Genomic DNA, 113,675 nt, shown 5'->3' with positions numbered 1-113,675 from the left:
AAAGCTTCCTGCAGCCCGGCCGTCAGGACGATGGCCCTGACCTGATCCATGGCTGCTCCCTGACCGACCCCTGTATCGGCTGGGAACAGACGGAGGCGCTCCTGACTTCGCTTTAACGCCCCCAGGTAGAGCCCCGGGGCTTGCCTGCAAAGCCGAAGCTTGATACCACTGAAAGCAGGAGTTCCTGACGGATTCAGACTGTTTACCGGGAGAAAAGACGTGGAAAAGCGAAAAGTTGACGTTGCCATCATCGGAACAGGAACAGCCGGAATGGGCGCCTATCGCGCGGCCCGGAAGTATACCGACAATGTTGTCATCATCGAGGGCGGCCCTTACGGCACCACCTGTGCCCGTGTTGGGTGCATGCCAAGCAAACTTCTGATTGCCGCTGCCGAAGCCGCCCACGACATGCAATCAGCGGATCTCTTTGGGGTTCATGCCGGAGAGATTCAGATCGACGGGCGTGCAGTCCTGGAAAGAGTCCGCCGGGAACGGGATCGTTTTGTGAGTTTTGTCCTGGAATCCGTGGAAAGCTTTCCCGATGAGCACAAGGTGCAGGGCCATGCCCGCTTTGTGGATCCTCACCATCTGATGATTGATGAGCGGCTGGAAATCGAGGCCGAGCGCATCGTTATTGCAACCGGCTCTCGTCCGAATGTGCCGGAATTTCTCAGAACGGCGGATGACCGACTGATCGTTAACGATGACCTGTTCGAACTGGATGAGCTGCCGGAATCTGTCGCAGTGTTTGGTCCCGGGGTGATCGGTCTTGAGCTGGGCCAGGCCCTTAGCCGTCTTGGTGTACGGATTCGCATGTTTGGCGTTGGCGGCGTTCTGGGACCCATACAGGACAGGGAGATCCAGGAATACGCGCTGAAAACCTTCAATGAGGAGTTCCCCCTGGATCCGGACTCGGACGTCACCGGCATAAAACGTACAGAGACGGGGGTGGAGGTCACTTTCAGGGATCGGGAAAAAGGTGAGATAACCGAAACCTTCGACTACCTGCTGGCGGCCACCGGCCGCCGTCCCAATATTGACACGCTCGATATCCAGAATGCAGATGTGGAGCTGGATGACATGGGAGTGCCGAAGTTTGACCGTTACACCATGCAGTGTGGCGGGAGCCATATCTTTATTGCCGGGGATGCCAGCAATGAGCTGCCGCTTCTCCATGAGGCTTCTGATGGCGGGCGGATTGCGGGGGACAACGCCGGCGGTCGCCATGAGCCCCGGGCCGGCCTCAGGCGCACGCCTCTGGCCATAGTCTTCACCAGCCCGCAAATTGCTACCGTCGGACTGACCATTGATCAGGTGGATGAGCGCTGCCAGGGCTGTTACGAGGTTGGCGAGGTATCCTTTGAAGGCCAGGGACGCAGCCGGGTAATCGGCAGGAACAGGGGCCTGTTGCGGGTATACGGAGAGCAGGGTAGTGGTCTGTTCATGGGTGCTGAGATGTTTGGTCCGGCGGCCGAGCATATAGGCCACCTGCTGGCATGGTCGGCCCAGAAGCGAATGACCGTCAGTGAGATGCTGGAGATGCCTTTCTATCACCCGGTAATCGAAGAAGGCGTGAGAACGGCGCTAAGGGATCTGGCTCACAAGCTTCACATTGGCCCTGAAATTGTCGACCGGTGCTCGGAGTGCGGTCCGGGTAGCTGATGAGCCGTTAATGCCCGGGGCTGGCGTTTTTGCCTCAAATCTTTTCCAGAATCTCTCGTGGAAAAAATAGGCGACTGTGTTGATGGCAGGCTCCACCAGGGCTATCAGGCTGCCAATCAGCAGGTCGCCAGTCAGCAGCCAGACGACCGTGAAGGCCACGGTGAAATGGGTAAGGGCGAACGTCATGGTTTTGATCAGGGAATTATCACCCTGATTCTGGTGATTATGCACGAACAGCTTCAGCGCACTCATGGCCCACTCCGATTTTAATGATCCCGATGTCATTAAAGAGCAATTGATAATCATTTTTAAGTAAATTGTTTTTCGATTTGCGATAGCCTTAGTCTATATTTATCCTGAAATGACGATGGTCTGGGACTATCGACGCCATTACTGGTCCGAACCTGCAAAAAACCAGTAAACTCCCGGGGTATATCCATTTAAACCTTTGAATCCCGGGAGAAATACTATGGGCACGAATTTTATCGGACTTGATACCGTTAAAACTCAGAAACTGGCGGATGATCTCAATACCCTGCTGTCCAACTATCAGATTTTTTACATGAACGTCCGCGGCTACCACTGGAACATCAAAGGTGACAATTTCTTTGAGCTGCATGTGAAATTTGAGGAACTCTACGATGACCTGTTGCTGAAGATTGATGAAATCGCGGAGCGGGTTTTGACTTTAGGGCACCGTCCGGCCCACGCCTACAGCACTTATATCGAGAGATCTGATATCCCCGAACGCAAGGATGTTCACAGTGGCAAGGAAGCAGTGCAAAACATTGTTGAAAGCTTTGCCAGCCTCATCCGGAAGCAGCGCGAGCTGTTAAGCCTTGCGGGGGATGCTGAAGATGAAGGCACGGTAGCACTGATGAGCGATTACATTTCCCAGCAGGAAAAGCTGACGTGGATGTATCGCAGTTATCTTGGCCAATAAAATTCAGCCATAAAAATGGCGACCGGGGGTCGCCATTTTTATGGATTTTTGCCGAATTCAGGCCTGTGCGGCTGTTTTCAGAGGCGGCACTTCCTGATGCAGGAACCATTTCTCGGTTACTACTTTGCGGGTGAACCAGTGGGAACGCATAAGCCCGCTTGCCAGGGGCAGCTTGACCCAGTCCGGCAGTTGCCAGCTGGAGCGTTCGTTCAGGGCCCGGTTGCCAAAGCGTTCTGAAATGGCCTGGCCATACGTCTGCAGGCTCCCTGCAGAGAAATCCCGGGCATCGCGTATCACGTCCGCAGCCATCAGGGCGGATTCAATGGCAGGCCGGATGCCTTCTCCGCTCTGGGTATAGGCGAGTCCAGCGGCATCACCAATGAGCATTACTCCGTCATCCACCAGCGGCCTTTCTGCATGGGCGTATAGCAGATAGGCATGGCCCTTGAACCTGCCCGGCAGGTCGGAAGGTATGCGCCCCTGCTCCTTCATGTCTTCCACAAACCGGTTCAGATGCTCAGTCAATTTGTGATTGTCTTCCCGGCCCAGGCCGATGTTGAGGAAGTTGCCCTTGCGGAAAACCCAGGCATAGCCCTTGAGATCCCGGCAGAACCAGAGTTCCGGCCGTTCGCCTTCCGCCTGACAGACTTCGGCCTGCTCCGGTGTCATTTCAAACTCCACTTCTTTTGCGGCCACCACGGTTTCATGGCCGCCCGGCCCTTCGCCGAGCTTTTTCGCCACCGGGCAGAAGTGGCCCCCGGCGCCAATCAGCAAAGGAGCTTCCCAGGTATCGTTGATGATCCAGCTGCCAGACTGCCTCTCAATGGACTTCACTGGGGTCTTGAGGGTCTTGTCAGCCCCGACCCGGGCGAGCAGGTAATCGTCGAATTCACAGCGCCGGATGCCGTAGCTCACAGTCTGCTCATGATCGTTCTCCACCGCCGACTGGCCCATCATGCCGATCCGGAAACCATTGATTGGCTGAAGGGTGCGGCCCTGGCGGTAATCCTCCAGGTCAATACCCAGGCTCTCCATGACGGCCGGAGTCACCCAGCCGGCGCAGGTCTTGTCTCTGGGAAACTCCTGTTTGTCGATGATCAGAACCTTTTTGGCGGATTTCTCGAGAGCCCAGGCCAGGGTTGAACCGGCCGGTCCTCCCCCCACGATAATGACGTCGTAGTGCTCCATCTCAGGTCTCCTCCGGCGCGGCGGGCTTGCCGTAGATGTGCCGCCGGTTCTGTGGCAGGGCATTGTTTTCGCCAGGGGTGAATACCACCTGGAACAGCTGCAGGCCGCCAGCCCGGAAAGCAGCAATGGATCCGGCAAGATACATCCGCCAGGCCCTGGTGAAGTGCTGGTCGTAGAGTTCGGTGACCTTGTCTTCGTGCTGCTCGAAGCGCTCCATCCAGTGCTCCAGAGTGCGGGCATAGTGGAGTCGCAGGTTTTCCACATCCAGCACGGAAAAATTGCCTGTTTCACAGATTTCCATGAATTCACCGATGCTGGGCGGGTAGGCGCCCGGGAAAATCCTTTTCTCGATCCATGCATTCATCAGCATGGGCCGGTTGCGACCGATGCTGTGGACCAGAGCCATACCATCTGGTTTTAGCGCTCTCTGGATGACCCCGGCAAATTCGCCATAGCTGCTCTTCCCCACATGCTCCAGCATACCCACTGAAACAAAGGCATCATATTGGCCGTCAATGTTTCGATAGTCGTCCTCGATATAGTCGATCAGATGATCGAGTTGCTGGCGTCTGGCCTCTTCCCGCGCGAAGGCAATCTGCTCTTTTGAGATGTTGTAGGCGTGGACCCTGACGCCGTATTCCCGCGCCATGTATCTGGCCAGTCCGCCCCAGCCACAGCCGGCCTCCACCACTGTCTGCCCCGGTTTCAGCTGGAGTTTACGGCAGACATGCTCAAGCTTGGCCAGTTGGGCCTGCTCCAGACTGAGGTCATCTTTTTCGAAGTAGGCGCAGGTGTACTGCATTTCGGCGTTATCCAGCCACAGACTGTAGAACTCGTTGCCAAGGTCGTAATGGTGGTGGATGTTTTCTTTGGCCTCGGCGAGGCCGGTGGAGCGGGGATTGTGGCTGCGCCAGAGCGCGTCCAGCCATTTCGGCCAGCGTTCCCGGACGTCATTGACCGAACGGAAGAGTTCGGTCATCAGGTCGGGGAGGTCTCCTTCCACGTCGAGCCGGCCGCTGCTGTAGAGGTCGCCAAATGCCAGGTTGGGATTGCTGACCAGCTGGTAGAGCGCTTTTGGGTCCTTCAGATGCAGCGTGAATCTGACCTCGCCTTCATCCGGAGCGACCATTTCGCCATTCCAGAGCTGGAAACGCACCGGGGGAGAACCTGCCATGCGCAGAAGTTTGCTCAGTAGCCAGCGTTCATGGCTGTGAGGCGACCGGTCAGTCTGCTGCTCACTGAGCGGGATTGACAGAACGTGAGGCTGCTCCTGTTCCGTGCTGCTGATGGATTCCACCTTACTGGTGCTTTGACTCATGGATGCTCTCCCTGAACGAATCTTGTCTTCATGGCCTTTTAAGGGGTCAAAAAAAACAGCAACAAGTCGCCGCGTACAGCCCGGCGTTTCACTCCAAGTATAGAAAGTGATTGCCTTTTGTCACTCTTTGACATGTCATGGACCTCCCCGGGGAGGCGATATGTTTAAACCTGCATCATTAAGTTCAGTTTGCCAATGAATTTCCGGAAGAATCAAGCTGTAAGTGACATTTGCCAGAGGCTCTGTTTCTTCAGTGGCCTTCAGAACAGAAAAGCCCGGCATGGAGCCGGGCTTTGGGAGGAGTACGATGCATGCTGCTGTGCCCGGGTTTCCGGCGTCAGGAGCCCATGCCAAACCATGAAGGAAAGATGAAAATCAGTGCCAGTACGGCTATCTGTATCGCTATGAACGGCAACACCCCGCGGTATATGTCCGTTGTCCGTACCGAGGGTGGCGATACGCCTTTGAGGTAGAACAGACTGAATCCGAAGGGGGGCGTAAGGAAACTTGTCTGGAGGTTCATGGCGATCAGGATGGCAAACCACAGCATGTTGATGCCCAGCGCTTCCGCGACCGGTGCCAGGATAGGCACAATAATGAACGAAATCTCGACGAAGTCGATGAAGAACCCAAGAATCAGAATCACCAGCATGGCGAAGATCAGGAAACCCCATTTCTCGCCGGGCAGGGACAGGAGGAATTCCTCAAGTATGTAGTCGCCTCCGGTGTAGCTGAAGGTCATCGAGAAGGCGGTGGCGCCGATCAGGATGGCAAACACCATCGCGGTAACCTTGACCGTGTCCTGGGCGCTCTGCCACATCAGGCTGAAAGAGAACTGCCGGTAGGCAATGGCCAGTAGCAGTGCTCCGACGCCGCCAAGGGCAGCAGATTCCGTCGGGGTGGCGATACCGGTGAAGATTGAGCCAAGGACCACCGCGATCAGCGCCAGGGGTGGAATGATGGCGATCAGGGCTTTTACGATTTCCTGGCCGCGGGTGTCATCACTGGTCCTCTCCATGGGAGGCGCCAGTTTCGGCTTCCAGAGGGTCAGAAGAATGATGTAGCCAAGATACAGGATAATGAGGACTGCCCCGGGAATGACCGCCGCCCTGAACAGGTCTCCCACCGGAAGGCCCAGTACGTCACCCAGTATGATGAGGATAATGGATGGTGGCACGATCTGCCCCAGGGTTCCGGAGGCACAGATGGTGCCGCAGGCAAGCTTCTTGTCATAGCCATGGGCCAGCATGACCGGGAGTGAGATCAGGCCCATGGCCACCACGCTGGCCCCCACCACGCCAGTGGAAGCCGCCAGCAGTGCACCCACAAAAATGGTGGACATGGCGAGCCCGCCGGGCAGCCCACCAAACAGACGCCCCATGGATTCGAGCAACTGCTCTGCAAGCTTTGTCTTCTGCAGCACTATGCCCATGAAGATAAACAGCGGTACCGCCATCAGCACAGTGTTCTGCATGATGCTCATGATCCGGAAGGGCATGAATGCAAAAAGGTCCGGACCTACGGCAAAGACTCCAAACAGCAGGGCAAGCCCGCCGAATACGAAAGCCACAGGAAAACCCCACATCAGCATCAGCAGGGCTACCCCAAACATGATCAGGCCAATCATGCCAAACCTCCCTGACTCTTGTCGCTGGTATAGGACTCGCCAAGCCTGAGAACCCGGATGCCCTGGGTTACCATGCCAAGGCCGCTGGTGGCAATGAATACCCCGGAAAGAGGCATCATGGACTTGATGATCCAGCGATACTGAAGGCCGCCGGGGTCGCCACTTCCCTCCCCGAGCTCGTAAGCTTCCAGAGTGTAGCTGTATCCGTAGTAGATGATCAGAAGAGCGAAGGGAATGACAAGGACCAGGGCGCCGATGATGTTGACCCAGGCCTTCATCGGATCTTTCCACCGGTCATAGAAAACGTCGACCCGGACATGGCCATCGGTTCGCATGGCGTAGGGGATACCCAGCAGGAAAACCACTGCGTAGAGGTGCCACTCCATTTCCTGCATGCCAATGGACACTTCGTTGAATACGTAACGCGCCACAACGTCGTAAAAAACGTTGAACACCATGAGTATGAAGGCCGCGCTCGCGATCCAGCCGCAGAGGTAAGAAAGTCGCGCCAGGCCATGATCCAGCGCAATGATCCATCGCATAACCCATCCTCTTTCTGGTGGCATGTCAGCAAATTTCAGGAGTTGCCATCAGTGTTTCTGAACGCACAGTGCCGGGCGCTTCTGACAGAAGCTTTCCCGGCACTGTGCGGTCATCACCTGATCCTGGCTCAGTCGTTCAGCGTTGCCATGGTGTTCAGGTAGGCCCGCAGGGAAATGTCTGTGTAATTACGGGCGTTTTTGAGATACATCGCCTGGGAATCAATGATCTTTTTGGCCTGAGCATCTTCCGCGGCCGCTTCGGCAAGCAGCTTGTCGTTGGCTTTTGCCATGGCTGCCAGCACGTCATCCGGGAAGTTTTTTATCTGCACGTTCGGATGCTTTTCCTGGATGGTGGCCCATGCCTTTGAATTCTCGTGGACCGAGTGAATCAGCATGTCGTAAGCCGCGGTGCGCATGGCGACCCGCAGGATTTCCTGCAGGTCCGCAGGCAGCCTGTCCCAGACTTTCTGGTTGACCAGAAACTGCAGTTCGGTGGCAGGCTCGTGCCAGCCTGTGTAGTAGTAGTCGGCAATCTGCTGGAAGCCAAGACGGAGATCCAGAGCCGGGCCGACCCACTCAACCGCGTCGATGGTGCCGCGTTCCAGCGCAGTGTAGAGCTCACCAGGTGCTATGTTCGTCGGATTAACGCCCACCTCGGCGAACACCTCACCCTGGAAGCCCGGAATGCGCATTTTCAGACCTTTCAGGTCATCCAGTGAATTGATTTCCTTGCGAAACCAGCCGCCCATCTGGACGCCGGTATTGCCGCCGGGAAAGGATAACAGGTTGTGGGGTTCGTAGACTTCCTGCATCAACTCCATGCCGCCCCCGTGATAGAACCAGGCGTACTGTTCATCAGCGGTCATACCGAACGGCATACTGGTGAAGAAAAGAGTATTGGGAACCTTGCCCTTCCAGTAGTAGGAGGCGGAATGTCCCATGTCGTACTGGCCGGCCTTGACCATGTCAAAGACACCCAGTGCAGCCTTGTGCTTGTTGGCGGAGTCGATACGGATCTTGAGGCGTCCATTGGACATTTTGTCGACCATGGCGGCCATGTTCTTGGTGGTGTCACCGAAAATCGGGAAGTTGGGGCCCCAGGTCTCGGCCAGGCGCAGGGTGAACGTTTCCTGGGCAGTAGCGGGGCCCGCGCAGAGCAGTGTTGCAAGAGTGAGGGCCATCAAAGTGGCCAGAGTAGAACGGATCTTCATGGCTCAGCGTTCCTTCTTCGTCATTGTTGTTTGGTAGAGTCTGCATGTCAGTTGTAGTCAAAAAGTTCCGGAAAAGCGACTCCGGAACCCATCGACGAGGGATTTCAAGCTACCACGCTTTGGCCATGGAAAGAATCTGAATGACGGCGCCCCCCGACTTAAGTACTAGTGTCCCGTTTCAGTGGTTGTCTTTTTCGCCGCAGCCGGGGCCGGAGGAGGGCGCGAAATGTGCCTCCATGCCTGCTTTTCTGCGTTCCGGGTCAATGTACTCCGGAGGTAGTGGCTGAAGCAGGTAGACAAAATCACCCTGTGTCAGATCCGCGGCTGACGGGGCTGGTTTATCCGGATCATCTGCAATAACCGGTGTGACAATGCGGATCTTCAGATTGGGGTTCCTGTGGGCGAGAGCCGCCGGTGCACCCAGCCCCTCCTCGCTGTGGAAGCGGCCGGTCACATGAATTATCTGATGTCCGGGGTGATCCAGGTGAGCACGCTGGATCGAGTAGGCCATGGTGTTGTCCCGCAGAAGCTGTGCTTTGAGGAGCCGCCTGGTGGTCTCGCCGTCCATCACGCCGTGACCGCCCGATTCCATGGTCGCGGCGAATTTTTCCCGGTATCCCTCTTCACTGTAAAAGGGCTCCTCCGGCACCAGTTTCTGGTGGCCCCCTTCGAGCCTCTCCAGATAACCGGCGCCCTCACGGGCCACGCAGCGGACGATGTCTGGAGGAGCGTTGGCCGCAATCACCGGCAGATCGTTGCGGCGGGCGAACTCGACAAGGGGCCTGTAAGAGGCCCGGTAGTTGGGCCAGGCATCGGCTTGTTCTATCAGCTCAGCCTCGCCAATTTCTCCGGCAAGGTACGCGTTGAGGCTGTCCTGGTGGTCAACGGAGAATTGCTCCATTGACAGCACCTGCCGGGGCCTCAGGCCATGCAGTGCCAGTTGCAGTCGGGACTGGAAAAGGTGGGCGCCATTGTGGCCGTGGATTTCGCCAATGAAGACGACATCTGCATCCCGCAGCAGGCTGGCCAGCGTCGCCAGGGGCAGGGGGCGGCCCTCTTCACTGCCAAACAGCCGGGTCTGGTAAAGGGATTCAATGGGCGCCGGCGCATTGGCCGCAGAGCGGACGGTGCCGCAGCCTGTCAGAAAAGTCACGAGGGTGGCGGAGACAAGCAGGTACCTGGCGTTCATGTTGCGGGTGACTCCTCATGCAGCTGGCTGGAACCCAGTTCATGGTGGCGTAAGTTCAGTCGTCGGGGCCAGAGGAGCTCCACCCGGGCGCCGACGTCGAAACCAGGCCAGAGCAGGGCGCTCAATTCCGTGATGAATGCCTGTAGCCAGCCCGATGGCGACCGCCAGCGCAATAACCACGTTGAGCCATCCTGGCAGGCCGAGGCCGTAACCGACGCCCATGATGCCATAGCCGACATTCTGGTGAACCAGGTACAGGGCATAGGATATACGACCCAGCCACAGAAGCGGCCCATGTGCCAGCCAGTCAAGGCGCCCGGTAATGGCCAGCACAAAAACGCCATACGAGCCCAGGACAAACAGGTTGAATGGTGCCTTGTAGGCGAGGAGGCAGTGCGTCATGGCCAGCACCAGAAGCGCTTTCTCCCATAATGGCGGCCGGCCGTGGCTGTGCCAGCGATAAAACAGCATGCCGCTTATGAAAAGCGGCGCATAGCGGGTAAAAAGCAGATCCTTGAGCAGAAATTCGAGGCCGGGAGGAATGTCCCCCCAGTAAATCACCGCCCCATAGCTGACCAGCACCCACCCCCAGAACACCCCCTGAAGTGCTCTGCCGTTTCCCAGCGTATAGAAGAAAAGAGCTATCCAGAAGTAAAAGGTGACCTCAATAACCAGGCTCCAGTATGCGCCGTCCACATGGGGGTATCCCAGATATTCATGCATCAGGGTGAGATTCGCCAGAGCTGCAGACAGTGACACGGAACGGTCTTCTGGCCCCATCAGATACACCGACACCATGGTGATGGCGATGCTGAGCCAGAGAGCTGGCAGCAGCCTGAAGCCCCGGGCAAGGGCAAACCAGCCGGCTGTTGGCGTGCGTGTCAGGGTCATGAAGATGACAAACCCGCTGAGCATGAAGAACAGGTGTACGCCGTAGCGCCCAAAATCCAGGACGGGCCAAGGCGTGAATTCATGGCCATAAAGCCTGTGGTACCAGGGCACAAAATGGAAAAGCACAACAATCAGGGCAGCTACGCCACGCAGGGCGTCGAGGGACTCAAGTCTGTGATTGAGTGCTGACATTGGACGACTACCGGGGAAATCTGTCCAGTCTACGGTGTCCTCTGCCGGGATAATACCGGATCCACATTACTGTTCCGGAACTGTCTGTGCTATCAGGGGTTGCCCATTGCTGTTGCAGCGTTATGCTGGGCATGAAGCGTAAATCTCAAACCGTCTGTTCTAAGGGGGAATTGCCCATGGGTCAGCACAGTATTTACGGAGTCACCTTTGAGTGCGTCCAGGGGGACATTACCGGTCAGGACGACATGGACGCTATTGTCAACGCCGCCAACGCGGAGCTTCGCACCGGAGGAGGTGTTGCCGGAGCCATTCACAGGGCTGCAGGCCCGGGCCTGGAAGAAGAATGCCGCTCAAAGGCCCCCATCCAGCCGGGGGAGGCGGTGATTTCCGGCGGACACGAGCTGCCCAACCGCTACGTGATCCACTGTCTCGGTCCGGTCTATGGCATTGATGAGCCGGCCGACGAACGCCTCGCGGACTGTTACCGCAACGCCATCGCACTGGCGGAAGAAAAGGGCCTCCGCAGTGTGGCCTTTCCGGCAATTTCCACAGGAGCCTTTGGCTATCCGATGGAATCCGCGGCACGGGTGGCCATGAGGACGCTGGTGTTCCTGGCGAAGCAGGGGACGTCAGTGGAGCATATCCGGTTTGTGCTGTTCAGCGAAGAAGACCGGAGCATCCATGATCAGGCGCTGGGGGCCATGGTCGACAGGGATGTCTGAGATGGCCAGGTGACCAGGCAGTGGATTCAGCGTTTTTGTCCGAGACGGTTGCGGGTATGGCGTCTGCACGCCTTGAGTGAGAATGACCGGAATTTCTGAGGGTATTGTCCGTGATACATTCCCGAGCTTTTATCCTGACCGGACTTGCCATGGTCGCCTTTGCCGGCAATTCCCTGTTAACCCGCGCCGCGCTGCGGGAAACCGGAATTGATGCTGCCAGCTTCACCAGCATTCGCCTGGCATCCGGAGCTCTGGTGCTCTGGGGCCTCGTTGTGCTTCGTGGCCATGGCATTTCCGGCAGCGGCAACTGGTGGTCTGCCCTTGCGCTGTTCGGGTATGGCGCGGCGTTCTCCTTTGCCTACATCGACCTGTCCACCGGCATGGGGGCGCTCCTGCTATTCGGGGCTGTTCAGGCCACCATGATCGGTTACGGCCTGTGGCAGGGGGAGAGGCTGGAGCCGCTCCAGTGGCTTGGCTTTCTGATGGCCTTTGGGGGGCTTGCCGGGTTACTTATGCCGGGGCTGTCCGCTCCTCCGATCGCGAGCTCGGCGCTGATGATAGGGGCAGGCGTCGCATGGGGCATCTATTCCCTGCGTGGCAGGGCCGCAGGAGACGCCACCCGGGTCAGCTCCGGAAATTTTGCGCGAGCAGTGGCTTTTGCTCTCGTACTGAGTTTACTGATGGTTGATCAGGCCAGTCTGGATGCCGCTGGTACAGGCTATGCTCTGGCTTCCGGCGCCATTACTTCGGCTCTGGGTTATGCCATCTGGTACACGGCGTTGCCGATGATTCGGGCGGTCACTGCCGCCACCGTGCAGCTGACCGTACCTGTGATTGCAGCCCTGGGAGGAATAGTGCTGCTGGGTGAACCGCTTACCCTGCGGCTGGTGCTGGCAGGTGCGGCCATTCTGGGTGGCATCTGGCTCGTCGTCCTCGAAAAACAGCAGACAGCAAAGGCCTAAGCGGAATCCTCGTCAGGACCTGGCTGCAGGAAGGCATCCCGGTGAAAGGCTGCCGCTGCTTCCACTTCTTTGACGCCGCAGACGCCCGGCTCTGGAACTTCGCCCCCTGCGAGCACCTCCAGCACCGCGCGGACGCCATGGGAGAGAGATTCCAGGTGGTAGCCTCCCTCCAGCACAAAGGCCACGCGGCCCTCGCAATGTTTGTGGGCAATCTCCTGCATGATCGCGGTCATGGCAGCAAACCCTTCATAGGATACGTTGAGGGCGAGGTCATACCAGTGCGGGTCAAAGCCGGCGGAAACCAGAATCAGATCCGGCTTGAACCAGTCCGCAGCCGGCACCACTATGTCCCTGAACGCCTTGAGATAGGCCGCGTCTCCGGACCCTGCTGCCATCGGGATGTTAACCGTGGTGCCTTCGCCAAAGCCCGCCCCTACTTCCTCAAGGCTGCCCGAGCCGGGATAGAAGGGCGCGGCCCGGTGCAGATCGACGAACATGACATCCGGATCCGCCCAGAATATATCCTGAGTGCCGTTGCCGTGGTGAGCGTCCCAGTCCACGATCATTACCCGGTCACATCCAAGCTCGGCCTGGGCATGGGCGGCGGCTACCGCCACGTTGTTGAACAGGCAGAAGCCTCTTGCCCGTACTGGTTCAGCGTGATGCCCCGGTGGCCGCACCAGGGCAAAGGCGCTGCTGGCACGCCCCTGCATGACCGCTTCCGCCGCAGCAATGGCGGTGCCTGCGGCTACTTCGGCGGCTTCGATGCTGCCGGTGGATACGGCTGTGGTGTCTACATCGAGCCAGGCGTTCTGCCCCCGGAGCTCATACATATGCTCAAGGTAGCCTGTGGTGTGGACCCGCCCGAGCTGCTCCCGGGTGGCAGGGCGGCCGGATTCAAAGCGGACTCCTTCCACAGGTTCTTTTTCCAGCAGATTCATAATGGCGGTCAGCCGGCCCGGGTGCTCCGGATATTTCCAGGGCACTCCAAGGTGGGAAAGAATCTCCCGTATCCGCTTGTCCATGCGGCTTGGCAGGAACGGCGCATCGGAATCCGGCTGATGGGCAAGAACCCGGTCGTCGTAGAACACGATTACGTCACCGACAGCAGTCACTATACAGTTCTCCTGACCTCCATGGATAAAGGTTGCCCCCTGATAGAGGATCTCCATAACAATCACCATACTATCAGTATAAATCAGAAGACACTGACAGAAGTCGCGGTCGCTGGTGTGATCCCTTAGGATAGCAGCCGGGATATCCGGCAGCGTCCTGCTCTGCTGACCGCGAATGCTCCGGCCCGCCTTTCAGCGCTTCAGGGGAAAACAGATGTTGCCACTGCGTTTTATTGACAAAATGAAGTTTGTTGTGGAGCGGCAACTGGTCAAGGGGGCGGGCTTCCAGCTGCTTGTGGTGGCGATATTTATCGGCCTCATCTCCCTGGTGGGCGGCCTGCTCGTGCTGCCTCTGGCCGAGTCTGACGACGTGGGAGGGGCCATATGGTGGGCTTTCCTGCGCCTGACAGACCCGGGCTACCTTGGGGATGACGAGGGCAACTGGCGCCGTTTTGTGTCCACCATCCTTACCGTCAGCGGGTATGTGGTGTTCATGGGTACTCTGGTCGCGATTCTGACGCGATGGCTGATTGCCAGAATGACGGACATGGAGCGTGGCCTGACGCCAGTTACCCTGAAAAACCACATCGTGGTTCTTGGCTGGACCAGCCAGACGCTGCCGCTGCTGAGTGAGCTACTGGGTGCGTCGGCCCGGGTGCGGCGGTTTCTTCAGAAACACGAAGTTCATCGTCTGCGCCTTGTTGTGCTGTCTGAAAGCGCTTCCGCCAGTCAGGTTCATGAGCTTCGCAGCGAGCCGGGTATCGGCCGCAAGGCACGCCAGATCATCCTTCGTGCCGGCACCGCGATCCAGCCAGATGCTCTGCAGCGGGTTGCCTGCCTCGATGCCGCTGCCGTGATTGTACCGAGCGCGGCCCATGAGGCGGGCAGCCTGGTGACCTCGGACGTGGAAACCGTCAAGGCGCTGCTTTCCATTGCCGCCCAGGCCCGTCAGGCGGGATCCTCTCTGCCCTATGTGGTTGCCGAAATCCAGGATGTGCGGAAACATCCGGTTATTGAGCGGGCCTACCCGGGTGAAGTGGAAATTGTGGCGGGGGATGCCACCATCAGCCGCCTGATGGTGCAGAACATCCTGCATCCGGGTCTGTCGGAAGTTTTCAATGAGCTGTTCACTGCCAAAGATGGCAACGAGATTTTCATACGGGGCGGTGATTCCCTGGCCGGAATGACCCTTGGCGAACTGGCTTCCCGCCGCCCCGGAGTGATTGCTCTGGGAGTGCTGAGCCGCGGACCCGGCCGCAACAACTGGAATATTCAGTTGCCCGCGCCATCCGACACCCTCATTGGCCCGGATGACCGGGTGGTCCTGCTGGCCAGGGACTATGAGGACACCGAGGCGGATGCCCGTGCCGCCCCGCTGCCGGTCATCCCCCGGGGATTGGCTTCTGTCACGCCCCTTGCGGAGGCAGAAAAGGTCCACCGGGTACTGGTGCTGGGCTGGAATCGGCGGGTGCCAAGCCTTATTGCAGAGTTCGCCAGCCATGCCCGGAGAAAGTTCGAGATGGATATTGTGTCGGTGGTGCCGGCGCCGGAAAGGCAGCTGGAAATTGACCGATACCTCGGGGAGCAGCAGGGCGTCACCTGCCGGCACGTGGAGGCGGATTACATGGTGGAGGGCGAACTGCGGCGGGTGCGGCCTCTGGACTATGACTCCATCATGCTTCTGAGTAGCGACCGCCTGGCTTCCGGAGAAGAGGCCGATGCCAGAGCCATGGTGGGCTACCTGCAGCTTGAAGATATTCTCAGTGAAGGCAGCCACCGGCCCCAGCTGATTCTGGAACTGAGCGATCCGGACAACCGGAACCTGCTGACTGGCCACCAGAGCGAGATGATGATCAGCCCGATGATCATCAGTCACGTGCTGGCCCAGGTGGCTCTGCGCCGGGAGTTGCGAGTAGTTCTGGACGAACTCTTCACCGTTGGCGGGCCTGAAATACAGTTCCGGGACATTCAGGACTATCCTCTGCCCGCAAGTGTGAATTTTCAGCTGGTGGAAAAGATACTCGCGTCCCGGGGGGAGGTGGCCCTTGGAGTGTTCAGGGCAGAACCGGACAGGGAGGGGCGCCATCTCCAGCTGAATCCTGAGCGCCGTGCTTATCTTGATCTCCGGCAGGGAGACAGGCTGGTGGTGCTCTGTATTGCAGCATGAAGGGCGGCCCCTGATCAGGGCAATGATCGGCCTTAAAGCGTTAGAATGGGAACACAGCAGATACGGGATGAAAGGATTCTTTTTATGGCAGAGTTACTGGCAGGCCACCCTTTCTATGAGATCAGCGCCTTACTGATACTGGCAGCAGTTGCGGGTACTGTTGGGCTGATTTTACGTCAGCCCATGATTGTGAGTTTTATCGCCGTGGGGATTCTGGCCGGGCCATCGGCCCTGGACCTGGTCCATTCCTATGGCCAGATTGAGCTTCTTGCTGAGCTTGGCATTGCAGTGCTGCTGTTCCTGGTAGGGCTCAAGCTGGATCTGAAGCTGGTACGACGACTGGGGGCCGTAGCTCTGGCCACCGGGCTCGGGCAGGTGTTTTTCACCGCAGTCATCGGTTTTGGCATTGCCCTGGCACTTGGCCTGTCTCCCGTGGCCGCAGCCTATGTTGCAGTGGCGCTTACATTTTCCAGCACCATTATCATCGTCAAGCTGCTGACAGACAAGAAAGAGGTCGACTCGCTCCATGGCCGCATTGCCATAGGTTTCCTTATTGTGCAGGACCTGGCAGTGATCATTGCAATGCTGGTGCTTTCCGCATTTGGCGTTGGAGAAACCGGAGCCCAGGGCGAAGTACACCCGTTCGAACATGTATCCCGTGTGCTTGGTTATGGTTTTGCCCTGCTGGTTCTTGTCGGCCTGTTCATACGCTACCTCGCTGACCCCCTGGTCAGGCGCATCGCCATTTCCCCGGAGCTGCTCATCATATTCGCCATTGCCTGGGCTGCGTTTCTGGCAGCGGTGTCCGACTATGTGGGGCTGAGCAAGGAGCTGGGCGGGCTGCTTGCTGGTGTGTCTCTGGCTTCGACCGAGTTTCGGGAGGCAATCGTCGCCAGACTGTCTTCTCTTCGTGACTTCCTGTTGCTGTTTTTCTTTATCGCTCTGGGCACCCAGCTTGACCTCAGTATGCTGGGTGCCCAGATAGTGCCCGCGCTCGTATTATCCGCCTTTGTGCTCGTGGGCAACCCCCTCATAGTCATGGTCATCATGGGAGTCCTCGGTTATCGCAAACGCACTGGCTTTCTGGCCGGGCTGACCGTTGCACAGATCAGCGAGTTTTCGCTCATCTTCGTAGCCATGGGCATTTCCCTGGGCCATATCGGTCCTGATGCCCTGGGTCTGGTGACCCTTGTGGGGCTCATCACTATTGCCACCTCCGTGTACATGATCAGTTATTCCCAGACCCTGTATCGATGGTTTGAGCCCCTTCTGGCAGTGTTCGAGCGCCGTCACCCGTTTCGGGAGCAGGGAACTGCCGATGAGGCGGCTTCGTCCGGGCGTCATGACGTGATTCTGTTCGGCGTGGGCCGTTATGGCGCATCCATAGCGGGCCATCTACAGCGCGCCAATTACAGAATTCTGGCAGTGGATTTTGATCCCGAAGCAGTCCGACGCTGGCGGCGGGCGGGTTTTGATGTTGTTTTCGGTGATGCCAGCGATGAAGACTTTGTCGGGAGTCTGCCCTTGCAGCATGCCCAGTGGGTCATTTCTGCCATGCCGGACCAGGAGGTGGGTGTTACCCACATGGATCCACGACTGGTCCTGATTCGCGCCCTCCGCCGCCATGGCTATACCGGCCGGATTGCGGTCTCCACCAAGAATCCCGAGGAGTATGACTCGCTGATTCAGGCGGGAGCAGACATAGTGTTCAAGCCTTATGAGGATGCGGGCCGGCAGGCCGTGGGACTCATGGGCGTAGGCAGTGAGATATAGGCAGGAATTTCATGATCTTGATCAGCCATGATCCACAAGAGGCATGATAGTCTTTTAGTATTCACTGAAGAAATGCCGAAAATAGATATTATAAATTTCAATTATAAATTCAAACCCTCTAAAGTGTTCGCCAACGTCGGCAGGTTGCTTGATTTCTGAGCGGTCTGCTGGCTCGCCTGAGATCCTCTAAAGACCACGAGACAGGACTGACCATGCCATATTCAAACGACGTTGATGCCATTGCATCGCTGCTCAAGCAGAACCCCACCTGGAATGCCATCAAGCCTGAGCATGCTGCTCGCATGCGCGCCCAGAATCGCTTCAAGACCGGCCTGGATATAGCAAAGTACACCGCAAAAATCATGCGGGAAGACATGGCCAACTACGACAAAGATACGTCGCAGTACACCCAGTCGCTGGGCTGCTGGCACGGCTTCATCGGCCAGCAGAAGATGATCTCCATCAAGAAGCATTTCAACAGCACCAAGCGTCGTTACCTGTACCTGTCTGGCTGGATGGTTGCCGCCCTGCGCTCCGAGTTTGGCCCGCTGCCTGACCAGTCCATGCATGAGAAGACGGCTGTTTCCAGCCTGATCGGCGAGCTATATACCTTCCTGCGCCAGGCTGACGCATGGGAACTGAACCACCTTTTCCGTGACCTGGAAGAAGCCGAGAAGGCCGGCGACAAGGCGAAAGCCGATGAGCTGATCAGCAAGATCGACAACCACGAAACCCACGTCGTTCCCATCATCGCCGACATCGACGCTGGTTTTGGTAATGCAGAAGCCACCTATCTGCTGGCCAAGCAGATGATTGAGGCCGGCGCCTGCTGTATCCAGATCGAAAACCAGGTTTCCGACGAGAAGCAGTGTGGCCACCAGGACGGCAAGGTTACCGTTCCTCACGCCGACTTCCTGTCCAAGATCAACGCTGTTCGCCTGGCGTTTCTGGAACTGGGTGTTGACGACGGCGTCATCGTTGCACGTACCGACTCCCTGGGCGCTGGCCTGACCCAGAAGCTGGCTGTAACCGAAGAGCCGGGCGACTTGGGCGACCAGTACAATGCCTTCCTGGATGGCGAGTACATCGATAGCGCTTCCGACATCAACAACGGCGATGTGGTGATCAAGTCCAACGGCAAGCTGCTCAAGCCGAAGCGTCTGGCTTCCGGCCTGTTCCAGTTCCGTCCCGGCACTGGTGAAGACCGTGTGGTTCTGGACTGTATCACCAGCCTGCAGAACGGCGCAGACCTGCTGTGGATCGAAACCGAGAAGCCCCACGTGGGCCAGATCGCGGCCATGGTTAACCGCATCAAGGAAGAAGTGCCGGATGCCAAGTTGGTCTACAACAACAGCCCGTCATTCAACTGGACCCTGAACTTCCGTCAGCAGGTATTCGATGCCTGGAAGGAAGAAGGCAAGGACGTGTCCGCCTACGAGCGTGCCGACCTGATGAATGCCAGGTACGACGAGACCGAGCTTGGCCAGCTGGCCGACGAGTGGACTGCCAACTTCCAGCGCGATGCTGCCCGTGAAGCCGGCATTTTCCACCACCTGATCACCCTGCCGACGTACCACACAGCTGCACTGTCTACTGACAACCTGGCGAAGGGATACTTCGGCGACGAAGGCATGCTGGCCTACGTTGCAGGCGTTCAGCGCAAGGAAATCCGTCAGGGCATCGCAACCGTGCGGCACCAGGACATGGCCGGTTCCAACATCGGCGATGACCACAAGGAGTTCTTCGCAGGTGACGCGGCTCTGAAGGCCGGTGGTAAAGACAACACCATGAACCAGTTCTGATCAAGGGTTCCTCTTGTCAGGCCCGGCTTTACGCCGGGCCACCTTGAATACCTCGCTCCCGGGCGAGGTTTTTCGTTTTCTGACACCCAGGGTTTTTTCATCCCTCTGAAAACCGGGACAAATTTCCATTTGCGCGTTTAATGGAAAAAAAACTGTACCAGATCTGCAACACTCCCCTGCTGAAATATTCCCATCTGTGCCGGCATTTGGAATAATAATCTATAAATATCAACTGGTTGATATTATTCCCCGGCCTCTGGCACGGGAATCGCATGGCTACATGGGCGGGGCTGTCATGGAATGACTGCAGGATAACAGTCGATGGGCAACCCTCACTCGTCCAATATCCGAATAAAAGGAAGGATAGTCATGAAAACACAGAAAAGTATGCTGGCGATCGCAGTTGCAATGGCTCTGGGCCTGTCCGGAACAGCAATGGCTGATCTGGGTGGCGATGGTGACCCAAATACCAATGCTGACGAGAGCTCCACAGCAAACAACGATCATTCCGGCAATACCAACTCCGGAAACGACAACTCCGACAACACCAACAATTCCGACAACAGCACCGATGTTGCGGACTCGTTCAAGATTGCCGACAGCGGCAATGACATGTCGGACAACTCCGATAACTCCGATAATTCCGACAACTCAGACAACAGCACTGATGTGGCGGATTCGTTCAAAATTGCCGATAGTGGCAACGATAATTCAGATAATTCCACCAATGTGGCGGACAGCGGAAATGACGCCTCCGACAATTCCACGGACACCAGCATCGCGGATAGCGGAAACGACAATTCCGACAATTCCACCAACGTGGCAGACAGTGGAAATGATGCCTCCGACAACTCCACCAATGTGGCGGACAGCGGAAACGATAGTTCTGACAACTCCACCAACGTGGCGGACAGCGGAAATGACAACTCCGATAATTCCACCAACACCAGCGTAGCGGATAGCGGAAACGACAGTTCTGACAACTCCACCAACGTGGCGGACAGCGGAAATGACAACTCCGACAATTCCACCAACGTGGCGGATAGTGGGAACGACAGTTCCGATAATTCCACCAGTGTGGCGGACAGCGGAAATGACAACTCCGACAATTCCACCAACGTAGCGGATAGCGGAAATGACAGTTCCTTAAATAACTCCAACAACACCACTACGCTGGATGTGACTGCGTTCCTGAACAGCGCTGAGCTGGACGGTTCTGTCTCCGGGGTGACTACAACCTATGGCGACGCCAACAGCGAAAGCTCATACACCAGTGTGACCCACAGCAATAATATCTCCGGTGGTTCTGCGAACTTCACCGGCGTTGGTGCCATTTCCCAGAATTCGGGGAATGCCAGTGTGACCCAGTCCAACGTCAGTGTGATGTCCAACCTGAACACCGGTGGTGGTGGCAACTGAGGAATGCCGGCCGCGCCTGCAGGGTGCGGCCGGACGTTCCGGGAGGAACTGCCATGGGTAACGTCATCAGATGGAAACTGAGGGCTGCCTTGCTGGTTGTGGTTGTTATCTGGGGGGGCCAGCTCTCTGCCGAGGAGTGGATGAACGCCAGGGTCCTGTCTCCGGCTGAGCTGTCAGATTCAAGTGGCCGGCAGGGCATCCCTGTACAGCTGCAACTCAATGATAATCAGCAGCAGGCAACGGTCTCCGACAACCTGTTGTCGGGCAACGTGATCACGGGGGATAACAGCATCTCCGGAGGCGCGTTCGCAAACATGAACGGAGTTGCCACGATTATCCAGAATACCGGAAACCAGGTGGTTATCCAGGACAGTACCCAGATCAACATTCTTATTAACCATTGACGGAGGTGGGCCATGAGAGGGAAGGGACTCGCCGTTATCTGGCTTGGAACCAGTCTGCTCTGGTCCACCGCATTTGCCGGCTCGGTAGTGGTGCCGGGGCTGGGTGGAGATTTTTCCGTTTCTGTCAAAAGTTTCGAGGAGCAGCGTTTCAACCAGATACTCAAACAGCAGTACGATTTCAGCTGCGGTTCTGCTGCCCTGGCTTCGCTCCTGTCCTTTCACTACAGCAATAGTTTCACCGAACAGGAGGTTTTTCTTTCAATGCTGGCTCTGGCGGACGAAGAGAAGGTCAGGGAGCAGGGTTTTTCAATGCTTGATATGAAGCGGTTTCTGGAATCCGAAGGTTATCTGGCCGATGGTTTCAGGATGCCTCTCGCCGGACTCAGAGAGGAAATAAGGCTGCCAACCATTGTCCTCCTTGATCTCGGGGGCTTTCGTCATTTCGTCATCATCAAGGGTATCAGCGAGACGGAGGTCCTGGTCGGAGATCCGGCCAGAGGCCTGAAGATCTATCCGCACGAAGAGTTTGAGCAGTACTGGAATGGCACGGCTTTTGTTATTCGCAGTCATCTGGAGCAGGGGCGAGGTGCGTTTCTGACCGAAAATGACTGGCCGGAGATTGCGGCGGCGCCCCTGCACAAAGGTCTGAGAGGACCATCAGTCGGACATACTCTGCCTTACTGGCCTTCCATGAGGGAGTGGTAACAAGATGAACGGTCGCGCAGCCCTGTTTCTTACACTGTTCCTATGGCTGGCACTCAGCCAGCCCGCCGTCGGGGAGTTGAAGCTGCCCACGCCCGCACTCGATGATCCGGCAATGGATTCGTTAAGGGGAGGCTTTCTGGTTGGAGGGCTGGAAATAGCCATTGGGCTGGATCAGATAGTGTCCGCCAATGGTGAAACACTGGTGATCAACCGGCTGATCATCCCGAACCTCAATCAGGCTGATAGCAGTCGTCTGATCGATCACAGCATGGAAGTGATTTTTCAGGCTGTTGGCCCCGCGCAGAGTTCGGGCTCAACGATTTCCAGCAATTTCATCGGGCAGTCCGGCTGGTTGACCCATATCCAGAACACTATGGACAGCACCGTTATCCAGAATATTCATCAGCTTGATATCGAGTTGAGTAATTTCGGCTCCGGATATCAGTTGCCAGGCCAGTTCGCCGATCAATTGCCGCTGCATCTGGGCCGTTAGCCTGCCGCCGAGCTATTTTCGCCAACCGGCAGATCTCCGCAGATCAGCGGATTAACCAGGCGGCGCATCAGAGGTTTATCGGTAGCCTGACGGTTATTTCGCTGCTGGGGGCGTCGTCAGTAACACCGATGTTGACCGTCAGGCTGAGGCTCGTGGCTGGGGTCAGCCGCTGGGAGAGTCCAAATGCAAGTGACCCTGCCTGAATTCGGTCAAAGGTGGAGTCAAGCAGGTCGTTGTCATGTTCAAATGTGGTTTTCGTTATGACTGAATGCTCATAGGCCAGGCTGAAGGAGGTGCGTTCATTGAAAGCAAAACCCATCCCGAACCCGAACCTGACAATATCTCCCGGGTCCACTGTACCGCCATTCTCGAATCCCTTTTCTTCCTTGAGCGTCCACACATAGCCCAGGTTGCCAAACAGCACTGCCGGTGCCGAGGGGTAGATAAACGAGACACCCGGCTCAAAGGACCAGAAGCCCGAACCGGTTGGGCGCTCCCTGAGTTCCAGCCCTATGGGATTGCCCTGGTTGTCCCGGACAACTCTCTGGTCCACATCATAAGGGCTCTCGCCGGTCGGTGTTTTGACCCGGAAAGATCCAATAAGGTAGGGCCAGCCATGCATTCCGTCAGTAAGCTGGTAGCGGGCGGACAACTCCACATCCCCCAGACCTTCACCGGACGAGTCCCGCAGGGTGTCGACAGGAGTTCCCTGGAAAGCCTGGCGCTCTCTGACATCCTCGTTTATCACCAGATAGGGGACCCTCAGGGCCGTCTCGAATCGGCTGGTAAAACCGTATTTGAGGGATACGGCGCCAACAAATATATCCCGCTGAACCTCCGAGATGTTTATCAGGCCAACCAGAAGTGCGGGTATAACGGTATAGCCCTCGATAGCCACCAGCGTGGAATTGCTGTGAGCCCAGGAAAGCGACGGCTCAATGGTAAACCGGCCGGGCTGGGTCACTATTCCGCGATCAGAGGAAATGGAGGCGATATCCGTGGCCCTGTCTGGAGTCACCCCGGCCTCGTTCTGGCCTGAAGACGACTCCGGGGATGCAGCAGGACCCTGCTGGGCAACGGCGACGGCGCTCAGGAGCGTGCTGCTGATTACAAATGGCAGAAGGCGGCTGCTGGTCATGATGACTCTACCTTGAGGTGATGTTGTTGGTGATATTGTTCTGAGGCCGGCGGGACAGTTGCTGCCCATGCTTTTGCATCAGGCGGTAAAGAGAGACCCGGGATATCCCAAGTATCCTGGCGGCGGCCGACACATTCTGACGGCTGAGGGCAAGGCTGTAAGAGACAGCCTGCTGTTCGGCCCTTTCCCGGAACTGCTCAAGGCTCAGATTTGCCAGGTTCCGGGTGAGTCCAGGCAGTTCCGACAACCCCAGATCTTCCGCTTCGATGGTTGGCTGATCGCAGAGCAGAAGCGCCCTGGACAGCCTGTTCTGGAGTTCCCGCAAATTGCCTGGCCAGTCGTGCTCCATCAGGTACTGCATTGCCCGTACGCTGAGATCTTTTGTTCCTGCTCCTGTTTTCTGAGCAGCGAGGACCCGGTCGACCAGCATGGGAATGTCTTTTGAGCGGCTCCTGAGTGGCGGCATCTGGATTTCCAGCTCACCGAGGCGGTAAAAAACATCCTGCCTGAAGCGGCCTTCCTTCACGACTGTCTCGAGTGGCCTGGTGCTGGTGGCAATGATCCGGGCGGATATCTGCCGCGGACTGTTTGCGCCAATCCGTTCAACCACTCCTTCCTGAAGAAAGCGCAGAAGAGAAGACTGCTGCTCCGGATGGAGCTCGTCGATGCCGGCGAGTAAAAGGGTGCTGCCATCTGCCATTTCGAGCCGTCCGGCGCGGGAGGCAGTTGCACTGGTAAAAGCGCCCTTCTCATAGCCAAAGAGCTCGCTCTGGGTAAGTGACACGGGGAGGGCCGCACAATTAACCGTTACCAGTTGCCTGTGTCTTCGCGCAGAGTGCTCATGGATATACCTGGCCGCGGCATCTCTGCCAGTCCCACTTTCTCCGCTTATGAGTACCGGCTCCATGGTTCGGCTGAATCGGCGCAACAGAAGACGCACCTGGGAAATTCGCTGAGATGTCCCGTCGAGGGCGAAACTCTGGTAACCGGTTGCATTGCTCCGCTCGACCATTGCCAGCCCGGCCATGCCCCATAAATGACCAAGCACCATGTCCATTCGCAAGGGGTCGAGTGGGCGCGTGTGATAGTCAGCGCAGTATCTTGAAATCACTGACTTCAGTTGGGCATCCTGTTCGAATCCGGGCGCCAGGATACCGACCCAGATGGGCAGGGCCAGCAGATCAATCCACTGATCAAGGTTGTCAAGGCACGAAGGGGGGCAGTGGGTCAGGTCCAGAATACCCAGGCGGATATCTGGTAGGTCCGGGCGGTCGACAGGGGGTATTTTTGTGCAATCCAGGCTGTGAACCTGCCATTTTTCTCCCAGATCCATGGGTTTCAGGGGGCAGGGGGAGGCCGGCGACAACCAGAGAAGCGGTCGTTTTTCCTTCATGGCTAATCTCCGGAGGGAAATGGCCTTGAGGCATGACTGCTCAGCAATCCTCAATGAGATCTGATCCGGATCTATTCATATCCCGTGCCAGGCCTGCTTCGCCGCCGAAAATCAGTAACTTGGCACCACCCGGGGCGACGGGTGATCAGATTTGTGTAAGGTTTGTTGACGCTTGCAGGAACAGGGCGTCGGGAGCCTTCGCGGGTTGCGGGTCAGCAGTCGCTACAACTCCTCTCGCTGCTGTATCTGCCAGAGACTGGCATAGGTGCCGCCCCTGGCCAGCAGCTCATCGTGGCTTCCTTCTTCCACGATCCGGCCATGGCTCATCACCAGGATGACATCGGCATCCACAATGGTGGACAACCGGTGGGCGATGACCAGGCTGGTCTGGCCCCGTGAAACCTCCCGGATGGCCTGCAGTATGCCCTGCTCCGATTCGCTGTCCAGTGACGAAGTGGCCTCGTCAAAGACCAGGATGGGTGGTCGTTTCAGAATCGTGCGGGCAATGGCCACCCGCTGCTTTTCGCCGCCGCTGAGCTTCAGGCCCCGTTCGCCCACCAGGGTTTCCACCCCGTCCGGGAGATCCCGGATGAATTCATCCAGGTGGGCCATGCGGATGGCTTCCATGACTTCCTGCTCGCCTGCATCAATCCGCCCGTAGCGCACGTTTTCGTAGAGGGTACTGTTAAACAGAACCGTATCCTGGGGCACTATGCCGATGGCCTGGCGCAGGGACGCCTGGGTTACATGCCGGATGTCCTGGCCGTCGATCCGGATGCTGCCGCCGGTGACGTCGTAGAAGCGGAACAGCAGTTTTACCAGGGTGGACTTGCCGGCGCCGCTGCTGCCCACCACTGCCACCTTCTGACGGGGTCTTACCCGGAAGCTGACGTCCCGGAGGATGGGCCGACGCTCGGAGTAGGCAAAGCTCACCCGGTCAAACTCGATGGCACCGTCGGTGATTTCCAGCGGCCTGGCGTCAGGTGCGTCGGTGATTTCCGGGGCCTGATCAAGCAGCCCGAACATGCGCTCGATGTTGGCCGTGGCGCTCTTCAGTTCCCGGTAGACAAAACCGAGAAAACCCAGGGGAATAAAGAGCTGCATGGTGAAGGCGTTGATAAGCACAAAGTCACCGATGGTGATCTTGCCGTCTAGCACCTGGCTTGCGGCAAGCACCATCATGGCGGTCACTGCCAGGGCAATGATCAGCGCCTGGCCGCCGTTAAGCATGAACAGGGACAGACGGTTCTTGCGCCTTGCCTGCTCCCAGTGGGCGAGGTCTTCGTCGTAACGGCTGGCCTCAAAGGCCTCATTGCCAAAATACTTGACGGTTTCGTAATTCAGAAGGCTGTCCACCGCCCGGGTATTGCTGGTGGAGTCCGCCAGATTGGCCTCCCGCACAAAGGAGAGGCGCCAGTTGGTGACCAGCACGGAAAAGAGGATGTAGGCACCCACGGCCAGCAGCGTGATAAGAACAAAGCCAATGTTGTAGTTGAGCAGCAGAATGCCGGTGACCAGGGCGAGCTCAACCAGGGTAGGCACGATGTTGAACACCATGATCCGTAGCAGAAAACCTGTGCCAGTCACGCCCCGCTCGATGTCCCGGGACAGGCCGCCGGTGCGGCGGTTGAGGTGGAAATCCAGCTCCAGGGCGTGGAGGTGCTCGAAAACCTTAAGGCCGATACGTCTCATCGCGCGCTCAGTCACCCGCCCGAACACCGTGTCGCGCAGTTCGCCAAACAGGGTGGTGGCAAACCGGGCAGCACCATAGGCAAGCAGAAGACCCAGGGGCAGGGCAATGGCGGTGTCCGGCAGGGTGTCCCGATCAAGGCCATCGACGATGTATTTCAGGATGAAGGGCACGCCCACCGTGGCCACCTTGGCCCCCACCAGGCAGAGCATCGCAATGATGATTCGCTGGCGGTATTCCAGCAGGTAGGGCCAGAGACTGCGAAGGGTTTTCAGGCTCAGCTGCGCTGTTTCGCCTTCCGGCGGCATGGACATGCCTCTCATTCTTCGTGATATTCCCTGTCGTGGGCATCCAGCTCCTTCCGGGTGGCCAGCCGGCCTTCGCGCCGGATCCGGGCGTCATCAAAGCGGCGTTGCTGTTCTTCCGTCTCCGGCTTTGCCGCAGCAACATCCGTGGGCCTTCCTTCACTGTCCAGAGCGACAAAAGTGAAAAACGCCGACAGAATATGGCGTACGTCCCCGGTGTAGCTGTTTTCCGCAATCACCCGGGCGCCAATTTCCATGGAAGATCCCCAGCTGCGGTTGAGGGCCAGGCTGAACAGCAGGGTGTCATTACCCTTGGCGGGCGCCCGGAAATGAATGGAGTCCACAGCCGCAGTCACACAGACATGACCTGAGTGTCTTTCCGCTACCACCAGCGCCAGGCGGTCGCATTTGGCCATGATCATACCGCCGAAAACCGTGTTCTGGGCGTTCATGTCATTGGGAAAAACTTTGTAAACGTGACTGTCTATAGCAGAATCAGAGACTGGTTTTCGCTTTTTTGCGGTCATGGTCCTTTGATCACTCTGTGTGAAACCTGAGGCCCAAGCCTACTACATTGTGTGCACTGCCTACACGCAGTGCCTGTCTGGAGGATAAGTTTGACTGTCGATCAGGGCATTGTATTCGCAGTTCTCGGGGCTACCCTGGCCATGTTTATCTGGGGCCGGCTGAGGTTTGATGTGGTAGCGATGCTTGCCTTGCTGGTGGTGGCCATTATAGGACTGGTTCCGGCGGATGAGGTGTTTGCCGGCTTCGGCCACCCTGCGGTGGTCACGGTGGCCGGGGTGCTGGTGGTCAGCCAGGGTCTGGTCAACGCTGGGGTGGTTGACGGTATTGCCCGTTTTCTCGGCCGGGTGGGCACTCATCCCGTGATCCAGGTGGTCACCCTGACAGGTGTTGTCGCACTGTGTTCCGGCTTCATGAACAACACAGGCGCCCTGGCGTTGCTTATGCCGGTGGCTGTTTGGCTATCCCGAAAAGGCGGTCATTCACCCTCCCTGCTGCTGATGCCCCTGGCTTTCGGTTCGCTGCTGGGTGGAACCATAACGCTGATCGGGACGCCGCCCAACATCATCATTGCTTCCTATCGTCAGGAAACCGGAGCTGACTCCTTTGCGCTTTTCGATTTTCTGCCGGTGGGCATTGTGGTGGCCACTGTCGGACTGGCATTCATTGGCCTGATCGGCTGGCGCCTCACCCCCCAGCGCAAGGAGCCCACTGATGATGAGGAGCTTTTTCCGGTCGGGGACTATGTCACCGAGGTGCAGGTTCCGGAAAAATCAAGTTCCGCAGGCATCACTCTCCACAGCCTGCTGGAAAAGGTGGAGGAAGATGCCGACGTAGTGGTCCTCGGCCTGGTACGGGATAAGGAACGGGACCTGGCCCCGTCGACCTACAGGGTGTTGCGGCAGGGTGACATCCTGCTGGTTGAGGCAGACACGGAGAGCCTGCAATATCTTCTCGACGTTGCAGGCCTGCGCCTGCCGGACGGCGTTGGCGAAGACGGGGAGGTGGAAGAGGAGGAACTGGAGGATCACGGCGACAGGGAAAGCTCCCACGGTAAAAAAAGGGGCGGAAGCAGGAACGACGGCGACGTCAATCTTCTGGAAGTGATCATCAGTGCCGAATCCCATCTGATTGGACAGACTGCGAATCGCCTGAGTCTGAGGGAGCGTTACGGCATCAACGTGGTAGCGGTTGCGCGGCAGGGCAAGCGGGTCAAGGAGCGGGTTGGCAACATCAGGTTCAAGGCGGGGGATATTCTGCTGGTCCAGGGCAGGGAAGATACTCTTCACGAATCCCTCGCTACCCTCGGCTGCCTGCCCCTCGCCGAACGTGGCCTGAGAATCGGCAGCCCGAGACGTACCCTGCTGGCGGCAGGGATATTCGCGGTTGCCATAGGCGCACTGATGCTAGGTGTGGTTCAGGCGGCCACCGCTCTGGTGGGCGCTGCGGTGGCCATGGTTGTGGTGGGTCTGCTCAATCCCGCAGAGGCCTACCGCAGTATAGACTGGTCTGTCATCGTACTTCTGGGTGCCATGATCCCGGTGGGGGAAGCTCTTGAGAGCACGGGCGGCGCCGGCCTGATAGCGGACCAGATGCTGGCGATGGGCGGGGCGCTTTCCCCGGTGCCGCTGTTGGCAGCGCTGATGGTTGTCACCATGCTGCTTTCAAACGTGGTGAACAATGCGGCAGCGGCGATTCTGGTCGCACCCATCGCGATCAGTCTGTCGCAACAGCTATCCATTACGGCGGATGCGCTTCTGATGACGGTCGCGATGGGGGCTTCCTGTGCCTTTCTGACCCCTATTGGTCACCAGTCCAATGCCCTGGTGATGGAGCCAGGAGGGTACAGATTCGGGGACTACTGGCGCCTTGGTCTGCCTCTTTCCGCGCTGGTGGTCGTAACCTCGGTGCCCATGATCCTCTGGGTCTGGAACTGAGACAGTTGCCTTTTAATCTGCTGTGATACGCTAAGCGTACAACATCTGGTATCCCACATATGATTATTTCAGCAGGACAGATGGACACTATGGATGACAGAGACAGCCTGCTGCAGGCACTGCGCCAGAGCCGTGCACGCACCCTGGCGCTGATCGACAGCCTGCCAGAAGAAAAGCTGGAAGTGCCCTACCATCCGGGAGTCAATCCTCCTCTCTGGGAGATGGGGCATGCCGCATTTTTTTATGAGGTTTTCGTGCTGGCGGAGCTGGACGGGAAGCCGAGCTTTGACCCTTCCATGGACGACCTGTGGGACTCGTTCCACATAGATCACCGCGACCGCTGGCAGCGAGGTCTGTTCCCGGGCCGCGATCAGACCCGGCACTACTTCGAGGTGGTGTATGGCCGCATCGAGGAGCGGATTCAGACACAGCCCCTGACAGACCAGTCCCTGTATCTGTACCGCTATGCGATTTTTCACCAGAACATGCACATAGAGTCGATGATCTGGTGTCGCCAGACGGTGGGCTATGAACCGCCACCGGGCGTTCGCCCGCTCGGTCGCACGGAACCGTTCGACCGGCACACAGGACAGCCGGACCCCGGCGATGCCCGGGTGCCGGCGGGTACCTACCTGGTGGGCATGCCGGCCGGCTCACCGGAATTTGCCGGCCGTGATTTTGCGTTCGACAACGAAAAGCCCCGCTTTGAGGTCGACCTGAAAGAATTTGCCATTTCCCGGACGCTCGTGACCAACTCGGAGTTTCTGGCGTTTGTTGAAGCGGGTGGCTACGAGCGGCCGGAATTCTGGTCCTTTGGTGGCCGCAAATGGCTGGAGACACCCCTGGACATGGCGCTTATCGAGGGCGCCAGCGGGCCTGTCATGGCCAGACCCCGCCAGCCCCTGTACTGGGCTCTGGCAGACGGCCACTGGCAGGAAAAAATATTTGACCGGTGGCAGCCGCTGCAGCCGGATTATCCTGTTACCCACGTCAGTTTCTGGGAGGCCGAGGCCTATTGCAACTGGGCCGGACGCCGCCTGCCTGCGGAGCATGAGTGGGAAGCTGCTGCCCTGAACAACCGCCCCGGACAGCCATTCAGCCGTTTCCCCTGGGGTGACATGCCCCAGCCTGAGCGGATGGACATGGATGCCGGGGCGATGGCACAACTGCCAGTCACGGCGCTGCCAGAAGGAGACAGTCCTTTCGGATGCCGTCAGATGCTGGGCACTGTCTGGGAATGGACCACGGACCAGTTCCTGCCATACGATGGCTTCGCGGTGGATATCTATCCCTACATGTCCACCCTCCAGTTTGGCGATCACAAGATTACCAAAGGTGGCAGTTGTGCCACCTCTTCCCTGTTAATCCGCGGTACCTACCGCCAGGCCTATCTCCCGCAGCGCAATGATGTTTACACCGGCTTCCGGACCTGCGCCCCCTGAGGAATTTACATGAATCTCTATGAAACAGATGAACTGCTGGGCCAGTACATGGAATTTCACTTCGGCGAAGGGCATTTCGGCGTGGGCAACTACCCGGCCCAGTGCGCACTTATCTGTCAGGAGCTGATGACTGGCAGGGACAAGCGCTCCGCTCTGGACCTTGGATGCGCTGTCGGTCGCAGCTCCTTTGAGCTGGCGAGGGTGTTTGACCAGGTAACCGGCCTGGACCTGTCCAATCGTTTCATCGCCAGTGCCAACCGGATGAAGGGGGCCGGAAGTATGGACTACTTTCTCAGGGAGCAGGGCGAACTGGGCACCCAGGTGACGGCGGACCTGGCAGAGTTCGGCCTCGACGATATTGTCTCAAAGGTGGAATTTGCGGTGGCGGACGCCTGCGATCTGGCGGAAGAGTATACCGGCTATGACCTGATCTTTGCTGGCAATCTGATTGATCGGCTGGAGGACCCGGTCGCTTTTCTGGCCTCCCTGCATCGGCGGCTTGTTCCTGGTGGTGTACTGGTTATCAGTTCCCCCTACACCCTGATGGAGGAGTACACGCCAAAGGCCAACTGGGTTGGCGGTTTCCGGCGCAAGGGAGAACCCTTCACTGTGCTTGATGGCATGCGGGAGGTGCTGGCGCCCCACTTTGAACAGCTTCAGGCGCCGGTGGATGTGCCTTTCGTGATCCGGGAAACCGCCCGCAAGTTCCAGCACACCATTGCCGAGCTGACAGCCTGGCAACGAATCCGATAGGGACAGGCGGTGGCCGGCAGAGAGTTCAGTCGTTTGGCAGCGGCCGGCCGGTAAAATCGATAACATGGCTGGCGAGGGCGACGCCGGTCTCGTTCATGGTGAGCCAGGCTTCGTCGGCCCCGGCGGCTTTGATTTTCTCGGCTTCGTCGGCATACATGGTGTGGGCCACCACATAGCCCCTGAAACCTTTCTCGCGCAGCTTCCGGGCAGCGATCAGCTTGCCTTCGATGTCATTCATGGCAAGAATTACCGCCTTCAGATGAGGCATGTGAAGACCTTCCCAGAACACGGTGTCCTCGGCATCGGCAAACAGCACACTGCGTCCCTCCCGGACATGCTTGTCTACCTTTGCCGGGTCCGAGTCCAGCCCGGTCAGGTTGGGTTCGGTACGGCCAAGCTGATTGTAAGCCGAGGTGCCTGTGCGGCCCATGCCCATGACCAGAACCCGTGTATTGCCGAGGGACAGGGGCTGCTCGTCCGGGTGGCGCTGCTGGCTTTCGTATCGGATCAGACGGTGGGAAAACCGCTCGTAGATGGAATGGGCAATTCTGTTGATGGGTGCCGAAATCACAAAAGACAGCGCAACTGTGATGGCCAGTGGAATCAGCCATTCTGTCAGCGCGACGCTGGCGACGATCAGGCCAAATTCGCTGTAATTGGTGAGCGACAGGCTGCTCAGGAAGCTGCTTCTTGCCCGGAGGCGGAATACCAGAAGCAGGAAGAAGAACAGGAGGCCTTTCAGGGGCAGGACCAGCGAGGCAATGAGGGCAAATGCCAGGGCGTCGCCATCCGGCAGGCCGCCCATGCCAATCTGCAGAAAGAAGCCCACGAGGAATATTTCCTTGAGCGACCAGAGGGATTTTGACAACTCCTCGGCCCGTGGGTGGTTGGCCAGCATTGCGCCGAACACAAGAGCGCCCAGCTCTGAACTGAGCCCCACCGACTCGAAGCCGAAGCCCCCCAGCACCAGCGCGAGCAGCAGGCCGAGCAAAACCAGAAGCTCATCGTGGCCGCTGGCATCAAGCAGCCGGAAGAGTATCGGCCGCAGCAGCGGGAGACCAAAAATGACCAGGGCCCAGGTGGAGGGATTTTTGCCGGAAGCCAGGCTCATTACCAGCAGCGCGACAAGGTCCTGCATGATCAGAATGCCGATAGCGACCCGGCCATGGAAGGCCCGCAGTTCCCTTTTGCTCTCCAGCACCTTGGCAGCCAGCACCGTACTGGAAAAAGACAGGGCGATTGCCAGCAGCAGGGCTGTCTGCCAGTCCACACCGGCCAGCAAATGGATGCCGGGGGTGAAAATGCCGCAGGTAATGGCAAAATGCAGCAGGCTGCCGCCGATGACCTCCGGACGCAGAATGGATTTCACCTTGAGCTTCAGACCCACGGTGAAGAGCAGCAGAAGAACGCCAACATGGGCCAGGTGCTTCAGCGCTGCGCCATTCTCCACGGGCAGCGCCGTGAATGACCCCAGTCCACTGAGCAGGAAGCCGGCGGCCAGATAGCCTACCAGCGGCGGCAGGCCAACGAGTCTGACCACAAGCCCCAGTGAAAAGGCAAAGATAATCCAGATGACTTCATACATGGCTTGCGAGTGGCCCCCTTCTGGTCATGCGGGTGGATTTTTCCGGGAAGGGAGTCACTGGCCAGCCCCCTCACAGCGGGTAAACATGGCTGTCTGGGTTGGCTCGCCAAAGTCGGGGTGATAAACGCCTATGCCGCCGAATACGACCCGGTAACCGTTGCGCTGGGCAACTCCTCTGGCCCAGCGCTGGAATTTCGGCCTGTCCCATTCAAATTTGTGGTCTTCCTCCCGGAATTCTCCCGGCGCCAGATCAAACAGCGGATTGTATTCCCGGTTTGGCGTGGTCATGAACAGGGAAGCAGGGCGGAAGTACCCAAACACGGTCAGTTCTACTGTCGACAGCTCATGGGGATGGACATGTTCGATGGTTTCGACCATGGCGGCTGCGTCATAGCCTGCCAGCGGGATGGTCTGATCGGCGTAGGAGCCCCGGCGTAGGGTCAAGCGGGGGCAGGTCTGGTTCAGGTGCCCAGAAAGCATGGTCCGGGCCTGGGCCAGGGACACTCCGGAGGTTTCGAGGCCGACAATTTCGGTAAACTGTGGCTCCCGGAGAAGCCGGTAGAGCAGCGAGCCAGAGCCGCAGCCGAGGTCCAGGATGCGCCTTGCTCCGGTAGCCTTGAGCGCGGCGCAAACCCGGTCAAGCCTCTCTTCATGGAGGGACGTCATCTGGGTCATCATGGTGGTCACCGGTTGCCGAAAGGATGAAACGCTGTGCTCAGCTGGTCTTTCCGCAGGATAGCAGATTCAGTTGGAATCGCCCTTGCCGAATTCGCCGTGACGGCCTTCTCCGGCGGAAAAACGCGCGGCGCCTTCAAGGGATTCTGCAAAGATGACCGGGAACCCGTCCCTGCCTTCCTGACGCAGTGCGGCCTCTGTGTCCAGGGACCACTGCCTGATTGCGGACATGCGGTCCACCTTCATGCAGCGCTGGGGAAAAGCAGCAATGTCTGCTGCCAGTTGCTCGGCGGCAGCGCGGGCTTCGCCATCAGGGACCACCCGGCTGGCGAGACCCATGCGCAGGGCTTCGTCGGCGGCAACCGGCCTGCCGGTGAGAATCATGTCCATGGCGTGGCCATGTCCCACAATGCGGGGCAGGCGCACGGTGCCTCCGTCAATCAGCGGGACACCCCAGCGGCGGCAGAAGACGCCAAAGGTGGTGGATTCTTCGACCACCCGGAGGTCGCACATCAAAGCAAGCTCCAGTCCGCCCGCGACGGCATACCCAGACACTGCCGCAATCACCGGCTTGGTCAGCTCCATGCGGGTTGGACCCATGGGGCCAGGCCCCGTGCCATCGGCATCAAGCTCATTGCGTCTTTCGGGGTCATTCAGGGCCGCCAGGTCGGCGCCACCACAGAAGTGTCCGCCAGCGCCGAAAAGCACCGCTACCCGGAGGTTGTCATTGGACTCGAAGACTTCAAATGCCGTTCGCAGTGCAGTGGCGGCAGGTCGGTCCACGGCGTTCCGCTTCTCCGGGCGGTTGAGGACGATGGTGAACACCGGCCCGTTGATTTCGGTGTATACGGCGTTGGTCATGATTGCTTGCCTCAGGGCTGAACGCTGACGGATTGGGGGTCAGTTGTCGCTATGAAATCGCGGACCATTCTGGCCGAACGTTCGGGAATTTCAACCATGGGCGCATGGCCTACGTTATCGAGGAGCACCACATCCGCATGGGGAATCCGGTCCTGGAAGATCTCGGCATTGCGGTAGTGGATCACGCGGTCCTCCCTGCCCCAGATCACCAGTACCGGCGCGGTGATTTTTTCAAGAGCGTTGCGGAACTCTGGCTGAAAGCCGGAATCCCGGATGGCGAGGAAGATATGTTCGTTGATTGACCTGTTGGCAATGGCCTTTTCTTCCATGACGCTGTAGATAGGCCAGGGCACGAACGGCTTTTTCTCCAGGGCAAAGTCAATCAGACGTTCGAAGTCACCTTCTTCTTCAACAATAAGCGGGTTTTCTCCCTGTTTTACGAGCCCCACCAGCTCACTGTCATATTCGAACACGCCGGCCGGGTCAAACAGGACCGCGGTCCTGACCTGGTCGGGGTAGGTGGCTGCGTAAAGGGCCGTGATGGCGCCCCCCATTGAGTTACCGATCATGTGCACCTCGCCCGTGTCCAGCTCGGCAAGAATGGCGTTCACGTGGCCCACCTGGTCTTCGAAGGTGTAGCCAAGATCAAAGTCCTTGGAACTCTCGCCGTGGCCTGGAAGATCGAAAATCAGAATGTTGAAGTCATCGGTCAGGTGCCCGGCCATGCGCAGCCAGTTGTCCTTGTTGGCGGCGAAGCCATGGATCATGACCAGGGTTTCTGCATCAGGCTTGGGTTCGTTGCGAAGGTAACTGATGGTCATGTTGTTGACCTGGAGCTCACCAGGGGTGAGATCGGCGGAAGATCGTTCGAAGCTGATGGCGGTGTCGTAGATCTGAGTTCGGGAACAGGCTGTGAGGACAAACAGCGTGGAAAAAACAATCAGAAGAACGCGAATCAGGGGCTGGGTAGTCATGCTGTCATTCGCCATGGGTTGATGAACGGCGGGCTGCGGCCGGTTAACGGCCTCATACCTTAGAGCAAAAAAAAGCCCGGTCAATGGCCGGGCTTCGGGTTTGCGAGGTCGTTTGCGTCAGTGCCGAACTACGAGCTCAGGCCTTTTCCCGGTCGATGGCCCGGTGGGCAATGTCACGACGGCAAAATGCTCCTTCCCAGGAAATGGTGTCGGCCAGGCGGTAGGCCTTTTCCTGTGCCTCGGCCACTGTATTACCCAGAGCGGTTGCGCAGAGCACACGTCCACCACTGGTGACAACCTGTTCGTTGCTGAGGGCGGTGCCAGCGTGAAAGATCTTTTCCCCGGCAGTTTCGGTGTCGGGCAGGCCCCGGATAACATCCCCTTTGCGGTAGCTGCCGGGATAGCCGCCGGCAGCAAGCACCACGCCCACGGCGGCACGGTCATCCCAGCTTGACTCACACTGGTCGAGTCTGCCGTCGATGGCCGCCTGGCAAAGTTCCACCAGATCAGACTGCATCCGCAGCATAATGGGCTGGGTTTCCGGATCGCCAAAACGGCAGTTGAACTCGATCACCTTTGGTGCGCCGTCCGGATCGATCATCAGGCCGGCATAGAGGAACCCGGTATACTCGTTTCCCTCCGCCGCCATGCCGTTGACTGTGGGGTAAATAACCTCGTCCATGATCCGTCTGTGGACGGCATCGGTAACCACCGGGGCGGGGGAATAGGCGCCCATGCCGCCGGTGTTGGGACCGGTATCGCCATCTCCCACCCGCTTGTGGTCCTGGGAGGTTGCCATGGGCAGCACATTCCTGCCATCCACCATGACGATGAAACTGGCTTCCTCGCCTTCGAGAAATTCCTCGATGACCACCCGGCTGCCCGCTTCGCCGAAGGCATTATCAGCCAGCATGTCCCGGATGGCGTCTTCCGCTTCTTCCAGGGTCATGGCAACAATCACGCCCTTGCCGGCCGCCAGGCCATCGGCCTTGACCACGATCGGGGCGCCCTGCTCGCGGACATAGTCAAGCGCGGCTTCCATATTGGTGAAGTTGCCGTAGCCGGCGGTGGGGATTTTCTGGCGGGCCAGAAAGTCCTTGGTAAAGGCTTTTGAACCTTCCAGCCGAGCGGCGTTTCCTGATGGCCCGAAGACCCTGAGTCCCCGGCTGCGGAACAGATCGACAATGCCCTCCACAAGCGGCGCTTCCGGGCCGACAATGGTAAGGCCGACATGGTGACTGGAGGCAAAATCCACCAGGCCCTTGAGGTCCATGACGTCAATGCCGACATTTTCCAGCCCGGGTTCCCGCGCTGTACCCGCGTTGCCCGGCGCGACGAACACGCGGTCTGCGTGGGGCGACTGGGCGGCTTTCCAGGCCAGGGCATGTTCGCGACCGCCGCTGCCTATGATCAGAATATTCATGGTTGTGTACCTTCAAGTCAGACCGGGGTCAGAACAGAAGTTCTGGAAGTCGGACGGGGTCAGAACCCGAGTTCTGACCCCATACTCTCATTTTAATGCCGGAAGTGGCGCATGCCGGTGAATACCATGGCAATGCCGTGTTCATTGGCCGCGTCGATGACTTCCTGATCCCGCATGGAACCGCCGGGCTGGATCACGGCGGTGATACCTGCCGCAGCCGCTGCATCAATGCCATCCCGGAAGGGGAAGAAAGCATCCGAGGACATGACGGAGCCCTTGACCTCCAGGCCCTCGTCCGCGGCCTTGATGCCCGCGATCCGGGCGCTGTATACCCGGCTCATCTGACCGGCGCCAATGCCGATGGTGCGGCCTGCGCGGGCATAGACGATGGCGTTGGACTTGACGTACTTCGCAACCTCCCAGGCGAACAGCAGGTCAGTGAGCTCGGCTTCGGTGGGCTGGCGCTCCGTGACTACCTTGACGTCTTCCATGGCCACCATGCCCAGATCCCGGTCCTGCACCAGAAGGCCGCCGGTCACCCGTTTGAAATCCATGGCTCTGGCGCGCTCGACATCAAATTCGCCACAGGCCAGCAATCGCACGTTCTTTTTGGCGGCAACCAGTTCCGCTGCCTCCGCGCTCACTGACGGCGCAATGATGACCTCGACAAACTGCCGGTCCATGATGGCCTTGGCTGTCTGCGCATCCAGCTCCCGGTTAAAGGCAATGATGCCGCCAAAGGCCGAGGTGGGGTCAGTGGCGAATGCCAGCTCATAGGCCTGGAGAATGTCGGCCCCTATGGCAACGCCACAGGGGTTGGCATGCTTGACGATGACGCAGGCCGGATCGGCGAAGGGCTTGACGCACTCAAGCGCTGCATCCGTGTCGGCGACGTTGTTGAATGACAGTGCTTTGCCCTGGAGCTGCCGGGCGGTGGCCACAGAGGCTTCCCGCGGATGGCGCTCGGCGTAGAAGGCTGCCCGCTGATGGGGGTTTTCACCGTAACGCATGTCCTGGACCTTCACGAACTGGGTGTTGAAGGTGCGGGGCAGGTCGGGGTCGGAGTTGCCTTCGGTGCGTCCGCCAAGGTAATTGGCAATGGCGCCGTCATAGCCGGCGGTGTGCTCGAACGCCTTTACCGCCAAGTCAAAGCGGGTGCTGAAGGTGAGCTGGCCCCTGTTGTCCGTCAGCTCGGCCAAAACACGCCCGTAATCTGAAGCGCTGACAACGATGGCGACGTCATTGTGGTTCTTGGCGGCGGCCCTGACCATGGTGGGCCCGCCAATGTCGATGTTCTCGATGGCTGTTTCCAGGTCGCAATCCGGGTTCGCCACCGCGGCTTCAAAGGGATACAGGTTGACCACAACCATGTCGATGGGGGCGATATCATGCGCTTGCATGATCTGATCGTCAGTGCCACGACGTCCCAGAATGCCACCGTGTATCTTCGGGTGAAGGGTTTTTACGCGTCCATCCATCATTTCGGGAAAGCCGGTATGGTCACTCACTTCGATGACCTGGATGCTGTTCTCACGAAGCAGGCGGAAAGTACCACCGGTGGACAGCAGCTCAACGCCCCGCTCCGCGAGCTGGCGTGCGAAGTCGACAATGCCGGTTTTGTCAGAAACACTGATCAGTGCGCGGCGTACGGGTGTATTAGCCTGATTTGCCATAGGTCATTTTTTTCGCTGGATATGAACGAACAAGGGCCTCGCAGCTGTGTCCGGGAGGCCCTCCTGATTCCGGGAAGGGTCGGGCCGCAACCCGGGTTCCCCTGAACTGTCAGATTACAGCAGGCCGTGCTGCTTGAGTTTTTTGCGCAGGGTTCCGCGGTTCAGGCCCAGCATTGTGGAGGCTTTGGTCTGGTTGTTGCGGGTGTATTTCATGACCTGCTCCAGCAGGGGCGCTTCCACTTCGGACAGCACCAGCTGATAGACTTCGGTGACCGGAGCTCCGTCGAGCTGAGCGAAATAATTCTTGAGAGCCACCTCTACGCTGTCCCGCAGAGTGACGGTGTTACCGCTGCTGTTCACCGTCTGCAGCTGGTGAATGTCGTCGTTTGCGGGTTGGGCCATGTTGTCGTTTGCCAGTGTCTCAGCGCTCATGCTGCGAATACCTCTCCATTTCGTAAGCCTGCAAAGTACTGTTGAATTGAATCTTTCTGCTCCAGTGCGCCGTCGATGGCGTTGAAGTGTTTTCGGAATTGCCTGTCCGGGTCGTGGGACTGCAGGTACCACCCCACGTGTTTTCTGGCTATCCGGGCTCCCATCACTTCGCCATAAAATTCATGGAGAGCGTCAAGATGTCCGGCGAGAATCTGTTCCACCTCATCGAGGGCGGGTGCGGGCAGGTGCTGGCCGGTTTCAAGGAAATGCAGTATTTCCCTGAATATCCAGGGGCTGCCCTGGGCCGCCCGGCCAATCAGCAGGCCGTCCGCGCCGGTGTAAGCAAGCACATCCCGCGAGGCTTCCGGCGACGTGATATCCCCGTTGGCAAAAACGGGAATGCCAACCCGGGATTTCACGTCGGCGATGGTGTCGTATTCTGCTTCACCCAGGTAGGCGTCCGCCCTTGTCCTGCCATGAATCGCCAGTGCCTGGATGCCTGCATCTTCGGCCATGCGGGCAATCACCGCGGCGTTGCGGTTGTCCCTGTCCCAGCCGGTGCGCATTTTCAGCGTCACCGGAACGTCTACAGCATTGACCACGGCCTCCAGAATGTCCCGCACCAGGGATTCATCCTTCATCAGTGCCGAGCCTGCGGCCTTGTTGCAGACCTTTTTGGCGGGGCAGCCCATGTTAATATCGATGATCTGGGCCCCATGTTCGGCATTCAGCCGGGCGGCGTTGGCCAGCATCTCCGCATCCCCTCCAGCGATCTGCACCGAACGGGGTTCGGGTTCGCCGGTATGGTCCAGCCTGAGCTGGGACTTGCGGGTGTGCCACAGGCTGCTGTCCGCTATCACCATTTCCGATACCGCAAGACCGGCACCCAGGCGGCGACAGAGAAGCCGGAAAGGGCGGTCAGTCACCCCGGCCATGGGCGCGACAATCAGCGGATTGGAGAGCGTATAGGGCCCGATTTTCGCTGTTGGCAGCATGGTTCCGTTCCGGATTACAGCTGGTGAATAAATGATCACCGCATCACAGGGGGCGATAATGATACCGCCAGGGGCACTGGTATTGAAGAGGGAAGGGTGTGAAAAAACTGATTATTTTTCGTTCTGGTTGGTTGACTTTTGCCCGGCTTCCCGCCTTCCCGGTCTGGCAGTGCGCCCTTACGGAGAGCGGCGCTGGAACGTCAGGTTGTAATTCACGGCGTCCCGTCCGGGGTCGCGGATCCGGATGGCGATTCTGACCGGCGTATCCGGCGGCATGGCTTCGAGGTTGGCAGCCTCCCCCGCCAGGTAGTCGTCTGGAGTGAAGAGACTCTGGGCAACCAGATCACCGTTCAGGTTAGAAAAACTGAGGGCTATGTTTGGGAAGGGCTGTGCGAAATCCGCTTCATTGACAATGACAGCATCAACAATGAGAGAATTCCGGTTCTGTGGATCAGTTCTGACCACCAGCTTGCGGCTCTCGATCCTGTCCATTGCAATCAGGGGCTCAAGTTCGCAGCCGGTGAATTCACAGGCTTTCTCGTAAAAGGGCCGAAGTTCGGGAATTGATGACAGACGATCAAACTGGGCATAGGCCACCTGATAAACCAGCACGGCGACAAGACCAAGAATGACCAGGGTCCAGATGCTTTTCCGCAGCCAACTGCCGGAGCCGGATCCACCCACGGCGATGGGATCGCGGGTCAGGTTCCGCCAGGTTTCCGCCTCTGCGCGCGGCCCCGCCGCTTCACTGGCCTGGGCGTCATAGGGCCAGGTTTCGTCCTCTTCTTCCTGCTGGCTCCCGGCACTCTGTTCGGGAGCCGGTGCCACCTGTGGCTGTGCCTCTGGCCGGGGCGCCCGGGCTCTGTCAGGAGGGGGTGGAGTGGTGCTATGGGAAGCTGGCTGCGGAGCAGGAGCTGGCCCGGGAGTGCCGGGAGACACGTGAGGTTTTTCTTCGGGTTCCGGTTCCTGTTTCTTTGAGGCAGGCGCTTCGGACAGCATCTCCTCGGCCCAGCTCTCATCCACCTCATGATCGGTCTCTTCATCTTCCATGGTGTCAAAGCCACCGGAAGACCGCTCATCAAATTCACGGAAGGAGTCGCTCAGTTCATCATCAGAAAAGGTTTCCCGGGTGCCCGCATAGCGCCCTTCAACTGCATCTTCGTCCGGGTTGTCCTGGAAAACGAAGTCTTCCTCGTCAGGCGTCTCCTGGGCAGGTTTTGCCGGAGTGGTCTCTCTCGCGCCTGGCTGAGCTGGCGCGGGCCTGGAGCCGGGCTGAACTTTTTCCTGATGCTCAATGGCGTTGAACACATCCATGCAGTTGCCGCAGCGGACCTTGCCTTTCGCGATGCCCAGTTGCTGGTCTGTCACCCGAAACCGGGTTTCGCAGTGAGGGCAGCGGGTCAAGAGGGTGGTTTCGGTCATCCTTTATTCCTGTGATGAGGCAATGCCGGAGCGGACAGGGACATGGACCAGGAGTTTAGTCGTTCAGACCGCTGACGTCATCTGTCGCGACGGCGGCCTGCGAGGCGCACCCATTCTTCGCGCTGTTCCGGCTCATCCATGACAAACCAGGGTTCATAGGCTTCCATGACTTCCCGTGCCTGGCTGGAGAGAATGCCTGAGAGTACGATGTCGCCACCGCTTCTGACCTTTGATGCCAGGCGGGGCGCAAGCATTATCAGGGGCTGGGCCAGGATATTGGCCAGCACCAGGTCGGCCGTCGTATCCGGTTCGTCTCCGGGCAGGTAAAGGTCCAGCTTCTCCGGAGCAACCTGGTTGCGGCGTGCGTTTTCCCGACTTGCTTCAAGCGCCTGGGGGTCAGTATCCACCCCGATCACATGGTGCGCCTTCAGTAACAGGGCAGCAAGGCCCAGAATGCCAGAGCCACAGCCATAGTCGATCACCTGGGAACCCTCCACCTCGTGGCCGTCGAGCCACTCCAGGCAGAGGGCAGTGGTGGGGTGAGTGCCGGTTCCAAATGCCAGGCCAGGGTCAAGTAGCAGGTTGGCGGCGGCGGGGTCGGGCGCATCGTGCCAGCTTGGCACGATCCATAATCTCTCGCCGAACCGCAGGGGTTTGAAGTCTTCCATCCATGCCCGTTCCCAGTCCCTGTCTTCGACCAGGCTTATGTCTATCTCTGGCAGACTCTGTTGGGTTCTCTGGTGCCAGGCATCATGGACCTGGCCGCACAGCTGCTCGATATCGTGAGTTGCGTCAAACAGACCAGTGACGCAGGTCCGATGCCACAGGGGCGTGGTTCCCGGATCAGGCTCGTACAGGGGCTGATCAGCCGCATCCTCCATGGACACAGCGTCTGCGCCAAGCTCCATCAGCAGATCCTCAAGCTGGTCTGCGTTATCCGGATCGGCGGGAATTTTCAGCTGAATCCAGGGCATTCAGGCGTCCCGTATGAGTTTTTCGAGGTAGTGAATGGTGAAATCAACCTGTTTGAAGCCACCGTCCCGGACCAGCATCCGGTGCAGGGGCTGGTTGGTCTTGATGCCCTCAACCAGTAGTTCATCCAGGGCATTTTTCATCCGGCGTCTGGCTATTTCCCGGTCGTCGCCCCAGGTGATCAGCTTGCCCAGCAGCGAATCGTAGTAGGGGGGCACCGTGTAGCCGCTGTACATATGGGAATCCACCCTTACGCCATTGCCACCCGGTGCATGGAAGTGCTTGATCGTGCCGGGGCTGGGGGCAAAGGTCTTGGGGTCTTCGGCATTGATACGGCATTCCATGGCGTGGCCGGAGATCCTGATGTCGTCCTGGGTGTATTCAAGGGCCAGGCCACTGGCAATCCTGAGCTGCTCCCGGACGATGTCGACCCCGGTGACCATCTCCGATACCGGATGCTCGACCTGGACCCGGGTGTTCATTTCGATAAAGTAGAAGGCTCCGTCCTGATAAAGGAACTCAAAAGTTCCCGCGCCCACATAGCCGATTTCCTTGCAGGCGTCGACGCAGGCCTTGAGTGTTTTCTCCCTGGCATCCGGGTCGATGTTCGGCGCAGGCGCCTCTTCCAGCACCTTCTGGTGGCGCCGCTGCATGGAACAGTCCCGGTCCCCCAGATGGATGACATTGCCATGCATGTCGGCCAGCACCTGAACCTCCACGTGCCTGGGTCTCTCGAGGTATTTTTCCAGGTAGCAGGTTTCATCGCCAAAGGCGTTGCGGGCTTCGGTCTGGGTAATCTGTATACTTTTGAGCAGGGCGGCCTCGGTGTGGACAACCTGCATGCCCCGGCCACCGCCACCGGACGCCGCCTTGATGATCACGGGGTAACCGATTCTGCGGGCAACCTCCAGGGTTTTTTGATCATCGCCGGTAATGGGACCATCGGAACCGGGGACCGTGGGCACGCCGGCACCGATCATGGAGTTGATCGCCGAGACCTTGTTGCCCATCAGGCGGATCACTTCGGCGGTCGGCCCGATAAAGCGGAATCCGGACTTCTCGACCTGCTCGGCAAAGTCGGCGTTCTCCGCCAGAAAGCCGTAACCGGGATGAATGCCTTCGGCATCGGTCACCTCGGCGGCGCTGATGATTGCCGGGACATTCAGGTAGCTGTCAGTCGCGCTGTTGGGGCCAATGCACACGGATTCGTCCGCAAGGCGGACGTGCATCAGTTCCCGGTCAACCTGCGAATGAACCGCGACGGTACGGATTCCGAGCTCTTTGCAGGCTCTGAGGATCCGGAGCGCGATCTCACCCCGGTTGGCTATCAGTACTTTCTGGATCATGGCCATGGGTTATTCACACTCAGGATATGATGAACAGGGGCTGGTCGAATTCGACGGGCTGGCCGTTTTCCACAAGGATCTCGGTAATGGTGCCGCTCTTGTCGCATTCAATCTGATTCATCATTTTCATGGCTTCAATGATGCAGATGACATCCCCCGCCTTGATGCTCTGGCCAACTTCCGCGAACGCCTTGGCAGTGGGGGAAGGCGCCTCGTAGAAGGTACCCACCATGGGTGCTTTCACCACATGTCCACTGGGCTTCTCTTCCACCCGAGGTTCAGCTGGCGCTGCAGCAGGAGCAGGAGCCGGAGCCGCCTGCTGGGGAGGCGGCGCGTAATGAGACATCATCATGCCGCCGGAGGGCTGTTCGCGCCGGCGGGAGATGCGCACTGAATCATCACCCTCACAGATTTCGAGCTCTTCGACATCTGATTCTTCGATCAGCTCGATCAGTTTCTTGATTTTTCGAATGTCCATAGTCAGTCCCGTTGGTCTTTTATCGGTTCATGCGTTTTAGCGCAGCCTGCAGCGCCAGGTCGTAGCCGAAGCTGCCGAGGCCGCAGATAACGCCATCGGCGATATCGGAAAACCAGGAATGGTGCCGGAAAGACTCACGTGCATGCACGTTTGACAGATGCACCTCGATGAAGCTGATTCCTGATGCCAGCACGGCATCCCGCAGGGCCACGCTGGTGTGTGTGAATGCGGCAGGGTTGATAATGACGTAATCAACGCCTTCGCTTCTGGCCTCATGCAGCCGCTCGATCAGTTCATATTCTGCGTTGGATTGCAGATGGAGCAGGTGATGGCCCTGGTCGGTCGCCTGCTGCTGCAGCCGCTCATTTATGTCTTTCAGGGTCTCATGACCGTACACGTCGGGTTCCCGGACGCCGAGCATGTTCAGGTTAGGGCCATGAAGGACCAGAATCGTGGCCATGATTACCTCATGCCTTGCTGTTGTTTATAACAGGATCGCCGAAAATAGCGACATTTTCCAGCCATCGTGCGTCTTCATGCTTCAGGGTTCAACACTTTTTGACATACGAGGGCATTGCAGCCCGGACTCTGGCCATTGTCAGCAAGCCAGGCAGCCGAGTCCATAAGACGTTGGTTTCATAAACCGTCTCATGGGCTCAGGGCTGCAGGGGAGTTCGAGAAGGAGGTGGGGCGCTCAGTCTTCGGCGCCGATAACGCAGTTTCGGCCCTTTTCCTTGGCCACGTAAAGAGCGCGGTCTGCGCGTTCACAGAGCACCTGAGAGTTGTCCCCTTTCCAGGTAGCGACGCCGCTGCTGAAGGTGACGTTGAACTCACGGTCTCCGGCTGGCTGAAGCAGCTGGGAAAACCGCTCGCGGATCTCGTTCAGGACACTGCGGGCATCGCTTTCGGTGGTTTCCGGAAAGATGATGGCAAATTCTTCTCCGCCGTAGCGGCCAATATGATCGCTTTTGCGCAGGCGCTGCTTCAGGAACATTGACAGGCTGCGGAGCACCCTGTCGCCAATGGGATGGCCGAAGGTGTCGTTGACCTTCTTGAAATAGTCTATGTCCAGCATGGCGAAGCACAGGGGATGACCTTTCTGCCGCGCCTTGACGATTTCCTGATCCAGCAGATAAAGCGTATGGGTGTGATTGTACAGGCCTGTCAGGCTGTCGCGGATCATCAGGGCGAGCAGGGATCGGGCCCGTCTGCCACGGTTGTGGATGGTGGCAATCAGGTGTTTGGGGTCAATGGGTTTGGTAAGAAAATCATCCCCGCCCTGACTCATGGCGTGCAGCTGTTTGGTGACATCATCCTCCGCGGACAGATAGATGATGGGCACACTGTGGAAACGGTCCTGCTGGCGTATGACACGGGCAATCTCCATTCCGGTACAGCCCGGCATGTACATGTCCAGGATGATAATTTCCGGAGCGAATGCCTCAAGTGCGGTAATGATCTCCATCGGGTTGGTAATGATGTGAGCATTCATGCCGGCTTTTTTGAGAACGGTTTCCATGAACTTGGCCTGGGCGCGGGAATCATCCAGAACCAGGACCTTGTAGGGCTCCACCGTGTTGCCATGGGTGTAGGTTTCTATCTTTTCTATAAGTTGACCGGGATCGACCGCAGGGTAGAAGAATTCCTCGCCGCCGCAACGGGAAGCCCGAAGCCTGGTTTCAATGCTTCCGTCTTCGTCGCTCATGAAGACAATGGGGATTGGCGTGTCGTGCCGCTCCTGGAGACGCTCAACCGTGGCTATGCCTTCATTGGGAGCACCACCAAAGTTGACGTCCATTAATATGGTTTCAGGCTTGTGAAGCCCGCAGGCGTCCATCAGTGAGGAGGGGGTGTCAAATTCGGAGGCCCGGAAACCAAAAAACTCCAGCTGTTTGATCAGCCTTGTGGCCATCTCCATGTTGCTGATTGCTACATAGACCGGCGTGCGGCGAAAAGTCCTTGGTGTGTCGGAACTGTCCTGGTCTGCCCTGCGCTGGGTGCTTTCGCCGAGGTCATCCATGGAGCTCTGGATGGCCTCTGTCAGGGCGGCATTCAGGGGCGAGCCCTCGGACCAGCCGGACAAAGTATCAGCCAGATCCTGGCCGGCCCTGGCATGCTTTTCCATTTCAAAACGCTGGGCGTACCTGACCAGTTTCTCTGCTGCTGATGTGAGATCCTTGCGGAAGGCCGAAGCGCCGTCGGGGTTTTCCCTGAGCTTCTGCCAGGTATCGAGTACGACCCGGGCCTGAGTAGTAACGCGACGGGCAAAGTGCTGCCTGAGCTTGTCTTTCTGGTTTTCGTCGTTCATGGATCTCTCTGGTCTGTATTCTTTTCATTATCAACACTAGTCCGATTACAGAGTCTATAGTGTTTAATGTTGTCGGCGTAGGTGACTCAGTGTAAATGTTTGTCAACTGTGGCCTGGCGCACTGAAGCCAGGGCGGGACTGAACGGCCAGCGGGACGGGAAGCCAGGGATGCGACTGAAATGGAATCGTTTGGCGGACAGAAATCCGACTCTGCGCACCCTTCTGCTGAGCTATACCGGCGGGCTGATTCTCGTTCTTTCCCTTGTCGGCATTTCCATCAGCTTTGACCGTTTCCGGGACTATGTGGCCGACCAGCTGCAGGACCACGCTCAGGGCGCCGCTACAGCGCTGGGTCTTTCTCTTTCTCATGCCATTGATGGCCGTGACACAGTGGCCGCATCGAGCCTGATAGATGCCGTCTTTGACCGCGGTCGTTATCTTGAGGTCAGTTACCTGGATGTCCGGGAGAGACTGATTGCCGGACGAAAAGCCAGTCTCGATGACCTGCCAGTGCCTGACTGGTTCACTGCAATTGCCAGTCTGCCCCGGCCCACCGCCCGGGCGGATGTAGTAAGGGGATGGCAGCGCCTCGGCAGTATAAGGGTGACCAGCAGTCCGGCTCAGGGCTACAGGGACCTGTGGCGGATCACCTGGTCCGTGGTGACCGCGGCGGCCACAATCGGCGGCGTGGCCCTGGTCCTGCTTTATTATTTCCTTGCGCGAACCCTGCGCCCGCTCAGGGCAATCGAAGTCCAGGCGGACGCAGTGGGGCGACGGGATTTCCGTCAACGGCTGAATGTGTCGTCTACCCGGGAGCTCAACCGGGTTGCTCATGCCATGAACCAGATGGCGGACGACCTGGGCCAGCTTTTTGAAGGGCAGGCAAAGCTTGTCCAGCATCTCCGGAAACTCAACAACGAGGACGCCGTAACGGCGCTGGCCAGTATCCGGGCATTTGATCAGAGGCTCAGGGTCGAGGTGGAGTCGCAGGAGCGGCCCGCAACGGGCGCTCTCATGCTGGTGCAGCTTTACAACTTTGGCGAGGTAAACCAGCTTCTGGGGCGGGAGCAGGCCGATCAGCTCCTGATTCACATCGCGGATGCGCTCAGGGCTTTCATGCTTGATCACACAGGCTCTTTTGGAGGCCGGCGGACCGGCGCCGAGTTCGCTATTTTTGTGCCAGGGGTTGCGCTACCGGATGCACTCTTCTGGTGCCGGCAGCTGGTGGCAGAACTGGACGGACTCTACGCAGACTTCGTGGCCTCTGTGGAAGTGGCCGTGCATGGCGGCGTGGCGGGGGTCGAGGCCGGCATGTCGGCCCGGGATCTGTTTGCTGCGAGCGATCAGGCCCTGCGCCATGCCCAGGCCTCGGAATCCAGTGCCTGCTCAGGCGCCGACCAGTCCCTCTCTGCCCAGCCGGGGGCGGAGTCCTGGCGTCGCATGATCGCGGAGGGGCTGGAACAGGGCCGGATGCAGCTCTGGCAGCAGCCGGTTTTCGCTACGGCTGGGCAGCAGCTTTTCAGTCAGCTGGTCGTTCGGCTAAGGCTGGGGGATGGCTGGATACAGGCCGGTGTTTTCGCCCCCATGGCCGAGCGCTTTGGCTTCATGCCCGGGATGGACCTGATGGTGCTCGAGCGTACTCTTGATCTCCTCCGGGCAGATACAGGCAGAACGCTGGCCATCACCCTTGGCAACTCGTCCGTTGCCGATGAGACCTTCCGGGATAATCTTCTGGCCAGGCTTGGCGCGGTCCCGCAAATCCGCCGGCGCCTTCTTGTGGGGATTCATGAGCACTCGGTACACCACCATCAGGGGGGAGCAAGGGTTCTGGTCAGAGAGCTGAGAAAGCTTGGAGTCGGCGTTATAGTGGATGGCTTTGGTGTGGGGGGCGTGCCGTTCAGCTATCTGAGAAATCTGCCCTTCGAGGCGGTGCGTATCGATCAGAGCTTTGTTCATGATATTGCACGGCATGAGGATCACCAGTTCTATCTGGAATCCATTGCCGCTATCGCTCATAGCCGGGGCGTAAAGGTGTTTGTGAGCGGAGTGGAAACTGCCAGCGAATGGCAGATCGTGCAGAAGCTGGGCGTTGACGGGGGCATGGGTTATCACCTGGGCAGGCCGGCGCCCATTGGTAGTTAGATGGCAATGGCACGTGTGTTGCAGTTGGCAGATGATTGCGGCATCGTAATACGCTGTTCAGAGCCCGCGGAGGCCGCCCCTGAACCGGGTTTTCTTTTTTTCTGTACCGCCATTGCGCCGGATTTCGGTGGCTGGCGGTCAGCTCACAACGGGATATGCTGAGTATGTTGAGCCGAGTTAAAAGTTACTTCCGTGATCGTGGCGACGACGTCGCGGATTATACCGGCGGTGGCCGGATTGCCAAACTGGCTGTTTTTCTGATTCTGGCCTACCTGTTGGTGGCTCTGGTGGTAGGCTTCTTCTGGAGCGATGAGCCGGAAGTATTTTCGGTCCGGGATCATACCCGGCAGGTGGCTCAGGAGATGGATCGTGAGCCCGTCACCGGCTTTGCCACCACCAGCACTTTGATACAGGTTGCTGAAACTCTGCTCGAAAAGCGCGGCGGCTACCTCTCCAACGATCTTTTTCCGCCGGGAGTCTGGCTCGATAACATCCCCAGCTGGGAGTTCGGGGTTCTGGTTCAGGTCCGTGATATGTCCCGGGCAATGCGCAAGGACATCAGCCGCTCCCAGAGCCAGTCGTCAGAAGACCAGGATCTGGTCATCGCCGAACCCCAGTTCCATTTTGACAGCGATAGCTGGGCCATTCCCTCCACCGAATCCGAGTACCGCCGCGGCATCGAGGCTCTCAAGCGCTACCGGGAGCGCCTGTCCCGTCCCGATCAGCCAGAGGCCCAGTTTTTTGCCAGGGCGGACAACCTGAATAACTGGCTGGCGGATCTGGAAACCCGCCTGGGAAGCCTGTCCCGCGCACTGGGGGAAAGTGTTGGCAAACCCTCGCTCAGCGATGCCATTGCTCGCACGGATCCGGACCAGCCTTTGACAGAGAACATCGGCCAGGCTGACGTCCAGACGCCCTGGACCCAGATAGACAACGTCTTCTACGAAGCCCGGGGTTCTGCCTGGGCTCTGCTGCATCTGTTCCGCGCCATCGAAGTGGATTTCCGCAAGGTTCTGAATGACAAGAACGCTCTGGCGAGCGTCCATCAGGTGATCATTGAGCTTGAGGGCACCCAGGGCGAAATGTGGAGCCCGATGGTGCTGAACGGCAGTGGCTACGGAGTACTGGCCAATCACTCCCTGACCATGGCTGCCTATATCTCCCGGGCCAATTCTGCCATCAGTGACCTCAGGGAACTGCTGTCACGGGGCTAAGAGCGTTCATCCGCTCACAAAAAAACCGGACAGGATGCCTGTCCGGTTTTTTTTATGGCTGGCCTGATAATTAGCCCCGGTAGTTGGCTACCGAGTCTTCGATAGCCTTGCGGGCGGCTGCGGCGTTGTCCCAGCCCTGTACCTTGACCCACTTGCCAGCTTCGAGAGTTTTGTAATTCTCGAAGAAATGCTGGATCTGGTCCCGCAGCAGCTGGGGCAGGTCGTTGATGTCCTTGACGTCCTGGTAGGCTTTGGTCAGCTTGTCATGGGGCACGGCAACCAGCTTGGCGTCGCCGCCGGCTTCATCTTCCATGTTGAGAACGCCCACGGGACGGCAGCGGATCACGCAGCCTGCCTGCACGGGGTAGGGGGTGACTACCAGCACGTCCAGCGGGTCGCCGTCATCAGCCAGGGTGTGGGGGATGAAGCCGTAGTTGGCCGGGTAGAACATGGGGGTGGCCATGAACCGGTCGACCAGAAGTGCGCCCATGTCTTTGTCGATTTCGTACTTGACCGGGGAGCTGTTGGCCGGGATTTCGATGGCGACGTAGATGTCTTCCGGCGGGTTTTTGCCAGCGGGGATGTGGTCAAAGTTCATAGAAGGTTCCTTTCTGCGGTCCGATGTAACTGCGGTTAAAAAGTGGGCGCAATTATACGGGGTTCCTTTGTTAATCGAAACTAATGCCTTTTGGTTGATGGGTGAGGGTCTCAGGCTTTGAGGTTGGCACCGATGGTGGAGGCCTTTCCCGGACACGCCTGCAAGTACCCCTCCGGGGTCCGGCCCGCAATCGCAGATTGCGGTCGCTCGGCTGCGCATGAAGCGTTGCTTCATAAACGCTTGCCTCACCCATGTAAGGCTCGGTCGTGGCCATCCCTGGCCACTCACGGTCCGGGAAAGGCCTCCACCATCGATGCTTCGGAGCTGGGCAATCTCAGAGACCCATCTGCTTTCCTATCAACTCTTTCATGATTTCGGTAGTTCCACCCCCAATGGAGAGAATCTTGCCATCCCGGTAAAGTCGCTCCACCACCGATTCACGCATGTATCCCATGCCGCCATGGATCTGCACCGCCTCACGGGTGACCGACTCACAGGCCTCCGTGGCAAAATTCTTCGCCATGGCCACCTGTTTGATGGGGTTCTTTCCGGCCTGCATCAGGGCCGCTGCCCGGTAAGTGTACTCCCGGGCAATGTCCACCTGGGTCGCCATCTCCACCAGCTTGTGGCGGGTCACCTGGAAGCCCCCGATGGGCCGACCGAAGGCCTTGCGCTCTTTGGCGTAGGCCAGTGAGGCCTCCAGTGCCATCTCTGCTGTCATGTAGCCCATGATCGCCAGCATCAGGCGTTCCTGCAGAAAATTGCTCATGATCGCAATGAAGCCTGCATTCTCGGCACCAATCAGACGGCTGGCGGGAACCCGGCAGTCCTCAAAGAACAGCTCGGCGGTGTCGCTGGCCCACCAGCCCATTTTCCGGAGGTTTTTGCCACGGGCAAATCCGGGCGTGTCACGGTCGATCAGCAGAAGGCTGATGCCCCCGTGGCCCTCCCCGCCGGTGCGCACGGCTACCGTGTAGTGGTCTGCGCGGTGGCCGCTGGTAATGAAAGTCTTGCTGCCATTGACCACGTAATGGTCACCGTCACGCACAGCCCGGGTTTCCAGGCCGGCTACATCAGAACCACCACCCGGCTCGGTTATCGCGAGGGCGGAAATCTTCTCGCCCCGGAGTACAGATGGCACGATTTCATCGCGGATTTCGGAGCGGGCCCATTTGGCGACCGGCGGCAATCCGATGTCCAGGGACCCCAGACTGGCGACCAGCCCGCCGGACGTGGAGCGCATCAGTTCTTCGCTGACGGCCACCTTGAGGAAAACATCACCCTCGCCTGTTCCCCCAAGGTTCTCCGGGAAGCCGATCCCCAGAAGCCCATCTCCGCCGGCCTGGCGGTAAAGATCCCGGGGGAATTCACCCGCCTCCTCCCAGTCCGCGATGAAAGGCAGGATATGGGTGGACACGAACCGGCGTGCGGTGAGCCGGGCCTGCTGGTGAGTTTCATTAAAGTAGTCGGACACGGAGACGCCCTCTGCCAGGTTAACGAGGACGTCAGTGTCGCCGAATTTCAGAAACCAAGCAAGCGCTTGGTATAGCCTAGATGCCTTTGCGGGGAATGCTTTCAACTCCCTGGCTGGTGCCAAGCAGCAGAAGATCGGCCGGCCGCCGCGCGAAGAGGCCGTTGGTTACGATACCCACTACCTGGTTCAGTCTTTCCTCCATCTGGATAGGCCGGGACAGATCCATGTTGTGGATATCAATAATAATGTTGCCGTTGTCGGTTTTGACTCCATCACGATAGACCGGGTCACCGCCAAGCCTGACAATTTCGCGGCCCACGTGGCTGCGTGCCATGGGAATGACTTCAACGGGCAGCGGAAATCCGCCCAGAAGGTCAACGCGCTTGGTCTCGTCAGCAATGCAGATGAAGGTTTTTGCCACGGCGGCAACGATCTTTTCCCGGGTCAGGGCAGCACCGCCCCCCTTGATCATTTCAAGGCTGCCGTTAACCTCGTCTGCGCCGTCGATGTAGAACTCGAGGTCGGCGACGCTGTTGAGATCGTAAACCGGAATCCTGTGCTTCTTCAGACGCTCCGCTGTCGCGTCGGAGCTCGCCACGCAGCCATCGAAATCCATGCGGATGTCTGCCAGCAGATCAATGAAAAAATTGGCGGTGCTGCCGGTGCCCACACCAATCACACTTTTGCTGCCAAGGCGTGGCGCAATGTAGTCCAGCGCGGCCTTTGCCACGGCTTTTTTCAGTTCGTCCTGGGTCATTTGAAGCTCCGGTGTGGGAAAACAGGCAGAAAATTCGCAATCCGTAACTATTATACGCCCCGCCGCCAGCGGGTTATAGACGAAGGCTCTGCAAACTTTCTACACTGTGCGTTTGCCTCCGGGCCGCAGAACTCCATTTTTGACGTCAACTGGAATAAAACGCCATGCCGCAACGCTACATCAAGAAAATTCTGGATGCCCGGGTCTACGATGTGGCCATCGAAACCCCGCTGACCGAGGCCCGCAGTCTTTCAAAGCGCTTCGGCAACAATATTTTCCTCAAGCGGGAAGACCTTCAGCCGGTGTTTTCCTTCAAGATCCGTGGTGCCTATAACCGGATCGTGCAACTGTCGGAAGAACAGAAGGCAAAAGGAGTCATCTGTGCCTCGGCGGGCAATCACGCTCAGGGCGTGGCATTGGCGGCGAAAAAACTGGGCATCAAGGCCGTCATTGTGATGCCCCAGACCACGCCGGAAATCAAGGTCCGATCGGTGAAAGATCATGGGGCGAGAGTTGTGCTCAGAGGAGACGCCTTTGACGAGGCCGCCGCCCATGCCCGGGAGCTGATCGCGAAACACGGCTACACCTACATTCCCCCCTACGATGATCCGGACGTGATTGCCGGTCAGGGCACGGTGGCCATGGAACTCATGTGGCAGTTCACCAGGCCGCTGCATGCGGTGTTCATCTGCGTAGGCGGCGGCGGGCTGATTGCTGGCATGGCCGCCTATATCAAGTATCTCCGCCCGGAGGTGAAGATCATTGGCGTCGAGCCTGATGATTCAAACTGCCTTCAGGCTGCGCTGGCGGCAGGGGAGCGGGTGACCCTGGACGAGGTGGGCATCTTTGCGGACGGCGTCGCAGTCAAGCAGATCGGCGAGCATCCCTGGGAAATCTGCAAGGACCATGTGGACGAAGTTATTACTGTTTCCACCGATGAGATCTGTGCAGCCATCAAGGATATTTTTGAAGACACCCGCTCAATAGCTGAGCCGGCTGGTGCTCTGGGGGTGGCAGGGGTCAAGAAATACATTGAGCGCGAAGGCATTGAGGGAGAAAACCTCGCGGTCACCCTGAGCGGTGCCAACATGAATTTCGACCGTTTGCGGTACATTTCCGAGCGCACGGAAATTGGGGAAAAGCGTGAAGCCATCCTGGCGGTCACCATTCCAGAGCGGCCGGGGGCCTTCAAGGCATTCATAAATGCCCTTCACAAACGCAGTATCACGGAATTTAATTACAGGTACTCCGATACCGAGGAAGCCCGGATCTTTGTGGGGATCCAGATTCAGCACGGCGGGCTGGGTCGGGATGAGCTGGTGCAGGAGCTGCGGGAAACCGGCTACGGCGTGGTTGACCTGACCGATAGCGATCTTGCCAAGCAGCACATCCGCCACATGGTTGGCGGCCACGCGCCCACGGTAAGTAACGAGCAGGTTTACCAGTTCCAGTTCCCGGAACGTCCCGGCGCCCTGATGAAGTTCCTGATGTCGCTGGGCACTCGGTGGAACATCTCCATGTTCCATTACCGGAACCATGGGTCGGCCTATAGCCGGGTGCTCATGGGGGTTCAGGTAGATGATGGAGATATCGACGCCTTTGAGTCGATGTTGAAGAAGATCGGTTTCACCTATGACAATGTGACCGACAATGAAGCCTATCGTCTGTTTCTGGGCAGGGGCAATGGCGCGGGAGATATTAAGAAAGATTAACCTGTCAAAAATTGTAAAATACGGAATGCCTGTTAGGCTTTCACCTGATTCTTGGAACTTACACTAGTAGTCTGATTTCACGCAGATTTGCCTGTCTGTGGGAAAGGGGAACGTATTATGGAACGCAAGCCTGACATGCTCCGGGCAGCCCTATTCATTTTTGCCGCTGGCCTTGTCATTAGTGGCATCACTTCAATTCAGGCTTCCGAAGACAGGTCTGCGTCTCTGCCAGCCGAGTTGCAGGCCCCTCTCGTACGCTCAATGAGCGACTGAAGGTTTTCCGGGGCGCCAGCTTTCAGGGGCTGGCCTCGTACCGGCCCTGGTCGGTCACAATTCCCTGCAGGGGAATGTCCCAGGGCTGAACCGGTAGCAGATTCATACGCTGAATATCGTGAGCCAGCCCGATCAGCCGTGGTGAAAGCGATGGCGTACGGCGCACAAACTCGAAAGTCCTGTCATAGAAACCTCCTCCCATTCCGAGACGGCCACCATGCCGGTCAAATCCCACCAGAGGCATGAGCACCGCATCCAGGGCCCAGGGCGGACGTTTCAGTCCCTCGCGAAAGGCAGGCTCTGGAATGCCGAAACGGTTCGGGTAAAGTCTCGTTCCCGGTTCCCAGGGGCTGAATACCAGTTGTCCCCGATGGACCGGATGCAGAACCGGCAGATAGAACTTTATGCCACGCCTGCGCGCTGCCTCCATGTAAGGCCGGGGGTCGATCTCTCCGTCATTGGGCAGATAGGTTGCGACATGCCGGGCGCGGTAAAGCATCGGATGTCCCAGAAGCTGCCGTGTAAGCCGTGTGGCGGCCTGTTTCTGCTGCTGGGGGGAGAGCGAGCGCCGTTTCTGGCGCAGGAGCTTTCTGAGTTCGGTGCGGGACGGCCTGTCAGGGCCGGTCTGAAATGAATCAGGAGAGGGGGTGTAGGTCACTGAAAAAAAGCTTCCCGGACTGCCGTTATCGGATGTAGCCCTTGAACCCACGGTTCAAGGTGGTGGCCGCTGTGACATATCAGGCTTTCCCCTGAAGGGGACATGCTCACAATGCCCTGAAGTGGCCACCTGATGGTTAAGCATCGGCTCGAGGACGTATCCGACCAGCGAACAGTCCAGGAAGACAAGTCATTATACGTGAATGACCCGGGCAGAATGCAAATCGGTTTTCGCTTCTGTTGCCCTATTCAGTCACCGGTTTCGCCCAGAACCTCATCAAGCCTGGTGTCCATTGATTCCAGCAGGCGGGTGGCGCCTTCAGACATGGTGCTCTGTTCAAGCATCTCATGGGTGATGTTCAGCGCCGCCATTACGGCGATGCGCTCGGTGCCAAAAACTTTGCCGGTGGCGCGTATCTCCCGCATCTTCGCATCCAGGTGACGGGCCGATTCACGAAGGGCATCCCGTGCATCCGGGGGGCAGGAGACCAGGTATTCCTTGTCGAGAATATTGACTTCGACAGTTGTCGGCTGTTGTGACATCAGTGTTGCTCCAGGGCTCGGAGGCGCCCGATCATGGCTTCAATCTTGTGCTTGGCAAGGTCGTTTTTCTGTATCAACTGCGCCCGCTCCCGGTTCCAGTCATCCTGCATCTCACGCATGGCCGCGTTTTCCTGCTCCAGCTTGCGACAATGTTCGATAAGGCGATCCAGTTTGTCCGCCAGGGCTTGCAGTTCGGGCTGTTGCATGGTGTATCCAACATCTTGGCAATGGAATGTGAGTAACTATAAGTGCGGTGTCAGGGTCGGTCAATTTAACCCCCTGTCACCCGGCATCACGGCCTACTGAAATCCGCCTGGAAAGGGCTGCCGCCGCATCCCCAGCCAGGCCCGCCAGGCAGGTATGAGACCCACCAGCAATCCCGCCGCCGGCACACAGGCGAGAATCAGCCATTCTGTGCGGTCAAGTGGCCTGAGGTTGACCTGGAGTCCGTGATTCTCCAGCAGCCATGGGCCGGCCGCCATGATCAGCAGCGCTCCGAGGCCAACGGCCAGTATGCATGCAACCACGGAAAGCAGGAGGCACTCAAGAACATAAAGCAGCCCGATCAGTCTCGGGGAGGCTCCAACCGCCCTGAGAATGCTGATTTCCTGCCTCCGCTGCGCCTGCAGGGCGAGCAGCACCGCCACAAGGCCGATCAGGCTGGTCACCACGACAAATGCGGTAATACCGAGCAGGGTACGCTCGAATTGCCCCAGGACCCGCCAGAGTTCGTTCAGGGCCACCCCAGGCAGAATGGCCGTCAGCGGTTCAGAAGAGAATTCATTGATCTGGCGCTGAACCTGGAAGGTTAACACCTTGCGATCCATGCCCACCAGCGCGGCTGTAACAGAGGAGGGGGTCAAATCCCGCGCCAGAGCCTGCTCTTTCGAGGGAGTGCGGCCCGGAATAGCCACGCCCGACTCCCAGCCAATATGGATGGCTTCAAGCCCCTGCAGGCTCACATAGACTGCCCTGTCCACCGGGGTTCCTGTTGGCTTCAGAATGCCGGAAACGGTGAATGGGTGAGCGTCGTGATTCATGAAGCTGATCCGCCCGGTGCCGTGGGACAGCACCACCTCGCCACCGACTCTGTGATCAAAGCGCCGTGCCACTTCAGAACCCATCACCACATCAAAGACACCGTCAAACCAGTGTCCGGACGCAAATGCCAGGGGGCTGTCGTCACCGTAGCGGAAATGTTCCGGAAAACTGCTGTCGGTACCCACCACCCGGAAGCCCCGGTAACTGTCTCCCAGCGAGATGGGAACTATCCATCCGATCCGGTTGTCTTCCTTCAGACTCTGAAACGTTTGCCAGCGAATGTTGTTGGTGGCATCCCCAATGTGGAAAACCGTATACAGAAGCAGATTGAGCTGGCCGCTGCGTGCTCCCACGATCAGGTCAGTGCCGCTGATGGTGTTGGTGAAGGACTGGCGCACTTCGGTTCGGGCATACTGGACCCCCAGCAGAAGGGTGATGCTGAGGGTCAGGGTCAGAGTCACGAGTCCCAGCACACCGCGCCGGTGCCACAGGCTGGCCAGGGCAAGGGACAGGGCCAGACGCAGATTCATGGTGGTGCCTCCAGGTTAACGGCCCGGTCAAAACGGTGGGCAAGCCCCGAGTCATGGCTGACCAGAACCACCGATGTGCCTCTCAGGCTTGCCTGCGCCAGCAGAAGCGCCATGAACCGGTCGCGATTTCCGGTGTCCAGTGCGGAGGTGGGTTCATCGGCAAGAATTACTGCTGGCGCGCCAATCAGTGCCCGTGCCGCAGCCACCCGTTGCTGCTGTCCAACACTCAGCGCAGACACTGGGCGGTGCCAGTCTTCAGCGCCTATGTCGAGAGCCTGAAGCAGGGCTTGGGCCTGTTCCCGGGGGGAGGGGCAGGCATGGGAATGACGTCGGGCCGAAAGCCTGCAGGGCAGGGTCACATTGGCTGTGGTGTCCAGGTAGGGCACCAGATTGAACTGCTGGAAAATGACCCCAAGATGATCGGCGCGAAAACGGTCCCGGCGGGCGCCTGACAGCCGGCAGAAGTCGGTGCCCATCACCAGCAGCTGGCCCGAAGCTGGCAGGGCCAGACCACAGAGCATGGCGAGCAGGGTGCTTTTTCCACTGCCGCTGGGGCCTCTGAGGAACAGGTGTTCGCCCGCTGCCAGAGTCAGATCCGGATAGCGGAGCATGTTCGGGCTTCCCGGCCACTGGAAGCTCAGCTCACGGCTTTTGATGGCAGGAACCGGTGCTGTATCCAGACCTTCTGCTGATGTCATGTTAGAGGATCCCGTCTCCATGTATGATGCGAGCGATATTATGAGTGAGGTGTATTCGAAATGCTGAAAACGACAAAGCTGGTCGTCCGTGCAGTCCTGGTGGTGTTGACGTTTGCCGGTGGCCAGGCCGTGGCGGAAACCGGATGGCGTACTCTGGACTGGCTCGAGCTGATGCCTGCAGAGGACCTCAAGCTGCTTGAGAGTATGCCAGAAATTGCCCATGAGGGAGACGGTCCGGTGACTCTGCCGGACGAGATCATGACGGGTCGGGTAGTCCCCGAAATGGACAATACCCCTGCCCGTATTCCGGGTTTTATAGTGCCCCTCAAAACCGTGGGCAGCAGCCAGCGGATTGTCGAGTTTTTCCTCGTGCCCTACTACGGCGCCTGCATTCACGTGCCGCCACCACCGCCCAACCAGATTATTCACGTGACCTACCCCGAGGGCATCGAACTGGAAGTGCTTTATGAGCCTTTCTGGGTCGAGGGTGAGCTCAAAATCAGCCGCACCGAGCATGACATAGGCACCTCATCCTATGCACTGGTGGCGGAGGATGTGGTGCCCTACGAGTAATCGCCTTACTGGCTGATTCTGAAATCCGTATCGCCTGGCTCCAGCCTGGCGCTGCCCTGGCTGACAGAGCTGACCCATTCAAGCCTGAGGGCTTCAATGGCCGGGAAGTGATCCATCAGCGGCGCGGTCAGGGTCCGGCTATCGGCCAGACCATCGCAGTGCAGGGTCTGGATGACGGAAAATTCGCTGTGGGTTTCGCTCTGGTGGTCGTCATGATGGCCATGGTGTTTGTTTTCTGCTTCGTCATCATGCTCTTTGTGCCCTGCGTGATGATCGTGCGCATCCCCTTTTCCGAATGAGTCCGTAATACTGGCTTCCCTCACCCGGCATGACGGCGTCTCCGTGTCCACCAGCGGCCTGGACTCAAGCCACTCTCGCGCATCCCTGACCGCCTGGCGCTGTCTGTCGTTTTTCGGCTCATGCTCGAAGCCGATCAGGTTGTAGGCCGGAGACTGAAACATAAGATCCAGAGTGTGTCCTTCTATGGCCACCTGCATCCCTGCCTCCCCATGGCTGTGAGCTGCCGGGTTGTCGGCTGCCAGGGCTGGGAAGCTGTAAAGGGTGACTGCCAGGAGCAGGTAGCTGGAACAGAGGGCGGTTATGTGTTTCATCTGGAATCTCGAAGGCAGTTTTACGAATTGATATGTTATAACATAATTCAATGGCTGGTGGTCAACTCCCGGATAGCAGCGCGTCGGCCCCGGTGTGTTTGGTCCACGCCAATGTTAGGATATCCGCACACCAGCTACATCTGAGAGGTAAGCATCGCCCCATGACCGACACGGACTCCACCCCCGCCGACAAGTTTGAGCGCTGGGCCAACCTTTACAGTACCCACAAGGCATTCAGCCATCCCTCGGAACTGCATGGCAGCCTTTGTGGCCGTTTGGCGGCCGGCGCACGTATGAATTCGGAGGAGTGGTTGCAGGTGGTCTGCGAGCACCTGGGATTGCCGGCAAGCGCAGCGGAGGAGTCACCTGAGCTGGCGGAGTTCATGTCGGCTGCGTATGACGAGGCGCTGGCGGCCCTGAAAGCGTCGGATATGAGCTTTCAGCCTCTTCTTCCCGACGATGACTACAGCCTCGATCAACGCGTACAGGCCCTGTCCGCGTGGGTGCGGGGCTTCCTGGAAGGCATGGCCTCGGGAGCCGGGGCTTCCCTCGGCGAGGCCCCGCCGGAAATCCGTGAGCTGATTGAAGACATGGTTGCCATCAGCCAGGTCAGTGACAGCGAGGAAGACAGCGAGGACGGCGAATACCAGCTCAACGAAATCACGGAATACGTGCGCCTTGGGGCTCTCGCGGTGTTTACCGAGTTTAACCCGCCCGAGACAGCATCAACGGGTGCCAGTCCGTCAACTACCCTGCACTGACCCGGCAAACGGGCGCGCCGAAACGTTTCAGAGCAGCCAAAACAGATCAGGATGGAGTGACCATGAGCCAGCTAATCCCCGTCAAGGAGTTTGCCGAGAGGCGTCGCAAGCTGATGGAGCGGATGGCCCCGGATAGCATTGCGATCGTGCCCTCAGCACCGGAAAAGGTACGCAACCGGGATGTGCATCATCAATTCCGGCAGGACAGTGATTTCCAGTATCTCACCGGCTTTGGCGAACCGGATTCCGTGCTGGTGTTGATTCCCGGCCGGGAGCATGGCGAGTCCGTGCTTTTCTGCAAGGAGCGCAATCCTGATAAAGAGCTCTGGGACGGATTTCTGGTCGGCCCCGAAGGCGCCATCGAGCGATTTGGCCTCGACGATGCCTTTCCGGTCGGTGATATCGACGACATTCTGCCGGGTATGATTGAAGGGCGCAGCCGGGTTTACTATCCCCTTGGCCGGGATCCGGCTTTCGACACCCAGGTGATGGACTGGGTCAAGGTGCTGCGCTCCAAGGTGCGCTCCGGCGCCAGGCCACCGGGGGAGTTTGTTGCTCTTGAACATATGCTGCACGATCTCCGGCTATACAAGAGTGCCAGCGAGATCAAGGTAATGGCGAAGGCCGGAGAGATCAGTGCCGAGGCGCATATCCGTGCCATGAAACGGGCCGAGCCTGGAGCCTATGAATACCAGCTGGAAGCCGAGCTGATCCATACGTTCATGAGCAGGGGAGCCAGAACCACGGCCTATCCTTCCATCGTGGGGGGCGGGGCCAACGGCTGTATTCTGCACTACATAGAGAACAGCTCGGTGCTCAGAGAGGGCGACCTGGTGCTGATCGACGCCGGCTGTGAGCTGGAATGCTACGCCTCCGACATTACCCGTACCTTTCCGGTCAGTGGCCGGTTCAGCGAAGCGCAGCGCCAGCTTTATGAAGTGGTTCTGGCGGCCCAGTACGCTGCGATTGATGCGGTCCGTCCCGGCAATCATTGGAACCATTCCCACGAGGCAGCATTGAAGGTGCTGACCCAGGGCCTGATCGATCTTGGCCTGATCGAACTTTCCCTCGACGAAGCCCTTGAGCAGCAGGCCTATCGGCCCTTCTTCATGCACCGCACCGGCCACTGGCTGGGCATGGACGTGCACGACGTGGGAGATTACAAGGTAGGCGACGCCTGGCGCGAGCTGGAGCCGGGGATGGTGCTCACTGTGGAACCCGGGCTGTATATCGCGCCGGACAATTTCAGCGTTGATGAAAAGTGGCGCGGCATAGGCATCCGTATTGAAGATGATGTCGTGGTAACCCGTGAGGGCTGCCGCGTACTGTCAGAGGGGGTCCCCAAGACCATCCCGGAAATTGAATCCCTGATGGCGGGCTGAGCATGAGCCGCTCTGATCTCGACACGGACGTAGTGATTGCGGGTGGCGGCCTGGCTGGCGCCACTCTGGCGCTGGCGCTGGGTCAGGCAATGCCCCGTCTTCGCATCACCGTAGTGGAAGCTTTCCCCCTGTCACCAAATGCCCTGCCTGACAGCTACCAGCCCAGTTACGACAGCCGGTCTACGGCCCTTGCCTGGGGTTCGAAAATGATTTTTGAAGACCTGGGCCTCTGGCCCAGGCTCTCCCGTCACGCAACCCCGATCCGACAGATTCACGTCTCGGACCGCGGCCGGTTCGGCGCCAGCCGACTGAACGCGGAAGAGCATGGCCAGGAGGCTCTGGGTTATGTAGTGGACAACCGATGGCTGGGCCTCTCTCTCATGGCCGCTCTGGGAGAACTGCCAGGCCTGAGCTGGCGCGCCCCGGCCGAGGTTGCAGATGTTGAGGCGAAAACCTCCGGCATGGCGGTATTCCTGCTGGAAAACGGCGAGCACCGGAGCCTGACTGCCCAGTGCGTTGTCATCGCAGATGGTGGGCGCTCGGGCCTCAGGGAGCGTCTTGGCTTCCCGGTCAGCCGAAGCGACTACGGACAGCATGCCCTCATTGCCAATGTCTCAACCAGCGAGCCCCATGATTTTGTGGCTTACGAGCGCTTTACCGATGCAGGCCCCATGGCGCTATTGCCGGCTGACGGGCCTGATGGTGCTGGCAGTACCTCCGCCCTGGTCTGGACCCTGTCAAAAGAAAAACTCGACGAGATGCTAGCCTGCAGCGACGAACAGAAATGCGCCCGTCTGCAGGAGCGTTTTGGCTGGCGCCTGGGCCGGTTTGTCCGCATAGGCAGCTGTAATCACTATCCCCTGGTTCTCAATACCGTCACCGAAGCGGTGAGGCCGGGCATAGCCCTGGTCGGTAACGCCGCCCATACCCTGCACCCGGTAGCCGGCCAGGGATTCAATCTGGCCCTCAGGGGCCTGATGTCACTGGTGGAGCAGTTCCGTCTCGCTGACGGGAGGGGGCAGAGCCTCGGGAACCTCTCGGTGCTCAATGCCTGGCAGGAAAGTCATCGGGCCGACTGGAAACGGACTGTCCGGTTTTCAGACTCCCTGATCCGGATCTTTGGCAGTGACACCCCCGGCCTGGCTGTCGCCCGGGACATGGGTCTGGTGGGGCTGGATCTGTTTCCGGAAGCCCGCCGCTGGTTTGCACGTCAGGCCATGGGTCTGGGCGGGCGCAAGGCTGAAGCCCTGCCGCTGGATCGCGCGGGGGCGAAAAATCATGACTGAACAGCTGAGCTGCGACATCCTCGTGGTGGGCGGTGGCCTCACCGGAACTGCCGTGGCCCTGGGGCTTGAGAAACAGGGCTGGCAGGTAATACTGGTGGAGGCGGCAAAGACGGAGGAGCTGACAGCCAAGCCAGCGCCAGCGGTCAGTGTGGAGACTTTTGAGCCGCGGGTCAGTGCCCTCTCGGTGGCCAGCCAGAGACTGCTCGAACGGCTGGGAGGCTGGCCACCGTCCGGCCGCGACGACAGGGCCGAAGCCAGGTTCTGTCCCTATCGCCGGATGGTGGTCTGGGATGGCGAGGGCACCGGCCGCATCCGCTTTGATGCCGCCGAAATGCAGGTGCCCGCCCTCGGGGTGATCGTGGAAAACCGGCTGGTGGTCCGTACCCTGTTTCAGGCGGCCCTGGACAGCAGCATGCAGGTGATTGATGGCGCCCGGGTGAGTGGCTGGTGGGAAGAAGGCAATCAGCGGGGAATTCATCTTGCCGATGGCCGGCGAATAACGGCCCCGCTGACTGTTGCGGCCGATGGCGCCAGCTCCCGGCTGCGCCACTGGGCCGGCCTGCCGACCCGGGAGTGGGATTATGAGCAGCAGGCGATTGTCTGTACGGCGGAAACGGCTCAGCATCATGACCACACGGCCTGGCAGCGCTTCTCCCGGAGCGGTCCGCTGGCCTTCCTGCCACTGGCTTGCGACAGCGCCGGGAAAAATGGGCATTTCAGCTCCATCGTCTGGTCCCAGGATAACCTGGAAGCACAGCGACTGATGGCGCTGGATGACGCGGCCTTCCGAGGCGAACTGGGGGGTGCTATCGAACAGCAGCTGGGGGCGGTCAAAGCCGTTTCACAGCGCTTCGCCTTTCCCCTGCGGCAGCGACACGCCAGGAATTACGTGCGCCCCGGCATGGCGCTGGTGGGGGATGCTGCTCATACCATCCATCCGCTCGCCGGGCAGGGGGCCAATCTCGGTTTTGGCGATGTGCGAGTGCTGCTGGATGAACTGGCCCAGGCCCGCAGTCGCAATCTGGGCCCGGATGTCGAGATCATTCTGGCGCGCTATCAGCGCCGTCGCAAGGGAGAGAATCTCGCCATGATGGCCGCCATGGAAGGTTTCAAAACCCTGTTTGGGCGGGACGAACTGCCTGTGCGCTGGCTGCGCAACACCGGCATGCGCTGGCTGGACGGCTCGGATGTCATCAAGCGCCGCATTGCTGCAGAAGCCATGGGGCTGGGGCAATAGAGTTGTCGCGCGGGAAATTCCGCAGCCCGGGTCAGAAACGGCAGGGATCGAACAGCCGGCTGACCAGGACCGGGACGGCTGTTTCAACCCGCAGAATCCGGCTGCCCAGATGGACCGCCTGGGCTCCGGCTTCGATCATTTTCATTACTTCGTAATCAGTGAAACCGCCCTCCGGTCCAATGCACAGTGTTGCGGGGCCATTCAGGCCTGTCGGACAGGGGATATCGGTGCCCGGGTGCGCCACCAGCCCCGGCCGGCTGCCGAGCAGCCCGGGAAGTTCGTCCTCTACAAATGGCTTGAACAGCTTGCGCACATGCACCACTGGCATCAGGGTGTCCCGGGCCTGCTCCAGTCCCAGAGTCAGATTTTCCCGGATCGCTTCATCCGCCAGCCAGGGCGTCTGCCAGAAGCTTTTTTCCACCTTGTAGCTGTTGATCAGCCAGATGTCTTTCACTCCGAGGGAGGCCACCGCCTGGAGAACCCGGCGGAACATCTTGGGCCTGGGCATGGCCATGACGAGGGTAAGGGGCAGGGCTACGGGGGGAGGCTCTTTCAGGTCAACAGTCAGCTCGATCTGGTCGTCGTTCTGGCTCAGGACTCTTCCAGATCCTATCTTCCCATCCACTTTCCCGAGGGGGACCACATCTCCCGGCAGGCTTTTAAGAACCGTCGCAAGATGCTGTCGGCGCCGACCGGTCAGACACACCCGGTCGGGAGCAGTAAAGTCTTCATCAAACAGCAGGGCCAGATTCATTCGCCCCTGGCTTCCCCGGCTTCAGGGGCGGGCCGGCGCTGGGCCAAGCGGCCAAACAGAATGCCCAATTCGAACAGAATCCACATGGGTACCGCCAGCAGGGTCTGGGAGATGATGTCCGGTGGAGTCAGGAGCATGCCAATGACAAAGCAGCCAACCACGACGTAAGGCCGTTTGGCGGCAAGGTCCGCCGGGGTAGTGGCTCCGGACATGATCATCAGGATGGTGGCAATGGGAATTTCGAAGGCGACGCCGAAGGCAAAGAACATTTTCAGCACGAAGTTGAGATAGCTGTTGATGTCCGGCAGTTCAACAATGCCCTCGGGGCCGATGGCGGTAAAAAACCCGAAGACCAGGGGGAATACGACGAAGTACGCAAAAGCTGCGCCCAGGTAGAAAAGGAGGACGGAGGTCGCCAGCAGTGGGAAGGCCAGACGTTTTTCATGCCTGTACAGGCCGGGTGCGATGAAGCTCCACAGCTGGAAAAGGATGACGGGGATGGCGGCAAAGACGGCGACCACCAGCGCCAGTTTGAGGGGCGCGAAAAAGGGCGAGGTGACGTCCGTGGCAATCATCATCTGCCCTTCCGGCAGAAGATCCCGCAGGGGCTGGGACATCCACAGATACAGCTCGTTGGCAAAAGGGTAGACCACGGCAAAACACACTAGTACCGCCAGCACCATCTTGAGCAGCCGGTTGCGGAGCTCGAGCAGGTGCTCCACCAGGGGCATTTCAGGCTGTGCGGGTGTGTCCGCATCGTCCCTGCTGTCGGGGGAGTGGGTGCTCATGAACGTTTTTCCGGGGTGCTGGTCTGGGATCTGTTCGAAGGTTCCGATGCGGCCTTACCGGCATCCGGCTGTCTCTGTGGACCAGACTCTGTATTCGCGATCGCCGGGTCGGAAGCTGAAGCGCCCTTGCGGCTGGCCGGCGCCGACTTTGGTGGGCGGACAGACTCGTCGGACAGGACCATGTGCTCGTATTTCTTCGCTTCGTCCAGAGCTCCGCGGACGTTTTTCTCGACATCATCAAGACCCACGTCTCCGGCTTTGCGAAGCTCCTCCCGGAGTTCCTCGGCCTTCAGTTGTCGGTCCAGCTCCGAGGTGAACTGACCTACCATGCGACGGGTTCGGCCAACCCAGCGGCCGGCCGTGCGTGCGGCAGTGGGCAGACGTTCGGGACCCAGCACCAGCAGGGCGATGATCCCGCAGATCAGAAGTTCAATAAAGCCGATGTCAAACATTCAGGCCTTGCTCAGCTGCGGGATTTTTCATCGGCCTTGTGTTGCCTGGCGGCCTCTGTCTTCTGGACACCGGCATCGGATTTGCTCTCGATGGACTCGCTGCTGTCGTCCTCCCTGCTGGAGTCATCATCACCCATGGACTTCTTGAAGCCACGGATGGCGCCGCCCAGGTCGGTACCGATATTGCGCAGCTTCTTGGTTCCGAACAGCAGTATGACAATGCCAAGCACGATCAATAATTGCCAGATACTGATACCCATAACGGGCTCCTCATCAACTTCGTATTGTGGATATCCAGATTGTACGCCACAGGCGCCCAGAATCTGAAATACTGTATTGCATCATGTCATTTCTGCTCGCGGGATGCCTTCTCTTCCAGCCCTGACAGATCAAAGCGCCGGGCCAGTTCGTCCAGTACGTCCTGCGGGCCAGCTCCGAGACTGGACAGCATGACCATGCAGTGGAACCACAGGTCGGCAGTTTCCGAGACAAGCTCCCGGGTTTCGCCACTGCGTTCGGCATCTTTCGCTGCGATCAGTGTCTCGGTGCATTCTTCGCCCACTTTCTCCAGGATCTTGTTGAGCCCCCGGTCGTGAAGGCTGGCCACATAAGAGCTGGACGGATCAGCGGATTTCCTTGCCTCCAGTACTTCGGCAAGCTTCACCAGTACATCACTCATGGCTGTGTCCTTTTGTGCCCGCGCCGTATATGGCCTCAGGGTCCTGCAGGACCGGCTCCACATCCGTCCACCGGCCGTTTTCAAGGCGCCGGTAAAAGCAGCTGCGCCGACCGGTATGACAGGCGATGCCGCCCTCTTGTTCCACTTTCAGCAGGACTACATCCGCGTCACAGTCCAGCCTTATTTCAGTGACTATCTGCTCATGACCCGAAGTTTCCCCCTTGTGCCACAGCTGGCCGCGGGATCTTGACCAGTATACGGCCCGGCCCCCTTGCACAGTCAGCGCCAGGGCTTCCCGGTTCATCCATGCCATCATGAGAATGTCGCCGCTCCCGGCGTCCTGGGCAATCGCCGGGACCAGTCCATCGGATGTCCAGCTGACACTGTCCAGCCAGGCGACGGAGTCAACAGTAAGTGGTGAATCTTGCATTTCCGTGAATCCTGAAAAATAGTGTAACGATCAGCCCAGTGCCGGTCTGGTTCAGCGGGTGCTCCGGAGCAGAAGCCAGGCAGCCAGTGCGCCGAGGACCCAGCTGTGGGCCGGAGTCTGCCCAGCAAGGGCCAACAGATCGTCCCGCGTGCCCAGCCAGGCCCCGGCCACCAGTATCCCCGCGACCAGCACCTGCCTCCAGCGACGGTCAGACCGTGCCTGCAGGGCTCTCATCTCATCAAGGGTATCAACATTCCGGGCGATGATGGGATTGGTGCTGCGAATCTGGACCAGAGCGTCGTGGACCAGCTGGGGCATGTCCGGCGACTGCTCCAGCCAGGCTGGCAGGTGAGTCTGCAGGGTCTGGAACAGGTGCGCCGGGCCGATGCGCTTGCGCATCCATTTCTCCAGAAACGGCTGTGCCGTGCTCCAGAGATCCAGATCCGGATACAGCTGGCGCCCCAGTCCTTCGACGTTGAGCAGGGTCTTCTGCAGCAGCACCAGCTGGGGCTGGACCTCCATTTCAAAGCGTCTGGCGGTCTGGAACAGGCGCAGCAGGAACTGGCCGAAAGAAATGTCCCGCAGGGGGCGCTCAAAGATGGGTTCGCACACTGTGCGAATGGCCGCCTCGAATTCATTTACCCGGGTGTGGGCGGGCACCCAGCCGGACTGGATGTGAAGCTCTGCCACCTGGCGGTAGTCCCGTCGGAAGAAGGCCAGCAGGTTTCTCGCCAGGTAGCTCTGGTCTTCCGGCGCCAGAGTTCCGACGATGCCAAAATCAATGGCGATGTACTTCGGGTCTGCCGGGTTGCTGGCATCCACGAAGATGTTTCCGGGGTGCATGTCCGCATGGAAAAAACTGTCCCGGAAGACCTGGGTGAAGAATATCTCCACTCCCTTCTCCGCCAGCACCTTCATGTCGACGCCTGCGGCCCTGAGTGCAGTCACATTTGCGACCGGAATGCCTCCGATGCGTTCCATGACCATTACCTTTTTACTGGTGTAATCCCAGTCGATGGACGGGATGTAGATCAGCCCGGAGTTCTCGAAATTGCGGCGCAGCTGGCTGGCATTGGCTGCTTCCCGCTGCATGTCCAGTTCATCGTAGATGGTGTTCTCGTAATCCTCGACCACCTCGACGGGGCGAAGCCGTGGGCCTTCTGACCAGTAACGCTGGAGACTGTGGGCCATGAAATACATCAGGGCAATGTCCTGACGGATCGTGCGCTCGATGCCCGGCCGTACCACCTTCACTACCACTGCCTTGCCGTTGTGCAGGATGGCAGAGTGCACCTGAGCCACCGAGGCTGAGGCCATGGGCGCCTGCTCAAATGCGGCAAACAGTTCGCCGACAGGGGCTTTCAGGGATTTTTCGATAATGGCCTGGGCCTGCTCGCCCGGAAAGGGAGGCACGCGGTCCTGCAGATTCCGCAGAGGCTCTGCCATGTCGTCGGGCAGCAGGTCTCTTCTCGTGGAGAGGATCTGGCCGAACTTGACGAAAATCGGTCCCAGTTCCTGAAGTGCCACCCGCAGCCGTTCACCCCGCTCGAGTTTTGGCTGGGGGAACAGATGCCAGGGTGCAAACAGAAACAGCAGCCTCAGGCCCAGGGGCAGTTCGGTGAGGGGCAACAGAATATCCAGCCGATAGCGGCAGAATACCCAGGAAATGCGAAACAGGCGTTGCAGACGTCTCACTGTGACTCCGGTGAAGAGGGGGTAGATTCCGGGCTGGATTCACCGGCTTGTCGCTGAAGACGCTCAACCCGGGCAGCCAGCCGCTCGGAGCGGAGGCTGAGACTGTCTATGTCGGCAAAGGTTGCTTCAAGTTCGCGGCGCCCGGGCAGTTGCCGGCTTTCTTCATGAATGTATTCTTCCAGATTGGCGTTGAGGCTGGCTGATGCCTGACGGCTCCAGCTGACGGCTGCCCGCACCCGCTGACCTATGAAATGGGCGGGCAAATCCCCCGCATGCCGGGCCAGGGCGGCTTCCCAGTCGGGATCAAGCTGCTCAAGAGCGCGCTGGAACTCGTGGGCCAGGGCAGCATCGCCGTTGACCGCAATTCGCCCCTGACTGAGGGCGCTTCGATCGCCCAGCGCAAGGGCTATGAATGCCAGTGGAGGGCCGCAAAGTTCAAGTGATGGATCCTCTGCCGGCTCGCTGCCCACCTGAACCCCCGCCCCGGCTTTCTGCAGGGTCAGAAATAGCGTGCCAGGACCCGTTATCCGGAACTGCACGAGCCCTGAAAGGGCATTCAGGAAGTCCCGCCGGCCTGCCGGGTCCAGCGCCAGGGACTGATTCAGTGCGCTTTCGAGAACCCGGCTTGCAGCCGCCCGGAGCGTGGGGCCGGGAAACATCAGGGCTTGATCCCCACGTGCAGGGCAACCACGCCACCGGTCATGTTGTAATACTTGCAGTTCACCAGCCCGGCCTGGTCCATCATGTTTTTCAGGGTTTCCTGGTCCGGGTGCATGCGGATGGACTCGGCCAGGTACTGGTAGCTGGCCGAGTCTCCGGCCACCAGTTGCCCCATCAGCGGCAGGGCATTGAACGAATAGAGATCGTATGCCTTGCTGAGGAGCGGGTTCGTTGGCTTTGAAAATTCCAGGATCAGGAGCTTGCCCCCGGGTTTGAGCACCCGCGTCATGTCCCGCAGGGCCTGATCCTTGTCGGTGACATTGCGCAGGCCGAAGGCAATGCTGACGGCATTGAAGCTGTTGTCCGGAAACGGCAGGTGCTCTGCATCGGCCTGGACATACTCGATATTGCCGGCATAGCCCCGGTCCATCAGTCGCCCCCGGCCAACCTGCAGCATGGAGGCGTTTATGTCCGCCAGCACGACCTGGCCGGTGCTGCCTACCAGATCGGAGAACTTCATGGTCAGGTCGCCTGTGCCGCCTGCAATGTCCAGTACCCGGTGCCCTGGTCTGACGCCACTGACCTCAATGGTAAATCGTTTCCAGAGCCGGTGGACACCCATGGACATGAGGTCATTCATCATGTCGTATTTGCCGGCGACGGAATGGAATACATCAGCAACCTGGCTGGCTTTCTGGCTTCGGGCCACCTGGCGGAAGCCAAAATGGGTGCTGTCGCCCTCGGGAGGCTGGCCTGCCGGCTCCCGGGTCTGGTCTGGTGGCATGCGCTGTTCGGTCATTTTGGGGTCCTGTCCGGGTCTGAACCCTGTATTCTAACGGTCAGGGGGCTGGCTACAAGCTACTTGAACATATTTGCGCTGTTTTGGGGCCACCGGGGCGGCGTGACCCTTGCGTCGTGCGGCGGTTTCCCTAAACTGTGTCTTATCAACCATCCATCAGGGGGCTGTCATGTCCACAATCGATATCAAACGCTCCCACAGTCTGGACCATGAGCATGCACGTCAGGCCGCCGAAGCCCTTGCGCGTGATCTGTCGAGCCATTTCGATGTTCATTATGAATGGGACGGAGACGTAATGCGCTTCAGACGCAGCGGCGTCAAGGGTCAGCTGGATGTGACCCCCGACACCCTTCATATCAGGCTGGAGCTCGGTTTGATGCTGAGGCCCTTCAAATCCCGCATTGAGGGCGAAGTCCAGCGTCAGATGGACGACCTTACCGGCTCTGCCTGATCAGGGCCGGACGTTACCGCGATCCAGTGAGTCGGGCAGCGCGAGAGGGTCTGGCTGGCCGGACATGATCTGTTCCAGTACCAGGCTTTCCCTGATAACCAGTTCGCTGATAAGGGCATCAACCCGGTCCATGGCCCGGAATGCCCTGTATCCGCGGTGCAGAAATGAATGTAAATCCTCCAGCCGGGCCATTTCCGCAGGCGCACGGCTCATGGAGAGCAGCCAGCCAAGAGTGCGGTTTCGCACGTAGCTATCCAGCTGCCGCCCCACCTTTTCCACCAGCGCTATCTGGCGCATTCGCTGGCTGATGTCGCCGGCGCGGAATGCCATGCAGTAGCTTTCCGTATCCAGTCTGGCCGGATCCGCCCCAAGCTGTGACAGCTTCTCCAGCAGTGCCAGATCCAGTCTCTGGGTGACATGATTGAGTTCGATCAGTGCCGCCAGCGTGGCAAGCAGGTTGTCAGGCAGCCATGTGACCATTCTGGGAAAGATGCGATCGATGTTGTCGTCCCGCCGGGTCATGCTGGCTGGAGCGTAGAGGTCGGTCAGGAGGAAGACCAGGCCGGGCCGGTAGCAGGGGTCTTTGTACAGATCCTCGTGGGTTTTTTTCAGCCGCTCCGCCTGCCAGGCCGTGAGGGCCTGAAGGGCTCCGGCCGGGGCCTGGTCCGGGATTTGATGCCGGAAATCGTGCCAGTCAAGAAGCTGGGCCTGCAGGGCCCGGGCGCTCTGTGATGAACTGGTGTCTGTTGAAACCAGACGCTCGCGGTACATTTTGTCAGGCCCCCTGGCAGGTTAATTGATCTGCCAGTTTAACGGAGGCTGCCAGGCGCTGTCAGTGGCATGTAACACGGCGTTCTGACGTCGGTCAGGCCTGTGCCGACGCCGGCATGGTTTCAAAACCCGGTATCCATTCCTTGCTGTCCAGGGTGATAAAGTGGCTCGGCGCCTGGGTTTCCACGATTCGCATGGTGGTCGGGCTCTGGCGGGCGCTGGCCAGCATCGCACCACGATCCAGAATGCGATCCACCTGGGGCACCAGGAAAGTGCCATGGCGCACCTGCCCATAAATGCTGGTTTCGGTGCGCTCCATCCAGGCCATGATGTTTTCGATATTGCGGACAATGGTCAGGTGATCCTGGGTGGCGGAAAACAGCTTGCCAAGCAGCTGTTTCTTGCGGGGATTCATCTTGCCGAAAAAGGTCTGGCCATAAGCGGAGGAGGGCGCGCTGTTGATCAGACGGATCAGCCAGGGCCACATGCCGTGGCTGACAGGCTCCAGTATGGTGGTCACCAGGGCATGAAGGTGTCCCTGGGGAAGTACCGGGGCTTCCAGTACTATCTCCACATTGGCATACAGCTCGGGCCGGTAGGCCAGGGCCTGCAGGATAACGGCTCCGCCGCGGGAATGACCATGAATGCGGACGCTGTCAGTGCTCGGGAGGTTTTCCAGCGCCTGGTTCAGAATGCAGGCATCGTACTCGATGGTGGCTTCGAGGTGTTTAATGGCCACTTCCCAGTCAGGGGTCTCCGGCGTCACCCCGTTTACCGGAATATGATAGTTGCTGCAGGTCAGCAGAATCAGCTCGGTGGTCGGCGCTTCATAGGCCTGGGTGAAATAGCAGTGATTCTCCAGGAAGCCGTGAACGCCTATGACCGTCTGTTCGGCCTTGCCGCTGTGGTTGCGGACTGAAACTGCGCCACGACCCACCTTATAGACGCGCCCGGAGAACATTTCCGAATAGGCGCTGTCGATAGGCTTGATCAGTTTTCGAACATGGCTCGCTTTCATATCCACTCTCCTGCCAGCACGTGGCGACTGCGTACGGTTTTTATTATTCGTTGCCTTTCCCGATACTGGAATGCCGACCGGGTAATTTCAACCGACTGACCCGACTCTGTCGCCAACGTGCTGTCTGTGTATTGGCGTGAATTGCGCAGATTTGGCCCCGCCACGGCCAATCCGCGACGGCCGACTTCAGTACCTGACACCACTACCAGCCTTTAATCCCAGTATAAACACAGGTATCGGGGTTGATGTAATTTTTTGTCACGCCCCGGTTGTGGAGGCGTTTCTTCTTGTCTGTCACAATGCACGGTCATTTTTGGTTCACAGTATTATTTCATCTGGGGTAGTCAGGGCTTGAGTCACGACGAATCGCGTTTAATGTTGCCTGCCGATTCGGCCTGGCTCGCGCTGGAGCGCCCCGACAACCCCATGACCATCACCGTGCTGATGCGTGTGGAGGGCCTGACAGCGGACCGCCTCCGGGAATTTCTCAGCATCTACTGGCTGGCGTGGGAAAGATTTCGCTGCCAGCCCGTGCAGCGGGCCAGCGGCTGGTGGTGGGAGCAAGACCCCACGTTCGTTCTCCGTCACCATCTTGAGGTACACAACCATGCCTTCGAGGATGGGCAGCTCAAGGACTGGGTTTCTGCGCGCCTGAATCAGCCCCTCCCGGAATACCGCCCCCGCTGGAAATTCTGGTTGCTGCCCAATGCCGTGGGCGGAGCAGCGGTTGTTTTGCGAATCCACCACTGCTATGCCGATGGTCTTTCCCTTATGGGTATATTCGACCGGATCTGCACCCGCTCGCCGCAACAGGCCCCCGTGCTCTATGGCGCCAGGGAGCGCTCGGACATCGGGCGCTGGCGGGAGTCCGCGGAGTCATGGCTGGCCGCCATGCAGGGCAGGGAATCCGCTAAGTCTGCCGCCGGCCAACAGACTACCGCCGGCACCATTGACCAGCTGGGCCGCACGGCACAGTCCAACCCTCTGGAACGCGGCGCTTTCAATGGCCTGAAGCTGCTGAACGAAGTCAGCCAGTTCCTCATCGAACCCGAAGACAGCCCCAGCCATCTGAAGGCGGAACTCCTGGGACGGCGGATCTGCCGATGGTCTGCGCCTGTTCCTCTGGCCCGTTTCCGGTCCGCCGCTGACCAGACCGGCTGTACCATCAACGACGTGCTTCTCGCCTGTGTTACCGGCGCCATGCGCAGCTCCCTGGAAGAGCATGACGGCATTCCTGAAGACGTGATTCTGCACGCTGCGGTGCCGGTGGATATCCGCAGCCGTCTGCCGGAAGGCATAGAGCCGGGGCCCGGAATGCTGGGAAACTGTTTCGGGACGGTCTTCGTGCCCCTTCCGGTCGATGGTGAGAGTCCTCTTGAGCGTCTTTACCGCGTCAAGCACGAAACCCGGCGGCTCAAGCAAAGCTGGCAGCCTGCCATTGCCTGGGGTCTTGCCGGTAGTGCCTGTTTTCTCCCCGCCAGCTGGCGCCAGCCGCTGGCAGACATTTTCTATCGCAGGGCCAGTGCCGTGGTTTCAAACGTTCCCGGCACCCCTGAGCCCCGTTATCTCGCTGGCTGCCAGATAAAAGAGCAGATGTTCTGGGTGCCCCAGGCCGGAGACATAGGGCTTGGCATCAGCATTGTGAGCTATGCCGGCCAGGTCCAGTTTGGGGTGGTGGCGGATGAGGCTGTCATGCCCGATCCGGCGCCTTTTCTGACCAGCTGCCTGGATGCGCTCGATCGACTCCCTGCCTGATTTGCGGATTTGCCGGTTTCTGGATGTTCTTCCCATGCTTTGCTTTACCCTGGGTCTGATTCTACAGCTGGAAACATGGCGAAATTGCGGCCACACTGACGTTGAGTGTTGAAATCCAGCATCAGAGATACCAACGGAGATATCAGGAGGAGATGCCCATGTGGACCAAACCAGCCTACGAAGACCTGCGTATTGGCTTTGAAGTGACCATGTATTTCGCCAATCGCTGAAAACAGACGGTCAGCCTCCACCCGGACAGCTGGCCGTTTTTTCGTCCCGGAGACACGTCATGCAAATCCACATCCTCGGCTCTGCTGCCGGCGGAGGTTTTCCCCAATGGAACTGCAACTGCGTCAACTGTGATGCCATGCGCAAGGGCAGCCTGAATGCCCGCCCACGCACCCAGTCTTCCATTGCCATCAGCGAAGACGGCGAACACTGGATTCTCTGCAATGCGTCTCCTGATATCCGGGCGCAGCTTGCGTCCTTTGCGCCAATGCAGCCGGGTCGGGCCGTTCGTGACACAGGCATCAGTGCTGTCCTGCTCATGGACAGCCAGGTAGACCACACCACGGGGCTGCTTTCACTGAGAGAGGGGTGCCCGCTGGATGTCTGGTGTACCGCCCAGGTTCACGAAGACCTCAGCACCGGCTTTCCGCTCTTTCCCATGCTCACACACTGGAATGGTGGCCTGACCTGGCGTGAAGTGCCCTGCGATGAGAGCGCTTTCACCATCCCCGCAGCCCCTTCCCTGAAACTGATGGCCATTCCCCTGCTCAGCAATGCACCTCCCTACTCGCCGCGCCGTAATCGGACGCACCCTGGAGACAATGTGGGCCTGTTCATCGAGGACACGAGGACAGGGCAAAGCGTTCTTTACGCGCCAGGTCTCGGAAAGCCCGATGATAATGTCCGGTCCTGGCTTGCGAGGGCTGACGTGCTGCTTGTGGATGGCACGGTCTGGCACGATGATGAAATGCTGCGACGGGAAGTGGGCACGAAAACCGGTCAGGAGATGGGCCACCTTGCCCAGAGCGGCCCCGGCGGCATGATCGAGCTGCTGGACACCCTGCCTGCAAGGCAAAAAATCCTCATCCACATCAACAACACCAACCCGATTCTGGATGAAGACTCGCCGGAGCGGGCTGTGCTGGCGAAACATGGCATCGACGTGGCCTGGGACGGCATGCACCTGGATATGTCGGAGGAGTCATGACCGCTGCCATGCCGAACACTCCCCTGAGCCGCGCAGACTTTGAAAAGGCCCTGCGTGCAAAAAGACGCTATTACCATATCCATCACCCCTACCATAAAGCCATGTACGGCGGGCAGTGCACGCCGGAACAGATCCGTGGCTGGGTGGCGAACCGCTATTATTACCAGATCAGCATTCCCCGCAAGGACGCCGCGATCATGGCCAACTGCCCGGATGCGTCGGTTCGACGGCAGTGGCTTCAGAGGGTGCTGGATCACGATGGCCACGGAGAGGATGAGGGGGGTATCGAAGCCTGGCTGGCGCTGGCGGAATCCGTCGGGCTCAGCCGCGAGGAAGTGATCGATCAGCGCCATGTTCTGCCCGGTGTCCGGTTCGCGGTAGACGCCTATATCGCCTTTGCCCGCCGGGCGAGTTGGCAGGAGGCCGCGTGCTCATCCCTTACCGAGCTGTTCGCGCCGGAAATACACCAGTCCCGGCTCGACAGTTGGCCTGCGCATTATCCCTGGATTGAGAGCGGTGGCTACGCCTACTTCCGCAAGAGGCTGGCCGAGGCCCGCAGGGATGTGGAGCATGGCCTCAGTATTACCCTGGATTCGTTCGTCACCGCTCAGGAGCAGGCGAGGGCGCTTGAAATCCTGCAGTTCAAACTGGATATTTTATGGTCCATGCTGGATGCCCTGGCGATGGCGTATGTGCACCAGACGCCGCCCTACCATACCGTGACCGAAGAGCAGGTGTATCACCGGGGGCTCGACCAGTGATGGATATGATACCGAGGCTGCGTCCGGGGTTCCGCTTTCAGTGGGAGCCCGCCCAGGACGCCCATGTCCTGCTGTACCCTGAGGGTATGGTCAAACTGAACGACAGTGCTGCGGCGATCCTGTCCGAGATTGACGGCAAGAGCAGGGTGGCGGAAATCGTTTCACGTCTGGAACAGCGCTTTCCCGATGCGGGTGCTCTGGACGGAGACATCACCGAATTTCTTGAAGAGGCCCGTCAAAAGGACTGGATCATTCTTGCATGAGCGGGCCTCACGACCATTCCGCCAGAAATCAGGAGGCCACTGATGTGGGCCTGCCGCTCTGGCTGCTTGCCGAAGTAACCTATCGCTGTCCGCTGCAGTGTCCCTATTGCTCGAATCCGATCGATTTCGCCCGGAATCGGGATGAGCTCACCACTGCGGAATGGGCCAGTGTCCTGCGGCAGGGGCGGGCCATGGGCGCGGTCCAGCTGGGCTTTTCCGGAGGCGAGCCACTGGTACGGAATGATCTTTCTGAGCTGATCTCCGAGGCCCGGAGTCTCGGCTATTACAGCAATCTGATCACTTCCGGTATCGGCCTCACTGAGAGCCGGGTGCTGGATTTCCTCGACGCCGGCCTCGACCATATCCAGGTCAGTTTCCAGGCCTCCGACCCGGAACTCAATAATGCGGTTGCCGGATCCCGCAGGGCTTTCGAGCAGAAGCTGGCGATGGCCCGTGCGGTCAAGGAAGCCGGCTATCTGATGGTGCTCAACTTCGTGATCCACCGTCACAATATCCATCAGATGAACGACATTATCGATCTGTGTGAGCGTCTTGATGCCGACTATGTCGAACTGGCCACCTGTCAGTATTACGGCTGGGCATTCAGGAACCGCGAGGGTCTCATGCCCTCGAAAGACCAGCTCGTAAAGGCCGAGGAGGAGGTCAACCGAAACCGTGACCGACTGGCAGAGCAGGGTTCCGCCATGAAGCTCATCTTCGTGACCCCCGATTATTACGAGGAACGTCCGAAAGCCTGCATGAATGGCTGGGGTAGTGTGTTTCTGACGGTGGCACCGGATGGCACGGCACTTCCCTGCCACAGCGCCCGGCTTTTGCCCATCGAGTTTCCCAATGTCCGGGACACGGCGCTGGAGTCAATCTGGTATGAGAGCGCGGGCTTCAACCATTATCGCGGTGACAGCTGGATGCCGGAGCCCTGCCGTTCCTGTGACGAGAAGGACAAGGATTTCGGGGGCTGCCGCTGCCAGGCATTTCTATTGACAGGCAATGCGGATAATGCGGATCCTGTCTGTGGCAAATCTCCCCATCATGACCGCATTCTGGCGGCGCGGCGCGCTGCGGATCATGCCACCGCCGGTCTGGAGGACCTCACCTATCGCAACGCCAGAAATTCCCGGATCCTCTTCCGCGGCTGAAGCCGGTATCCCTCTCACTGCGGAGCAGGCGGCGGCTGCCCTGCGCCAGCGGGACAACCTGCGTGTGTCCGAAGACATTGTCGCCTGGCTTGAATATGATCCTGTGACTGCCATCAACCAGTTGTGGTGTCTGCAGGAGCAGATGCCCGTCCGGGTTTCGGCTCCCGGCTTCAGCGTTCGCAGCAGCGTTAATGGCTACGGCGGCGGAGCCTTCTGTCTTGCCGGAATCCGGGCTTTTGCCGTAGACGGCGCCAGCCAGCAGATCCACGAAATTGAGTGTCCCAAGGGTCGCCAGCGCCAGGTAACCTGTGACCCCGAAAGCCGCTTTGGCGGCCTTTTCTGGGACCCGGTCTTTCGCCGCATACTGGCGGTCAGGGAGCTCCTGGATGGCGACCAGGTCCTGGCCCAGCAACTGGTGTCGGTGGAACCTGCGGACGGCAGTCTGGCCGTGGTGGCAGAAGGCGCCGATTTCTACGGGACGCCAGCTCTGTCAGAGGACGGGCGGCTGCTGGCCTGGGTGACCTGGTCATTGCCCGATATGCCCTGGCAGCGCAGCCAGCTCTGGGTTGCCAGCCTTGACGCCGACGGCCGGGCCTCTCCGCCCCAGCTGTTACCGACTCCCACCGAAGCCTCGGTTCAGCAACCAGGGTTCGCCGCGAATCAGCTTTTTGCACTATCGGACCATGATGGCTGGTGGCAGCCCTGGGGGATTGACCTTGGGCGTAGGGCAGCTGTCTGGTCAAAGCTCAGTAATCGGCAGGCCGACCACGCCAGTGCCCCCTGGCAGCTTCAGGAGCATCACTCCGTGGCTTTGCCGGCTGGCGGCTGGGTCAGGGCTCATTACCGGGATGGCAGCGGTCAGCTATGGTGGGAGCCGGAAGATCAGCCGCGGCAGAGACTGGGTCCTTCGTATGTGGATTTTCGCTCCCTGCAGCAACGGGATGGCCGGGTCTTCTGCGTTGGCCGCCAGTCGGATGCCCTCGACAGCATCCTGGAAATCGACCCCGCCCGAGGCAGTGTCAGGGTCCTGGCCGGCGGCGAAAAACCACTAATGGCGGGAGGTTGCACAGGGCCGGAACTGATAGAGTTTGAAGCCGCAGACGGAACCGGAATAACCGGTTTTTTCTATCCCAGTGCCGGTGCAGCCCCCCGGACTGAGAGGCCGCCACTGATCGTACGGGTGCATGGTGGCCCAACATCTGCTGCCTATCCGGTTTTTGATCCCCAGACCCAGTACTGGTGCAGCCATGGTTTTGCCGTTGCCGATATCAATTATCGTGGAAGCACCGGCTTCGGGCGCGCATTCAGACTGGCGCTCAAGGGTCGGTGGGGTGAGGCTGACGTGAGTGATGTATGCTCGGCCGTAGACTACCTGGACCAACAGGGCCTGGCGGATGGTCGGAGGGCCTTCATCCAGGGCCGAAGCGCCGGCGGCTACACGGCATTGATGGCGCTGGTGGACCGCGAGGTCTTCCGGGCTGGCGCCAGTCTTTTCGGGGTCAGCGACCCCCTGCGGCTGCGGGCGCAGACTCACCGCTTTGAATCCGGCTACCTTGACTGGCTGCTGGGCGACCCGGCGGAATTTCCCGACCGCTGGGCAGCCCGCACGCCGGTCCTTCAGGCACACCGTATACAGGCGCCGGTGTGTTTTTACCAGGGGGGCCAGGATCGGGTGGTTGTACCCGCGCAGACCGAGTCCATGGTGAATGCGCTTGAGGCGTCCGGCCATTCTCCTGGCTACTACCTGTTTCCGGAGGAAGGCCATGGTTTCAGGCAGGCCCATCGCCAGGCTTTGCTGTTGTCCACGCTGCTGGAATTTTATCGTCGCCATAGCGGGATTCTTCCTGCCAGGGAGGAAGGACTGAACCAGACTTCGGAGTCAGAAAGGGCAGCGCCGGATTTCGGGCACGGTGCATGACAGGGAGATGATCGGGATCACCCCTGAGTCACAATGCATCGAGTCACGATGCATCGCCGGGTCCTCTCTGGACCTTGATCTGGAGCCTGGCAGCCCAAATCATTCACAGAGCATCAGGTTTTCCACTCAGAGCCCTGATTCGGGCTTCTCCTGATTCAGGTCTACACTTCCCGGGTAAGCCCATTCATTCCGGATCAAACAGGGAGTTTGCCATGGCGACCAAAGATTCCTCTCTGAACAGCCACGAAGTCACCATCTGCCTTGTGGGCGGAGCAGTGCTGGGGCCCTATAACGCCACCTGGTCAAAGGACGAACATGGCGATGTCCGTGAACTCGTCAGGGAATACGACGCATTCCTGCAGGGTGAGAAGCAGCACAGGTTCAAGTTCTTCCTTCACGACAGCTACACAAACACGGTGCACACTCTGATTCTTCAATTTGAGAACATAACCGGAATTTGCGACCACGTCCGGCTGCTGCGCGATCACTGAGACAGTTAAGGAAACTCTGGGTAAGTTCCCCTGACGGATGTCATGCAAACCAGAAACGGAGGCACTCATGACCGAGTATCGAACAGAAAAAGACAGTATGGGCGAGGTCAAGGTCCCCAGGGACGCGCTCTGGGGGGCCCAGACACAGCGGGCGGTGGACAATTTCCCGGTCAGCGGACAGCCCATGCCGCCGGCATTCATAGATGCCGTGGTGCGTATCAAGCGCGCTGCGGCCATAGCCAACGGTAAGTTGGGGCTGCTGGATAAAGGACCCAGGGGTGCCATTGTTGAGGCCTGCGATGCACTGCTGCGGGGCGAACATCGTGATCAGTTTCCGGTGGACCGTTATCAGACTGGCTCCGGTACCAGCACCAACATGAATGTGAACGAGGTGATCGCGAAACTCGCCAGCCAGGGCGGGGAGAAGGTCAATCCCAATGACCACGTCAACATGAGCCAGAGTTCCAATGACGTTATCCCCACCGCAATCCATCTCAGCGCGGTCACGCAGGCCTATCAGGTTCTGCAGCCGGCCATATCCCACCTCCAGGGCAGGATCTATGAGCGGGAAACACTGCTGGGCGAGCAGGTAAAGACAGGCCGTACTCACCTCATGGATGCCATGCCTGTGACCCTGGGTCAGGAGCTTCGAACCTGGCGTGAGCAGCTGCATGCTGCCGAGCAGCGGATTGAGCGGGCAGTAGAAGATCTGCTGGCCATTCCCCAGGGCGGCACGGCAGTTGGCACGGGTATCAACGCCCATGAAGACTTCGCCGACAGATTCATCTCAGCCCTTAATGAGGAGACCGGTTATCACTTCCGTACCATGGAGCACAAATTCCTTGGCCAGAGCGCGGTGGATGGTCCGGTGGCCATGTCCGCCCAGCTCAGAGGCGCCGCGATCGTCCTGATGAAAGTGGCGAACGACCTGCGCTGGATGAACAGCGGCCCGATTCACGGCCTGGCAGAAATCAGCCTGCCGTCTTTACAGCCTGGCAGCAGCATCATGCCGGGCAAGGTCAACCCGGTGATTCCGGAGTCCGTGGCCATGGTGAGTGCCCAGGTGATGGGGCTGGATTCCGCCATCGCCATTGCCGGTCAGTCCGGCAACTTCCAGCTCAACGTAATGTTACCCCTGGTGGGTGCCAACCTGCTGGACATGGGGCACCTGCTGAGCAACGCCGCACTGATGCTGGCGGACAAAGCCATCGCAGACTTCACCGTGAACGGCGAACGTCTGGCGGAGGCCGTGGATAAAAACCCGGTGCTGGTAACCGCGCTGAACCCGGAGATCGGCTACGATCTGGCGGCGAAAATCGCCAAGGAGGCCTACGCTTCCGGCCGGCCCATCATTGATGTTGCGGAAGAGCAATGCGATCTGTCCCGCAGGCAACTCGAAGGTCTGTTGGATCCGATGAAACTTACCCGGGGTGGGATCGGTGGAAGCTAGGCAGATTTTGCCCTGTCTGTGGCGACCTGAATCGGGGGCAGGTGCTTGCTAGCTACGGTCTTCGTCGCGCTTTGCCTGCTGGTTCTGTTGCTGGTTGCCAACGGCATGCCAGTACTGCTTCGTCGCCTGCTGGGCCGGCGTTATGCCATGCCGATCGATGGCGGGAGGCTCTGGCGCGACGGCCGGCCCATTCTGGGTTCCAGCAAAACCTGGCGTGGTCTGTTTGGCGGAAGTCTGGGCTGCGGTTTCGCAGCTCAGATACTGGGTCAGGGATTTTTGTTCGGCGCGGCTTTCGGCCTGTTGGCGCTGCTGGGAGACCTGTTCAGCAGCTTCTGCAAGCGCCGTCTGGGGCTTGGGTCCAGCGCACGGGCAACCGTGCTCGATCAGCTTCCTGAGGCGCTGTTGCCCATGCTGCTAGCGGTAATCTGGCTGGACGTTGGCTGGCTTGTGCTGGTGGTGGTCTCCCTCGCCTTCATGCTGGTAGACATCCTTGTGTCGCCTTTTCTGCACCGGCTGGGAATCCGCCACCAGCCCCACTAGAAGCCGGATTCAGCCGCCGGCCTGCCGCAGGGTATGGATGGTCACCTCCGGGGGGCAGTTCAGACGGACATTGACCACGGATGTGCCGGCACCAGGGGAGGTGTAACCCTGCATCTTGCCTTTTTGCCAGTGGCCACGCCCCAGAGCTCGGGGACAGTCAGCGTCCAGAGTTACCGGAATTCCCCCCGGCAGACAGATCTGGCCGCCGTGTGTGTGGCCGCAGAGATAGGCGTCAAAGCCTGCGTGGCCTGCTTCACGCCAGATCTCCGGACTGTGGCTGAGCAGAATGGACGAGGCCTCCTCCGGGATACCGTTTCCTGCCTGATGCAGGTTGTGCACCTTGTAGAAGTGGGGATCGTCAACGCCGGCAATATAGAGCGCTCCGTCATTGCGCTCCAGGCAGATGTTCTCATTGAGCAGCATGCGATAACCCATGTCCTCGAGGCCCGGCAGCATCTTTATGCTGTCGTGATTGCCAAGCACTGCAAGTGGCTCTCCACTGATCGCCTCGCGAAGCTTCTCCATGCCGGCCAGGGCATTTTCAATGGGCCCCCAGGTGAGTCGGCGGTAATCCCCTGTTAATACGCACAGGTCATAATCCAGCGGTGTGATTGTGTCGATGACGGCCTGCAGGTTTTCCGGATCCATGTCCACGTGAAGGTCGGTCAGGTGGAGAATCCGGAATCCGTCGAAGGCGGTGGGCAGGCCCGGCAACCGGAACTCATGTTCTACCGTCCGCAGGCGCCGGCTGTTACGCTGTCCGCGGCGCAGAAGGCAGGCGAGCTTCAGGCAGGCGCGGATTATGCCAGGGGCCTTGTAAAGGTTTTCGAGGTGAAAAGACCTTTGCTTGCGGTCGAAAAGCCGCGCTTCCATCTCGTTTTCGATGCCCAGCCGCTGCCGGGCATGGACCGGGCCCAGACGCAGGCTGAGACGATAGTTCAGAAGCTCGTCGTCGGACTCTGGCAAACGTGCGCGAGCAGTCATGGCTGTTCCTGACATGGATAAGTGTTATTTGGCTCATGATACGGGGAGGTGCATGGAAGAATCAAAATACCCCTGCAAGGTGTCTCTGGCACTGATGTTCCGGGTGTTCCTGCGCCTCGGACTGACTTCCTTTGGAGGGCCCGCAGCTCACATTGGCTTTTTCCACGACGAATTTGTAAAGCGCAGGCAATGGCTGTCCGACAGTGCCTATGGCGAAATCGTCGCCCTGTGCCAGCTTTTGCCGGGTCCGGCCTCAAGCCAGGTCGGCCTGACCCTTGGTTTTCTGCAGCGGGGTTACGCCGGTGCCGGGGTGGCCTGGCTGGGTTTCACCCTGCCTTCCGCCCTGGTAATGACTCTGTTCGCCCTGGGCTTCAGTTTCTGGCCTGCCGGTGGCGAGCCGGGCTGGATTGCCGGTCTTAAACTCTTTGTGGTGGCGGTGGTGGCCCAGGCCGTCTGGCAGATGGGGCGAACCCTCTGTCCCGATCGCGTTCGGCTGGCTCTGGCTCTGGCTGTGGCGGCCCTGCTGCTGGTGACGGGGGCGGCCTGGATTCAGGTTTTTGCCCTTGCGGCCGCGGGTGTGGCGGGAGCCTCCCTTCACCGGCCGGACAAAGATGTTGGGGCGCCTCTGACACTGCCAGTCCAGGGACGCTGGCCACTGGCATTCATGGCTATTTTTGCGGTGTTGCTCGTGCTGTCACTTCTGCCCCTGGGCTCCGGGGGTCTGCTCTGGCTGGGAGCTGAAATGTTCCGGGCGGGCGCCCTGGTATTCGGCGGCGGGCATGTTGTTCTGCCCTGGCTGCAGGAAAGCTTCGTTGCCTCTGGCCAGATGCCGACGGATACCTTCCTCGCAGGCTATGGCGCCGCCCAGGCAGTGCCCGGCCCCCTGTTCACTTTCTCGGCATTTATCGGCACGATCGAGGCTGGCTTGACCGGCGCGGTGGTTGCTCTTGTTGCGGTATTCCTGCCGGGAACCCTGCTGGTTTTTGCCGGTCTGCCCCTGTGGGGTTTTGTGCGCCGGCATCCCCGCGCCCGGGCCGCCCTGGCAGGAGTTAATGCCGGGGTGGTGGGCCTGCTGCTGGCAGCCCTTTATGATCCGGTCTGGACGTCCGCCGTGCACTCGGCCACCGGCCTGGCTCTTGTGCTGATCCTCTGGGCAGGGCTGGCGATCTGGCGGGTGCCTGTGTGGCTGCTCGCAGTTGCCAGCGCTCTTGCCGGTGCCCTGGCCCTCTAGCGAGATTGAAGATCCGGCAGAGGTTCGCAAAACACCTGGATAACCGCCATTATGAATCCCGGATCAGGCGCCCGATGCAGGCCTGTTGTGACCCCAACCATAGAGTGAGACAGCTATGACCAGATCCTGTGACATTCCCGGTCTTCAGGTGCCGAAAAGCCGCTTTCCCGACCCGCAGCAGGACCTTCCGGCCAGTGAAGGCGAACAGCGGGCCGTGCTGGGTGGTGGCTGCTTCTGGTGTGTGGAGGCGGTGTTTCTTGCCATGGACGGTGTAACCAGCGTGGTTTCCGGTTACGCCGGTGGCAGTGCGGAGACAGCCAGTTACGAGGACGTCTGCTCAGGCCAGACAGGGCATGCGGAAGTGGTCGAAGTCCGCTACCAGCCGGACAGGGTCAGCTTCGGCTCGCTGCTGAAGGTCTTTTTCTCCGTGGCCCATGATCCCACCCAGCTCAATCGGCAGGGCAATGACCGGGGCACTCAGTATCGCTCTGTCATCTTCTACGAGAACGAAGAGCAGAAGCGGGTGGCCCGGGCCTATATCCGCCAGTTGGGGGAGGCCGGCGTATACGCTGACCCGATTGTTACCACCCTGGAGCCCCTGGAGGCCTTTTACCCGGCCGAGGAATACCATCAGAATTTTGCTGCCCGCAATCCCCAGCAGCCGTACGTAAGAGCGGTGGCAGCCCCCAAGGTCGACAAGCTCCGTGAAGGCTTCCCCGAGCGTCTGAAAACGGAGTCTTCCAGCAACAATACGTCAATTCCGGGAGATCATGCATGAGCACGTCACAGGCAGGCTACGATGTAACGCCACTGGCCGCGGATGAAGTCAAGAAACTGGCGGCCGGCCTCAGTGAGGAAGAGAAAGAGGTACTACTGGATCACGGCACCGAGCGTCCCTTCTGTGGGACTTTGCTGGATAACAAACAGACCGGAACCTATTTCTGTCGCCTCTGCGACCTGCCGCTGTTCCGTTCCGATGCCAAGTTCGATTCGGGCACCGGCTGGCCCAGTTTTTTCCAGCCATATGACCCGCAGCACGTCCGTTCCATTGAGGACAACAGCCTGGGCATGAGGCGGACCGAGGTTCGATGCGCCCGTTGTGACAGTCATCTCGGGCACGTATTCCCCGATGGCCCGCCACCCACAGGCCAGCGCTTCTGCCTCAACTCGGTGGCGCTCACGTTCAGGGCAGACGACCACCAGTGAGTCTTTGAAAAGCATCTGAGGTGGATCAAGGGCAGGGCCCGGTGCAACGCCGCCATTCGCCGCGCCAGGGGCCTTGTCAGGGGCTTACTGAATCTGCTCCGATTCCAGGGTAACTACGCCCGGGCCGCCCGATAGCTCCCGCAGCAGGGTAGCCGCAATGGCAGTTGCACTGACCGGCCGGTAACGTTTCGGGATAATCGGCGACAGCAGACGCCCTGCCAGAAGGCCCAGATGCTCCGCCGGCCTGGTTTCATTCCGTTCGGCATCGATCAGCGACGGCCTCACCAGAATCAGCCGCTCAAAGCCCATCCGCGCCAGCCCTGTTTCTGTCTCACCCTTGGTGCGCAGGTAAAAGCTCCGGCTGTCCGGGTTTGCCCCCAGTGCCGAATTCAGGGCAAACCGGCTGGCTCCTGCTTCCCGGGCGCGCTCAGCGCAGGCCAGCACCAGGTCGTGGTCTACATGGTAAAAGGCCTGTTTTGAGCCGGCCTGTTTCAGGGTGGTGCCAAGGCAGCAGATCACCGCGTCCACGGACCACCAGTCAGCCTCGGGAAGAGGCTGCTCAAAGGAAATAACCGGGTTCCTTGCCGCGCCTGGCGATTCCAGCGGCCTTCGGGTGGGGGCAACAACGGTTTCAAATCCCTTCTGTTTAACGGCCTGTCGCAATACTTCGCTGCCCACGGCGCCGGTGGCGCCCAGAATCATCAGTTTCATCAGAACCTCCTGTTCATGGATTCAGGCCAGTACGGTGGAAACCAGGTATCCGGTATAGAGGAAAAACACCGCCAGCAGCAGAGCACCCTCAAGCCGGTTGATGCGTCCCTGGCGCCCCCGGAAACCGAAACCCATGATGAAAAGGGCAACGGTGAGGCCGGTCATGAGCATCCAGTCCCGGCTCAGAACAACCGCTTCCACCGCCATGGGCTGGATAGTTGCCGCAATACCCACGACCGCGAGGGTGTTGAATATGCCGGAACCAAGCACGTTGCCCAGTGCCAGATCGTGTTCGCCTTTTTTAATGGCGATCAGAGACGAGGCCAGCTCCGGCAGCGAGGTGCCTATCGCGACCACGGTGAGGCCGATGACCAGGTCGCTCACCCCCAGGCTCTGGGCAATGGTCACTGCTCCCCAGACAAGAATGCGTGAGCTCACCACCAGCAGAACCAGACCCAGTGTCAGCCACATCAGGGCCTTGCCCAGCGGCATTGGATGTTCCAGCAGTTCTGTGTCGACATCAGCGGCGAGGGCATCCGGATCCTTGCGCATGCCCTGGACAATGGACCAGGCCATTACCACCGCAAACACCGCCAGAAGAGTCCAGCCGTCAGCCCTGGACAGGTTGCCGTCCAGCAGCTGCCAGCCTGCAAGCAGGCACAGGCCAAACAGCAGGGGCAATTCCTTGCGGAGAACCTGGGAATGCACCTGGATCGGGCTGATCAGTGCCACAAGTCCGATAACGAGGGCGATGTTGGTGATGTTGGATCCGTAGGCGTTACCCAGGGCAAGGCCAGGATTGCCATCAAGGGAGGCCATGGCGGAGACCACCATTTCCGGAGCGGAGGTGCCAAAACCGATAACGACCATGCCAATCAGCAGGGGCGGCATGCCCGCGTGTCGTGCGGTGGCGGCAGCGCCATCCACGAAGCGGTCAGCACTCCAGACCAGCAGGGCCAGTCCAGCCAGAATTGCAAGAAATGCCAGAAGCATGATCAGAAACCTCAGTTAATGGTCTGGCCTGGCAGGATGACGCCTGCGTAGCCAGGGAGTGGGCGACAAACAGAACCACGCAGTATCGCAGATAGCTGCCAAATGTCAGGCCCGGGTTTTTGCGCTCGATGTCAGGGTCCGGTGACAGTATCTTTATTCCCGCGGTGGAAATCCGGATAATCGCCGCAACGTACACGCTTATAACAGGTTTTTAAACTTGCCAAGGTGAAAATTAAATGGCCGCTAGACAGGCAGATGTAGTGCTGGTCGGTGGTGGCGTCATGAGCGCTACCCTCGGCATGATGCTCAGGCAGTTGGACCCGACCCTGGACATCATCATGGTGGAGCGTCTTGATCACGTTGCCCACGAAAGCACCGATGGTTGGAACAATGCCGGTACCGGACACGCTGGTTACTGCGAACTGAACTACACACCAGAGACCGAAGAGGGCGACGTAGAAATCGAGCGGGCGCTGAAGATAAATGCCTCCTTCGAGGTTTCACTCCAGCTCTGGTCTTACCTGGTGGAGCAGGGCATGCTCCCTGAACCCACGAAGTTCATCAACCCCACGCCCCACCAGTGCTTTGTCTGGGGTGCGAAAAACGTGGCTTTCCTCAGGGAGCGCTACCAGCGCATGAGCTCACATCATCTTTTCCGGGAAATGAAGTACAGCGAATCCCCCCAGGACCTCATGGAGTGGATGCCGCTGGTAGTCAGGCACCGGGATCCCATGCAAAAGGTGGCGGCGACCCGGGTGGAACACGGGTCGGATGTGGATTTTGGCTCCCTGACCCGCCACATGGTGGACTACCTCACAAAACAGCCCAATTTTGAGCTGATGCTCAGCCATTCGGTCAAGACTCTTGCCCAGCGGGACAACGGCCGCTGGAAGGTCCGGGTAGAGGATGAGAAAACCGGCGAGATCAAAAAGCTTGAGGCCGGTTTTGTTTTTCTTGGCGCCGGCGGTGCTGCACTGCCGCTGCTTCAGAAATCAGGTATTGAGGAGTCCAGAGGCTATGGTGGCTTTCCGGTCAGTGGTCAATGGCTGGTTTGCCAGAAGCCGGAGATTGTGGAGCAGCACAATTCCAAGGTTTACGGCAAGGCGCCGGTCGGCTCGCCACCCATGTCGGTGCCGCACCTGGATACCCGCATCATTGATGGCAAGCCGGCCCTGCTGTTCGGCCCCTATGCAGGCTTCACCACCCGCTTCCTGAAAGAAGGGTCGGTCTTTGATCTGTTTGGATCAGTGAAAGCCAACAATATCCGGTCCATGCTGTCGGTCAGCAAGAACAACATGGATCTGACCCGATACCTGATCGGGGAGGTGTTCCAGTCCCACAGTGAACGGGTGGACGCCCTCAGGAATTTCTTCCCTGACGCCAGAGAGGAAGACTGGAAGCTGCAGATGGCCGGTCAGCGGGTCCAGATCATCAAGACAGTAGAGGGCGGCGGCAAGCTGGAATTCGGCACCGAAATCGTGGCCTCGAAGGATGGTTCCCTGTCAGCCCTGCTGGGGGCGTCGCCGGGAGCGTCGACTGCAGCTCACGCCATGATTGATGTGATTGAGCGCTGCTTCCCGGAACGGGTGAAGACTTCCGAATGGCAGGAGCGCATGAAGAAGATGGTGCCTTCCTATGGCCAGTCCCTGGTGGAGGATGAGTCATTATTGAATGAGATTCGTGGCCGGACTCTCCGCACTCTTGAGCTGAAAAAGTAGCCAGACAGGCATTAAAGTCAAGTTGTGTAAATAAGTGTAAAGCGCCGGAGCCCCTGTGTCGCAGGGGTCTGGCGTTTTTTTTTGCTAAATGGGCGGTTTGTCACATTTTCCATCAGGGCGTAAAGGGTGTAGGTTAAATGATCTAAATGTCCGAAAGAGGGAACGCGCATGACCAACAAGCCAGGCACTACAAAAAAGAATCCTGAAAAAGGCTACGTTGCTTTACTGGGTTGGAGCCTCAGTGCGGTCGAGGCCGCGGACAAGTTTGATCGGCGTTACGTCGTTGTCGCTCCGGAATGGGCGCAGACCTACTGTGACGAACACGATATTCCCTATATTCCATGGAACTTCGAGCGGCTGAACGATCGCTCCATGGAGATTGCCACCACGCTGAAGGAAAAAGGCGTGGATGTTGCGATTCCCCTGTTCGAGGAAACGGTTGAGTGGGCAGGCGCTATCAACTCGGTGCTGCTCGATAACCCCCGCCTGTTTGGCCAGGCCATGCTGCTTCGGGACAAGGCGTTGATGAAGCGCCGTGCCCAGTTAGGCGGCATTCGTGTCGGGATATTCGAGGAAGCCCATGACAAGGGCGACGTAATCCGCTTCCTGAAGCGGGTGAACCAGACTCTGCTCAAGCTGGACGGTGACCCGAACGACCCTATTCACCTCAAAGCGTTCGACAAGGCCGGCTGCCTTGGCCACCGGGTCATCCGTACGCCGGATGAAGTCGATATGATTCCCGAAGAGGAATTCCCGGTACTGATGGAATCCCACCTGGATGGCTGGGAGTTCGCCGTCGAAGCCTGGATCCACAATGGCAAGATCGCGTTCCTGAATATTTCCGAGTACGTGACTCTGGGCTATTCGGTGTTCGTGCCGGCCACGCCGGAGCTGGAAAAGTATCGCGAGGCGATCCACAAGCAGATCGAGAAGCTGATCAAGACCTTCGATATCGAGTTTGGCTTCATCCACCCCGAGTACTTTGTAACCAGTGATGGTGAAATGTACTTTGGCGAAGTGGCGTATCGTCCGCCCGGCTTCAAGGTGTTTGAACTGCTTGAGCGGGCCTATGGCTTCAACGCCTACCAGGGCATGATCATGATGTTCGACCCGAAGACTACGGAAGCTGAGGTCAAGGCCTTTTTCCCGAAGGAAGTGGTCGATGCCAAGGGTGTTGCCGGCTGCTTTGGCGTATACCCCCGCCGTCGCGTGGTCAGCAAGCTGGAGATTCCGGAGGAGACCGAAAATCACCCCTATTTCGAATCCCACGAGCTTACAGCTCCGCTGGAAGAAACCGTCACCAAGCGTACCGCCTTTGGTACTCACTGGGGTCTGATTTACTTCTTCGGAGATGACACTCATACCATGAGAGATCTGCTCAAGCGTCAGGAAGACCTCGATTTCTATGTATAATTAATGGAAGCGGCGCCCCGCCATGGGGCGTCGCTCCCAATACAAGGAGTCATCTTGAGTTATCCAGAAGCAAACCCGAATGAAAACTCCCGGAAACTTGAGACTCTGACGGCACGGTTCGACGAAGCTGTCGTCGCGCTGGCAGAATCCCCGAATTATGCGAAACCAACCAAACTCCGGCGAGTATTTGAGGCAGTCAAACGGCTGATGATGCAGGAGGGCGGCTGCGCCATTGTTGAGCAGCGGGCGCCCCAGCTTGAGGAAGCAGGTACATTCCTTGGCTCCGACTGGGCTCAGCCCGAAGCCCTTCTGCCATCTCTCACTACCCACTCCCTGAAAAGCTCCGAGCAGGACACCGTCATCATCGAGTGTCTGAGTGAACTGCGGCTTCTCGCCATTGCGTTGGGTGACTATTACCATCCCCATGTATCCGCAGAGCAGGCGCATCATTACCTGACGCAGTCCATGGCTCTGAATCTGGATCTTCTTTTCGGAAGCCTGAGTGAGGCGGACCGGGAGCGACAGGGCCGTCTGGCCTGGCTTCCCAGAACCCTCTACCAGCACCTGGCAGCCCGTATCGGGTATGAGCAGATCATAGATAGGCTGGTGGATGAAATCTGGCGCATCCTGCAGCAGCGTCCCCTTCAGGTGTACAGCGTAAAGAAGATGATCACCCAGATCGCCACCTGCCGGGCCGATCCGGATATCGATCTCGGTGCCAGCGGCAGTGGCGCAGATCGGCTTATCAGCAGTCTTTTCGGCACCACCCAGGCCTGTCGCGAAGACCCGGGTGTGGATGTCTATGAGGATCGGCTGAAATCCATGGATGCAGGCGCGCTGCAATACGAGGCCAGCGGCTTTGCCCGTGCAATGCATGACACCGGTCTGGTCTCCCCTTACCATGCCTGCCTGCTGAGATTCCTGCTGGGCAACAACAACCACCTGATCGCCGAAGCCCTGGGGCTGTCCAGTGCTGGCCGCGACTCCCTTCTGAGCCATGAGGGTCTGGTCCGTGCCCTGATTTATGAAAGCGTTTTTCCCCAGACAGCCCAGGCAATCTACGGCCTTGCCCTGGTTCTTGAGCGGGGCATTCTCTACCAGGCGCCGGTTCCCCCGGCGCTCTGGCGGCAGGTATCACTGCCTCTTTCTGAATCTTCAGAGCAGCACCTGAAGCTGGTCTTCGGGGACGTTCCCCCGCCCCGGGCAAGACTGCTGGAAGGTGTGCTGTGCATGCTGGGCCAGCCTCTTGGCGTCGGCCAGGGAAACAATCCGACCTGTCAGTCAGCCCGGGCGCTGTCCATGTGGGCATACAACGATCCGGACTATCTGCTCCAGATGGTGGCCTGGGCCGCCCGGGACGACGAGATCATCATCCACTTCGAGGGCCAGCCGATTTCCTCCCGTGAAAGCCAGTCGGGCGTTGCCTCGGAATGGTCACTGGATCTTGACCCGGTTTCCCTGCTGGTCGTGCCCCATCTGGACCGGATTTACTTCGAGATGGGCCGCCGCTGTATTGGCCGCGAGGGCGACCCTCACCGATGGGTGAACCCGGAGTTTCACGGCTGGTGGGCAGGCCGTGGCTTCAGCATCAATGTGGACGTCAGCACCGGCAAATTGCATGACCTGGATGGTTTCCTCAGGCATTTCTATGCCTGCTACCACCCGGTTTACAATGGCAACCAGCCCCTGATCCATCCGCAACCGGCGGGCATGGCCATCACCGACAGTACCGCCAGGTTCATTGGCTGGCATGCGATCAGCATCCTCCGGGTTGCGCGGGATCCAGCCGATGTGATGCGGGTGTATTTCTACAACCCCAACAATGACAGTGGCCAGAACTGGGGTGATGGCATAGTGGTTGCGACCGCCGGAACGGGAGAGCGCTTCGGCGAGGCGTCACTGCCTTTCGAGGAGTTCGCGTCGCGCCTGTATATCTTTCACTATGACCCCCTCGAGCACGGTGAACTGGCAAAGGTTCCCCGGGAAGAGCTGCAGCGGGTGGTAGGCATGATTTACCGGAGCTGGGGCGCGGACCGGATTCCGCCGGAACCCACCCAGGCCGTCGAGGGTGAGGACGGAACCCCCGAATTGCCAGGAGACGCATGATCTGGTGACCAGGTTGCAAAAAAGGAAGGCGGCAGAGGGCAGGGAGTGCTCCTGCCAGCCATCAGGCCTGCCAGCCATCAGGACCGGCAGGAGTGTGGTTTCTAGCCCTTCCAGGTTCTTACCCGGCCGAACAGGTCATTGGTGCCCCACACACCTGACCGCATGGCTTCCAGTTCGAGAACCTGGGAGTGATCCACAAACAGATTGACCTCGGGCCCAAAGCTCTTGATGTACCACTCATACACCGCCGGGTCCGCCGCCTCAAATACCGCGTTGTCTATTCCAATGCCTTCGGCAATCTGTGAAATGATATCCGTGCGCCATTCACGGACCTGCTCGGTGATGCCCTCGGACTCAACCATGATCTTGTAGGCACCAGCATCCAGATGCCGCCTTGCCTCCCGGATGGCATCGCTGGGGTCCTGCAGGCCCTGTTGTTCCAGAGCTTCAACACTGCTGGTCCCCCCGGCCCCGAACTGCACGTTGATCTCTGGCTTTGCCTGCAGCCCATGTTTGATAACCGCCTCGGTAAGCCGGACCAGATCATCCTGCGGGATCGCCAGGAAGCCGCTCGAGATCTCTACTATGTCAAACTCCAGTCGTTTGCACTCGTCGAGGTAGTCATTCACCTTGTCCGGGCACCGCTCCAGCACCCTCTCAATAAAACCACCGGTGGATACTTTGACATCATGCTTGTGAGCCAGCTCGATGATCTCAGAGAGCGCCTTTTCCGGCATCAGGGTGAAGGAGCCGCCGCTGAACTTGAGAATGTCCACAAACTCTCCGCAGGTTTCGAAGATGTCCGCCAGTTGCCGTTTCCCCAAGGGGTCGTAATAGGGACCCCGCATCTCGGTAAGTCCCCGACTGCGGGGCTTCTGCTCCCGTTCATTGATGGGAAGAAAACTGAAAGCGCGTTCCTGAGCTGCCATGACAACCTCCATTTTATCTGCTGGTTATCTATTCACGGTGAGGATGACAAGGGTTAATTCAAGCGTCTCCCGGATTTCAAAGGGATGCTTTTTCGGGCGGCAGCCGTCTGCCCGGTCAGAAAACAGGCACAGGGAGCAGCCGCAATTGGAAATATGGGGTTACAACAAATAACGCTCTTTGCTGCCCGGGCCTGCCACAATTCTCCGGACTCTTCCTATACTGGAGTTTGAGGTAAACGCAGTATGACGACACATCATGATTAATCGCTTTCGTGCGAGCCGGCCCCTGCGCTTCTCTCTCTTCGCTCTGGCACTGGGGCTCGGATTTTCCCTTCCTGTCCTTCCCGGTCTTCTCAAGAGCGATGATTTCTATGGCTTCCAGCAGGACCGGTCGGTGTGGCAGAACCTGAAGAATTACGGGAGTCTTGCCTCCCGGGACGATGTTTATACTTTCGTGATGTTTGGCTTTCTGGACTGTGAACAGACATGTCCCGCTCACCTGGGAAATATGGTCTCACTGAACCGCCTGATACCGGATGATTCGGTGCAGTTCCTTTTCGTTTCAGTGGATCCCGAAAACGATACGCCGCAGGAGCTTGATGCAGTGATTGGAGCCATGGGTGAAAGGTTTCACTGGCACCGCCCGGAAACCCGGAGCCATGCCCAGATGATGGCTCTGGAGGCGGGCGAAGTGGTATCGGTCGCAGCTACGGCAGACATTAAGGAAATTGATCATTCAGGAAGGCTCTACCTTGTTGGCAGGGGTGGAAAGTCTGTAATTACCTACACCAGCACCAGGCTGAAACTCAACCGCGTAAAGGACGATGTTTCCAGACTTGTGGCTTTGGAGAGTGGATCTTGAAAACAACAGAGCATGCCGTGAAATCACGTGAGAAAACAGACAGGTACATGCTGTTTCTGCTGCTGGCCCACGTCCCGGTTGTGGGCTTTCTGGTTCCCTGGGGCTATGGGACTCTGACCTTTGCCCTGGTGACTTCCATCTGTCTGGCGGCCATCAGCTCTGTCGGCTTCGCTCTCCTGAAGGGTACCCGGGCCTTCTCATCTCTGGTTGCCATGGCTCTCATGCTGTTTTCCGTCATCATGATCCAGACCCAGATGGGGCGGATCGAGATGCATTTTCACATTTTTGCCGCTCTGGCGTTCCTGCTGGTCTATAAAGACTGGTTGCCTGTGGTTGTGGCCGCCCTGACCATAGCCGTTCACCATTTTCTCTTCACAGCTCTGCAGCTGAATGAGGCGACGCTGGGCGGCCTGCCCATCATGATTTTCAGCTATGGCTGCAGCTGGTCCATCGCCTGGCTTCATGCAGCCTTTGTCATTTTCGAGGCTGCGGTGCTTGTGGCCATTGCTGTCCAGCAGAATACGGCCCAGCAGGCGGCCGATGGCATTATTGAAGCGATAGAGCGGTTTGAACGTGAAAACGATCTGAGCGTGCAGATAGACACCGCCCGCGACAATCACACAGTGCAGTCATTCAACCGGATGCTCAGCGGATTCGGGGGGGTAGTATCCCAGCTCAAGCAGGCCATTGGGTCCATTGCAGGATCTTCGGATAACCTGGCTTCGATCAACGAGCAGACCAGCCGCGTCGTTCAGAGCCAGACCGACCACTCAGCCCAGGCAGCGACTGCTATCCATGAGATGTCAGCGACAGCCCACGAGATCGCCCGAAACGCCGGGGAAGCAGCCCGCGCCGCGGAGGAGGCGACGGCCGAGGCGGCCACTGGCAGGGCGTCGGTGACCAGCGCGGTGGATGCGTTTCAGGTACAGAATAGTGTGCTTTCATCCACTGCCGAGGCCCTGAACCGCCTGGTGGCTGTCGTCAAAAACATTGGCGAAACCACCTCGGCCATTCAGGGTATTTCCCAGCAGACCAACCTCCTGGCCCTGAATGCAGCGATTGAAGCCGCCCGGGCTGGCGAGGCAGGCCGCGGCTTCTCCGTGGTTGCTGATGAGGTGAGAAGTCTTTCCGTCAAGACCCAGACGTCCGCGGAGCAGATTCAGGCCATGATTGAGACGCTGAGAAATGGCACTGACGAAGTGGTTCGGTCCATGGGGCTTGGCCAGGAGCGGGCAGAAGAGACAGCAAGCCATGTAAATGCCTCGGGCGAAGCCATTGGCCGGATACTCGAGGCCATTGCGAAGGTACAGGCAATGAATGATCAGATCGCAACGGCTGCAGAGCAGCAGTCCAGCGTGTCGGAAGAGATAAACCAGAGCATGAGTACAATCTCTGCCCAGAGCGAGTCTCTTGCGGAGAAAGCAGCGGACGGCTCAGAGGCGTCGGTTGCGCTGAACGGAACCCTGGCGGATCTGCGTCGGACGGTGGAGGTTTACCGGACCGCGTGAGGCGGGGAGCAAAAGCTCGCCCAGGGTATTGTGGGCAACGCAGAGCCTGGTTTGATGAGAAGAAGTTGTCTACCGGGGCCCAACAGGAGCAGTATGGATGGGGTACAACAGACTGTTCATAACAGGAGGGACCCTCATGGATATCCAAAGCAGGCCAGGTTCAGCATCTGTAGCATCCGTAGTCTTGCTTTTTTCTCTGCTTTTCGTCGCGCCCTGTTCATTCGCGCAATCAGGCCCCATTCCCGTGATGGCGCAGATTGTTTCCGGAATGAATCATTTCCCTTCGGATGACCAGAAAGAAATCCTGGCGGAAATCAGCGGGAACGAGAACAACAGCGAAGCTGCAAGAACCATTGCAGATGCCATCCGCAACATCGAGCACAAAGCCGGACCGGAGGATGCGGCCGCCCTCAGGGAAGTTGTCGAAGATCCATCAGCCACCAGGGCGGAAAAACAGCTGGCATCCGTTGTTCTTGAGTTCCACCACAAGGCCGGCCCGGAAGCGCAGAAAACGCTGAAGGCGCTTGCTCAGCAATAGCGCGGAACGGGTGAATTTCGCCATTGGCCAGGCCATGGACTTTCGTCGGCTCTGGCCACTGCGGCCCGGTTCGAAAGCGCCTCGTTGAGATTTTATCGATCGCACGAGAGGTCGTGCTCCTGGCGCCTCCAGAGAGTCGCCAGGTCCCAGATATCACGGAGTGTTCATGTCCACCAGCCAGGCAACAATCCGCGAGTTCCCACGATCGAGGAAATGATCGAGCTCTACAGCGAGCTCTGGTAAATGAAATCTCCTGAAATCCCGGGAGCCAGCTGCAATTGCCGGGCGACGGCGGCGCCCCTCACTTAATGCCCTGAAACACTTCAACCGGAATTTTTGTCTTTTCAGAATGAGAAGTAGGGGCTAACTGTCTTGAAAACACTCAGGTCACCACACAAATAACTACAGGGACGCAGTGATTCGCGGTGTGCACAAGGCTGGCGCTCCTGATTCCGGGCCAACCCCAGAGGCGAGATAGCGCAGGTCTCGCCTGGGGTGGCAGCCCCGGGGTTTTCAGAAGCATCGTTCTGCTCCCCTCAGCGTAATCGCGCTTTGCGGTGTATTGTCTCTGAAGTCTTTCTCGCAAGGTTCATCAACCACTGTTATTTTCAAAAAGTGAAGATGCCTGATGATGAACGACAGAATCGCTGGAGCGGCCTTTTTTGACCCCGGCAATAAAATGCACCGGTTTGCAGCCGATCTGCTTGCCAAAGCCGATATCCAGGTTGGCGGGTCCAGGCCCTGGGACATCCGCTTCAATGCCCATGGCGTGCCTGAGGCGGCACTGGCCCGGGGAAATCTTGGTTTTGGTACAGCCTATATGGACGGCGCCTGGGATGCAGAAGACCTGGCCCAGCTTTTTTACAAATTGCTCAGTGCGAAAATTCCTCATCAGATCAGACCTGCCAGAATCCTTCCCCATATTATCAAAGCAAGGTATCTGAACCGGCAGACCAGAAAGCGCGCATGGGCTGTGGGCGAAGCCCATTATGATCTGGGGAATGACTTCTACGGTGCCATGCTGGACTCCCGTATGACCTACACCTGCGGCTACTGGAAAGATGCCGACAACCTTGAAGACGCACAGGTTGCGAAGCTCGATTTGATCTGCCGGAAGCTGGGTCTGCAGCCGGGCATGCGTTTGCTCGATATTGGTTGTGGCTGGGGTAGCCTGATGGCGTATGCGGCTGAGCAATACGGGGTAGAGGCGGTTGGCGTGACCATCTCAAAGGAGCAGGCTGACTGGGCCACGGCGAACTACCCCCATCTCTCTCTGGATTTCCGGCTGATGGATTACCGGGAAGTTGATGAAAAGTTTGATCGTATTGCCAGTGTCGGCATGTTTGAGCACGTCGGGCCGAAAAATTACCGCCGGTTCATGGAAGTTGCTCATCGTTGTCTGAACCCTGGAGGTCTGTTTCTGTTGCACACCATCGGCAGGAATCTCCGGAATTCCTACCCGGACCCCTGGATCGATAAATACATTTTCCCAAACGGCGAGGTGCCATCTGTAGGCCAGGTCGGTGATGCAGTAGATGACCTGTTTGTGGTGGAAGACATGCACAACTTTGGTGCTGATTACGATAAAACACTGATGGCCTGGCACGAAAATTTTGAACATGCCTGGCCCCGGTTTCAGGCTGAACTTGGTGAACGGTTCTATCGCATGTGGCGTTATTACCTGCTTTCCTGTGCGGGTGCATTCAGGGCAAGGGATATCCAGCTTTGTCAGTGGGTTTTGTCAAAAAATGGCGTGCCGGGGGTCTATCCCAGGGTGACATGAGCCATCTGGTTCTAGTTAGTTGAAACCATCCAGGCAGGCAGTCAACTTCCCGGCTAGCCCGATAAACCCTCTGATTTGTAAAATATTCCCTTGCCGGAAACACCGGGAAGGTCATCGTCATGATGCTTGCCCTGTCTTTGGAATTAACTTCAGGGCTGGCTGCTGCCCATCATGGCTGCCAATTCTTCCGGTCGGGGGAGACCCTGCTTGATCGCAATGGTTCCGTCATCAGCTTTATAGAAGGTAGCAGGCGTAGCGCTCAGCCCCAAATTACTCATCAGGCTATTATTGGCAGTCACCCGTTTATGGTTTGCGCTAACAACCTCTCTGTCTACCGCGATGCCGCCACTCTCGTGATTACGTTGGTTATCATGCAGAGCCGACTCGGGATTATCGGCACCCAGGATGGTCGCGGCTTTTGGCAGGCTATCCTGCTTCAGTATTCCGACCATCACGTGCCTTAACTGCACCCGGCCTGCCTCTATCCAGGGCTCGGCAGCCTCGCGAAAACGATGACAATAGGGGCAGTTCGGGTCGGTGAAGGTATATATCACCACCGGCGCGTCTTCTTCACCGTCCGGGATCCAGTCACTGTTTTCCAGCTTCGACCAGGCCTCTTCATTTTGCGGTCCCGTTATCGACTGCCGGATATTGGTCTCTGTAAGATTCATGCCCGTTTCAGACAGCATCGGCCCGATAACCACGTGCTTTTTATCAGAGGTCAGGTAAAAAGACACCGGCCTTCCCCGCATTGTCCCCACGTAACCGGTCATGCCACCGGGTGCGTCAAATCGATCGACGATATCTACTCCACGCTCCACCAGCACCTGTATTGCATCCGGGTGCGCATTTTCAGCCCTTACACCATGCCCTGCGAGCGTTGCCGCCAGAAAGCTGACAACAAGCAGAGTTGGTTTCGTTGTGGGTTTATTTGTTCGAGTCATTGATCAACCTCCTGATGAGTTGGACTACTTGCGTTCGAAGGCTTCCAGCTTTTGTGCCAGGCTGGCGTTGGACAGCTCGCCCATGTGGGCGTCGACCTGACGGCCTTCCGCGTCGTAAAACAGGGTCGTAGGTAAGGCGTGACTGCCAGTGGCATTTGCAAGGCTGCCGCTGACGTCGCTCAGCACGTTCCTGATCGACAGCTCCTGCTGTTTCAGAAAAGACGTAATGGTTTCTACCTGTTCACCCTGATTGACAAAAACAAAGGTGATATCGGGGTACCGCTCCTGAGCCCTTTCCAGTACTGGCATTTCCCGGATACAGGGTGGGCACCAACTCGCCCAGATATTCACCACTTTGGGCTTGCCGGGTTGCAGGTCGACGAGAGTGATCGATTCATCATCCAGTGTTGATAAACCACTATCCGGTATTTCCCGCGCCTGTCCTTCGATCAGATTTACCGTCAGCGAGAGTGCGCCCCATGTCATCAGCCCAGACAGTATGGCAATACCCAGAGGTTTTCTGATTGCAGTCCGGCGCAACATACGCCATGCGCCAAAGGCCACAGCCCCGAACACACCGGCATAGACACTGAATCCACCATCACGAATATCGATGATATCCAGTGGGGCATCCTTGAAATGCTCGAAATACTGGGCCACGAAACCAATCCTGGCCGTGACCAGCGCTACGAGAAGGGTATCCACCAGGGTTCCGCCTGTTGACACCCCGTGCTTTCGGCCATATAGAGCACCCACAAGCAACGCTACGACAAAGGAAAATACCAGTAGAAGATGCGCAAATGAAAAACCCAGAGGGCCAATACTGACTGTTTGCATGATTGCTCCGTATTAAGATGAGCGGGCTGTATCGAGACGTTCCAGGAACGCCTCTGCCGAAATTTCGCCAATGGTTCGCTGAGCTCGGTACTCCTGCCCATCAGGCCCGAAAATCATCACCGTTGGCGGCCCCAATATCTGCAAGCGGCGCATCAGCGCCTGATCCATCTCGTCATTTTTCGTAACATCTGCCCTCAACAACGTCATGTCCTTCAATGCTTTCTGAACCTCCGGGTCGCCAAAGACCTCTTCTTCAATCACCTTGCAGGAGATGCACCAGTCGGCATAAAAATCCACCAGAGTCCATTGGCCTGCCTCGCCACTCTCGGCCAGATTCTGCTCAAGGTCAGACCAGGACTTGAAGCCTTCAAAGCTCTGTTCGCTGGTTTCCATGCCGCCCGTCATTACTACTTCGCTGCGCGTCAGCTTTTCGAGGGGATAGAGCATCTGATGCCCACCAGCCGCTGCGCCAATGACCATCAGTGCACCCCAGAGAATCGCCACCATTCCACTGCTACTCAGCAAATTGCGGAGTCCCTTCATTTTGATGGTACCGCCAGCCCGCCAGAGACTGAGGCCTGTGCCTATAGCCAGCGCGCCCCACAGTGCCAATACCAGGGAGTTATCGAGAATGCGGTCAAGAAACCAGATAGCAGTGCCCAGCAGGATGAATCCGAATACCGCCCTGATGGCCTCCATCCACACGCCCGGCCTTGGCAACACGCTGGACCCCAATGTTGCCAACACCAGCAAGGGAGCACCCATACCCAAACCCAAAGCCAGGAGCGCCATACCACCCAGAGCTGCATCACCACTGTCAGCGATATAGAGCAGCGCACCGGCGAGGGGAGCGGTCATGCACGGACTCGCCAGCAAGGCTGAAAAGAACCCCATCACGGCGGCACCGGCAAGGCTACCTCCAGTTTGACGGCTATTGGCACGTTCCAGCCTGTCACGGATTGGCGCCGGCAACTGCAACTCATAAAGACCAAACATGGACAGCGCAAGTACGACAAAGATGACCGCCATGGGCCCGATGAAGAGTGGTTGCTGTAGCATTCCCTGCAGATTGGCTCCTGCGAGCGCCGCCACTACCCCCAACGCTGAATAAGTCACGGCCATGGCCAGAACAAATGCCAGCGACAACCAGAATGCCCTGGTACGGCGGGCCCCACTGCCCACGATTACAGATGACAGGATTGGGATCATTGGGAGCACACAGGGAGTAAGCACCAGCAGCAAGCCCAAACCAAAAAAGATGAGGAGATTCCAGACCAGGCTACTGTCAGCCAACTGACTGGCAAGAGATTGATCCGCCGCCAATTCATCTGAAGCAGGGGCGGTAGGGCCTGCTGACAGGGAGTAGGCGTTGTCGGTAAGATTAATAGTCGCATGCTGTGGGGGATAGCACAGACCCGCCTCAGCACACCCCTGCCAACTCAACTTCAGGACTTCAGCACTTCCAGGTCTGATTACTAACTCGGCGCTGTTAAAGTAAACTTCTGATTCCCCGAAAAACTCGTCAGAGATGGTCTCACCATCCGGATAGAGGACGTCTGCTAATTCTCCGTTCTGCCCTTGAACTTCCATGCGCTTACGGTAAAGGTAATAGTCGGATGCAATGCGCCAGGATAGCTTGATCGAGTCGGCACTGTGTTCCTGAACATCATACTGAAACGCCTCATCCACAGGCAGGAACTCATTGGCCCCTCCAGCCAGGGACTGTGCGTGTGCCATTGACGTGCCCACAGCCCCCAACATGGCGCTTATTAAAAGCAGTGCTCTAAAGATCCCCACTCACGAGTCCTTTTACAGGTTCACTGGATGAATTGTGCAACCGTCTGTTTGTCCGGAACGGGAGTGTCAATCAGCCGAATTAAGTCAATATTAAGAGCTGACCGGAACGAAATGCAGATGCACTCTGCCCTGCCACACAATCTCCCATGCCAATGTGAAGCACCCTCAGTCTCTACGTATTGCTCAATACCCATGGACACCATAAAGTGCCGCAGAGCTATCCAACTGAGGAAGTCAAAGTGCACGTTCTAATGGTGGAGGATGACGAGCTGGTGGCATCAGGTTTGAGGGCCGGGCTGGAACTTCATCATTGTGTGGTGGATCATGTTCGAACCGGTCGGGAGGCACAGCATGCGCTGGAGCAGTTTAATCCTGACGTGGTTGTTCTGGATCTCGGGCTGCCCGATATGGACGGGCTTGAGGTGTTGACGCAATGGCGATCTGCAGGTGTGTACACTCCGGTACTGATTCTCACGGCAAGGGATGCTGTACAACGTCGGATCGAAGGGCTTGAGGCTGGAGCGGATGACTATGTCCTCAAACCGTTTGAACTGGACGAGCTCGCCGCACGCTTGCACGCCCTGGTACGCCGAGCGGCAGGGAGAGTAGTGTCAGAAATATCTCATGGCGATCTGACACTGCGCCCTTCTACGGGTGAGGTCTTTCTTGCCTCCGAACCGGTATCCCTGTCGCGGCGGGAACTGGCGTTACTGGAAAAGCTCCTCAATTCTCGTGGGGTGGTGTTGAGTGAAGAGCGTCTGAAAGATGGACTTTACGGTATGGACACCGAGGTCGAAAGCAACGCCCTGAACGTTCATATCCATCATCTTCGACAAAAATTTGGTAAGCATCTGATTATCACGGAACGCGGGGTTGGTTTCCGGCTGGGGCCGCCGGTACGGTTCCCGGGCACAAAAACATGAGTCTCCGTAGTCGCCTCCTGGCGATGCTCAGCCTCTCCTTGATCGTGCTTTGGCTGACCGTGGCGATTTTGATGTACCTGCATCTGGGAAACAAGGTGTCGGAAACACTGGATCAGCGCCTCGCCGCTTCAGCCAATATGGTCGCCGGTCTGATTGCTCAACAACCAGGGTCATTCTCCCAGTCGTTCAGGGAGCCATTACTAATGTCACCCATAAGTGAGGGCGTCGCGTGTCAGGTTCGGTCAGCTACTGGCCAAATCCTGATGCAGACCGCCGGTCCACGCGGGACCTCCCTGTCGGACGCAAAGCCTGGTTTCACTACCCGCAGCGTTTCCGGGGAGGAGTGGCGGCTTTACACTCTGGAACAGGATGGCCTGCTGATAACGACTGCTGACCGGGGTACAGAGCGCAGACAACTGGAAAATGGCATCATTCTCGTGATGATAGTGCCCTTCTCCCTGGCCTTGCTGGGCAGCCTGGTCGTTCTCTGGTGGGGGGTGCGCAGGGGACTGGAACCTCTGCAAAAGCTTTATCGCGAACTCCAGTTACGAGAGCCCTCCAACCTCAAGTCCCTTTCAATCGGTAACGCTCCTGCGGAACTCAAGCCCATCGTCAACACATTGAATTCTCTCTTTGCGCGTGTCGAACGGACGGTGATCCGCGAACAGCGGTTTGCCAGCAACACTGCCCACGAGTTCCGGACGCCATTGACCGGAATTAAAACGCACCTGCAAGTAGCTCGTCGCATCGACGGGGAACAGCAGCAACTGGCACTGGCCAGGGCGGAAACGGGCGTTCAGCGGCTACAGAATGTCGCCGAGCAGTTATTGATGCTGGCGCGCCTGGAGAGCCGGGATGACTGGCGCGAGTTTGAGCCCTGTTCGGTAAGCATCGCCATACGCGAAGCGCTTGTGGATATGCCGGGGGGAGAGCGGGTTAAACAGAACCTGGAAACAGAGGATGTTCTCGCGAGCACACCACACCCCCTGGTGGTTATCGCGGTAAGGAACCTCCTTGAAAATGCTTTGAAATTTTCCAGCCATGACCAGCCGGTGGAGCTGAAGGTTTCCTGCCAGCTGTCGAATCATCAGGATATGGTCAAGCTTGTCATTCGCGATGGGGGCCATAGCCCGTCAGTCAGCGAGCATGGCAATGGCCAACAGAACAGTCAGTCGCCTGAACAGGGACATGGGCTTGGGCTGACTATCGTGGAATCCATTGCCGAGCAATTCAATGGGCGCCTTCACGCAGAGCGAAATACACGCGGCGGCATGGACTGGGAATTGGCATTGCCAGGAGTTCTCTGAAATGGCGCGACCCCATCCACGTTCATTTCACAGTGCCCGCCCGTCACCGGGTTGGGGTGACACGGTGCGAGAGCAGGCAAACCCTCCCTGTTCATACCTGAAAGATGGGGGCAAATCCGCCCCCCGCCGTTCGAAAGTTGGTGGTCTGGCCTTTGTAGATGCGGGCCGCGGCAAGCAGCGTTGTCCCACCATAGGTGTACAGGCGGATATCGACCTTTCCGGTGGTTACCGTGCCATCAATCTTGAGGCCTCGCTCCCCCGGGGCAACGAGGTCCTGCGCTATATAATCGCCCTCGAGAATGTTTTCGAAAACGCGGCGAGTCAATTTGTCACCCCGGTAGACCCCCTTGCTGCCATGGCCTGCAACGGGCTTGAAGAAGAGTCCGCGGCGATCACGCCACAACTCAGCCGCGTCGTCCCTGGAAACCAGCCTGGCCTTTGGCACTGCTTTTTCCAGCAAATCCGAACTTTCCCTGTCCAGGTCCCATTCGCGCAATAACTTTGAGTCCGACAGGAGGGTCAGGTTTCGTTTGTCGGCCAGCACCGCATGTACTCTCGGGTTGGGCGTCACGACGACCGAGCCGTCGAGATACGCATGTCTTAACGCTGCATGGCGCGGGGCCTCCAGCGCGAAGTCCACCAGCCTGTTGTAAACCATGTCGATGCGTTGCCCTTCAGCGGTCAGCTCGCCATTGGCGTACGCGAGTTCGGCAGGATCAAGGATCAGCGTATCCACTCCCCGGGCTGAAAGAAGTTGCTGGGCCAGCTGGAATTCCGGAAACATGAACTGACTCTTCGGGGCGTCGTCCACAATGGCCAGTCGCTGGGGTATTGAATCTGTACGCTGCCTTTGCCATTCGTGCCTGAACATGTCCAACACCGCATCATCGAACCTGTCCATCGCAGGGTTTTTTGCGGGGGAGGATTGGGCTGGCTGGCAACATCGACGCTGGGCACGGGCCAGCATGGCATTAAGGAAAGCTCCGCCGGCGTTGGTGTTGATCTCGATTAATTGAGGACCTGCGGGCCCAAGGTGAAAGTCATAGCCCATAAATACCCCGAGAGGGCCGGGATCGAACTGTGCGATACCCGGGGCCCAGGAGAGGACTTCTGTCAGGTAAGAAGGCATCCTGCTTGCTGACTCAATCCCCTGGACCGTTCTCTCCATTGTCATAATGTCAGCTGTGGGGACGAAAACGGCTGTGTGCGAGAAGAACTGATCGAGTTCCGGGATTGCTGTTGCTGGGAAACCGATGCCGGTAGCCGAAAATTGGTCGTGAATGCTTGAGTTGAGAGCGTCCTGATCAAGCGTAATGCAGTAACAATGGCGATTCAGTCGAGCTGCATCGGTACTGGCTGTTTGCTGGGTAGTTCTGGTTTCATCGTGCATTCGAATATAACCGCCAGGGCTTAGCTGAAAATAAGTCTCGGTCTAACAGCCGGGTTCTCATAGTCATATTGATCCGAATCAGATAGATAAAGCCGTCGGGATGTTTTTCAGTTCTGTTGCAGTTTGGCACGTTCAACGCAGACTGTTCATCTTCTCGGCACCCTGCCCAGGCTGACACTTCCCGCGTCTGTGTTAATCCGTCCCCGTGACACAAGCATTTTCAACATGGTAATGCTCATCACGACAGAATATCGCTGTTAGTGTAACGAGTCGCTAGCTGGGAAAAATAGTGTGGCAGATCCGGCGTATCAGAATTTTTAAGTAGCTGATTTTATTTATAAAAGATAGATTGGTGAAAATTAAAGGCTATCTGGAATTCTGACATCCCATAAATTAAAAAGGCCCAATAAAACAATGTTTTATTGGGCCTTTAGGGTCAGCAATTTGGTGGAGACGGCGGGAATTGAACCCGCGTCCGCCAGCACTCTGCCTTGAGATCTACATGCTTAGCTTCCTTCTATTAATTTAACCTCAAACGACCCGAAGGTCAGGGTGTAAGAGGCGAGTTCTTTAATCTTAGCTGTTAGTCAGTGAACTCTGACTAACAGAGCAACCTGTAAGCGATGACGTCCTGAGATGTAGCTTCCGAGTTACAGGTGCCTCGGTCAGGACGACTAGCAGCTTACGCTGCTAGTGAGTAGTTATCGTCGTTTGCGACTATTAGTTGCAGCTTTGGATTAACGAGATTCGCTGCCATCTCGACATGCACCCAAGGGTTCGTCACCGGCGTCGAAGCCATGTCGTCCCCTCACAACAAAGTATATGCGTCCTGCTCCCTCGACTACAAGGTGTAAAGCCTTCTGATTTGTACATTTCGTGTTCGTAAAAACCACTACGCGCTGTTTTTCGGTCCGGATTCTGCATCCTCCGGAGCTTTTCTAGACCGCTGCCACTCTGTTTTCCTTCCGGTTGCCGATTTCGAAGGCGCTGTCTCGCAATTCGTTGAAGCTCTCGCGGAAATACTCCATAACCGCGTTCGGGTCCGCGTGGACGCCCTTGTCCATGGTGATGCCGAATTGCACCGTGCCGGCGTAACTGAAGATGCTGAGCCCAACGCCTATATCGCCAGTCTGGGGCACCCAGAACATGGGCTGTTTGAGCCTGGACCCTGCCAGATAAACCGGTTTCCGGGGCCCCGGCACGTTGGTCAGCACGGCGGAGGCTTTTTTGCTGAGCAGTCCCAGCGCCCGGCGCTCAAGAACATCCGGCCCACGGCCAAAAATATCAAGGAGACTGTATGTCACCTGGGCCTGGTAAGAGCGCTTGAGGCGGTTCATGTACTCCTGAACCTGGTGGAACCGCATGAGGGGGCAGTTTACATCCACCGGTAATGTTACCAGGACGAGCCCAAACCGGTTTCCAAGAGAGCCTACCGGCTCCCGCAAAGACCTGAGGTTGAAGGGAACCGCCACCCGCAGGCCGGATTCCGGAATGGGCTCGTCAATGGCATGGAAATGCCGGTTCAGTGCGCCGGCTGCCGCCGCCATGAGTACATCGTTGACCGTTCCACCGAGAATCCGGGCGCACGTCCTGACCTCCTGCAGGTCGAGGGGCTCCGCCCATGCCACCTGCTTGCGACCGGTGAGGGGCTTCTTCAGGCCAGTCTCAGGTTCAGCGGGTGTGAGCCCCAGCTTGAGACACTCCAGAGCAATGGCCCCGGCGGTGTTTGCAAGCTTCAGCGGGTAGCCCGGCTCCTTCCTGACCGAATCCCTGAACAGCCGTAGCTGATCCAGGGAGGTCTGTTTGTATTCGATTGCGCGGCTCACCAGGCGCGCCAGGCCGCTTTTGGGCTCGGCGCGGAAGCGTGATGCCGGCGGGAGTTGATGGACCTTGTCCTCCGGGGTCTCATCAGTGAGAGAGAGCAGTACCCGTACCAGGGAAATGCCATCTGCAATGCAGTGGTGGATGCGAACGATCAGGGCGCAGCCGCCATCAAACTGGTCGACATAATGGATCTGCCAGAGGGGGCGTTCGCTGTTGAGCGGTGTGCTGTTGAGATCGCTGGTCAGGCGCTGAAGCTCATTTTTGTCCCCATTGCCCGGCAGCCCGGTCACATGGACATGGTTGTCCAGGTCGAACAGGGGATCGTCACGCCAGGCTGTCCGGCCGTTACGATTGACGACGCACTGCCTGAATCGCCGGAAGACCAGAAACCTCTCCGAGAGCACACGTTTGAGCCGCGCCAGTGGTATGGGCTGTTCAAAAACCAGAACGCCGGCAATCATCATCGGGTTTTCGGAAGATTCCATTCGTAGCCAGGAGCGATCCACGGCTGACATGCGTACGGCTGAAAAGGTCACATTTTCCTCCCATCATTCCATGAGCGAGAGGATGAGTCGCGCATTTCATGGAAGCCCCTGCGGCAGGAAAGCTGGCTCACCCGAGAAGAACAGTATAGACCTGTTGCGCCGCGGGCAAAAGAGAATGCAGATGCTACATATTTACGCTGTTCAGCAGTTGATCAGGAAGTGTTGGCGCCCCGGAGGATGCGCTGTTTCTGCCGGTTCCAGTCCCGCTCTTTCTCGGTCGCCCGCTTGTCAAACTGCTTCTTGCCCGTGACCAGAGCAATCTCGCACTTGACCTTGTTGCCCTTCCAGTAAAGTGCGAGGGGTATGCAGGTACGTCCCGCCTGACTCACTGCGCCGATTATCTTTGCCAGTTCCTTTTCGTGCAGCAGAAGTTTACGGGTCCGTGTCGGGTCAGCAATTACGTGGGTGGAGGTGGCCGTCAGCGGCATGATATGGGCGCCAAGGAGGAAGGCCTCGCCATCTTTCAGAAGTACATAGGCGTCGGTGAGCTGGCCCTTGCCCGCCCTGAGGGATTTTACCTCCCAGCCAAGCAGCACCAGGCCGGCTTCGTAGCGGTCCTCGATGTGGTACTCGTGCTTGGCTTTTTTGTTCAGCGCAATGGTACTGCTGGGAGTGCCCGGTTTTTTCTTGCTCATGGAAGCCTGATGTAAACCCTGTGTTGATTTGAAGTCTTTAATACCGCCGCTGACTTCTGGCCGGAGGCTGTACGTCCTGGCGAATCATGGTCGCCGCCGCACCAAAACGGGCATTGTAGCGCAGGACCGTCGGGCCGGTCACGAAATCAGCAGGATCAGGCAATTAACGGTGTTCCGCCTTTGGTCTACAATACAGGCTCAATCTTTGTCAGGACGATGAATGTCTACCCCCTATGAAACAGCAATGGGCTCCTGGACCAGGCGCTCCACTTTTTTCTGGGCTGCGACAGGGGCAACGGTCGGTCTGAGCAACCTCTGGAAATTTCCCGCCCTGGCAGGTGAGAACGGGGGGGGACTTTTTGTTCTGCTTTACCTGGCATGCCTGCTGGTTATCACTCTACCCCTGATGCTCACCGAGACAGCCGTCGGCCGTCATGCCCGGCACGGGATTGTGCTCGCCATGGACGGACTGGCAAGGGACGCAGGGGCGTCCAGATGGTGGGTCTGGGTCGGTCGCCTCAGTGCGCTGGCTGGATTCCTTGTACTGTCGTTCACGGCTGTCATCGGAGCCATCTGTCTGGCCTATGTCTTTTATGGGGCATTCGGCCTGTTTGTGGGGGCTTCGGAGGCGGAAATTGGCAGGGCGCTGCTGGAACTGGTTGAGGACCCATCCGAGTACCGGGATTTCATGGCCTGGCATGTGGCTTTTCTGGGCCTGGTGGGCGCAGTTTCGCTGCAGGGAGTGGCGGACGGTCTTGAGCGGGCGTTTCGCCTGGTTGTGCCCGGCTTTCTGCTGCTTCTGCTGGCGCTGCTGTTTTACGGCTATCACTTTGGCAGGCTCCAGGAAGCGTCCGATTACATGCTGGGCCTCCGGCCGGAGGATATGACCTGGCAGAGTCTCCGGGCAGCGCTGACGCACGCCTTTTATACCCTGGGGCTTGGCATGGGCGTGTGGGTCATTTTCGGTGCCTACATGCCGCGGATTACACCCCTCAAACGCTCCGTTTTTGCTGTTGCCCTCATGGACACGCTTATTGCCATTATTGCCGGTCTGGTAATTTTCTCGCTGATACTCCGGGGGGGTGGGAATGTGTCCGAGCAGGGGTTTGGGCTGGTTTTTCTTGCCCTGCCAGCAAGTCTCGCGGATGCACCTGGCAGCCAGTTTGTCGCAACCGCCTGCTTTACTGCGATCCTGCTTGTAGCCTGGACAACTTCCCTTGCGCTCCTTGAGCCCGTGGTTGCCTGGTTTCGCGAGTGGACGGGCGCACCACGGGGCTGGTCTGTGATAATCATGGGTTCAGCCGCCTGGCTTGCGGGGCTGGGAACTCTCTTTTCCTTCAACATCTGGTCGGAACAGACCTTTCAGAATGGCACCATTTTCCGTTGGGTCGAGCTGTTGGCCAGCGGGTTGCTCATTCCTCTGGTCAGTGTGGCACTGGCCGTCTTCATCGGGTGGAAAGTGGGAAAAATCCGGGCGTTCGGGCTGATCGGGCGGGCCCACCGGTCGATCGCGGGGGTCTGGTTCTGGGTACTGCGGGTAATTCTGCCTTTTGTGGTGCTCTATATCGGTGGTCAGTATGCCTGGTCGTCCCTTGCCGATCTCTGTGACAGCGACCAGCCCGCCATCTGGTGTGATGCGCGGCCCCTGTTTCCCCTGGTGCCGCCAGCGCTACCAGCTCCAACTCCGGGCCCTGAGCCCTGGCCGGGAGCGAGGGATGGGTACCAGCCGGGGGTTCCCGACTCCCCCCCCCGCAGGAGCCTGGTGACGACTCCAGAAGTTCCGCGCAGCCCGGACGGGACTTCCAGCGGCAGCCGGTGGAAGAGGCTCCAACCGAATCGGAAATCCGTTACCATAGTGCGTGATGAATTTTCAGTATCCCATAACCGGGAACAGTGAGCAGGAAACCGATAGTTCATGGCCCATCAGATAGACAAGAGCGCACTTGTGATGCATTCGGCAGAGCGCATGTTTGCACTCGTCAATGACATTGCCCGTTATCCGGAGTTTCTGCCCTGGTGCGCCGGTGCGGAAGTGCATCAGCACGGAGGCTCGGAGCTGACCGCATCCCTCGAGGTTGCCCGCGGCGGAATACGCCACCGCCTCACCACCCGGAACGACCTCATAGCGCCAAGTTCCATCGACATGAAGTTGATCGACGGACCTTTCCAGAATCTGCGGGGCCGCTGGGACTTTCAGCCGCTGGATGAGAAGGCCTGCAAGGTGGTACTGAGGCTTGAGTTCGAATTTTCCGGAACCCTTTCCCGCATGACGTTCGGACCGGTATTCAGTCAGGCAGCCAATACCATGGTTGATGCATTCTGCAGGCGGGCAGATGACGTATACAGCCGTCAGAGGTGATGCGGATGAAGATTGAGGTTGCCTACGCTACCCCGGAAAAACAGAAGATACTGGCGCTGGATGTGCCAGAAGGCACAAGCGCAAAAGAGGCCGTTCTGCAGTCCGGGATTACCGATGTATTTCCCGAAATTGATCCGGAGACCATCGACATGGGCATATTCGGAAAGGTTATCAAGACGCCCCAGAGCCACCCCCTGAGGGACGGCGACCGGGTGGAACTCTACCGGCCTCTGAAAATCGATCCGAAGCAGGCGAGACTGAACAGAGCGAAGAAAAAGGCGTCCTGACTGAGAGCCGCTCAGTAAGCCGGAGTTTCTTCAAGGAGCTGGGCTTCATAGTGATCAAACCTGTCGGCCTCGTAGTATACAATGATCCGCTGTTCGAGGATGTCTCCGCCACTTTTCTGGAAGGTGTAGATGTAATACTCGCGGGACGGGTCGACCGGATTAAGCATGATTGGGGAGCCGAGCACCGAGTGAATCTGGTCGCGGGTCATTCCCGGTTGCAGCTGTGTCAGCTCTTCTTCCGAGAGGATGTTCCCCTGCTGGACATTTATTTTGTAAACGCCGGGGAAGGCACAGCCAGCGAGAAGTGTAACGAGCATCAAGGCCGCAAGCTTTTGCATCGGTGGGGGAAATCCTCTATCTTGAAATCGCCTGCCAGAGGCAGGTGTGGCACGGTCTGGCCGCGAACGAACAGTTCCATGATACCGGAAGCTGATGGTACACCAAAGAGTGAAAAGCAACATGTCATCTGAAAACGCCGAATTGCGCAAAGTCGGGCTGAAAGTCACCCTGCCGCGGGTCAAAATCTTCAACATTCTGGAAAATGCCCGGGAGCATCACCTGAGTGCGGAAGACGTCTACAAAAAACTGCTGGAGCAGGGTGATGACGTAGGTCTCGCCACCGTTTACCGGGTGCTGACCCAGTTTGAAGCCGCAGGGCTGGTTCTGCGCCACAATTTCGAAGGCGGCCATGCCGTCTTCGAGATGGCCGGAGATGATCATCATGATCACATGGTTTGCACCCAGAGCGGTGAGGTGATTGAGTTTTACGATTCGATCATCGAAGAACGGCAGCAGAAAATCGCCGAAGAGCATGGCTACGAAATCGTGGATCACAGCCTGATTCTTTACGTGAAGCCGCTGAAGTCCTGATCCGGCGGGTCGGCCTTCGGATTCTGCCAGGTAATAGATGGCGGGAAATGAAATAAAAAAGGGCAGACCATGGGTCTGCCCGGAAAGCTCTCAGGGTCGAGAGGGGAGTTCTGTCATTTGCATTGCCATTTCAGTCAGTGGTGGGTCGCCTGGCCCTTGCTGAACATCTCGCGGGCATGAGCCAGCGTCTGGTCTGTCATGTTCACTCCTCCCAGCATCCGTGCAACCTCGCTGACGCGACCATCATCGTCCAGGGCTTCTATCTGCGAGAATGTTGAGTCTTCTGCCGTGAACTTGCTGACAAAAAGGTGCTGGTGGCACTGGGCGGCGACCTGGGGCAGGTGAGTAACACAAAGCACCTGGCCGTCTGCTCCCAGAGACCGCAGGAGCTGGCCCACCACCTCTGCCGTTCCGCCCCCGATACCCACGTCCACTTCATCGAATACCAGAGTGGGGGTAGTGGATGTCTGGGCGACGACCACCTGAATCGCAAGACTGATCCGTGACAGCTCGCCACCGGAGGCAACCCTGGCGAGAGGCCTTGCAGGCTGACCCGGGTTGGCGCTGACCAGGAATTCAATATCTTCATTGCCGTTCGACGCCGGCTCACCGGACGCAGTCTGGTTCAGGTGAGTGATGAACTGCACGGCTGGCATGCTGAGGTGAACAAGCTCTGACGCCACCCGCTGGTCGAGTTCAGCCGCAGCTTTCTCCCGGATTGCGGAGAGTTCGTTCGCGAGAGACTGATACTCGGCCAGATGGGTTCCGAGATCGATCTCCAGCTGTTCGGCGCTGCCTTCACCCTGGTCCAGTGAGGCGAGCTCCTCCGTCAGGCGCTGATGAAATTCCTGCAGTTCTTCAGGCTGGATCCTGTGTTTGCGGGCCAGCTGATAAATTGCGCTGAGCCGTTCTTCAACCTCATTCAGCCGCTGCGGATCCGCCTGGTAATCCTCGACAAAGTGCCGCAGATTGTCCCCGGCTTCTGTTACCTGGATGTGGGCCTCGTTGAGCATCTGTAGTGTGTCGGCCAGGGCAGGCACTTCCACCGGCAACTGCTCCAGTTGATTCAGGGCCTGCCTGAGCAGGCCTGCGGCACTGGTCTCGTCCTCGGTACAGAGCAGCGCGGCCTGCTGGCTCCGCACCATGACATCCTCGGCATGGCTGAGCTGTTCCTGCTCTTCCTCCAGTCGGGCTTTTTCATCAGTCTGAAGGTCCAGGCGGTCAAGCTCCTCCACCTGATAGCGAAGCAGCTGGAGCTTTGCTTCATTTTCGTCCGCGTTCTGCTGTCGCTCGGTGAGTCGCTGCCTGGTTTTTTGCCAGGTTTTCCAGGCGGCCCGTGTGCGGTCTGCCAGAGCCTCTGCGCCTGCAAATTCGTCGAGCAGTTTGCGGTGGGTATCCTTCTGAAGCAGGGACTGATGCTGATGCTGGCTGTGAATTTCCATGAGCAGGCTGCCCAGTTCACGGAGGTGGGTAAGGGGGCAGGGCTGGCCGTTAATATATGCCCGGGAGCGGCCGTCCCGGCTGATTACCCGGCGCAGAAGACAGTCGGCATCGTCGTCAAGTTCGTTCTTCCCCAGCCACTCCGCCGCTGCCGGTATCCGGGAAATATCGAAGGTGGCGGTTATATCGGCGCGCTTGGCGCCATGTCGAACGCCCCCGGCATCACCCCGCCCGCCCATCACCAGAGCCAGGGCATCGAGAACGATGGATTTGCCGGCGCCGGTTTCCCCGGTCAGAGCGGTCATGCCCGGGCCAAACTGGAGTTCAACCCGCTCGGCAATGGCGT

General features: G+C 58.5%; 109 protein-coding genes and 2 other RNA genes (2 of these 111 running past the window's edge). 50 read left to right on the top strand and 61 right to left on the bottom strand.

The window, feature by feature from the left end; genetic code table 11:
• On the top strand, positions 1-116 hold the final stretch of the coding sequence (locus LG327_RS02085; protein WP_404365237.1) for a 3-deoxy-7-phosphoheptulonate synthase. It extends 955 nt beyond the left edge of the window; only the last 116 of its 1,071 coding nucleotides appear in the window; the start codon falls outside the window, past its left edge; its stop codon occupies positions 114-116.
• Between the two features lie 103 nt (positions 117-219).
• The gene (locus LG327_RS02080) at positions 220-1,662 is read left to right on the top strand and encodes a dihydrolipoyl dehydrogenase (protein ID WP_404365236.1); all 1,443 of its coding nucleotides are present in this window, start codon (positions 220-222) and stop codon (positions 1,660-1,662) included.
• Here LG327_RS02080 and LG327_RS02075 read toward each other — a convergent pair.
• Complete coding sequence (locus LG327_RS02075) at positions 1,585-1,914, bottom strand: DUF2061 domain-containing protein (protein ID WP_404365235.1); 330 nt, start codon at positions 1,912-1,914, stop codon at positions 1,585-1,587. The two genes, LG327_RS02080 and LG327_RS02075, sit on opposite strands and share 78 nt — an antisense overlap.
• 217 nt (positions 1,915-2,131) lie before the next feature.
• On the opposite strand from LG327_RS02075, the gene LG327_RS02070 reads away from it, so the two are divergent.
• The gene (locus tag LG327_RS02070; RefSeq protein WP_404365233.1) at positions 2,132-2,605 is read left to right on the top strand and encodes a Dps family protein; all 474 of its coding nucleotides are present in this window, start codon (positions 2,132-2,134) and stop codon (positions 2,603-2,605) included.
• Between the two features lie 57 nt (positions 2,606-2,662).
• Here LG327_RS02070 and LG327_RS02065 read toward each other — a convergent pair whose 3' ends face one another.
• The 7 genes from LG327_RS02065 to LG327_RS02035 form a co-directional block, all read right to left on the bottom strand.
• The gene (locus tag LG327_RS02065) at positions 2,663-3,793 is read right to left on the bottom strand and encodes a geranylgeranyl reductase family protein (protein WP_404365231.1); all 1,131 of its coding nucleotides are present in this window, start codon (positions 3,791-3,793) and stop codon (positions 2,663-2,665) included.
• A 1-nt stretch (position 3,794) separates the two neighbouring features.
• On the bottom strand, positions 3,795-5,111 hold the full coding sequence (locus LG327_RS02060) for a class I SAM-dependent methyltransferase (RefSeq protein WP_404365229.1): 1,317 nt from the start codon (positions 5,109-5,111) through the stop codon (positions 3,795-3,797).
• 337 nt (positions 5,112-5,448) lie between these two features.
• On the bottom strand, positions 5,449-6,738 hold the full coding sequence (locus tag LG327_RS02055; RefSeq protein WP_404365227.1) for a TRAP transporter large permease subunit: 1,290 nt from the start codon (positions 6,736-6,738) through the stop codon (positions 5,449-5,451).
• Entirely contained in the window at positions 6,735-7,280 is a 546-nt protein-coding gene (locus tag LG327_RS02050) for a TRAP transporter small permease subunit (RefSeq protein ID WP_404365226.1), read from the bottom strand. Before LG327_RS02050 ends, LG327_RS02055 begins: the two co-directional genes overlap by 4 nt.
• A gap of 128 nt (positions 7,281-7,408) precedes the next feature.
• On the bottom strand, positions 7,409-8,491 hold the full coding sequence (locus LG327_RS02045) for a TRAP transporter substrate-binding protein (RefSeq protein ID WP_404365224.1): 1,083 nt from the start codon (positions 8,489-8,491) through the stop codon (positions 7,409-7,411).
• Between the two features lie 178 nt (positions 8,492-8,669).
• Positions 8,670-9,680, bottom strand: a complete 1,011-nt coding sequence (locus LG327_RS02040) for a ChaN family lipoprotein (protein WP_404365223.1) — start codon at positions 9,678-9,680, stop codon at positions 8,670-8,672.
• Between the two features lie 39 nt (positions 9,681-9,719).
• Complete coding sequence (locus LG327_RS02035; protein ID WP_404365221.1) at positions 9,720-10,763, bottom strand: acyltransferase family protein; 1,044 nt, start codon at positions 10,761-10,763, stop codon at positions 9,720-9,722.
• Positions 10,764-10,939: 176 nt separating this feature from the next.
• Between LG327_RS02035 and LG327_RS02030 the strand changes: the two genes are divergently transcribed.
• Both LG327_RS02030 and LG327_RS02025 read left to right on the top strand, forming a co-directional pair.
• Positions 10,940-11,485 carry a macro domain-containing protein gene (locus tag LG327_RS02030; protein ID WP_404365219.1) on the top strand — a complete coding sequence of 182 codons (546 nt, stop codon included), beginning with the start codon at positions 10,940-10,942 and terminating at the stop codon, positions 11,483-11,485.
• 113 nt (positions 11,486-11,598) lie between these two features.
• Positions 11,599-12,447 (top strand): DMT family transporter, encoded by an 849-nt coding sequence (locus tag LG327_RS02025; protein ID WP_404369155.1) that lies wholly within the window; start codon positions 11,599-11,601, stop codon positions 12,445-12,447.
• On the opposite strand, the gene LG327_RS02020 is transcribed toward LG327_RS02025, so the two are convergent.
• Positions 12,444-13,562 carry a histone deacetylase gene (locus tag LG327_RS02020; protein ID WP_404365217.1) on the bottom strand — a complete coding sequence of 373 codons (1,119 nt, stop codon included), beginning with the start codon at positions 13,560-13,562 and terminating at the stop codon, positions 12,444-12,446. The genes LG327_RS02025 and LG327_RS02020 overlap by 4 nt on opposite strands.
• 214 nt (positions 13,563-13,776) lie before the next feature.
• Between LG327_RS02020 and LG327_RS02015 the strand changes: the two genes are divergently transcribed.
• The 7 genes from LG327_RS02015 to LG327_RS01985 all read left to right on the top strand — a co-directional run bounded on the left by LG327_RS02015 (position 13,777) and on the right by LG327_RS01985 (position 22,325).
• Positions 13,777-15,729 (top strand): ion channel DMI1, encoded by a 1,953-nt coding sequence (locus LG327_RS02015; RefSeq protein ID WP_404365215.1) that lies wholly within the window; start codon positions 13,777-13,779, stop codon positions 15,727-15,729.
• Positions 15,730-15,813: 84 nt separating this feature from the next.
• Positions 15,814-17,502 (top strand): cation:proton antiporter, encoded by a 1,689-nt coding sequence (locus tag LG327_RS02010; protein WP_404365213.1) that lies wholly within the window; start codon positions 15,814-15,816, stop codon positions 17,500-17,502.
• A gap of 212 nt (positions 17,503-17,714) precedes the next feature.
• A complete protein-coding gene (locus LG327_RS02005) occupies positions 17,715-19,304 on the top strand; it encodes an isocitrate lyase (protein WP_404365211.1) in 1,590 nt (529 codons plus the stop codon).
• A gap of 369 nt (positions 19,305-19,673) precedes the next feature.
• A complete protein-coding gene (locus LG327_RS02000; RefSeq protein ID WP_404365209.1) occupies positions 19,674-20,723 on the top strand; it encodes a hypothetical protein in 1,050 nt (349 codons plus the stop codon).
• Between the two features lie 53 nt (positions 20,724-20,776).
• Positions 20,777-21,127, top strand: coding sequence for a hypothetical protein (locus LG327_RS01995; RefSeq protein WP_404365208.1), 351 nt, complete (start codon positions 20,777-20,779; stop codon positions 21,125-21,127).
• A 12-nt stretch (positions 21,128-21,139) separates the two neighbouring features.
• The gene (locus tag LG327_RS01990; RefSeq protein WP_404365206.1) at positions 21,140-21,832 is read left to right on the top strand and encodes a C39 family peptidase; all 693 of its coding nucleotides are present in this window, start codon (positions 21,140-21,142) and stop codon (positions 21,830-21,832) included.
• 4 nt (positions 21,833-21,836) lie between these two features.
• A complete protein-coding gene (locus LG327_RS01985; protein WP_404365204.1) occupies positions 21,837-22,325 on the top strand; it encodes a hypothetical protein in 489 nt (162 codons plus the stop codon).
• Positions 22,326-22,392: 67 nt separating this feature from the next.
• Here LG327_RS01985 and LG327_RS01980 read toward each other — a convergent pair whose 3' ends face one another.
• The 4 genes from LG327_RS01980 to LG327_RS01965 form a co-directional block, all read right to left on the bottom strand.
• Positions 22,393-23,463 carry a transporter gene (locus LG327_RS01980; protein WP_404365202.1) on the bottom strand — a complete coding sequence of 357 codons (1,071 nt, stop codon included), beginning with the start codon at positions 23,461-23,463 and terminating at the stop codon, positions 22,393-22,395.
• A gap of 7 nt (positions 23,464-23,470) precedes the next feature.
• Positions 23,471-24,856 (bottom strand): sigma 54-interacting transcriptional regulator, encoded by a 1,386-nt coding sequence (locus tag LG327_RS01975; protein WP_404365200.1) that lies wholly within the window; start codon positions 24,854-24,856, stop codon positions 23,471-23,473.
• Positions 24,857-25,078: 222 nt separating this feature from the next.
• Positions 25,079-26,869, bottom strand: coding sequence for an ABCB family ABC transporter ATP-binding protein/permease (locus LG327_RS01970; protein ID WP_404365198.1), 1,791 nt, complete (start codon positions 26,867-26,869; stop codon positions 25,079-25,081).
• Positions 26,866-27,303, bottom strand: coding sequence for an acyl-CoA thioesterase (locus LG327_RS01965; RefSeq protein WP_404365196.1), 438 nt, complete (start codon positions 27,301-27,303; stop codon positions 26,866-26,868). Before LG327_RS01965 ends, LG327_RS01970 begins: the two co-directional genes overlap by 4 nt.
• Before the next feature lie 165 nt (positions 27,304-27,468).
• On the opposite strand from LG327_RS01965, the gene LG327_RS01960 reads away from it, so the two are divergent.
• The 3 genes from LG327_RS01960 to LG327_RS01950 all read left to right on the top strand — a co-directional run bounded on the left by LG327_RS01960 (position 27,469) and on the right by LG327_RS01950 (position 31,508).
• Positions 27,469-29,313 (top strand): SLC13 family permease, encoded by a 1,845-nt coding sequence (locus tag LG327_RS01960; RefSeq protein WP_404365194.1) that lies wholly within the window; start codon positions 27,469-27,471, stop codon positions 29,311-29,313.
• Between the two features lie 89 nt (positions 29,314-29,402).
• Positions 29,403-30,755, top strand: a complete 1,353-nt coding sequence (gene senA, locus LG327_RS01955) for a selenoneine synthase SenA (protein ID WP_404365192.1) — start codon at positions 29,403-29,405, stop codon at positions 30,753-30,755.
• Between the two features lie 9 nt (positions 30,756-30,764).
• Positions 30,765-31,508: a putative 4-mercaptohistidine N1-methyltransferase gene (locus tag LG327_RS01950; RefSeq protein WP_404365190.1), complete on the top strand. Its 744-nt coding sequence runs from the start codon at positions 30,765-30,767 to the stop codon at positions 31,506-31,508.
• 25 nt (positions 31,509-31,533) lie between these two features.
• Here the strand turns inward: LG327_RS01950 and LG327_RS01945 are convergent, their stop codons facing one another.
• The 14 genes from LG327_RS01945 to LG327_RS01880 all read right to left on the bottom strand — a co-directional run bounded on the left by LG327_RS01945 (position 31,534) and on the right by LG327_RS01880 (position 46,652).
• Positions 31,534-33,093 (bottom strand): cation:proton antiporter, encoded by a 1,560-nt coding sequence (locus LG327_RS01945; RefSeq protein WP_404365188.1) that lies wholly within the window; start codon positions 33,091-33,093, stop codon positions 31,534-31,536.
• Between the two features lie 54 nt (positions 33,094-33,147).
• Entirely contained in the window at positions 33,148-33,771 is a 624-nt protein-coding gene (locus tag LG327_RS01940) for a methyltransferase (RefSeq protein ID WP_404365187.1), read from the bottom strand.
• Between the two features lie 66 nt (positions 33,772-33,837).
• Positions 33,838-34,629, bottom strand: coding sequence for a crotonase/enoyl-CoA hydratase family protein (locus LG327_RS01935; RefSeq protein WP_404365185.1), 792 nt, complete (start codon positions 34,627-34,629; stop codon positions 33,838-33,840).
• 11 nt (positions 34,630-34,640) lie between these two features.
• The gene (locus tag LG327_RS01930) at positions 34,641-35,603 is read right to left on the bottom strand and encodes an alpha/beta fold hydrolase (RefSeq protein ID WP_404365183.1); all 963 of its coding nucleotides are present in this window, start codon (positions 35,601-35,603) and stop codon (positions 34,641-34,643) included.
• A 136-nt stretch (positions 35,604-35,739) separates the two neighbouring features.
• Complete coding sequence (purD, locus tag LG327_RS01925; RefSeq protein WP_404365181.1) at positions 35,740-37,026, bottom strand: phosphoribosylamine--glycine ligase; 1,287 nt, start codon at positions 37,024-37,026, stop codon at positions 35,740-35,742.
• Between the two features lie 92 nt (positions 37,027-37,118).
• Positions 37,119-38,699 (bottom strand): bifunctional phosphoribosylaminoimidazolecarboxamide formyltransferase/IMP cyclohydrolase, encoded by a 1,581-nt coding sequence (gene purH / locus LG327_RS01920; protein ID WP_404365179.1) that lies wholly within the window; start codon positions 38,697-38,699, stop codon positions 37,119-37,121.
• A 114-nt stretch (positions 38,700-38,813) separates the two neighbouring features.
• Positions 38,814-39,101 carry a DNA-binding transcriptional regulator Fis gene (gene fis / locus LG327_RS01915; protein WP_404369152.1) on the bottom strand — a complete coding sequence of 96 codons (288 nt, stop codon included), beginning with the start codon at positions 39,099-39,101 and terminating at the stop codon, positions 38,814-38,816.
• Between the two features lie 26 nt (positions 39,102-39,127).
• Positions 39,128-40,126 carry a tRNA dihydrouridine synthase DusB gene (gene dusB / locus LG327_RS01910; RefSeq protein WP_404365178.1) on the bottom strand — a complete coding sequence of 333 codons (999 nt, stop codon included), beginning with the start codon at positions 40,124-40,126 and terminating at the stop codon, positions 39,128-39,130.
• 177 nt (positions 40,127-40,303) lie between these two features.
• Entirely contained in the window at positions 40,304-41,548 is a 1,245-nt protein-coding gene (locus LG327_RS01905; protein WP_404365176.1) for a DUF3426 domain-containing protein, read from the bottom strand.
• 77 nt (positions 41,549-41,625) lie between these two features.
• Entirely contained in the window at positions 41,626-42,522 is an 897-nt protein-coding gene (prmA, locus tag LG327_RS01900) for a 50S ribosomal protein L11 methyltransferase (RefSeq protein ID WP_404365174.1), read from the bottom strand.
• Entirely contained in the window at positions 42,523-43,872 is a 1,350-nt protein-coding gene (gene accC / locus LG327_RS01895; protein ID WP_404365172.1) for an acetyl-CoA carboxylase biotin carboxylase subunit, read from the bottom strand.
• A 13-nt stretch (positions 43,873-43,885) separates the two neighbouring features.
• Positions 43,886-44,344: an acetyl-CoA carboxylase biotin carboxyl carrier protein gene (accB, locus tag LG327_RS01890; RefSeq protein ID WP_404365170.1), complete on the bottom strand. Its 459-nt coding sequence runs from the start codon at positions 44,342-44,344 to the stop codon at positions 43,886-43,888.
• A gap of 19 nt (positions 44,345-44,363) precedes the next feature.
• Entirely contained in the window at positions 44,364-44,804 is a 441-nt protein-coding gene (aroQ, locus tag LG327_RS01885; protein WP_404365168.1) for a type II 3-dehydroquinate dehydratase, read from the bottom strand.
• A 234-nt stretch (positions 44,805-45,038) separates the two neighbouring features.
• Positions 45,039-46,652 carry a diguanylate cyclase gene (locus LG327_RS01880; RefSeq protein ID WP_404365166.1) on the bottom strand — a complete coding sequence of 538 codons (1,614 nt, stop codon included), beginning with the start codon at positions 46,650-46,652 and terminating at the stop codon, positions 45,039-45,041.
• 168 nt (positions 46,653-46,820) lie between these two features.
• Here LG327_RS01880 and LG327_RS01875 point away from each other — a divergent pair, with 168 nt between their 5' ends.
• Both LG327_RS01875 and LG327_RS01870 read left to right on the top strand, forming a co-directional pair.
• Positions 46,821-48,794: an EAL domain-containing protein gene (locus tag LG327_RS01875; protein WP_404365164.1), complete on the top strand. Its 1,974-nt coding sequence runs from the start codon at positions 46,821-46,823 to the stop codon at positions 48,792-48,794.
• 164 nt (positions 48,795-48,958) lie between these two features.
• Positions 48,959-50,008 carry a DUF2333 family protein gene (locus LG327_RS01870; RefSeq protein ID WP_404365162.1) on the top strand — a complete coding sequence of 350 codons (1,050 nt, stop codon included), beginning with the start codon at positions 48,959-48,961 and terminating at the stop codon, positions 50,006-50,008.
• A 70-nt stretch (positions 50,009-50,078) separates the two neighbouring features.
• On the opposite strand, the gene ppa is transcribed toward LG327_RS01870, so the two are convergent.
• From ppa to rpiA, 3 genes are all read right to left on the bottom strand, one after another.
• The gene (gene ppa / locus LG327_RS01865) at positions 50,079-50,606 is read right to left on the bottom strand and encodes an inorganic diphosphatase (protein ID WP_404365160.1); all 528 of its coding nucleotides are present in this window, start codon (positions 50,604-50,606) and stop codon (positions 50,079-50,081) included.
• A gap of 334 nt (positions 50,607-50,940) precedes the next feature.
• Positions 50,941-52,080 (bottom strand): acyl-CoA dehydrogenase family protein, encoded by a 1,140-nt coding sequence (locus LG327_RS01860; RefSeq protein ID WP_404365158.1) that lies wholly within the window; start codon positions 52,078-52,080, stop codon positions 50,941-50,943.
• Between the two features lie 76 nt (positions 52,081-52,156).
• Positions 52,157-52,837, bottom strand: coding sequence for a ribose-5-phosphate isomerase RpiA (rpiA, locus tag LG327_RS01855; protein ID WP_404365156.1), 681 nt, complete (start codon positions 52,835-52,837; stop codon positions 52,157-52,159).
• A gap of 164 nt (positions 52,838-53,001) precedes the next feature.
• On the opposite strand from rpiA, the gene ilvA reads away from it, so the two are divergent.
• A complete protein-coding gene (gene ilvA, locus LG327_RS01850; RefSeq protein ID WP_404365154.1) occupies positions 53,002-54,549 on the top strand; it encodes a threonine ammonia-lyase, biosynthetic in 1,548 nt (515 codons plus the stop codon).
• 295 nt (positions 54,550-54,844) lie between these two features.
• Here ilvA and LG327_RS01845 read toward each other — a convergent pair whose 3' ends face one another.
• The 6 genes from LG327_RS01845 to LG327_RS01820 all read right to left on the bottom strand — a co-directional run bounded on the left by LG327_RS01845 (position 54,845) and on the right by LG327_RS01820 (position 58,291).
• A complete protein-coding gene (locus LG327_RS01845) occupies positions 54,845-55,480 on the bottom strand; it encodes a 5-formyltetrahydrofolate cyclo-ligase (RefSeq protein ID WP_404365153.1) in 636 nt (211 codons plus the stop codon).
• A 7-nt stretch (positions 55,481-55,487) separates the two neighbouring features.
• Positions 55,488-55,666, bottom strand: a non-coding RNA gene (gene ssrS, locus LG327_RS01840) — 6S RNA.
• Positions 55,667-55,728: 62 nt separating this feature from the next.
• Entirely contained in the window at positions 55,729-56,022 is a 294-nt protein-coding gene (locus tag LG327_RS01835) for a cell division protein ZapA (protein WP_404365152.1), read from the bottom strand.
• Complete coding sequence (locus tag LG327_RS01830) at positions 56,022-56,228, bottom strand: TIGR02449 family protein (RefSeq protein ID WP_404365151.1); 207 nt, start codon at positions 56,226-56,228, stop codon at positions 56,022-56,024. The genes LG327_RS01835 and LG327_RS01830 overlap by 1 nt, the downstream gene beginning before the upstream one ends.
• 93 nt (positions 56,229-56,321) lie before the next feature.
• Positions 56,322-57,593 carry an ABC transporter permease gene (locus tag LG327_RS01825; RefSeq protein WP_404365149.1) on the bottom strand — a complete coding sequence of 424 codons (1,272 nt, stop codon included), beginning with the start codon at positions 57,591-57,593 and terminating at the stop codon, positions 56,322-56,324.
• On the bottom strand, positions 57,590-58,291 hold the full coding sequence (locus LG327_RS01820; protein ID WP_404365147.1) for an ABC transporter ATP-binding protein: 702 nt from the start codon (positions 58,289-58,291) through the stop codon (positions 57,590-57,592). The genes LG327_RS01825 and LG327_RS01820 overlap by 4 nt, the downstream gene beginning before the upstream one ends.
• Before the next feature lie 60 nt (positions 58,292-58,351).
• On the opposite strand from LG327_RS01820, the gene LG327_RS01815 reads away from it, so the two are divergent.
• Positions 58,352-58,864, top strand: a complete 513-nt coding sequence (locus LG327_RS01815) for a DUF3299 domain-containing protein (RefSeq protein ID WP_404365144.1) — start codon at positions 58,352-58,354, stop codon at positions 58,862-58,864.
• A gap of 5 nt (positions 58,865-58,869) precedes the next feature.
• Here the strand turns inward: LG327_RS01815 and LG327_RS01810 are convergent, their stop codons facing one another.
• Positions 58,870-59,475 (bottom strand): DUF2796 domain-containing protein, encoded by a 606-nt coding sequence (locus LG327_RS01810; RefSeq protein WP_404365142.1) that lies wholly within the window; start codon positions 59,473-59,475, stop codon positions 58,870-58,872.
• Positions 59,476-59,636: 161 nt separating this feature from the next.
• Here LG327_RS01810 and LG327_RS01805 point away from each other — a divergent pair, with 161 nt between their 5' ends.
• The 4 genes from LG327_RS01805 to LG327_RS01790 all read left to right on the top strand — a co-directional run bounded on the left by LG327_RS01805 (position 59,637) and on the right by LG327_RS01790 (position 64,141).
• On the top strand, positions 59,637-60,236 hold the full coding sequence (locus LG327_RS01805; protein ID WP_404365140.1) for a UPF0149 family protein: 600 nt from the start codon (positions 59,637-59,639) through the stop codon (positions 60,234-60,236).
• A 62-nt stretch (positions 60,237-60,298) separates the two neighbouring features.
• The gene (gene pepP / locus LG327_RS01800) at positions 60,299-61,618 is read left to right on the top strand and encodes a Xaa-Pro aminopeptidase (RefSeq protein ID WP_404365139.1); all 1,320 of its coding nucleotides are present in this window, start codon (positions 60,299-60,301) and stop codon (positions 61,616-61,618) included.
• Positions 61,619-61,620: 2 nt separating this feature from the next.
• The gene (gene ubiH, locus LG327_RS01795) at positions 61,621-62,904 is read left to right on the top strand and encodes a 2-octaprenyl-6-methoxyphenyl hydroxylase (RefSeq protein ID WP_404365136.1); all 1,284 of its coding nucleotides are present in this window, start codon (positions 61,621-61,623) and stop codon (positions 62,902-62,904) included.
• Positions 62,897-64,141 (top strand): FAD-dependent monooxygenase, encoded by a 1,245-nt coding sequence (locus LG327_RS01790; RefSeq protein ID WP_404365135.1) that lies wholly within the window; start codon positions 62,897-62,899, stop codon positions 64,139-64,141. The genes ubiH and LG327_RS01790 overlap by 8 nt, the downstream gene beginning before the upstream one ends.
• Before the next feature lie 31 nt (positions 64,142-64,172).
• On the opposite strand, the gene LG327_RS01785 is transcribed toward LG327_RS01790, so the two are convergent.
• The 9 genes from LG327_RS01785 to ubiE form a co-directional block, all read right to left on the bottom strand.
• Complete coding sequence (locus LG327_RS01785; RefSeq protein ID WP_404365133.1) at positions 64,173-64,895, bottom strand: 16S rRNA (uracil(1498)-N(3))-methyltransferase; 723 nt, start codon at positions 64,893-64,895, stop codon at positions 64,173-64,175.
• Complete coding sequence (tatC, locus tag LG327_RS01780; RefSeq protein ID WP_404365132.1) at positions 64,892-65,683, bottom strand: twin-arginine translocase subunit TatC; 792 nt, start codon at positions 65,681-65,683, stop codon at positions 64,892-64,894. The genes LG327_RS01785 and tatC overlap by 4 nt, the downstream gene beginning before the upstream one ends.
• Positions 65,680-66,135, bottom strand: a complete 456-nt coding sequence (gene tatB, locus LG327_RS01775; RefSeq protein ID WP_404365131.1) for a Sec-independent protein translocase protein TatB — start codon at positions 66,133-66,135, stop codon at positions 65,680-65,682. Before tatB ends, tatC begins: the two co-directional genes overlap by 4 nt.
• Before the next feature lie 11 nt (positions 66,136-66,146).
• Entirely contained in the window at positions 66,147-66,395 is a 249-nt protein-coding gene (tatA, locus tag LG327_RS01770) for a twin-arginine translocase TatA/TatE family subunit (protein ID WP_404365129.1), read from the bottom strand.
• 86 nt (positions 66,396-66,481) lie between these two features.
• Entirely contained in the window at positions 66,482-66,814 is a 333-nt protein-coding gene (locus tag LG327_RS01765; protein ID WP_404365127.1) for a phosphoribosyl-ATP diphosphatase, read from the bottom strand.
• The gene (gene hisI, locus LG327_RS01760) at positions 66,807-67,244 is read right to left on the bottom strand and encodes a phosphoribosyl-AMP cyclohydrolase (RefSeq protein WP_404365125.1); all 438 of its coding nucleotides are present in this window, start codon (positions 67,242-67,244) and stop codon (positions 66,807-66,809) included. The genes LG327_RS01765 and hisI overlap by 8 nt, the downstream gene beginning before the upstream one ends.
• 51 nt (positions 67,245-67,295) lie before the next feature.
• Entirely contained in the window at positions 67,296-68,939 is a 1,644-nt protein-coding gene (gene ubiB, locus LG327_RS01755) for a ubiquinone biosynthesis regulatory protein kinase UbiB (protein ID WP_404365123.1), read from the bottom strand.
• Positions 68,936-69,598, bottom strand: a complete 663-nt coding sequence (locus tag LG327_RS01750; RefSeq protein ID WP_404365122.1) for an SCP2 domain-containing protein — start codon at positions 69,596-69,598, stop codon at positions 68,936-68,938. Before LG327_RS01750 ends, ubiB begins: the two co-directional genes overlap by 4 nt.
• A complete protein-coding gene (ubiE, locus tag LG327_RS01745) occupies positions 69,598-70,398 on the bottom strand; it encodes a bifunctional demethylmenaquinone methyltransferase/2-methoxy-6-polyprenyl-1,4-benzoquinol methylase UbiE (protein ID WP_404365120.1) in 801 nt (266 codons plus the stop codon). The genes LG327_RS01750 and ubiE overlap by 1 nt, the downstream gene beginning before the upstream one ends.
• Before the next feature lie 169 nt (positions 70,399-70,567).
• Here ubiE and LG327_RS01740 point away from each other — a divergent pair, with 169 nt between their 5' ends.
• Positions 70,568-70,849, top strand: a complete 282-nt coding sequence (locus LG327_RS01740) for a polyhydroxyalkanoic acid system family protein (protein ID WP_404365118.1) — start codon at positions 70,568-70,570, stop codon at positions 70,847-70,849.
• Here the strand turns inward: LG327_RS01740 and LG327_RS01735 are convergent, their stop codons facing one another.
• Positions 70,850-71,620, bottom strand: a complete 771-nt coding sequence (locus LG327_RS01735) for an FFLEELY motif protein (RefSeq protein ID WP_404365117.1) — start codon at positions 71,618-71,620, stop codon at positions 70,850-70,852.
• 94 nt (positions 71,621-71,714) lie between these two features.
• Positions 71,715-72,638, bottom strand: a complete 924-nt coding sequence (locus tag LG327_RS01730) for an alpha/beta hydrolase (protein WP_404365115.1) — start codon at positions 72,636-72,638, stop codon at positions 71,715-71,717.
• Positions 72,639-73,013: 375 nt separating this feature from the next.
• Here LG327_RS01730 and LG327_RS01725 point away from each other — a divergent pair, with 375 nt between their 5' ends.
• The 10 genes from LG327_RS01725 to LG327_RS01680 all read left to right on the top strand — a co-directional run bounded on the left by LG327_RS01725 (position 73,014) and on the right by LG327_RS01680 (position 82,189).
• Entirely contained in the window at positions 73,014-74,393 is a 1,380-nt protein-coding gene (locus LG327_RS01725) for a WS/DGAT domain-containing protein (protein ID WP_404365113.1), read from the top strand.
• Positions 74,394-74,551: 158 nt separating this feature from the next.
• Positions 74,552-74,623, top strand: coding sequence for a pyrroloquinoline quinone precursor peptide PqqA (pqqA, locus tag LG327_RS01720; RefSeq protein WP_007153157.1), 72 nt, complete (start codon positions 74,552-74,554; stop codon positions 74,621-74,623).
• Positions 74,624-74,682: 59 nt separating this feature from the next.
• Positions 74,683-75,609 carry a pyrroloquinoline quinone biosynthesis protein PqqB gene (gene pqqB / locus LG327_RS01715; RefSeq protein ID WP_404365112.1) on the top strand — a complete coding sequence of 309 codons (927 nt, stop codon included), beginning with the start codon at positions 74,683-74,685 and terminating at the stop codon, positions 75,607-75,609.
• A gap of 8 nt (positions 75,610-75,617) precedes the next feature.
• Entirely contained in the window at positions 75,618-76,370 is a 753-nt protein-coding gene (gene pqqC, locus LG327_RS01710) for a pyrroloquinoline-quinone synthase PqqC (protein ID WP_404369146.1), read from the top strand.
• Positions 76,370-76,633 carry a pyrroloquinoline quinone biosynthesis peptide chaperone PqqD gene (gene pqqD / locus LG327_RS01705; protein ID WP_404365110.1) on the top strand — a complete coding sequence of 88 codons (264 nt, stop codon included), beginning with the start codon at positions 76,370-76,372 and terminating at the stop codon, positions 76,631-76,633. The genes pqqC and pqqD overlap by 1 nt, the downstream gene beginning before the upstream one ends.
• Positions 76,630-77,790, top strand: coding sequence for a pyrroloquinoline quinone biosynthesis protein PqqE (pqqE, locus tag LG327_RS01700; protein ID WP_404365108.1), 1,161 nt, complete (start codon positions 76,630-76,632; stop codon positions 77,788-77,790). The genes pqqD and pqqE overlap by 4 nt, the downstream gene beginning before the upstream one ends.
• The gene (locus LG327_RS01695) at positions 77,684-79,708 is read left to right on the top strand and encodes a prolyl oligopeptidase family serine peptidase (RefSeq protein ID WP_404369144.1); all 2,025 of its coding nucleotides are present in this window, start codon (positions 77,684-77,686) and stop codon (positions 79,706-79,708) included. Before pqqE ends, LG327_RS01695 begins: the two co-directional genes overlap by 107 nt.
• A 212-nt stretch (positions 79,709-79,920) precedes the next feature.
• Positions 79,921-80,199 carry a hypothetical protein gene (locus LG327_RS01690; protein WP_404365106.1) on the top strand — a complete coding sequence of 93 codons (279 nt, stop codon included), beginning with the start codon at positions 79,921-79,923 and terminating at the stop codon, positions 80,197-80,199.
• A gap of 67 nt (positions 80,200-80,266) precedes the next feature.
• Positions 80,267-81,649, top strand: coding sequence for a class II fumarate hydratase (locus LG327_RS01685; RefSeq protein WP_404365104.1), 1,383 nt, complete (start codon positions 80,267-80,269; stop codon positions 81,647-81,649).
• Positions 81,650-81,694: 45 nt separating this feature from the next.
• Positions 81,695-82,189: a CDP-archaeol synthase gene (locus tag LG327_RS01680; RefSeq protein WP_404365102.1), complete on the top strand. Its 495-nt coding sequence runs from the start codon at positions 81,695-81,697 to the stop codon at positions 82,187-82,189.
• A gap of 9 nt (positions 82,190-82,198) precedes the next feature.
• Here the strand turns inward: LG327_RS01680 and LG327_RS01675 are convergent, their stop codons facing one another.
• The gene (locus LG327_RS01675) at positions 82,199-83,173 is read right to left on the bottom strand and encodes a metallophosphoesterase (RefSeq protein WP_404365100.1); all 975 of its coding nucleotides are present in this window, start codon (positions 83,171-83,173) and stop codon (positions 82,199-82,201) included.
• A gap of 52 nt (positions 83,174-83,225) precedes the next feature.
• Here LG327_RS01675 and chrA point away from each other — a divergent pair, with 52 nt between their 5' ends.
• The 3 genes from chrA (at position 83,226) to msrB (ending at position 85,610) form a co-directional block, all read left to right on the top strand.
• Positions 83,226-84,404 carry a chromate efflux transporter gene (gene chrA, locus LG327_RS01670; protein WP_404365098.1) on the top strand — a complete coding sequence of 393 codons (1,179 nt, stop codon included), beginning with the start codon at positions 83,226-83,228 and terminating at the stop codon, positions 84,402-84,404.
• Between the two features lie 115 nt (positions 84,405-84,519).
• Positions 84,520-85,182, top strand: coding sequence for a peptide-methionine (S)-S-oxide reductase MsrA (gene msrA / locus LG327_RS01665; RefSeq protein ID WP_404365097.1), 663 nt, complete (start codon positions 84,520-84,522; stop codon positions 85,180-85,182).
• Positions 85,179-85,610 (top strand): peptide-methionine (R)-S-oxide reductase MsrB, encoded by a 432-nt coding sequence (msrB, locus tag LG327_RS01660; RefSeq protein ID WP_404365095.1) that lies wholly within the window; start codon positions 85,179-85,181, stop codon positions 85,608-85,610. The genes msrA and msrB overlap by 4 nt, the downstream gene beginning before the upstream one ends.
• A gap of 84 nt (positions 85,611-85,694) precedes the next feature.
• Here msrB and LG327_RS01655 read toward each other — a convergent pair whose 3' ends face one another.
• Both LG327_RS01655 and LG327_RS01650 read right to left on the bottom strand, forming a co-directional pair.
• The gene (locus LG327_RS01655; RefSeq protein WP_404365094.1) at positions 85,695-86,321 is read right to left on the bottom strand and encodes an NAD(P)H-binding protein; all 627 of its coding nucleotides are present in this window, start codon (positions 86,319-86,321) and stop codon (positions 85,695-85,697) included.
• Positions 86,322-86,342: 21 nt separating this feature from the next.
• Complete coding sequence (locus tag LG327_RS01650) at positions 86,343-87,314, bottom strand: calcium/sodium antiporter (protein ID WP_404365092.1); 972 nt, start codon at positions 87,312-87,314, stop codon at positions 86,343-86,345.
• A 236-nt stretch (positions 87,315-87,550) separates the two neighbouring features.
• Here LG327_RS01650 and mqo point away from each other — a divergent pair, with 236 nt between their 5' ends.
• From mqo to LG327_RS01635, 3 genes are all read left to right on the top strand, one after another.
• Complete coding sequence (gene mqo, locus LG327_RS01645) at positions 87,551-89,032, top strand: malate dehydrogenase (quinone) (RefSeq protein WP_404365090.1); 1,482 nt, start codon at positions 87,551-87,553, stop codon at positions 89,030-89,032.
• Positions 89,033-89,200: 168 nt separating this feature from the next.
• Positions 89,201-90,445 carry an acetyl-CoA carboxylase biotin carboxylase subunit family protein gene (locus tag LG327_RS01640; RefSeq protein WP_404365088.1) on the top strand — a complete coding sequence of 415 codons (1,245 nt, stop codon included), beginning with the start codon at positions 89,201-89,203 and terminating at the stop codon, positions 90,443-90,445.
• Positions 90,446-90,448: 3 nt separating this feature from the next.
• The gene (locus LG327_RS01635; RefSeq protein WP_404365086.1) at positions 90,449-92,551 is read left to right on the top strand and encodes a hypothetical protein; all 2,103 of its coding nucleotides are present in this window, start codon (positions 90,449-90,451) and stop codon (positions 92,549-92,551) included.
• A gap of 101 nt (positions 92,552-92,652) precedes the next feature.
• On the opposite strand, the gene LG327_RS01630 is transcribed toward LG327_RS01635, so the two are convergent.
• On the bottom strand, positions 92,653-93,480 hold the full coding sequence (locus LG327_RS01630) for a phosphosulfolactate synthase (protein ID WP_404365085.1): 828 nt from the start codon (positions 93,478-93,480) through the stop codon (positions 92,653-92,655).
• 256 nt (positions 93,481-93,736) lie between these two features.
• On the opposite strand from LG327_RS01630, the gene LG327_RS01625 reads away from it, so the two are divergent.
• The 4 genes from LG327_RS01625 (at position 93,737) to cfa (ending at position 98,171) form a co-directional block, all read left to right on the top strand.
• Complete coding sequence (locus LG327_RS01625; protein ID WP_404365083.1) at positions 93,737-94,342, top strand: SCO family protein; 606 nt, start codon at positions 93,737-93,739, stop codon at positions 94,340-94,342.
• The gene (locus LG327_RS01620; protein WP_404365081.1) at positions 94,339-95,850 is read left to right on the top strand and encodes a methyl-accepting chemotaxis protein; all 1,512 of its coding nucleotides are present in this window, start codon (positions 94,339-94,341) and stop codon (positions 95,848-95,850) included. Before LG327_RS01625 ends, LG327_RS01620 begins: the two co-directional genes overlap by 4 nt.
• Positions 95,851-96,118: 268 nt before the next feature.
• Positions 96,119-96,388 carry a hypothetical protein gene (locus LG327_RS01615; RefSeq protein WP_404365079.1) on the top strand — a complete coding sequence of 90 codons (270 nt, stop codon included), beginning with the start codon at positions 96,119-96,121 and terminating at the stop codon, positions 96,386-96,388.
• Between the two features lie 679 nt (positions 96,389-97,067).
• Complete coding sequence (gene cfa, locus LG327_RS01610) at positions 97,068-98,171, top strand: cyclopropane fatty acyl phospholipid synthase (RefSeq protein ID WP_404369141.1); 1,104 nt, start codon at positions 97,068-97,070, stop codon at positions 98,169-98,171.
• 149 nt (positions 98,172-98,320) lie between these two features.
• On the opposite strand, the gene dsbG is transcribed toward cfa, so the two are convergent.
• From dsbG to dsbD, 3 genes are read right to left on the bottom strand one after another with little or no spacing between them, the layout of a single operon-like run.
• Positions 98,321-99,115, bottom strand: coding sequence for a thiol:disulfide interchange protein DsbG (gene dsbG, locus LG327_RS01605; protein WP_404365078.1), 795 nt, complete (start codon positions 99,113-99,115; stop codon positions 98,321-98,323).
• Between the two features lie 24 nt (positions 99,116-99,139).
• On the bottom strand, positions 99,140-99,952 hold the full coding sequence (locus LG327_RS01600) for a prolipoprotein diacylglyceryl transferase family protein (protein ID WP_404365076.1): 813 nt from the start codon (positions 99,950-99,952) through the stop codon (positions 99,140-99,142).
• Positions 99,953-99,964: 12 nt separating this feature from the next.
• Positions 99,965-101,713: a protein-disulfide reductase DsbD gene (dsbD, locus tag LG327_RS01595; protein ID WP_404369138.1), complete on the bottom strand. Its 1,749-nt coding sequence runs from the start codon at positions 101,711-101,713 to the stop codon at positions 99,965-99,967.
• 275 nt (positions 101,714-101,988) lie between these two features.
• Here dsbD and LG327_RS01590 point away from each other — a divergent pair, with 275 nt between their 5' ends.
• Both LG327_RS01590 and LG327_RS01585 read left to right on the top strand, forming a co-directional pair.
• Positions 101,989-102,672: a response regulator gene (locus tag LG327_RS01590; protein ID WP_404369136.1), complete on the top strand. Its 684-nt coding sequence runs from the start codon at positions 101,989-101,991 to the stop codon at positions 102,670-102,672.
• A complete protein-coding gene (locus tag LG327_RS01585) occupies positions 102,669-103,979 on the top strand; it encodes a histidine kinase dimerization/phospho-acceptor domain-containing protein (RefSeq protein ID WP_404365074.1) in 1,311 nt (436 codons plus the stop codon). The genes LG327_RS01590 and LG327_RS01585 overlap by 4 nt, the downstream gene beginning before the upstream one ends.
• A 91-nt stretch (positions 103,980-104,070) precedes the next feature.
• Here LG327_RS01585 and LG327_RS01580 read toward each other — a convergent pair whose 3' ends face one another.
• The 4 genes from LG327_RS01580 to smpB form a co-directional block, all read right to left on the bottom strand.
• Positions 104,071-105,153 carry a hypothetical protein gene (locus LG327_RS01580; protein WP_404365072.1) on the bottom strand — a complete coding sequence of 361 codons (1,083 nt, stop codon included), beginning with the start codon at positions 105,151-105,153 and terminating at the stop codon, positions 104,071-104,073.
• A 661-nt stretch (positions 105,154-105,814) separates the two neighbouring features.
• Positions 105,815-106,177, bottom strand: a transfer-messenger RNA (tmRNA) gene (gene ssrA / locus LG327_RS01575).
• A gap of 130 nt (positions 106,178-106,307) precedes the next feature.
• Positions 106,308-107,729, bottom strand: coding sequence for a wax ester/triacylglycerol synthase family O-acyltransferase (locus LG327_RS01570; protein ID WP_404365070.1), 1,422 nt, complete (start codon positions 107,727-107,729; stop codon positions 106,308-106,310).
• A gap of 161 nt (positions 107,730-107,890) precedes the next feature.
• Positions 107,891-108,373 (bottom strand): SsrA-binding protein SmpB, encoded by a 483-nt coding sequence (smpB, locus tag LG327_RS01565; RefSeq protein WP_404365068.1) that lies wholly within the window; start codon positions 108,371-108,373, stop codon positions 107,891-107,893.
• Positions 108,374-108,593: 220 nt separating this feature from the next.
• Here smpB and LG327_RS01560 point away from each other — a divergent pair, with 220 nt between their 5' ends.
• The 3 genes from LG327_RS01560 to LG327_RS01550 are packed head-to-tail and all read left to right on the top strand — an operon-like array spanning position 108,594 to position 111,019.
• Entirely contained in the window at positions 108,594-110,270 is a 1,677-nt protein-coding gene (locus LG327_RS01560) for a sodium-dependent transporter (RefSeq protein ID WP_404365066.1), read from the top strand.
• Positions 110,271-110,288: 18 nt separating this feature from the next.
• Positions 110,289-110,732: a type II toxin-antitoxin system RatA family toxin gene (locus LG327_RS01555; protein WP_404365064.1), complete on the top strand. Its 444-nt coding sequence runs from the start codon at positions 110,289-110,291 to the stop codon at positions 110,730-110,732.
• 5 nt (positions 110,733-110,737) lie between these two features.
• Complete coding sequence (locus LG327_RS01550; protein WP_404365062.1) at positions 110,738-111,019, top strand: RnfH family protein; 282 nt, start codon at positions 110,738-110,740, stop codon at positions 111,017-111,019.
• 11 nt (positions 111,020-111,030) lie between these two features.
• Here the strand turns inward: LG327_RS01550 and LG327_RS01545 are convergent, their stop codons facing one another.
• A complete protein-coding gene (locus LG327_RS01545) occupies positions 111,031-111,357 on the bottom strand; it encodes an outer membrane protein assembly factor BamE (protein ID WP_404365060.1) in 327 nt (108 codons plus the stop codon).
• A gap of 121 nt (positions 111,358-111,478) precedes the next feature.
• Here LG327_RS01545 and fur point away from each other — a divergent pair, with 121 nt between their 5' ends.
• On the top strand, positions 111,479-111,889 hold the full coding sequence (gene fur / locus LG327_RS01540) for a ferric iron uptake transcriptional regulator (RefSeq protein ID WP_404365058.1): 411 nt from the start codon (positions 111,479-111,481) through the stop codon (positions 111,887-111,889).
• Positions 111,890-112,023: 134 nt separating this feature from the next.
• Here fur and recN read toward each other — a convergent pair whose 3' ends face one another.
• Positions 112,024-113,675 carry the 3' portion of a DNA repair protein RecN gene (gene recN, locus LG327_RS01535; protein WP_404365057.1) on the bottom strand. The gene runs 28 nt beyond the window's last position, so only the last 1,652 of its 1,680 coding nucleotides appear in the window; its start codon lies beyond the right edge, outside the window — the gene reads right to left on this strand; its stop codon occupies positions 112,024-112,026.

Origin of the sequence: Marinobacter sp., from assembly GCF_044799475.1 — a bacterium.
Taxonomy (GTDB): Bacteria; Pseudomonadota; Gammaproteobacteria; order Pseudomonadales; family Oleiphilaceae; genus Marinobacter.
This window is presented reverse-complemented; position numbering and strand designations above follow the sequence as displayed.

Bases quoted from the DNA above. Each gene is read 5' to 3' on its own strand.
- LG327_RS02075 (WP_404365235.1), bottom strand. From the start codon at position 1,914: ATGAGTGCGCTGAAGCTGTTCGTGCATAATCACCAGAATCAGGGTGAT.
- LG327_RS02070 (WP_404365233.1), top strand. From the start codon at position 2,132: ATGGGCACGAATTTTATCGGACTTGATACCGTTAAAACTCAGAAACTG.
- LG327_RS02065 (WP_404365231.1), bottom strand. From the start codon at position 3,793: ATGGAGCACTACGACGTCATTATCGTGGGGGGAGGACCGGCCGGTTCA.
- LG327_RS02060 (WP_404365229.1), bottom strand. From the start codon at position 5,111: ATGAGTCAAAGCACCAGTAAGGTGGAATCCATCAGCAGCACGGAACAG.
- LG327_RS02055 (WP_404365227.1), bottom strand. From the start codon at position 6,738: ATGATTGGCCTGATCATGTTTGGGGTAGCCCTGCTGATGCTGATGTGG.
- LG327_RS02050 (WP_404365226.1), bottom strand. From the start codon at position 7,280: ATGCGATGGATCATTGCGCTGGATCATGGCCTGGCGCGACTTTCTTAC.
- LG327_RS02045 (WP_404365224.1), bottom strand. From the start codon at position 8,491: ATGAAGATCCGTTCTACTCTGGCCACTTTGATGGCCCTCACTCTTGCA.
- LG327_RS02040 (WP_404365223.1), bottom strand. From the start codon at position 9,680: ATGAACGCCAGGTACCTGCTTGTCTCCGCCACCCTCGTGACTTTTCTG.
- LG327_RS02035 (WP_404365221.1), bottom strand. From the start codon at position 10,763: ATGTCAGCACTCAATCACAGACTTGAGTCCCTCGACGCCCTGCGTGGC.
- LG327_RS02030 (WP_404365219.1), top strand. From the start codon at position 10,940: ATGGGTCAGCACAGTATTTACGGAGTCACCTTTGAGTGCGTCCAGGGG.
- LG327_RS02015 (WP_404365215.1), top strand. From the start codon at position 13,777: ATGTTGCCACTGCGTTTTATTGACAAAATGAAGTTTGTTGTGGAGCGG.
- LG327_RS02010 (WP_404365213.1), top strand. From the start codon at position 15,814: ATGGCAGAGTTACTGGCAGGCCACCCTTTCTATGAGATCAGCGCCTTA.
- LG327_RS02005 (WP_404365211.1), top strand. From the start codon at position 17,715: ATGCCATATTCAAACGACGTTGATGCCATTGCATCGCTGCTCAAGCAG.
- LG327_RS02000 (WP_404365209.1), top strand. From the start codon at position 19,674: ATGAAAACACAGAAAAGTATGCTGGCGATCGCAGTTGCAATGGCTCTG.
- LG327_RS01995 (WP_404365208.1), top strand. From the start codon at position 20,777: ATGGGTAACGTCATCAGATGGAAACTGAGGGCTGCCTTGCTGGTTGTG.
- LG327_RS01990 (WP_404365206.1), top strand. From the start codon at position 21,140: ATGAGAGGGAAGGGACTCGCCGTTATCTGGCTTGGAACCAGTCTGCTC.
- LG327_RS01985 (WP_404365204.1), top strand. From the start codon at position 21,837: ATGAACGGTCGCGCAGCCCTGTTTCTTACACTGTTCCTATGGCTGGCA.
- LG327_RS01980 (WP_404365202.1), bottom strand. From the start codon at position 23,463: ATGACCAGCAGCCGCCTTCTGCCATTTGTAATCAGCAGCACGCTCCTG.
- LG327_RS01975 (WP_404365200.1), bottom strand. From the start codon at position 24,856: ATGAAGGAAAAACGACCGCTTCTCTGGTTGTCGCCGGCCTCCCCCTGC.
- LG327_RS01970 (WP_404365198.1), bottom strand. From the start codon at position 26,869: ATGAGAGGCATGTCCATGCCGCCGGAAGGCGAAACAGCGCAGCTGAGC.
- LG327_RS01965 (WP_404365196.1), bottom strand. From the start codon at position 27,303: ATGAACGCCCAGAACACGGTTTTCGGCGGTATGATCATGGCCAAATGC.
- senA (WP_404365192.1), top strand. From the start codon at position 29,403: ATGGATGACAGAGACAGCCTGCTGCAGGCACTGCGCCAGAGCCGTGCA.
- LG327_RS01950 (WP_404365190.1), top strand. From the start codon at position 30,765: ATGAATCTCTATGAAACAGATGAACTGCTGGGCCAGTACATGGAATTT.
- LG327_RS01945 (WP_404365188.1), bottom strand. From the start codon at position 33,093: ATGTATGAAGTCATCTGGATTATCTTTGCCTTTTCACTGGGGCTTGTG.
- LG327_RS01940 (WP_404365187.1), bottom strand. From the start codon at position 33,771: ATGATGACCCAGATGACGTCCCTCCATGAAGAGAGGCTTGACCGGGTT.
- LG327_RS01935 (WP_404365185.1), bottom strand. From the start codon at position 34,629: ATGACCAACGCCGTATACACCGAAATCAACGGGCCGGTGTTCACCATC.
- LG327_RS01930 (WP_404365183.1), bottom strand. From the start codon at position 35,603: ATGACTACCCAGCCCCTGATTCGCGTTCTTCTGATTGTTTTTTCCACG.
- purD (WP_404365181.1), bottom strand. From the start codon at position 37,026: ATGAATATTCTGATCATAGGCAGCGGCGGTCGCGAACATGCCCTGGCC.
- purH (WP_404365179.1), bottom strand. From the start codon at position 38,699: ATGGCAAATCAGGCTAATACACCCGTACGCCGCGCACTGATCAGTGTT.
- fis (WP_404369152.1), bottom strand. From the start codon at position 39,101: ATGGCCCAACCCGCAAACGACGACATTCACCAGCTGCAGACGGTGAAC.
- dusB (WP_404365178.1), bottom strand. From the start codon at position 40,126: ATGCTGCCAACAGCGAAAATCGGGCCCTATACGCTCTCCAATCCGCTG.
- LG327_RS01905 (WP_404365176.1), bottom strand. From the start codon at position 41,548: ATGACCGAAACCACCCTCTTGACCCGCTGCCCTCACTGCGAAACCCGG.
- prmA (WP_404365174.1), bottom strand. From the start codon at position 42,522: ATGCCCTGGATTCAGCTGAAAATTCCCGCCGATCCGGATAACGCAGAC.
- accC (WP_404365172.1), bottom strand. From the start codon at position 43,872: ATGGCCATGATCCAGAAAGTACTGATAGCCAACCGGGGTGAGATCGCG.
- accB (WP_404365170.1), bottom strand. From the start codon at position 44,344: ATGGACATTCGAAAAATCAAGAAACTGATCGAGCTGATCGAAGAATCA.
- aroQ (WP_404365168.1), bottom strand. From the start codon at position 44,804: ATGGCCACGATTCTGGTCCTTCATGGCCCTAACCTGAACATGCTCGGC.
- LG327_RS01880 (WP_404365166.1), bottom strand. From the start codon at position 46,652: ATGAACGACGAAAACCAGAAAGACAAGCTCAGGCAGCACTTTGCCCGT.
- LG327_RS01875 (WP_404365164.1), top strand. From the start codon at position 46,821: ATGCGACTGAAATGGAATCGTTTGGCGGACAGAAATCCGACTCTGCGC.
- LG327_RS01870 (WP_404365162.1), top strand. From the start codon at position 48,959: ATGTTGAGCCGAGTTAAAAGTTACTTCCGTGATCGTGGCGACGACGTC.
- ppa (WP_404365160.1), bottom strand. From the start codon at position 50,606: ATGAACTTTGACCACATCCCCGCTGGCAAAAACCCGCCGGAAGACATC.
- rpiA (WP_404365156.1), bottom strand. From the start codon at position 52,837: ATGACCCAGGACGAACTGAAAAAAGCCGTGGCAAAGGCCGCGCTGGAC.
- ilvA (WP_404365154.1), top strand. From the start codon at position 53,002: ATGCCGCAACGCTACATCAAGAAAATTCTGGATGCCCGGGTCTACGAT.
- LG327_RS01835 (WP_404365152.1), bottom strand. From the start codon at position 56,022: ATGTCACAACAGCCGACAACTGTCGAAGTCAATATTCTCGACAAGGAA.
- LG327_RS01830 (WP_404365151.1), bottom strand. From the start codon at position 56,228: ATGCAACAGCCCGAACTGCAAGCCCTGGCGGACAAACTGGATCGCCTT.
- LG327_RS01825 (WP_404365149.1), bottom strand. From the start codon at position 57,593: ATGAATCTGCGTCTGGCCCTGTCCCTTGCCCTGGCCAGCCTGTGGCAC.
- LG327_RS01820 (WP_404365147.1), bottom strand. From the start codon at position 58,291: ATGACATCAGCAGAAGGTCTGGATACAGCACCGGTTCCTGCCATCAAA.
- LG327_RS01815 (WP_404365144.1), top strand. From the start codon at position 58,352: ATGCTGAAAACGACAAAGCTGGTCGTCCGTGCAGTCCTGGTGGTGTTG.
- LG327_RS01810 (WP_404365142.1), bottom strand. From the start codon at position 59,475: ATGAAACACATAACCGCCCTCTGTTCCAGCTACCTGCTCCTGGCAGTC.
- LG327_RS01805 (WP_404365140.1), top strand. From the start codon at position 59,637: ATGACCGACACGGACTCCACCCCCGCCGACAAGTTTGAGCGCTGGGCC.
- pepP (WP_404365139.1), top strand. From the start codon at position 60,299: ATGAGCCAGCTAATCCCCGTCAAGGAGTTTGCCGAGAGGCGTCGCAAG.
- ubiH (WP_404365136.1), top strand. From the start codon at position 61,621: ATGAGCCGCTCTGATCTCGACACGGACGTAGTGATTGCGGGTGGCGGC.
- LG327_RS01790 (WP_404365135.1), top strand. From the start codon at position 62,897: ATGACTGAACAGCTGAGCTGCGACATCCTCGTGGTGGGCGGTGGCCTC.
- LG327_RS01785 (WP_404365133.1), bottom strand. From the start codon at position 64,895: ATGAATCTGGCCCTGCTGTTTGATGAAGACTTTACTGCTCCCGACCGG.
- tatC (WP_404365132.1), bottom strand. From the start codon at position 65,683: ATGAGCACCCACTCCCCCGACAGCAGGGACGATGCGGACACACCCGCA.
- tatB (WP_404365131.1), bottom strand. From the start codon at position 66,135: ATGTTTGACATCGGCTTTATTGAACTTCTGATCTGCGGGATCATCGCC.
- tatA (WP_404365129.1), bottom strand. From the start codon at position 66,395: ATGGGTATCAGTATCTGGCAATTATTGATCGTGCTTGGCATTGTCATA.
- LG327_RS01765 (WP_404365127.1), bottom strand. From the start codon at position 66,814: ATGAGTGATGTACTGGTGAAGCTTGCCGAAGTACTGGAGGCAAGGAAA.
- hisI (WP_404365125.1), bottom strand. From the start codon at position 67,244: ATGCAAGATTCACCACTTACTGTTGACTCCGTCGCCTGGCTGGACAGT.
- LG327_RS01750 (WP_404365122.1), bottom strand. From the start codon at position 69,598: ATGTTTCCCGGCCCCACGCTCCGGGCGGCTGCAAGCCGGGTTCTCGAA.
- ubiE (WP_404365120.1), bottom strand. From the start codon at position 70,398: ATGACCGAACAGCGCATGCCACCAGACCAGACCCGGGAGCCGGCAGGC.
- LG327_RS01740 (WP_404365118.1), top strand. From the start codon at position 70,568: ATGTCCACAATCGATATCAAACGCTCCCACAGTCTGGACCATGAGCAT.
- LG327_RS01735 (WP_404365117.1), bottom strand. From the start codon at position 71,620: ATGTACCGCGAGCGTCTGGTTTCAACAGACACCAGTTCATCACAGAGC.
- LG327_RS01730 (WP_404365115.1), bottom strand. From the start codon at position 72,638: ATGAAAGCGAGCCATGTTCGAAAACTGATCAAGCCTATCGACAGCGCC.
- LG327_RS01725 (WP_404365113.1), top strand. From the start codon at position 73,014: ATGTTGCCTGCCGATTCGGCCTGGCTCGCGCTGGAGCGCCCCGACAAC.
- pqqB (WP_404365112.1), top strand. From the start codon at position 74,683: ATGCAAATCCACATCCTCGGCTCTGCTGCCGGCGGAGGTTTTCCCCAA.
- pqqC (WP_404369146.1), top strand. From the start codon at position 75,618: ATGCCGAACACTCCCCTGAGCCGCGCAGACTTTGAAAAGGCCCTGCGT.
- pqqD (WP_404365110.1), top strand. From the start codon at position 76,370: ATGGATATGATACCGAGGCTGCGTCCGGGGTTCCGCTTTCAGTGGGAG.
- pqqE (WP_404365108.1), top strand. From the start codon at position 76,630: ATGAGCGGGCCTCACGACCATTCCGCCAGAAATCAGGAGGCCACTGAT.
- LG327_RS01695 (WP_404369144.1), top strand. From the start codon at position 77,684: ATGACCGCATTCTGGCGGCGCGGCGCGCTGCGGATCATGCCACCGCCG.
- LG327_RS01690 (WP_404365106.1), top strand. From the start codon at position 79,921: ATGGCGACCAAAGATTCCTCTCTGAACAGCCACGAAGTCACCATCTGC.
- LG327_RS01685 (WP_404365104.1), top strand. From the start codon at position 80,267: ATGACCGAGTATCGAACAGAAAAAGACAGTATGGGCGAGGTCAAGGTC.
- LG327_RS01675 (WP_404365100.1), bottom strand. From the start codon at position 83,173: ATGACTGCTCGCGCACGTTTGCCAGAGTCCGACGACGAGCTTCTGAAC.
- chrA (WP_404365098.1), top strand. From the start codon at position 83,226: ATGGAAGAATCAAAATACCCCTGCAAGGTGTCTCTGGCACTGATGTTC.
- msrA (WP_404365097.1), top strand. From the start codon at position 84,520: ATGACCAGATCCTGTGACATTCCCGGTCTTCAGGTGCCGAAAAGCCGC.
- msrB (WP_404365095.1), top strand. From the start codon at position 85,179: ATGAGCACGTCACAGGCAGGCTACGATGTAACGCCACTGGCCGCGGAT.
- LG327_RS01655 (WP_404365094.1), bottom strand. From the start codon at position 86,321: ATGAAACTGATGATTCTGGGCGCCACCGGCGCCGTGGGCAGCGAAGTA.
- LG327_RS01650 (WP_404365092.1), bottom strand. From the start codon at position 87,314: ATGCTTCTGGCATTTCTTGCAATTCTGGCTGGACTGGCCCTGCTGGTC.
- mqo (WP_404365090.1), top strand. From the start codon at position 87,551: ATGGCCGCTAGACAGGCAGATGTAGTGCTGGTCGGTGGTGGCGTCATG.
- LG327_RS01640 (WP_404365088.1), top strand. From the start codon at position 89,201: ATGACCAACAAGCCAGGCACTACAAAAAAGAATCCTGAAAAAGGCTAC.
- LG327_RS01635 (WP_404365086.1), top strand. From the start codon at position 90,449: ATGGAAGCGGCGCCCCGCCATGGGGCGTCGCTCCCAATACAAGGAGTC.
- LG327_RS01630 (WP_404365085.1), bottom strand. From the start codon at position 93,480: ATGGCAGCTCAGGAACGCGCTTTCAGTTTTCTTCCCATCAATGAACGG.
- LG327_RS01625 (WP_404365083.1), top strand. From the start codon at position 93,737: ATGATTAATCGCTTTCGTGCGAGCCGGCCCCTGCGCTTCTCTCTCTTC.
- LG327_RS01615 (WP_404365079.1), top strand. From the start codon at position 96,119: ATGAATCATTTCCCTTCGGATGACCAGAAAGAAATCCTGGCGGAAATC.
- cfa (WP_404369141.1), top strand. From the start codon at position 97,068: ATGCACCGGTTTGCAGCCGATCTGCTTGCCAAAGCCGATATCCAGGTT.
- dsbG (WP_404365078.1), bottom strand. From the start codon at position 99,115: ATGACTCGAACAAATAAACCCACAACGAAACCAACTCTGCTTGTTGTC.
- LG327_RS01600 (WP_404365076.1), bottom strand. From the start codon at position 99,952: ATGCAAACAGTCAGTATTGGCCCTCTGGGTTTTTCATTTGCGCATCTT.
- dsbD (WP_404369138.1), bottom strand. From the start codon at position 101,713: ATGTTGGGGGCTGTGGGCACGTCAATGGCACACGCACAGTCCCTGGCT.
- LG327_RS01585 (WP_404365074.1), top strand. From the start codon at position 102,669: ATGAGTCTCCGTAGTCGCCTCCTGGCGATGCTCAGCCTCTCCTTGATC.
- LG327_RS01580 (WP_404365072.1), bottom strand. From the start codon at position 105,153: ATGACAATGGAGAGAACGGTCCAGGGGATTGAGTCAGCAAGCAGGATG.
- smpB (WP_404365068.1), bottom strand. From the start codon at position 108,373: ATGAGCAAGAAAAAACCGGGCACTCCCAGCAGTACCATTGCGCTGAAC.
- LG327_RS01560 (WP_404365066.1), top strand. From the start codon at position 108,594: ATGTCTACCCCCTATGAAACAGCAATGGGCTCCTGGACCAGGCGCTCC.
- LG327_RS01555 (WP_404365064.1), top strand. From the start codon at position 110,289: ATGGCCCATCAGATAGACAAGAGCGCACTTGTGATGCATTCGGCAGAG.
- LG327_RS01550 (WP_404365062.1), top strand. From the start codon at position 110,738: ATGAAGATTGAGGTTGCCTACGCTACCCCGGAAAAACAGAAGATACTG.
- LG327_RS01545 (WP_404365060.1), bottom strand. From the start codon at position 111,357: ATGCAAAAGCTTGCGGCCTTGATGCTCGTTACACTTCTCGCTGGCTGT.
- fur (WP_404365058.1), top strand. From the start codon at position 111,479: ATGTCATCTGAAAACGCCGAATTGCGCAAAGTCGGGCTGAAAGTCACC.